Annotated in this window: 111 protein-coding genes and 3 pseudogenes (2 of these 114 only partly in view); 73 read left to right on the top strand and 41 right to left on the bottom strand. The window is 65.0% G+C overall.

The genetic code is table 11. The features are described from left to right. Positions 1–449: the 5' portion of an SDR family NAD(P)-dependent oxidoreductase gene (locus tag LRS08_RS06665; RefSeq protein WP_066580682.1), read on the bottom strand. The gene continues 331 nt to the left of window position 1, outside the view; only the first 449 of its 780 coding nucleotides appear in the window; it begins with the start codon at positions 447–449; its stop codon lies beyond the left edge, outside the window. Between the two features lie 185 nt (positions 450–634). On the opposite strand from LRS08_RS06665, the gene LRS08_RS06660 reads away from it, so the two are divergent. Beyond that, complete coding sequence (locus tag LRS08_RS06660; protein ID WP_260481475.1) at positions 635–1,567, top strand: nitronate monooxygenase family protein; 933 nt, start codon at positions 635–637, stop codon at positions 1,565–1,567. On the opposite strand, the gene LRS08_RS06655 is transcribed toward LRS08_RS06660, so the two are convergent. Next, positions 1,554–2,267: an enoyl-CoA hydratase/isomerase family protein gene (locus tag LRS08_RS06655; protein ID WP_257844411.1), complete on the bottom strand. Its 714-nt coding sequence runs from the start codon at positions 2,265–2,267 to the stop codon at positions 1,554–1,556. The genes LRS08_RS06660 and LRS08_RS06655 overlap by 14 nt on opposite strands. Before the next feature lie 148 nt (positions 2,268–2,415). Here LRS08_RS06655 and LRS08_RS06650 point away from each other — a divergent pair, with 148 nt between their 5' ends. Continuing rightward, a complete protein-coding gene (locus tag LRS08_RS06650) occupies positions 2,416–3,084 on the top strand; it encodes an SDR family NAD(P)-dependent oxidoreductase (RefSeq protein ID WP_257844412.1) in 669 nt (222 codons plus the stop codon). 10 nt (positions 3,085–3,094) lie between these two features. Continuing rightward, positions 3,095–3,739, top strand: coding sequence for a TetR/AcrR family transcriptional regulator (locus LRS08_RS06645; protein WP_260481474.1), 645 nt, complete (start codon positions 3,095–3,097; stop codon positions 3,737–3,739). Positions 3,740–3,769: 30 nt separating this feature from the next. Here LRS08_RS06645 and LRS08_RS06640 read toward each other — a convergent pair whose 3' ends face one another. The 5 genes from LRS08_RS06640 to LRS08_RS06620 all read right to left on the bottom strand — a co-directional run bounded on the left by LRS08_RS06640 (position 3,770) and on the right by LRS08_RS06620 (position 9,485). Beyond that, entirely contained in the window at positions 3,770–4,054 is a 285-nt protein-coding gene (locus LRS08_RS06640; protein WP_260481473.1) for a hypothetical protein, read from the bottom strand. 282 nt (positions 4,055–4,336) lie between these two features. Beyond that, positions 4,337–6,772 (bottom strand): TonB-dependent receptor, encoded by a 2,436-nt coding sequence (locus tag LRS08_RS06635; protein ID WP_257844414.1) that lies wholly within the window; start codon positions 6,770–6,772, stop codon positions 4,337–4,339. Positions 6,773–6,904: 132 nt separating this feature from the next. Beyond that, positions 6,905–7,759, bottom strand: coding sequence for a TauD/TfdA family dioxygenase (locus LRS08_RS06630; protein WP_260481472.1), 855 nt, complete (start codon positions 7,757–7,759; stop codon positions 6,905–6,907). After that, positions 7,756–8,751, bottom strand: a complete 996-nt coding sequence (locus tag LRS08_RS06625) for an NADPH:quinone oxidoreductase family protein (RefSeq protein WP_260481471.1) — start codon at positions 8,749–8,751, stop codon at positions 7,756–7,758. The genes LRS08_RS06630 and LRS08_RS06625 overlap by 4 nt, the downstream gene beginning before the upstream one ends. Continuing rightward, a complete protein-coding gene (locus LRS08_RS06620; protein ID WP_257844416.1) occupies positions 8,751–9,485 on the bottom strand; it encodes an SDR family NAD(P)-dependent oxidoreductase in 735 nt (244 codons plus the stop codon). Before LRS08_RS06620 ends, LRS08_RS06625 begins: the two co-directional genes overlap by 1 nt. A 132-nt stretch (positions 9,486–9,617) precedes the next feature. Here LRS08_RS06620 and LRS08_RS06615 point away from each other — a divergent pair, with 132 nt between their 5' ends. Continuing rightward, entirely contained in the window at positions 9,618–10,217 is a 600-nt protein-coding gene (locus LRS08_RS06615) for a TetR/AcrR family transcriptional regulator (RefSeq protein ID WP_257844417.1), read from the top strand. Here LRS08_RS06615 and LRS08_RS06610 read toward each other — a convergent pair. The 3 genes from LRS08_RS06610 to LRS08_RS06600 are packed head-to-tail and all read right to left on the bottom strand — an operon-like array spanning position 10,205 to position 14,567. After that, entirely contained in the window at positions 10,205–12,256 is a 2,052-nt protein-coding gene (locus tag LRS08_RS06610; protein WP_257844418.1) for a 3-hydroxyacyl-CoA dehydrogenase NAD-binding domain-containing protein, read from the bottom strand. The genes LRS08_RS06615 and LRS08_RS06610 overlap by 13 nt on opposite strands. A gap of 11 nt (positions 12,257–12,267) precedes the next feature. Continuing rightward, complete coding sequence (locus LRS08_RS06605) at positions 12,268–13,476, bottom strand: acyl-CoA dehydrogenase family protein (protein WP_257844419.1); 1,209 nt, start codon at positions 13,474–13,476, stop codon at positions 12,268–12,270. Continuing rightward, the gene (locus LRS08_RS06600) at positions 13,476–14,567 is read right to left on the bottom strand and encodes an acyl-CoA dehydrogenase family protein (RefSeq protein WP_257844420.1); all 1,092 of its coding nucleotides are present in this window, start codon (positions 14,565–14,567) and stop codon (positions 13,476–13,478) included. Before LRS08_RS06600 ends, LRS08_RS06605 begins: the two co-directional genes overlap by 1 nt. Positions 14,568–14,741: 174 nt before the next feature. Between LRS08_RS06600 and LRS08_RS06595 the strand changes: the two genes are divergently transcribed. Continuing rightward, positions 14,742–15,575, top strand: coding sequence for an SDR family oxidoreductase (locus LRS08_RS06595; protein ID WP_241232433.1), 834 nt, complete (start codon positions 14,742–14,744; stop codon positions 15,573–15,575). Between the two features lie 4 nt (positions 15,576–15,579). Here LRS08_RS06595 and LRS08_RS06590 read toward each other — a convergent pair whose 3' ends face one another. The 3 genes from LRS08_RS06590 to LRS08_RS06580 are packed head-to-tail and all read right to left on the bottom strand — an operon-like array spanning position 15,580 to position 19,050. Continuing rightward, positions 15,580–16,830: an MFS transporter gene (locus LRS08_RS06590; RefSeq protein ID WP_257844421.1), complete on the bottom strand. Its 1,251-nt coding sequence runs from the start codon at positions 16,828–16,830 to the stop codon at positions 15,580–15,582. Continuing rightward, entirely contained in the window at positions 16,808–18,163 is a 1,356-nt protein-coding gene (locus tag LRS08_RS06585) for an MFS transporter (RefSeq protein WP_260481470.1), read from the bottom strand. The genes LRS08_RS06590 and LRS08_RS06585 overlap by 23 nt, the downstream gene beginning before the upstream one ends. Then, a complete protein-coding gene (locus LRS08_RS06580; protein WP_260481658.1) occupies positions 18,160–19,050 on the bottom strand; it encodes an aldo/keto reductase in 891 nt (296 codons plus the stop codon). Before LRS08_RS06580 ends, LRS08_RS06585 begins: the two co-directional genes overlap by 4 nt. A 297-nt stretch (positions 19,051–19,347) precedes the next feature. Between LRS08_RS06580 and LRS08_RS06575 the strand changes: the two genes are divergently transcribed. From LRS08_RS06575 to LRS08_RS06550, 7 genes and pseudogenes are all read left to right on the top strand, one after another. Then, entirely contained in the window at positions 19,348–19,755 is a 408-nt protein-coding gene (locus LRS08_RS06575) for a Zn-ribbon domain-containing OB-fold protein (RefSeq protein WP_257844423.1), read from the top strand. Further along, a pseudogene (locus LRS08_RS20235) lies at positions 19,752–20,900 on the top strand (thiolase family protein); the annotation flags it as partial. The gene LRS08_RS06575 and the pseudogene LRS08_RS20235, both read left to right, overlap by 4 nt. Before the next feature lie 43 nt (positions 20,901–20,943). Continuing rightward, positions 20,944–21,816 (top strand): NAD(P)-dependent oxidoreductase, encoded by an 873-nt coding sequence (locus tag LRS08_RS06570; RefSeq protein WP_257844425.1) that lies wholly within the window; start codon positions 20,944–20,946, stop codon positions 21,814–21,816. Then, a complete protein-coding gene (locus LRS08_RS06565) occupies positions 21,803–22,213 on the top strand; it encodes a hypothetical protein (RefSeq protein ID WP_260481469.1) in 411 nt (136 codons plus the stop codon). The genes LRS08_RS06570 and LRS08_RS06565 overlap by 14 nt, the downstream gene beginning before the upstream one ends. Beyond that, positions 22,105–22,683 carry a cupin domain-containing protein gene (locus tag LRS08_RS06560; protein ID WP_260481468.1) on the top strand — a complete coding sequence of 193 codons (579 nt, stop codon included), beginning with the start codon at positions 22,105–22,107 and terminating at the stop codon, positions 22,681–22,683. Before LRS08_RS06565 ends, LRS08_RS06560 begins: the two co-directional genes overlap by 109 nt. 4 nt (positions 22,684–22,687) lie before the next feature. Then, positions 22,688–23,218, top strand: a complete 531-nt coding sequence (locus tag LRS08_RS06555; protein ID WP_075150287.1) for a carboxymuconolactone decarboxylase family protein — start codon at positions 22,688–22,690, stop codon at positions 23,216–23,218. Positions 23,219–23,272: 54 nt separating this feature from the next. Beyond that, positions 23,273–24,934: an MFS transporter gene (locus LRS08_RS06550; protein ID WP_257844427.1), complete on the top strand. Its 1,662-nt coding sequence runs from the start codon at positions 23,273–23,275 to the stop codon at positions 24,932–24,934. 6 nt (positions 24,935–24,940) lie between these two features. Here LRS08_RS06550 and LRS08_RS06545 read toward each other — a convergent pair whose 3' ends face one another. From LRS08_RS06545 to LRS08_RS06530, 4 genes are read right to left on the bottom strand one after another with little or no spacing between them, the layout of a single operon-like run. Next, the gene (locus LRS08_RS06545; RefSeq protein ID WP_257844428.1) at positions 24,941–25,732 is read right to left on the bottom strand and encodes an enoyl-CoA hydratase/isomerase family protein; all 792 of its coding nucleotides are present in this window, start codon (positions 25,730–25,732) and stop codon (positions 24,941–24,943) included. A 7-nt stretch (positions 25,733–25,739) separates the two neighbouring features. Further along, positions 25,740–26,546 (bottom strand): SDR family NAD(P)-dependent oxidoreductase, encoded by an 807-nt coding sequence (locus LRS08_RS06540; RefSeq protein WP_257844429.1) that lies wholly within the window; start codon positions 26,544–26,546, stop codon positions 25,740–25,742. A 2-nt stretch (positions 26,547–26,548) separates the two neighbouring features. Beyond that, positions 26,549–26,965 carry a nuclear transport factor 2 family protein gene (locus LRS08_RS06535; RefSeq protein WP_257844430.1) on the bottom strand — a complete coding sequence of 139 codons (417 nt, stop codon included), beginning with the start codon at positions 26,963–26,965 and terminating at the stop codon, positions 26,549–26,551. Next, entirely contained in the window at positions 26,962–27,753 is a 792-nt protein-coding gene (locus tag LRS08_RS06530) for an SDR family NAD(P)-dependent oxidoreductase (protein WP_257844431.1), read from the bottom strand. Before LRS08_RS06530 ends, LRS08_RS06535 begins: the two co-directional genes overlap by 4 nt. Before the next feature lie 153 nt (positions 27,754–27,906). Here LRS08_RS06530 and LRS08_RS06525 point away from each other — a divergent pair, with 153 nt between their 5' ends. From LRS08_RS06525 to LRS08_RS06515, 3 genes are read left to right on the top strand one after another with little or no spacing between them, the layout of a single operon-like run. Next, a complete protein-coding gene (locus LRS08_RS06525) occupies positions 27,907–28,971 on the top strand; it encodes a phosphotransferase family protein (protein WP_257844432.1) in 1,065 nt (354 codons plus the stop codon). Between the two features lie 24 nt (positions 28,972–28,995). Then, positions 28,996–30,375: an acyl-CoA dehydrogenase family protein gene (locus LRS08_RS06520; protein WP_257844433.1), complete on the top strand. Its 1,380-nt coding sequence runs from the start codon at positions 28,996–28,998 to the stop codon at positions 30,373–30,375. Next, on the top strand, positions 30,375–31,142 hold the full coding sequence (locus LRS08_RS06515; protein ID WP_257844434.1) for an SDR family oxidoreductase: 768 nt from the start codon (positions 30,375–30,377) through the stop codon (positions 31,140–31,142). Before LRS08_RS06520 ends, LRS08_RS06515 begins: the two co-directional genes overlap by 1 nt. Here LRS08_RS06515 and LRS08_RS06510 read toward each other — a convergent pair. Together LRS08_RS06510 and LRS08_RS06505 are read right to left on the bottom strand one after the other, a co-directional pair. Beyond that, the gene (locus LRS08_RS06510) at positions 31,139–31,909 is read right to left on the bottom strand and encodes an enoyl-CoA hydratase (protein WP_260481467.1); all 771 of its coding nucleotides are present in this window, start codon (positions 31,907–31,909) and stop codon (positions 31,139–31,141) included. The genes LRS08_RS06515 and LRS08_RS06510 overlap by 4 nt on opposite strands. After that, complete coding sequence (locus LRS08_RS06505) at positions 31,906–32,703, bottom strand: tyrosine-protein phosphatase (RefSeq protein ID WP_257844437.1); 798 nt, start codon at positions 32,701–32,703, stop codon at positions 31,906–31,908. Before LRS08_RS06505 ends, LRS08_RS06510 begins: the two co-directional genes overlap by 4 nt. A gap of 125 nt (positions 32,704–32,828) precedes the next feature. On the opposite strand from LRS08_RS06505, the gene LRS08_RS06500 reads away from it, so the two are divergent. After that, entirely contained in the window at positions 32,829–33,962 is a 1,134-nt protein-coding gene (locus LRS08_RS06500) for an epoxide hydrolase family protein (protein ID WP_257844438.1), read from the top strand. Then, a complete protein-coding gene (locus LRS08_RS06495) occupies positions 33,959–34,378 on the top strand; it encodes a PaaI family thioesterase (protein ID WP_066580735.1) in 420 nt (139 codons plus the stop codon). Before LRS08_RS06500 ends, LRS08_RS06495 begins: the two co-directional genes overlap by 4 nt. On the opposite strand, the gene LRS08_RS06490 is transcribed toward LRS08_RS06495, so the two are convergent. After that, positions 34,375–34,995, bottom strand: coding sequence for a cysteine hydrolase family protein (locus LRS08_RS06490; protein ID WP_257844439.1), 621 nt, complete (start codon positions 34,993–34,995; stop codon positions 34,375–34,377). The two genes, LRS08_RS06495 and LRS08_RS06490, sit on opposite strands and share 4 nt — an antisense overlap. 115 nt (positions 34,996–35,110) lie before the next feature. On the opposite strand from LRS08_RS06490, the gene LRS08_RS06485 reads away from it, so the two are divergent. Further along, positions 35,111–36,040, top strand: coding sequence for an alpha/beta fold hydrolase (locus LRS08_RS06485; protein ID WP_257844440.1), 930 nt, complete (start codon positions 35,111–35,113; stop codon positions 36,038–36,040). After that, positions 36,037–36,807 carry an SDR family NAD(P)-dependent oxidoreductase gene (locus LRS08_RS06480; RefSeq protein ID WP_257844441.1) on the top strand — a complete coding sequence of 257 codons (771 nt, stop codon included), beginning with the start codon at positions 36,037–36,039 and terminating at the stop codon, positions 36,805–36,807. Before LRS08_RS06485 ends, LRS08_RS06480 begins: the two co-directional genes overlap by 4 nt. Positions 36,808–36,986: 179 nt before the next feature. Here LRS08_RS06480 and LRS08_RS06475 read toward each other — a convergent pair whose 3' ends face one another. The 5 genes and pseudogenes from LRS08_RS06475 to LRS08_RS06455 all read right to left on the bottom strand — a co-directional run bounded on the left by LRS08_RS06475 (position 36,987) and on the right by LRS08_RS06455 (position 43,329). Continuing rightward, positions 36,987–38,993, bottom strand: a complete 2,007-nt coding sequence (locus LRS08_RS06475) for an FAD-dependent oxidoreductase (protein ID WP_066580741.1) — start codon at positions 38,991–38,993, stop codon at positions 36,987–36,989. Between the two features lie 16 nt (positions 38,994–39,009). After that, positions 39,010–39,819 (bottom strand): SDR family NAD(P)-dependent oxidoreductase, encoded by an 810-nt coding sequence (locus LRS08_RS06470; protein ID WP_075150279.1) that lies wholly within the window; start codon positions 39,817–39,819, stop codon positions 39,010–39,012. Positions 39,820–39,857: 38 nt separating this feature from the next. Next, complete coding sequence (locus LRS08_RS06465) at positions 39,858–41,018, bottom strand: acyl-CoA dehydrogenase family protein (protein ID WP_257844442.1); 1,161 nt, start codon at positions 41,016–41,018, stop codon at positions 39,858–39,860. After that, positions 41,018–43,143 (bottom strand): annotated as a pseudogene (locus LRS08_RS06460) (acetate--CoA ligase family protein). Before LRS08_RS06460 ends, LRS08_RS06465 begins: the two are co-directional and overlap by 1 nt. Positions 43,144–43,185: 42 nt before the next feature. Beyond that, on the bottom strand, positions 43,186–43,329 hold the full coding sequence (locus LRS08_RS06455; RefSeq protein ID WP_257844444.1) for a hypothetical protein: 144 nt from the start codon (positions 43,327–43,329) through the stop codon (positions 43,186–43,188). A gap of 9 nt (positions 43,330–43,338) precedes the next feature. Here LRS08_RS06455 and LRS08_RS06450 point away from each other — a divergent pair, with 9 nt between their 5' ends. The 12 genes from LRS08_RS06450 to LRS08_RS06395 are packed head-to-tail and all read left to right on the top strand — an operon-like array spanning position 43,339 to position 55,941. Next, positions 43,339–44,121, top strand: a complete 783-nt coding sequence (locus LRS08_RS06450; RefSeq protein WP_257844445.1) for an enoyl-CoA hydratase/isomerase family protein — start codon at positions 43,339–43,341, stop codon at positions 44,119–44,121. 3 nt (positions 44,122–44,124) lie between these two features. Next, on the top strand, positions 44,125–45,303 hold the full coding sequence (locus LRS08_RS06445) for an acyl-CoA dehydrogenase family protein (RefSeq protein ID WP_257844446.1): 1,179 nt from the start codon (positions 44,125–44,127) through the stop codon (positions 45,301–45,303). A gap of 10 nt (positions 45,304–45,313) precedes the next feature. Then, positions 45,314–46,432, top strand: coding sequence for an acyl-CoA dehydrogenase family protein (locus tag LRS08_RS06440; RefSeq protein ID WP_260481466.1), 1,119 nt, complete (start codon positions 45,314–45,316; stop codon positions 46,430–46,432). Next, positions 46,429–47,232: an enoyl-CoA hydratase/isomerase family protein gene (locus LRS08_RS06435; protein WP_075150274.1), complete on the top strand. Its 804-nt coding sequence runs from the start codon at positions 46,429–46,431 to the stop codon at positions 47,230–47,232. The genes LRS08_RS06440 and LRS08_RS06435 overlap by 4 nt, the downstream gene beginning before the upstream one ends. A gap of 2 nt (positions 47,233–47,234) precedes the next feature. Continuing rightward, positions 47,235–47,951: a hypothetical protein gene (locus LRS08_RS06430; protein WP_257844449.1), complete on the top strand. Its 717-nt coding sequence runs from the start codon at positions 47,235–47,237 to the stop codon at positions 47,949–47,951. Beyond that, positions 47,944–50,079, top strand: a complete 2,136-nt coding sequence (locus tag LRS08_RS06425) for a CoA transferase (RefSeq protein WP_260481465.1) — start codon at positions 47,944–47,946, stop codon at positions 50,077–50,079. The genes LRS08_RS06430 and LRS08_RS06425 overlap by 8 nt, the downstream gene beginning before the upstream one ends. Then, on the top strand, positions 50,076–50,933 hold the full coding sequence (locus LRS08_RS06420) for an alpha/beta fold hydrolase (RefSeq protein WP_257844451.1): 858 nt from the start codon (positions 50,076–50,078) through the stop codon (positions 50,931–50,933). The genes LRS08_RS06425 and LRS08_RS06420 overlap by 4 nt, the downstream gene beginning before the upstream one ends. Positions 50,934–50,953: 20 nt before the next feature. Further along, on the top strand, positions 50,954–53,110 hold the full coding sequence (locus tag LRS08_RS06415; protein ID WP_257844452.1) for an acetate--CoA ligase family protein: 2,157 nt from the start codon (positions 50,954–50,956) through the stop codon (positions 53,108–53,110). Continuing rightward, positions 53,110–53,472: a Zn-ribbon domain-containing OB-fold protein gene (locus tag LRS08_RS06410; protein WP_075150270.1), complete on the top strand. Its 363-nt coding sequence runs from the start codon at positions 53,110–53,112 to the stop codon at positions 53,470–53,472. The genes LRS08_RS06415 and LRS08_RS06410 overlap by 1 nt, the downstream gene beginning before the upstream one ends. Then, positions 53,469–54,620, top strand: coding sequence for a thiolase (locus LRS08_RS06405; protein ID WP_257844453.1), 1,152 nt, complete (start codon positions 53,469–53,471; stop codon positions 54,618–54,620). The genes LRS08_RS06410 and LRS08_RS06405 overlap by 4 nt, the downstream gene beginning before the upstream one ends. Continuing rightward, on the top strand, positions 54,620–55,459 hold the full coding sequence (locus tag LRS08_RS06400; RefSeq protein ID WP_075150268.1) for a MaoC/PaaZ C-terminal domain-containing protein: 840 nt from the start codon (positions 54,620–54,622) through the stop codon (positions 55,457–55,459). The genes LRS08_RS06405 and LRS08_RS06400 overlap by 1 nt, the downstream gene beginning before the upstream one ends. After that, positions 55,459–55,941, top strand: coding sequence for a nuclear transport factor 2 family protein (locus LRS08_RS06395; RefSeq protein ID WP_257844454.1), 483 nt, complete (start codon positions 55,459–55,461; stop codon positions 55,939–55,941). The genes LRS08_RS06400 and LRS08_RS06395 overlap by 1 nt, the downstream gene beginning before the upstream one ends. Here LRS08_RS06395 and LRS08_RS06390 read toward each other — a convergent pair. Together LRS08_RS06390 and LRS08_RS06385 are read right to left on the bottom strand one after the other, a co-directional pair. After that, the gene (locus LRS08_RS06390; RefSeq protein ID WP_260481464.1) at positions 55,934–56,419 is read right to left on the bottom strand and encodes a hypothetical protein; all 486 of its coding nucleotides are present in this window, start codon (positions 56,417–56,419) and stop codon (positions 55,934–55,936) included. The two genes, LRS08_RS06395 and LRS08_RS06390, sit on opposite strands and share 8 nt — an antisense overlap. Positions 56,420–56,436: 17 nt before the next feature. Further along, the gene (locus tag LRS08_RS06385) at positions 56,437–57,201 is read right to left on the bottom strand and encodes an SDR family NAD(P)-dependent oxidoreductase (protein ID WP_260481463.1); all 765 of its coding nucleotides are present in this window, start codon (positions 57,199–57,201) and stop codon (positions 56,437–56,439) included. Between the two features lie 93 nt (positions 57,202–57,294). Here LRS08_RS06385 and LRS08_RS06380 point away from each other — a divergent pair, with 93 nt between their 5' ends. Beyond that, a complete protein-coding gene (locus tag LRS08_RS06380) occupies positions 57,295–58,119 on the top strand; it encodes an SDR family oxidoreductase (protein WP_312026683.1) in 825 nt (274 codons plus the stop codon). A 21-nt stretch (positions 58,120–58,140) separates the two neighbouring features. Here the strand turns inward: LRS08_RS06380 and LRS08_RS06375 are convergent, their stop codons facing one another. Beyond that, complete coding sequence (locus LRS08_RS06375; protein WP_257844457.1) at positions 58,141–59,145, bottom strand: aromatic ring-hydroxylating dioxygenase subunit alpha; 1,005 nt, start codon at positions 59,143–59,145, stop codon at positions 58,141–58,143. Positions 59,146–59,170: 25 nt separating this feature from the next. Continuing rightward, positions 59,171–60,181, bottom strand: a complete 1,011-nt coding sequence (locus LRS08_RS06370; RefSeq protein WP_257844458.1) for an aromatic ring-hydroxylating oxygenase subunit alpha — start codon at positions 60,179–60,181, stop codon at positions 59,171–59,173. A gap of 83 nt (positions 60,182–60,264) precedes the next feature. Between LRS08_RS06370 and LRS08_RS06365 the strand changes: the two genes are divergently transcribed. Beyond that, on the top strand, positions 60,265–60,792 hold the full coding sequence (locus tag LRS08_RS06365) for a MarR family winged helix-turn-helix transcriptional regulator (RefSeq protein WP_257844459.1): 528 nt from the start codon (positions 60,265–60,267) through the stop codon (positions 60,790–60,792). Here the strand turns inward: LRS08_RS06365 and LRS08_RS06360 are convergent. Beyond that, on the bottom strand, positions 60,789–61,778 hold the full coding sequence (locus LRS08_RS06360) for an NADP-dependent oxidoreductase (RefSeq protein ID WP_257844460.1): 990 nt from the start codon (positions 61,776–61,778) through the stop codon (positions 60,789–60,791). The genes LRS08_RS06365 and LRS08_RS06360 overlap by 4 nt on opposite strands. A 173-nt stretch (positions 61,779–61,951) precedes the next feature. Here LRS08_RS06360 and LRS08_RS06355 point away from each other — a divergent pair, with 173 nt between their 5' ends. Further along, complete coding sequence (locus tag LRS08_RS06355; protein ID WP_260481462.1) at positions 61,952–63,112, top strand: thiolase family protein; 1,161 nt, start codon at positions 61,952–61,954, stop codon at positions 63,110–63,112. Here LRS08_RS06355 and LRS08_RS06350 read toward each other — a convergent pair whose 3' ends face one another. Then, positions 63,113–64,096: a class II aldolase/adducin family protein gene (locus LRS08_RS06350; RefSeq protein WP_260481461.1), complete on the bottom strand. Its 984-nt coding sequence runs from the start codon at positions 64,094–64,096 to the stop codon at positions 63,113–63,115. Between LRS08_RS06350 and LRS08_RS06345 the strand changes: the two genes are divergently transcribed. From LRS08_RS06345 to LRS08_RS06335, 3 genes are read left to right on the top strand one after another with little or no spacing between them, the layout of a single operon-like run. Continuing rightward, the gene (locus LRS08_RS06345; RefSeq protein ID WP_260481460.1) at positions 63,989–65,032 is read left to right on the top strand and encodes a glycerol dehydrogenase; all 1,044 of its coding nucleotides are present in this window, start codon (positions 63,989–63,991) and stop codon (positions 65,030–65,032) included. The two genes, LRS08_RS06350 and LRS08_RS06345, sit on opposite strands and share 108 nt — an antisense overlap. Continuing rightward, positions 65,029–66,102, top strand: a complete 1,074-nt coding sequence (locus tag LRS08_RS06340; protein ID WP_257844464.1) for an NADH:flavin oxidoreductase/NADH oxidase — start codon at positions 65,029–65,031, stop codon at positions 66,100–66,102. Before LRS08_RS06345 ends, LRS08_RS06340 begins: the two co-directional genes overlap by 4 nt. After that, positions 66,099–66,731, top strand: coding sequence for a nuclear transport factor 2 family protein (locus LRS08_RS06335; protein ID WP_066581605.1), 633 nt, complete (start codon positions 66,099–66,101; stop codon positions 66,729–66,731). Before LRS08_RS06340 ends, LRS08_RS06335 begins: the two co-directional genes overlap by 4 nt. Here the strand turns inward: LRS08_RS06335 and LRS08_RS06330 are convergent. Further along, positions 66,716–67,438 carry an SDR family NAD(P)-dependent oxidoreductase gene (locus tag LRS08_RS06330; RefSeq protein WP_257844466.1) on the bottom strand — a complete coding sequence of 241 codons (723 nt, stop codon included), beginning with the start codon at positions 67,436–67,438 and terminating at the stop codon, positions 66,716–66,718. The two genes, LRS08_RS06335 and LRS08_RS06330, sit on opposite strands and share 16 nt — an antisense overlap. Before the next feature lie 184 nt (positions 67,439–67,622). On the opposite strand from LRS08_RS06330, the gene LRS08_RS06325 reads away from it, so the two are divergent. Further along, positions 67,623–68,123, top strand: coding sequence for a 2,4'-dihydroxyacetophenone dioxygenase family protein (locus LRS08_RS06325; RefSeq protein WP_066581594.1), 501 nt, complete (start codon positions 67,623–67,625; stop codon positions 68,121–68,123). 12 nt (positions 68,124–68,135) lie between these two features. Further along, positions 68,136–69,197 carry a CaiB/BaiF CoA transferase family protein gene (locus LRS08_RS06320; protein WP_260481459.1) on the top strand — a complete coding sequence of 354 codons (1,062 nt, stop codon included), beginning with the start codon at positions 68,136–68,138 and terminating at the stop codon, positions 69,195–69,197. A 24-nt stretch (positions 69,198–69,221) separates the two neighbouring features. Here LRS08_RS06320 and LRS08_RS06315 read toward each other — a convergent pair whose 3' ends face one another. Together LRS08_RS06315 and LRS08_RS06310 are read right to left on the bottom strand one after the other, a co-directional pair. Further along, positions 69,222–70,151 (bottom strand): electron transfer flavoprotein subunit alpha/FixB family protein, encoded by a 930-nt coding sequence (locus LRS08_RS06315; RefSeq protein WP_257844468.1) that lies wholly within the window; start codon positions 70,149–70,151, stop codon positions 69,222–69,224. Then, positions 70,148–70,897: an electron transfer flavoprotein subunit beta/FixA family protein gene (locus LRS08_RS06310; protein ID WP_257844469.1), complete on the bottom strand. Its 750-nt coding sequence runs from the start codon at positions 70,895–70,897 to the stop codon at positions 70,148–70,150. Before LRS08_RS06310 ends, LRS08_RS06315 begins: the two co-directional genes overlap by 4 nt. A gap of 170 nt (positions 70,898–71,067) precedes the next feature. On the opposite strand from LRS08_RS06310, the gene LRS08_RS06305 reads away from it, so the two are divergent. From LRS08_RS06305 to rlxS, 12 genes are all read left to right on the top strand, one after another. Beyond that, positions 71,068–71,853, top strand: a complete 786-nt coding sequence (locus LRS08_RS06305) for an enoyl-CoA hydratase-related protein (RefSeq protein ID WP_257844470.1) — start codon at positions 71,068–71,070, stop codon at positions 71,851–71,853. A gap of 34 nt (positions 71,854–71,887) precedes the next feature. Further along, the gene (gene bktB / locus LRS08_RS06300) at positions 71,888–73,069 is read left to right on the top strand and encodes a beta-ketothiolase BktB (RefSeq protein ID WP_075150250.1); all 1,182 of its coding nucleotides are present in this window, start codon (positions 71,888–71,890) and stop codon (positions 73,067–73,069) included. Positions 73,070–73,492: 423 nt separating this feature from the next. Next, entirely contained in the window at positions 73,493–74,440 is a 948-nt protein-coding gene (locus LRS08_RS06295) for an ArdC family protein (RefSeq protein ID WP_257844471.1), read from the top strand. Then, positions 74,437–74,883, top strand: a complete 447-nt coding sequence (locus LRS08_RS06290) for a DUF2958 domain-containing protein (protein ID WP_257844472.1) — start codon at positions 74,437–74,439, stop codon at positions 74,881–74,883. Before LRS08_RS06295 ends, LRS08_RS06290 begins: the two co-directional genes overlap by 4 nt. A 74-nt stretch (positions 74,884–74,957) precedes the next feature. Next, the gene (locus tag LRS08_RS06285) at positions 74,958–76,703 is read left to right on the top strand and encodes a ParB/RepB/Spo0J family partition protein (RefSeq protein WP_257844473.1); all 1,746 of its coding nucleotides are present in this window, start codon (positions 74,958–74,960) and stop codon (positions 76,701–76,703) included. Positions 76,704–76,776: 73 nt separating this feature from the next. Further along, positions 76,777–76,899 carry a hypothetical protein gene (locus LRS08_RS06280; RefSeq protein ID WP_257787067.1) on the top strand — a complete coding sequence of 41 codons (123 nt, stop codon included), beginning with the start codon at positions 76,777–76,779 and terminating at the stop codon, positions 76,897–76,899. Positions 76,900–77,307: 408 nt separating this feature from the next. Next, the gene (locus LRS08_RS06275; RefSeq protein WP_066581897.1) at positions 77,308–77,628 is read left to right on the top strand and encodes a DUF736 domain-containing protein; all 321 of its coding nucleotides are present in this window, start codon (positions 77,308–77,310) and stop codon (positions 77,626–77,628) included. Between the two features lie 146 nt (positions 77,629–77,774). Then, the gene (locus LRS08_RS06270) at positions 77,775–78,002 is read left to right on the top strand and encodes a helix-turn-helix domain-containing protein (RefSeq protein ID WP_066581896.1); all 228 of its coding nucleotides are present in this window, start codon (positions 77,775–77,777) and stop codon (positions 78,000–78,002) included. Then, positions 77,995–78,492, top strand: coding sequence for a S26 family signal peptidase (locus tag LRS08_RS06265; RefSeq protein ID WP_257844474.1), 498 nt, complete (start codon positions 77,995–77,997; stop codon positions 78,490–78,492). Before LRS08_RS06270 ends, LRS08_RS06265 begins: the two co-directional genes overlap by 8 nt. Continuing rightward, entirely contained in the window at positions 78,480–79,079 is a 600-nt protein-coding gene (locus LRS08_RS06260) for a lytic transglycosylase domain-containing protein (protein WP_257844475.1), read from the top strand. Before LRS08_RS06265 ends, LRS08_RS06260 begins: the two co-directional genes overlap by 13 nt. Before the next feature lie 433 nt (positions 79,080–79,512). Next, entirely contained in the window at positions 79,513–79,872 is a 360-nt protein-coding gene (locus LRS08_RS06255; RefSeq protein ID WP_257844476.1) for a hypothetical protein, read from the top strand. Positions 79,873–80,181: 309 nt separating this feature from the next. Further along, the gene (rlxS, locus tag LRS08_RS06250) at positions 80,182–82,164 is read left to right on the top strand and encodes a relaxase/mobilization nuclease RlxS (RefSeq protein ID WP_257844477.1); all 1,983 of its coding nucleotides are present in this window, start codon (positions 80,182–80,184) and stop codon (positions 82,162–82,164) included. 188 nt (positions 82,165–82,352) lie between these two features. On the opposite strand, the gene LRS08_RS06245 is transcribed toward rlxS, so the two are convergent. After that, positions 82,353–83,057 carry an SDR family NAD(P)-dependent oxidoreductase gene (locus LRS08_RS06245; protein WP_260481458.1) on the bottom strand — a complete coding sequence of 235 codons (705 nt, stop codon included), beginning with the start codon at positions 83,055–83,057 and terminating at the stop codon, positions 82,353–82,355. 170 nt (positions 83,058–83,227) lie between these two features. Between LRS08_RS06245 and LRS08_RS06240 the strand changes: the two genes are divergently transcribed. Then, on the top strand, positions 83,228–84,715 hold the full coding sequence (locus LRS08_RS06240) for an aldehyde dehydrogenase family protein (RefSeq protein WP_257844479.1): 1,488 nt from the start codon (positions 83,228–83,230) through the stop codon (positions 84,713–84,715). A 7-nt stretch (positions 84,716–84,722) separates the two neighbouring features. Further along, a complete protein-coding gene (locus tag LRS08_RS06235) occupies positions 84,723–86,411 on the top strand; it encodes a GMC family oxidoreductase (protein ID WP_066581876.1) in 1,689 nt (562 codons plus the stop codon). On the opposite strand, the gene LRS08_RS06230 is transcribed toward LRS08_RS06235, so the two are convergent. Beyond that, positions 86,408–87,229, bottom strand: a complete 822-nt coding sequence (locus LRS08_RS06230) for an enoyl-CoA hydratase-related protein (RefSeq protein WP_066581870.1) — start codon at positions 87,227–87,229, stop codon at positions 86,408–86,410. The two genes, LRS08_RS06235 and LRS08_RS06230, sit on opposite strands and share 4 nt — an antisense overlap. A 371-nt stretch (positions 87,230–87,600) precedes the next feature. On the opposite strand from LRS08_RS06230, the gene LRS08_RS20040 reads away from it, so the two are divergent. From LRS08_RS20040 to LRS08_RS06195, 7 genes are read left to right on the top strand one after another with little or no spacing between them, the layout of a single operon-like run. Continuing rightward, complete coding sequence (locus LRS08_RS20040) at positions 87,601–87,747, top strand: hypothetical protein (protein WP_312026670.1); 147 nt, start codon at positions 87,601–87,603, stop codon at positions 87,745–87,747. Between the two features lie 14 nt (positions 87,748–87,761). After that, a complete protein-coding gene (locus LRS08_RS06220) occupies positions 87,762–88,559 on the top strand; it encodes a hypothetical protein (protein ID WP_260481457.1) in 798 nt (265 codons plus the stop codon). Between the two features lie 43 nt (positions 88,560–88,602). Next, positions 88,603–88,980, top strand: coding sequence for a cytochrome P450 (locus LRS08_RS06215; RefSeq protein ID WP_260481456.1), 378 nt, complete (start codon positions 88,603–88,605; stop codon positions 88,978–88,980). A gap of 33 nt (positions 88,981–89,013) precedes the next feature. After that, positions 89,014–89,823, top strand: a complete 810-nt coding sequence (locus LRS08_RS06210; protein ID WP_066581861.1) for an SDR family oxidoreductase — start codon at positions 89,014–89,016, stop codon at positions 89,821–89,823. 16 nt (positions 89,824–89,839) lie between these two features. After that, positions 89,840–90,613, top strand: coding sequence for an SDR family NAD(P)-dependent oxidoreductase (locus tag LRS08_RS06205; RefSeq protein WP_257844480.1), 774 nt, complete (start codon positions 89,840–89,842; stop codon positions 90,611–90,613). Positions 90,614–90,638: 25 nt separating this feature from the next. Then, on the top strand, positions 90,639–91,799 hold the full coding sequence (locus LRS08_RS06200; protein WP_075150236.1) for an acyl-CoA dehydrogenase family protein: 1,161 nt from the start codon (positions 90,639–90,641) through the stop codon (positions 91,797–91,799). A gap of 20 nt (positions 91,800–91,819) precedes the next feature. Continuing rightward, on the top strand, positions 91,820–92,626 hold the full coding sequence (locus LRS08_RS06195; protein WP_066581957.1) for a crotonase/enoyl-CoA hydratase family protein: 807 nt from the start codon (positions 91,820–91,822) through the stop codon (positions 92,624–92,626). Here LRS08_RS06195 and LRS08_RS06190 read toward each other — a convergent pair. Beyond that, positions 92,619–93,353, bottom strand: coding sequence for a FadR/GntR family transcriptional regulator (locus tag LRS08_RS06190; RefSeq protein WP_257844481.1), 735 nt, complete (start codon positions 93,351–93,353; stop codon positions 92,619–92,621). The genes LRS08_RS06195 and LRS08_RS06190 overlap by 8 nt on opposite strands. 253 nt (positions 93,354–93,606) lie before the next feature. Between LRS08_RS06190 and LRS08_RS06185 the strand changes: the two genes are divergently transcribed. The 13 genes and pseudogenes from LRS08_RS06185 (at position 93,607) to LRS08_RS06125 (ending at position 105,590) form a co-directional block, all read left to right on the top strand. After that, on the top strand, positions 93,607–95,622 hold the full coding sequence (locus LRS08_RS06185; protein WP_257844482.1) for a conjugal transfer protein TraG: 2,016 nt from the start codon (positions 93,607–93,609) through the stop codon (positions 95,620–95,622). Positions 95,623–95,625: 3 nt separating this feature from the next. Then, positions 95,626–96,030 (top strand): CopG family transcriptional regulator, encoded by a 405-nt coding sequence (locus LRS08_RS06180; protein ID WP_066581919.1) that lies wholly within the window; start codon positions 95,626–95,628, stop codon positions 96,028–96,030. Then, on the top strand, positions 96,027–97,016 hold the full coding sequence (trbB, locus tag LRS08_RS06175; RefSeq protein WP_066581922.1) for a P-type conjugative transfer ATPase TrbB: 990 nt from the start codon (positions 96,027–96,029) through the stop codon (positions 97,014–97,016). Before LRS08_RS06180 ends, trbB begins: the two co-directional genes overlap by 4 nt. 2 nt (positions 97,017–97,018) lie before the next feature. Continuing rightward, complete coding sequence (locus tag LRS08_RS06170) at positions 97,019–97,354, top strand: TrbC/VirB2 family protein (RefSeq protein ID WP_257844483.1); 336 nt, start codon at positions 97,019–97,021, stop codon at positions 97,352–97,354. Continuing rightward, on the top strand, positions 97,351–97,623 hold the full coding sequence (locus tag LRS08_RS06165; protein WP_257844484.1) for a VirB3 family type IV secretion system protein: 273 nt from the start codon (positions 97,351–97,353) through the stop codon (positions 97,621–97,623). Before LRS08_RS06170 ends, LRS08_RS06165 begins: the two co-directional genes overlap by 4 nt. Continuing rightward, the gene (gene trbE / locus LRS08_RS06160; RefSeq protein ID WP_260481455.1) at positions 97,617–100,076 is read left to right on the top strand and encodes a conjugal transfer protein TrbE; all 2,460 of its coding nucleotides are present in this window, start codon (positions 97,617–97,619) and stop codon (positions 100,074–100,076) included. Before LRS08_RS06165 ends, trbE begins: the two co-directional genes overlap by 7 nt. After that, positions 100,073–100,807: a P-type conjugative transfer protein TrbJ gene (gene trbJ, locus LRS08_RS06155; RefSeq protein WP_257844485.1), complete on the top strand. Its 735-nt coding sequence runs from the start codon at positions 100,073–100,075 to the stop codon at positions 100,805–100,807. The genes trbE and trbJ overlap by 4 nt, the downstream gene beginning before the upstream one ends. Before the next feature lie 122 nt (positions 100,808–100,929). Next, positions 100,930–102,221 (top strand): annotated as a pseudogene (trbL, locus tag LRS08_RS06150) (P-type conjugative transfer protein TrbL). Between the two features lie 3 nt (positions 102,222–102,224). Next, positions 102,225–103,061 (top strand): conjugal transfer protein TrbF, encoded by an 837-nt coding sequence (gene trbF, locus LRS08_RS06145; protein ID WP_257844486.1) that lies wholly within the window; start codon positions 102,225–102,227, stop codon positions 103,059–103,061. Next, positions 103,058–103,909 (top strand): P-type conjugative transfer protein TrbG, encoded by an 852-nt coding sequence (gene trbG, locus LRS08_RS06140; RefSeq protein WP_257844487.1) that lies wholly within the window; start codon positions 103,058–103,060, stop codon positions 103,907–103,909. The genes trbF and trbG overlap by 4 nt, the downstream gene beginning before the upstream one ends. Positions 103,910–103,938: 29 nt before the next feature. After that, positions 103,939–105,129 (top strand): TrbI/VirB10 family protein, encoded by a 1,191-nt coding sequence (locus tag LRS08_RS06135; RefSeq protein WP_257845481.1) that lies wholly within the window; start codon positions 103,939–103,941, stop codon positions 105,127–105,129. After that, entirely contained in the window at positions 105,130–105,357 is a 228-nt protein-coding gene (locus LRS08_RS06130; RefSeq protein ID WP_257844488.1) for a DUF2274 domain-containing protein, read from the top strand. Next, positions 105,354–105,590 (top strand): helix-turn-helix domain-containing protein, encoded by a 237-nt coding sequence (locus LRS08_RS06125; RefSeq protein ID WP_312026669.1) that lies wholly within the window; start codon positions 105,354–105,356, stop codon positions 105,588–105,590. Before LRS08_RS06130 ends, LRS08_RS06125 begins: the two co-directional genes overlap by 4 nt. Here the strand turns inward: LRS08_RS06125 and LRS08_RS06120 are convergent. From LRS08_RS06120 to LRS08_RS06105, 4 genes are all read right to left on the bottom strand, one after another. Then, on the bottom strand, positions 105,552–106,757 hold the full coding sequence (locus tag LRS08_RS06120) for a tyrosine-type recombinase/integrase (RefSeq protein ID WP_257844489.1): 1,206 nt from the start codon (positions 106,755–106,757) through the stop codon (positions 105,552–105,554). The genes LRS08_RS06125 and LRS08_RS06120 overlap by 39 nt on opposite strands. Before the next feature lie 220 nt (positions 106,758–106,977). After that, positions 106,978–108,576, bottom strand: coding sequence for a family 43 glycosylhydrolase (locus LRS08_RS06115; protein WP_257844490.1), 1,599 nt, complete (start codon positions 108,574–108,576; stop codon positions 106,978–106,980). A 17-nt stretch (positions 108,577–108,593) separates the two neighbouring features. Next, a complete protein-coding gene (locus tag LRS08_RS06110; protein WP_257844491.1) occupies positions 108,594–109,619 on the bottom strand; it encodes an alpha/beta hydrolase in 1,026 nt (341 codons plus the stop codon). A gap of 14 nt (positions 109,620–109,633) precedes the next feature. Beyond that, positions 109,634–111,028: the final stretch of a TonB-dependent receptor gene (locus LRS08_RS06105; protein ID WP_257844492.1), read on the bottom strand. Its footprint extends 1,425 nt past the window's final position; 1,395 of the gene's 2,820 nt are visible here — the last part of the coding sequence; its start codon lies off the right edge, out of view; the stop codon is at positions 109,634–109,636.

Here is a 111,028-nt window from a genome sequence, read left to right as displayed (position 1 = left end):
GTGCAAACGATCGCGCCGCGCTCCCCGTCCACCGGGTCGAGCGTCAGCATGCCCGCCGCCGAACGGGTGATGCAGCGAAATGTGCCCACCGTGTTGACCATCAAAACCCAGGCGAACTTGTCGCTGGGGAAATACTTGATCTCACCGGTCTTCTTGTCGACGCCGGCGGTCTTGATCGAGTTGCCCGTCCCGGCGCAATTGACCAGTACCCGCTCCTGGCCATTTGCCGAGCGGGCCTTCTCGAACGCCGCATCGACTGACTCGTCGGACAGCACATCGACCTTGCAGAAAATGCCGCCGATTTCGGCGGCGACCTTCTCGCCCAGTTCCTCATTGAGATCGAAGATGGCGACTTTCGCGCCTGTTTCGGCGATCGCCTTCGCGGTTGCGTGCCCCAGGCCGGAGGCGCCGCCGGTGACGATCGCGGAAATCGAGGAATCGAGTTTCATAAGCGTCTGCTCCAGGAAGCATTGTGAACGTATCGGCCCCTTCAGCCTGTCGGACATTGCGGTATGTCTCGCGCCGTCTCTGCGCAATGGAGCGGCAGCCAAGCGCATGGTTGTGATGCGTCGCGCCAAGGATACGAAACGGCGCCCGCATCCGATAAGCTCGCCCGGGGCAACAGGATATCAACATGGCCATCGCTGAACGGCTTCGGTGCAATCTTGAGCTACCCGTGATGGTGGCGCCGATGTTCCTCATCTCAAATCCGGCGCTGACGATTGCGGCATGCAAGGCAGGGATCATCGGAACCTTCCCGTCGCTGAACGCGCGCAGTGCGGCGGACTATGAGAGCTGGCTCGAGCAGATCGGCGCTGCGTTGGACGAGACTGATGCGGCCTATGGCGTGAACCTGATCGTCGGCAAGCAGAATGGACGGCTGGCTGAAGATCTGGCGATTACGGTGCGACGCCAGGTTCCGCTCGTGATCACCTCCTTCGGAGCGGATCACGATGTCGTTGCGGCGGTACATGACTATGGTGGCACCGTCTTTCACGACGTCGCCAGCGCGCGCCACGCCGAGATCGCAGCGCAGGCGGGGGTCGATGGCCTGATCGTGTTGACCACAGGTGCCGGCGGGCACACCGGCTGGCTCAACCCCTTTGCGGTGCTGAACGAGGTGCGCGCCGTATTCGACGGCACCATCCTGCTTGCCGGGGGCATGTCAACGGGGCGGGACGTAGCTGCAGCGCGGATGATGGGAGCGGATCTTGCCTATATGGGCACCCGCTTCATCGCGACGCGCGAGGCATCGGTACATCCCGACTATCACGCGATGCTCATCGCATCGCGCGCAAAGGATGTGCTGGCGACACGCGGGATCAGCGGGACGCCGGCGAATTTCCTGACCAGATCGCTCACCGCCAATGGGCTCGACCCGGCTTTGTTTCAGGCCGCGACCGGCCCGCTTCCCGTGCTTGACGAACGCGGACTCAGACCCTGGAAGGACATCTGGTCGGCGGGGCAGGGCGTCGGTGCGATCACGGACGTGCCGTCCGTCGCCGAACTGGTCGAGCGCTTGTCTGCCGACTATGCGGCCGCGATCGGGGCGGTTAGCCCGCCTTGAAGGCTGCGAGCGCGGCCTTCGCCTCATTGCTTCCAGACGTCGCGATTGCCAGTTCGCGCTCCACGTCCAGGCCTTCGGCAAGCGGCATCCCGCTCGCGCGTACCGCTTGACGTATCGCGGCTTCGGCCGAGGGACTGTTGCCTGCGCGTTGCAGTGCGAATTCGACTGCGGCCTCGACCACATTCTCGCTGATCCGATCGATCAGCCCCCAGGCCAGCGCGGTGACCGGGTCGATCGGGTCGCCGCTCAGCATCAGGTCGAGCGACCGCGTCTCGCCGATCAGGCGGGGCAAGATCTGCGTCGCCCCATAAGCGGGTATCAGGCCGAGTTTCACCTCGGGCAGGCCAAGCACGGCATTAGGGTCGGCGATCCGAAACTGCAGTCCCAATGCGATTTCCAGCCCGCCTCCCAGTGCGTAGCCGGAAAGCGCGGCGACCCCGATTTTCGGAAATGCCCGGAGCCGCTGGATCAACGCATGCATGTGACGGATGCGCAACTCGCCATCCGCGCCCTTCTCCTTGAGGTCGGAACCGACGCAAAAGGCGCGCGGCGAACCTGTGATCACCAAAGCGCGGCTGGCATCGCTCTCGATCGTGTCGAGATGGGTGTTGAGCTCAGCCAGCATTGCCGTGTCGATCGCGTTCAATCGCTCCGGGCGATTGAACATGAGCACCGCGACATCGCGGTCATCGGTCCGCATGATCCTCATCACGGGCCAGCTTCCTATCTCCGCAGTGCGCAGCGCAAGGTGCCGGGTAGAGCATCGCATATTCGATGCTTTCTGGTTGCGTTGGCGGCAGCGGGCGATCGGGTTAGATCGCGTAGAATCGAGTGTATGGAGGACAGCGATGGGACATGTGATCGTCACCGGGGGACTGGGCGGATTGGGGCGCGCGGTCGTGACGACCTTGAAGTCGCGGGGGCATCGCGTGGTTGCAGTCGATATCGCATCGGGCGAGAGTGACGCAGACCGCGTCATCGCGGGTGTTGATCTTGCCGATGAAACGGCGGTGGCGACAGCATTCTCCGAAGCAGCGGGTGCGTTGGGCGAGATCGACGCGTTGATCAATGTCGCCGGCGGTTTCACCTGGGAGCCGGTGGAAACCGGGTCGATCGCAAGCTGGGACGCCATGTATCGCATCAACCTGCGCACCGCAGCAATCAGCTCGCGGGCGGTGCTGCCTCACCTGAAATCGGGTGCGATCGTGAATGTCGGCGCGGCGGCATCCGCCGCGCCGGGCATGGGCATGGCGCCCTATGCGGCCTCGAAGGCAGGCGTCATGGCGCTGACCGAGAGCCTTGCCGAAGAGCTTCGGGGCAGGGGCATCCGCGTCAACGCAATTCTGCCGACCATCCTCGATACGCCGGCCAACCGCAAGGACATGCCCGACGCCGATCCGGCGGGTTGGGTGAGTCTCGAAAGCGCGGCGGCTGTGGTGGCGTTCCTGCTCTCGCAGGATGCCGCGGCGATCACCGGGACCGGTATCAAGCTTTCACTCGGTACAGCGGGCGCCTAGATTCCACATCATGACGCGTGCTGATGCTTCCTTTCGATCCTCGTCGCCGCACGCGTTGGGCCGCAAGGGGCGCGAGACGCGCCAACGCCTGGTCGACGCGGCCGCGCTGTTGCTCGCTTCGACCTCGCCGATGGACCTCACCGCGATGGCGATCGCCGCCGAGGCCGGAACCGCATCGGCAACATTCTACGTCTATTTTCGCGATGTGCAGGATATTCTCTATGCGCTCAGCGAGGCGGCGACCGAAGACATGCTGGCAGCATTTTCGAAGCTCGACATCTTCCACAGCAACGCGCGGGTTGCGGAAGACAGCGAGGCATTCCTGAAGATGCTTGCCGAGCAATGGGAGCGGCACAATGCGGTGCTTCACTATCGCATGATGGAAGCCGACCGGGGGGATCCGCGGTTCGCCAGATTGCGCGGCCGATGGGCGGAAGCGGTGCTCAACCGTTTTTGGGAGTTGTTGAAGCGGGCGCCGCATCTCGAACCGCCGCTGGATGAAACCGACGCCTATGCCGAGAGCATCGTGCTGTTCGCATCGATTGAGCGGCTGGCCGCTGCGGTGCACCGGGAACCCCGGCTGACCATATCGGCGCAGCGTATCCGCGCCGCACAGGCGCGCATTTTGACCCGCATGATTGCGCCGCAGGGCTAGGGAAGGGGCCGGCGCGCCGGCCCCTGCGCGTCAGAGACCGATCGCCTTGCGGGTCAGGGTGGTCTTGAGTCGCGCCCCGTCGGCCGACAGCGTCGAGATCGGCACGCGATACACCTTCATCTGCGCGGTGAAGGTAACGAAGCCGCCCGCATCATTCACTTCATAGACCTTGCCCAGCACGCGGCCGTCGGCGTCGATGATCGTCTGGTTCTTCTTTACGGCGATCGCCGCCGCGGGCGCGGCCTGCGCGGCCAATGCTTGCATCGGCGCGGCGAAGAGGAGTGCCGTGCACACGCACGTCAGATAGGGTTTCATAATTTGATCGGTCTCCAAGCCTGTCCGCGGACAGCACGAACAACTCGCACTTGCCGCGATGCAGCATGGCTTGCAATCGTATTCTTGATGGATTGTCAGAATTAACGAGCAGACTGTCCGTTCTTGCTCTGGGGAGGGTGTCGAGCGGGAAACGGGATCATCGCGACCGAACATGATCGCTCTTGTTCGCTATAGTGTCCGGCCTCGATCGTCATCGGCCCGCAAATGAAGACGGCGGACCGCAAGGCCCGCCGTCTCGTCATGACAACAGTCAGTCGAGTGTCAGAATTTCAGCTTGGCCTGAACACCATAGGTGCGCGGTTCGTTGTAGAACAGCGACGCATATCCAGCTGAAGTCGCGGTATTGGCACCACCGACCGCATAGACTTCGTTGAACAGGTTACGGGCAAAGACGCCCAGCGTCAGCGGGGTCCCGCCGACATCGGTCCAGTCCAGCCGCGCGCCAACCACCGCATAGGCGCCTTGGCTCAACTGCTTGTCGCTCTTGAACGGACTGAAATAGGTCCGGCTCGCCCGATAGACATCGGCGTTGAACGTCAGACCCCCGATATCCGGGCCGAGCGAGGTTTCGTAGCTGACATTGCCGCCCAGGGTGAGCGCGGGCGCATAGGGGAACGCCGTGTCCTCGGGCTTAGCCGGGAAGGCGTTTCGCGATGCAAGGACTGCCGGGGTTCCCGTATCCAGATATTTTGCATCATTGTAGCTGATAAAGCCGCCGAATGTGAGGCCGCGTGTCGGCGTGATCGTCGCGTCGATGTCGAAGCCCTGCACCCGCGCCTTGCCGGCATTGATGATGATCGTGCCCGCCGACGGGTCGTTATTGGGATTACCGTCGCCATCGAAATTGTTGTTGGTTCCGTTAACGCCGCGCTGCGACCCGTTATACGTGCCCCGGAAGACATCGATGTTGAACGTGCCGCGCACCCCGCCCGCAGACCAGCGTGCCTTCATGCCGATTTCGGCATCCACCACCGTTTCGGGTTCATAGGTCTGGAACGGGGTCAGGATCCCGCCAAGAACCGGCGTGTTGACGCCGCCCGCGCGATAGCCGCGGCGAACCGTGGCATAGAGGAAAATGCTCTCGGTCGCCTGATAGTTGACGCCGAAATTCCATGTCCAGGCGGCGGAATCCGCGACGGATTGCGTGCCCTTTATCGCCACCGGAGCGCCGTTCACCGTGAGCGTTCCGCCGTTCCGGCACTGATCGAGCGATGCGACCGGCGTGCCGGGAACATACGGATTGTTCGCGCTATAGCCAGTCGCGCACGAGGTGGTCTTGTCCCATGTGTGACGGACACCGGCATCGATCTTGAAGCCGCCGCCCAGGTTGAAACTGGCTTGTCCAAACAGCGCTTTGCTTTCTTGCGTACGATAGCTCAGCACAAGCGAAGCGGGCAGGCGGGGCGTGAAGGGAGCGACGATCAGACCGGTGCGGCCGCTGGGCTTCGATTTGAGATAGAATGCGCCGAAGATGGTATCGAGCCGGTCCTCGAGGAAGCTTCCCTGGACCTGGAATTCCTCGCTGAACTGGCTGAAATCCTGAAGATTCTCAGCCGTTGTCAGCCCCATCTCGGTGCCGTCGGTATCGGTCAGGCTGTAGTGATAGGCGGTTCTGTACCCTAGAATGTTCTTCAGCGTGATGTTGCCGAGATTGAGCGTGGTCGTGTTCGACAAGCCCTGGAGCTGAACATTCTGGAAGACGCGCGGAGCGGTGAAGTTCTTGCGGACCCCCGCGGCCTGTTGCCGCGCCAGCGCGAGATCGACATCGCAGGAGGCCGAGGTACCGCAATCGAAGAAGGTGTTGAAACCGGGAAAGCGCGGCGTGATCGTTCCGGGATACAGATGGGTCAGGACGGCAGCGTCGCCCTGCCGTTCCCAGCGGATATTGTCATAGACCGTGGTGTTCTGGAAATCGCCGAGATCGATCAGCAGCGACACGCGGAACGACGTGTCGTTGATGTCATTCAGATCCTGCCCGGTGACCTGGGATATCGTGTGCCCGTCGCGCTTGTTGCGCTGGCCGGCGACGCGGATCGCAACCTTGTCCTGGACGATCGGCACATTGAGCGCCCCTTCGACAACGATCGCGTTGTAATTGCCATAGCTGGCGGACAGGTAGCCGCCGAGTTCGTGCGACGGCGCCGTGGGATAGACCAGCACCGCGCCGGAGGTCGAGTTTCGGCCGAACAGGGTACCCTGCGGTCCCTTCAGAACCTGGACCGAGGAAAGATCGTAGGTCGGGATGACGCTGGCCACATAAGGAAGCGGCACATCGGCAAAATAGGTAAGAACGGGCTGCGCGGCATCGCCGATATTCGAGCGGCTCTGCGCACGGATCACGATCTGCGGGTTGGCGCTGCCGCCCGAGCGGCCATAGGTGAGGCCAGGCGTCGCCTGGGTCAGCTGGTCGATCGAGGTGATCGAACGCTCGGCCAGCATCGAGCTGTCGAATGCTGTGACGGCAACCGGGACGCGCGACAGAGCTTCCTCGCGGCGACGGGCCGTAACGACGATTTCCGCCGGTGCGCCGGCGTCGTCCTGTGCGGCCGGTGCGCCCGGGTCCGCAGCCGTTTGCCCGGCCGTTTGAGCCGGCGACGCCGCGCTGGCCACAGGCTCGTCCGCGGCGAAGGAAGGCGTGGAAATCAATGCGGCGATTGCACTTGCGGTCAGCAAGGCGCGCTTGGAAACAGGCTTCATATCCCCTCCCTCGGGTCCATCATGGCCGTATCTGGTCCGGCTCTTGAGTAACATACAGCATGTCGGTTCTTGGGCCATGCGGCGGATGGTTTCAGCACATTCCTGTTGATGAACCGTCAGAAATCGCTGTCGCTACTCGTCCGCCACGGTGGTTCGCCGCATGTCGCGACGGTAAAGATCGTCCCGAAACGGGGTGGCGCGGTGCATCGTGCAGCGATTGTCCCACATCACCAGGTCGCCGTCGCGCCAGACATGGCGATGGACGAACGGCGCACTGGTCGCATGCGCGGTAAGCGCGTCGAGCAGCGCGCGACTCTCACCTTCCGGCCAACTCACGATCCATTCGGCATGCGAAGCCAGATAGAGGACGTCGCGGCCCGAGGGATGACGCCGCACCAACGGATGCTCCGCACCCGGCAGGTTGCGTGCTTCTTCCTCGCTCAGGGCTGGAGCGCCTGCCAGGCGACGGGACCGGTCGAGTGAATGGTGGACGATGAGCGTTGCGATCCGGTCTCGGGTGGACTGGTCGAGGGCATCATAAGCCGCGCGCATATCCGCGAATTCGGTATCGCCGCCTTCGGGTGGAAGCGTACGCGCCGCCAGGAATGTGTAGCGTCCCGGCGGATTTCGGAACGAACTGTCGGTATGCCATAGCCGTGCGGGCTTCTGGAGCAGCCTGCGCCGGTCGTCCGCCGCCAGCCTCTGTCCCGTCTCGTCGACATTCGAGATGTCGCTGAGTTCGTCCCGTTTCAGGCGGCGTTCGGTATCCTTGCGATGAACCGTGATCGAACGCTGGAGCGGACCGAACAGTCCGCTGAACGCGATCTGCGCATCGTCATCCATCGCCTGCTGATCGCGAAAGACCAGCACGGCATGTTCGTCGATCGCCCGCTGCAGAACCGCAACCTGATCGCCGTGCAACGGTTGCGAAAGGTCGAGGTCCACCACCTCGCCGAAAAACTGGGGATGAAGCTGGCTGATTCTCATTTGGCACCTATTTCGATGACGATTTTTCCGGTTGCCGACCGTTCGGCCAGCGCCGCGAGCCCCTCCGCGGCGCGCTCGAGCGGCAGGCGGCGGGAAATATGCGGACGGATCGCTCCGGCAGCGTGCAGCGCGACAATTTCCGCCAGATATTCGTTCCGCCTGTCCGGGTTCCGGCGGGTGAAATCGCCGTAGAAGACCCCGACGAACGATGCGCCCTTGAGCAGCAGCAGATTGAGGGGAGGCGTGGGAATTCCCGCGGTGAAACCGACGATCAGGTGTCGTCCTTGCCACCCGATGCTTCGCACAGCGGCTTCGCTGAGCGGGCCGCCGACGGGATCCAGGATCACGTCGATCGGTCCCTCGGCTTTCAGAGCGTCCGTGAACGCGCGCTGGCTGTCGCGACCCGAAAGATCCGCCGGGTAGACAATCGTAGCATCCGCACCCTGATCGCGTGCGAGCGCCGCCTTTTCGGGCGAGGATGTAGCCGCGACGACGCGCGCGCCAAATGCCTTGCCAAGCTGGATCGCCGCGATGCCGACGCCGCCGGTCGCACCCAGTATGAGCAGCGTTTCTCCAGGACGAAGCGCTGCCCGGTCGCGCAGCGCATAATGGCTGGTCGCGAAGGTGACGATCAGGGCGGCGGCTTCATCGAACGGCATGCCGGCCGGGATTGCGATGCAATTCGCTTCGGGAACGATGAACTGGGTCGCAAGGCCGCCCCATGCTGCCGTGCCGATGACCCGATCGCCGACACCAAAGCGGGTAACGCCGCTGCCGACCGCCCGCACCACGCCTGCGACTTCCGACCCCGGTGCGAAGGGGCGTGGCGGGCGGATCTGGTAGAGGTCCTGGATGAGCAGGACGTCGGGATAGTTGAGCGCGGCGGCATGCACATCGATCAGCACTTCGCCAGGGCCGGGGGCGATGTCTGGCCGTTCCTCGATCAGGAGTGTTTCCGGTCCGCCGGGGCGGTGACTGAGCAGCGTCCGCATCAAATACCGCCGCCCACCGCGATATCGGCGCCGGTGGTGTAGGAAGCGGCGTCGGATGCCAGGTACAAGGCGACACCGACGATTTCGTCGGGCTGTCCGAACCGCTTCATCGGGATGCCTGCCTGCATCGCCGCGGTATTCACCCAGTGCCGCGAGATGTCGGTCGCGAACATACCCGGCGAGATCGTGTTGACGCGCACCATCGGGGCAAACTCGCGTGCGAGCCCCAGGGTCATCGCATTGAGCGCGGCCTTGGCGCCGGCATAGGGGATGATGCCGGGTTGCGGGTTCTTCGCGCCCAGCGACGAGACGTTGATGATCGAGCCGCCGCCGGCCTCGCGCATTCGCGTGCCGAGCAGCGCGGCGAGGCGGAACGGCCCCTTGAAGTTCACTGCGATGATCTTGTCGAACAGCGCTTCGCTGGTGGCCACGCTGCTGGGTTCGACCGGGGACATGCCCGCATTGTTGACGAGAATATCGACCCGTCCCCATTCGCTCCAGGCAGTGTCGGCGAGCGTCTCCATCTGCCCCCATTCACCGGCATGCACGGCGAGGGGGAGCGCGCGTCGGCCGAGCGCGCGGACCTCTGCCGCGACTGCCTGGCATGAGTCGAGCTTGCGGCTGGCGATGACGACGTCCGCCCCTTCGCGGGCGAAGGCGAGGACCATCTCGCGACCCATTCCGCGACTGCCGCCCGTGACAAGCGCAACCTTGCCTTCGAGATGGCCGGTCATGGTCTTGCGCCGCGGTTGCGAGGCATTGCGTGGTTCATCCAACTCTCCTTGGCTGGACAATCGTCCAGTCAACTGCCACCTGTCCATTGTCATGGACCAGCGATCACATATGCATTGGGCGAGGGGCCGCCTGTGAGCCTCGTGCGGCCCGTCACCCGGCAGGATCAGCGGCGCCTCACCCGTCGGCGCATCGCCGACGCTGCGCGCCAGTGTTTCTACGAGCATGGTGTCGCCGAGACCTCGATCGACCAGATTGCGCGGGCGGCGGGGGTCGGGCGGGCGACCCTCTACCTTCACTTCGCCAACAAGGACGCGATCCTGCGTGAGTTGCTCGCCGCCAATATGCGCGGCGTACGGCTGATCTTCCGCGAGCTGTGCGATGCACCGCTCGTCGACGTTGCCGCCGCCCGGCATTGGCTGAGCGAATATGTCGCTGCGCTCAAGCGGCATCGGGATGCGATGCCGCTGTTTCACCTCGGCCTGGCGAGCGATGCGGACGCGCGCGCCTTGTTGCGCGAGCACCGCGCCCTCCTGTCGACGGCGCTTGCCGAGCGGTTTCCGGCCCTGGCGAGGTTCGACGCGCGCGATCGCGCGCGGCTTGCTCTCACGCTCGCCCGGATCGACCAGTTCGCCAGCGCCGCGGCGGAAGACGAAGCCGCGATCGATGTGGAAGCCGGGCTGGATCTGGTTTCGGAGGAGCTTGCCGCGTTGCTGGACGATCAGCCCGCATAGGCGGCGAGCGAACCGCCTTCCGATGCGAGCTTGAGCAATAGCGCTGCCGGCTCAACCCCCATGCGGCGAAGCCCGTCCACCACCCGGGTCAGCCCGATCGCGTCGGCATGGAACATGGGTCCGCCTGTCTGCGCGGGCCAGCCATAGCCGGTGATCCAGACCAGGTCGATGTCGGACCCACGGAGCGCGATCCCTTCCTCCAGGATCTTTGCCCCCTCGTTGATCATCGGCAGCAACAGCCGGTCGAGGATTTCTCTGTCGGAAAGGGTGACTGATCCGGGAGCCACGCTTGCGAGACCGGCGATCATATCGAGTGTCGTCTGCGAAGGGCTGGGCGTCTTGTTCTCATAGTCATAATAGCCAGCGCCGCTCTTCTGTCCCTTGCGGCCAGCCGCGACGAGGCGGGATTTGACGCTGTCCGTGTCGCCCTCCCAGCCTATATCCAGTCCGGCAAGATCCAGCATCGCGAACGGCCCCATCGGAAAGCCGAACCCGGTCAGTACCCGGTCGATGTCCCAGGGCAGTACCCCCGCCAGCACCATCGCATCGGCATGGACCTGGCGCGCCGCCAGCATCCGGTTGCCGATAAATCCGAAACAGACGCCGGAGACGACCGCCGCCTTGCCCAGCTTCTTGGCCAGCGCCATCACGCTCGCGAGCACCGCTTCGCTGGTCTTTGCGGCTCGGACCACCTCGAGCAGCCGCATGACGTTGGCCGGCGAGAAGAAATGCATCCCGAGCACGCGCTCGGGTCCCACCGCACCGGCGGCGATGGCGTCGACATCGAGGAACGAGGTATTGGTTGCGAGGATCGTGTCGGGCCGAACGATGGCGGACAGCGTGCCGAACAAGGCCTGCTTCGCCGCCAGATTCTCGAAGATCGCCTCGATCACCAGATCGGCGTCCGCGAGCTCCGATAGATCGAGCGTCGGGGCCAGCGCCGCGATCTGTGCCTCCGCCTTGTCTGCCGCGAGCTTGCCGCGCTCGACCCGCGATTGCAGCGTCGCCGTGATATGCGCCACACCCCGGTCCAGTGCTGCCTGCTGCGTCTCCACGATCGTCACCGCGAATCCGGCGGCGAGGAACGCCATCGCGATGCCGCTCCCCATCGTACCGGCGCCGACGATGCCGACCTTGGTGACGGGGATCAGCGGCAGGTCGGCGCGCAATCCGGGTATCTTCTGCGCGGCCCGCTCGGCCATGAAGGCATGGCGGAGCGCGGCCGATTGCGGACCGGCCAGCAGTGTCTGGAATTCGGTACGCTCGATCGCGAGACCCTTTTCCCATGGACCCGCGACCGCCGCCTCGACACAGCGGACGATTGCCTGCGGGGCGTCGAGACCGTTCAGTTGCTTTGCGTGCGACGTGCGGAACCGGTCGAACAGGCCTGCATCCTTGCGATCTGCAGCCACCTTGGCTTCGCAATCCCGTATCCGCTTGGGCGGCTCGCCCGCATCGACCAATTCCTTCGCAAAGGCGATCGCATCCTCGCGCAACGCGCCTTCGGCCGCCAGCCGGTCGATCAGCCCGATGGTCAACGCTTCCTTCGCGCCGACCTGCCGTCCACTGATCAGCAGGTCCAGCGCGGCCTCCGCGCCGGTGATGCGCGGAAGGCGCTGTGTACCGCCGCCGCCGGGCAGCAGGCCCAGATTGACTTCAGGCAGACCCATCCGCGCCGATGGGACCGCGATGCGATAGTGAAAGGTCAGGGCAGTTTCCATGCCGCCGCCAAGCGCCGTGCCGTGCAGCGCCGCCACGGTCGGCTTGGGGCTGTTCTCGATACTGTCCTGCAGCGCAAAGAAATCGACCTTGGGCTGAACCTTGCCCAGTGATTTGAGGTCAGCGCCAGCAATGAAGGTACGGCCCGCGCAGATCAGCACGATCGCTTTCGCCGCATCGTCGCTCAGCGCGGCCATCAGCGCGTCGTATAGGCCGTCCATCAGGGCGGGAGACATTGCGTTGACGGGAGGAAAGTCCAGCGTGACGATGGCGACGCCATCCTCGATGGTGAGTGAGGTGCCCTCATTGATTGCAGTCATTGCATGCTCCGTCAGCGGCTGGGCTGGATCTGGTCGAACGGTACCGCCTTGTCGGGGCGATAATCCTGGGGAAGACCAAGCAGCCTTTCGGCGATGGTGTTGAGCAGCATTTCGTCCGCGCCGCCCGCGATGCGCAGCGTGGGAACGGTCAGCCAGCTATGCGCCCAGTCGTCCTTGGGAAAGGCATGCGGATCGAGTTCTGCGCCCGCCGCACCCTTCAGGTCCATCGCGGCTGCCGACAGCCGCTGCCGCAAGCGCATCGACACCAGCTTGTGGATCGATCCTTCGGCGCCCGGCTCGGCTCCTTCCTGCAGCGCCATGAACGTCTTGGTGCGGATCGCCACCAGTGCGCGTTGCTGGCGGAACGCGTTGGCGATCTCCCGGCGGGTGCGTCCGTCCTCGATCGCGGGCTTGCCGTCGATCGTCGTTACCTTGGCCAGCGAAACGAAGGAATCGAGCGCAGGGCCGAATCCGGCCTCGTCCGCGGCCGAATAGCGTTCGATCATCAGCGTATCGATCGCAACGCCGAAGCCGCCGCCGACCGGTCCGAGCCGCTGGCTGTCGGGAATGCGAACCTCGTCGAAGAACACCTCGTTCACATCCTCCTCGCCATTGGCGAGGCGAACGGGGCGAACGGTGATGCCCGGCGTCTTCATGTCGAGCCAGAAATAGGTCAGGCCCTTATGCTTCGCGACGGCCGGATCGGTTCGGGTGACGATCACGCCATAATCGGAATATTGCGCCCAGCTCGTCCACAATTTCTGTCCGTTGAGAACCCAGTCGTCGCCGTCGCGAACGGCGCGCAACCGGATGCCTGCAAGATCCGAACCCGCGGCGGGCTCGGAAAAGAGCTGGCACCAGATTTCCTCGCCCTTCAGCGCGGGATGCGCAAAACGCTGGCGCAGGTCTTCGGAGGCATATTTCAGCATCACCGGGATCGGCTGGCCGAGCGAGATGCCAAAATAGCTGGTGCCGAAATTGAACTTGGCCTCTTCCTCGGCGAAGATTGCCTGCTCAAGTTCGCTCAGGCCCGCGCCGCCATAGGTTTTCGGCCAGGAGATGCCGGCATAGCCCGCATCATATTTGGTGCGCTGCCAGCGACGGGCAAGGGCAAGGTCGTCGGCTTCGCTCAAGCCGCGGCGCGCTTCTACGCCGAACTCGGCGGCATGACCGGCAAGCCAGGTGCGGACCTGGCTGCGAAAGGCATTCAGATCGGACATTATGCGGCCTCCAGATAGCTGGCGATGCGGTCTTCCCAATAGGTCGCGCCGCCCGCCTCCAGCGCGAGGCTGCGTGCACGGCGATAGTGGAGGTGCGGCTCGGCCTCCCAGGTCACGCCGATCCCGCCATGGACCTGGGTGGACGCTGCGGCGGCATAGTCATAGCCATGGATCGCGTTCAGCCGCGCTGCCGCGACATAGGCTTCGGCATCGTCATCGGCATTCTCGAGCCGTACCGCCGCATCGAGCACCGACGCGCGCGCCAGTTCGTTCGCGACATAGATTTCCGAGATGGCGTGCTTCACCGCCTGGAACTTGCCGATCGCCTGGCCGAATGCCTGGCGCTGATTGGCATAGTCCGCCGCCAGTTTCAGGCAGGCTTCGATGCCGCCGACCGCCTCCGATGCCAGGTGCAGCGCGAACCGCGCGAGGCATTGCCGGGCGACCAGCGCTGCGTCGTTCAACCGCAGCACCGTTGCGGCCGCGCCGTCGAACGACAAGGTGGCGAGGCAGCGGCTGTTGTCGATGCTGGCGATGGGCGCGCGGGTCACGCCGGCGCTGTTGAGGTCGATCAGCGCAATCGCCGGGACGCCGCCCGCGTCGTGGCACAGGATCAATGCCACATCGGCGACGGCGCCGCCCAGAACCGCGGTCTTCTCCCCGGCAACGCGGCCGTCGGGCCCGATTGCCACAGCAGGGCCGAGGGGAAGCGGCTCGTTTCCTTCACTGAAGGCAAGGGCCACGATCTTCTGGCCGCTGGCAAGCGCGCCGAGCAATTCGGGCTGATCGCCGAGCTTGAGCGCGTGCGCCGCGGCGAAGCCGGTTGCCAGAAACGGCGCGCCTGCCAGTACCCGCCCGGTTTCTTCGGCCACGATCATGGTCTCGACCAGCGAGAGCCCCAAACCGCCATCGGCCTCGGCGACATTCATGGCGGTCCAGCCCATGTCGCGCGCCGTTCGCCAATAGCCTTCATCATATTGGCCGCTGGTCTCGAGCAACCCGCGTAGTGTCGCCGGATCGGCCGTGCCGGACAGCGTGCGGCGTACTTCTTCGCGGATCTGGTTCTGCTCGTCGGAATAGAGATAGGGCATGGTCGTTCATCCACTCCTTTGCATCTGTCCCTGATCCATTGGGGGGCGGCGCGTAAAGGGCTGGCGCGCCCTCGCGCCAAGTATCCGATATGTGCTGCGCAACGCGTTGACCTTTGGACGTCCGGCGCGCCAAGCCCGTGGGGAAGGAGAAGGGCGATGTTTGCAGAGGGGTTGTTGCGGAATTCCCGTATCCTCGTCACCGGCGGGGGCAGCGGCCTGGGCAAGGAGATCGCGCGGTCCTGCGTCGCGCTCGGCGCAACCGTCTATCTGTGCGGCCGCCGTTCCTCGGTGCTGGAGGAAGCCGCGGCGGAACTGGGGACGGGCGCGATCCCGATCGTGTGCGACATCAAGTCGTCCGAGGCGATCGAGGCGATGCTCGATACGATCTGGGCCAGCGGTCCGCTTACCGGACTCGTCAACAACGCCGCCGGAAATTTCCTTGCCCGGACGGAGGACCTGTCGATGCGCGGGTTCGATGCCATCGCCGACATCGTGTTCAAGGGCACGTTCCAGATGACGCAAGCGTGCGGCAAGCGATGGCTCGCCGGCGGAACCAAGGGGTCGGTCGTGTCGATCCTGGCGACCTGGGTGTGGAACGGATCGCCCTTCGCGGTGCCCTCGGCCATGTCGAAGGCCGGGGTTCATGTCATGACGCAAAGCCTGGCGGTGGAATGGGGCGGGCGCGGCATCCGGCTCAATGCGATTTGCCCCGGCCCGTTCGAGACCGAAGGGGCCAGCGCGCGCCTCAATCCCACAGGCGACAGCCGCTTCGGCTGGAACCCGATGGGGCGGCACGGCACGCCGCAGGAACTGGGCAATCTGGCCATATTCCTGCTCGCGCCGGGCGCCGAGTTCATCAACGGGCAGACCATCGCGATCGACGGGGCCGCCTGGCAAGGCACGGGACAGAATTTCTCGGCATTGACCGAGTGGAGCGACGCGCAATGGGCGGACGCCAAGGCTGCTGCCCGCGGGATCGATGCGCGCGACAAGGCCGCGCGCGGCTGATCACTCAGGCTGCCGGGCCATGGTCCGGATATCGGCCCAAGGTACCAAGCAGCACCGCGGAGAGACCGGCCAGCGGAATGACGATCCACAGGAACAAGTCATAGGCGCCGGTGGCGTCGCGAATCGTTCCCGCGATCCACGGTCCCAGCCCGACGCCTGCGAGCAGCGCGGACGTGATCCAGCCGAACAGGCTGCCGAAGCTGCGCATCCCGAAATAGCGCGTGGAGAGATAGATCACCGAATCATATTCGCCACCGATACACAGGCCGAGAAACGCGATGGCGACGATTGCCATCGGAACCGAGCCAGGAAAGGCGAGCAGCAGCGCTGCGGCGATGATCGGCAACGCAACGCTGATGGCGCCGACCGGCGGCCCGGGCAGCCGGTCCAGCATGAACCCCACCCCCAGCCGTCCGATGATCGAGAAGATGCCGGCGATCCCGGCGGCATAGGTCGCGTTCGCGCGGCTCAGCCCCATTTCCGACAGCAACGGCACGAGATGAAAGACAAAGCCGACGATCACGCCGGTGATGATGATCGCCGTAAGCAGGAGCTGCCAGAACTGCCGCGTGCGGACGCCTTCGCGCAGCGTGTACCCGGTGACGGCATCGGAAATCTTCTTGCCGCTGCCATCCCGTTCGAAGCGCGCGTCGTGGAAGAAGAACCAGAGCACGGGGACGACAACCAGGGCAAAACCGGTGCCTAGCGCAAGATATGCGCCTCGCCAGCCCAGGCCGTCGATCAGCAGCCGGGTGATCGTCGGCAGGCACGCCTGCGCAAGGCCAGTGCCCGACAGCATGACCGCCAGCGCCAGCCCGCGCCCGGCCGAGAAATGCGACGATACCGCGGTCGACCATATCGTCGGCTTCAGGAAGAGCGTGGCGACGCCGAACACGGCCCACAGCGCCCACCAGCTGTAGATCGAGGGACCCGCAAGCGACAGCGAGGCGGTGGTGGCACAGACCATGATCGTGCCGGGGATCGCCATCCGCCGTGCACCCCATCGGTCGATGAAGATCCCGAACAGGGGCGACAACAATACGCCAAGGAGCGCGGGCGCCATCAGCGCCGCCGATATGTCCGCGCGCGACCAGCCGAACTCCGCTTCGAGCGGGGCCACGAACACACCGGTCGCATAGATCTGAACACTGCCCAGCGCGACGCCGCAACAGGCTGCGACGACCAGCGCCCAGCCGGTTCGCCATTCAGCAAGCGTTTGACCGCGCGAGGGTTCAGGCGCTGAGGGGTGATGCATCGATACGCTCCAGTTCGAGCCGGATTTCGGCATGACGGGCCGCGGTGAGCGGATAACGGAAGGCGACCCATGCAGCCGCGAAGCACAAGAGGATCGGCAGGCCGATATAGAGGATCTGCAGGCCCGTCATTGCCGACGCGGCGTTGGCGGCGCCGGGCGCGGGGTCGAATGCGAACAGCGACAGCGCCCAGAACATCAGGCCGACGGACACGGCCTGGCCGATCTTCCAGACCCCGATCAGCAGCGCGTAGAGCAATCCGGTCCGTTCCTGCCGCGTACGAAGCCGCTCCTCGTCGCTGACATCGGCGATCATCGCGCGGGGCAGCAACGACGAGCCGCCATAGGCGATGCCGACGATGCCCTGGGCCAGCAGCAGCAGGACAAGCTGTCCGGCCGGTACCGCCCAGATCGCCGCCTGACCGGCCGCATAGACCAGCGCGGCGACGGCCAGCGCATTATGCTTGCCGATCGCAATGGCCATCCGCGACCAGAGCGGCGTCAAGGCCATGCCGGCGATGGCATGAACGATGAACAACAGACCCAGATCGGCCGCGTCCAGCCCCTTGGTCCGCGTGAAGTAGAACAGCGCCAGCGTCGATGTCGCGCCGCCGGTAATTCCGAGCAATGCCTCGCAGGCAAGCAGGCGCTGAACGGTGCGGTTGCGCATCATCTCGAAATAGTCGCGCAGTCCGCCGCCCTGGCGTTCGGCCACCACGGGACGTTCGCGGACCAGCGCCAGCGTGATGGTGACCATGACGGGCGCAAGAACGATCACCAGCCAGGCCATCGCCGCCATGCTTGCCGCCTGCCCGGTGATGCCGGCTATGCCGACAAGCTTGGGCATGAGCATCGCACCGATCATGCCGATCGAGAAGGCGATCTGCCACCAGCCATAGATGCGGGAGCGTTCATGATAGTCTGGCGAGACATTGGCGGCGAGGGCGAGCTGCGCCAGCGTCATGATCGACCACCCGGCATAGGCCATCAGCAACCAGCCGGTGAGGTAGAGCGGACCGACACCCGGTCGCGCCATGAACAACATGCCCATTGAGAGCATGATGATGGGCGCGGCGATGGCCAGCCACGGGCGATAGCGCCCGAACCGGGTCTTCACTCGGTCCATCACCCCGCCGATAAACGGATCGAACCCGATATCGAGCAGGCGGACGACCATGAACACCGTGCCGACCATCGCGAGGTCCAGCCCGAGCGTACCGGAATAATAAGCAGGGAGATAGACGACCAAAGGAAGACTGAGCGCTGCCAGCGGAATGCTGGGTCCGGCAAGCGCGAGCATCACATGGCGGGGCAAACGTTTGGGCGTTTCAGTCATAGGATCGCCTGCGCGCGCGCATCGGACTCGAACCGCGCGATGAAGTTTTGGGGATAGGGGATTGCCGGCGCCGATACCGTATCGAGCGCGGTGCGCTCGGCGGCGGTCAGCTCCAGATCGGTGGCGGCGAGGTTGGCGTCGAACTGTTCTTCAGAACTGAAACCGATGATGGCGGTTGCGACGGCGGGCCGCTCCAGCACCCAGGCAAGCGCGACCGCAGCAACCGGAACCCCACGCGCATCGGCGATCTGCTTCAGCGCATCGACGATGCGGTGACCCTGCTCCCGGTCGAAGGGCAGCAGGTCCATCGAAGCCAGCCGGCCATTCTGTCCCCCGGGATCATCGCGCGTGTATTTGCCGGAGAGGAACCCGCTCGATAGCGGACTCCACACCATCGTCCCGATCCCCGCGTCCAGCGCGAGCGGCACATATTCCTGCTCGATGTCGCGGGCGATGAGTGAATAATACATCTGCCCGGTCACGAACCGGGCCAGCCCGTTCGCCTGTTGCATCGCGATCGCCTTGGCGGCGAGCCAGGCCGGCCAGTTGGAAAAGCCGATATAGCGCGCCTTGCCCGCGCGAACCACGGCATCGAGCGCGGTGAGCGTCTCGTGCAGCGGGGTCAGCGGATCGGGGCGGTGGCAGATAAAGACGTCGACCCAGTCGGTCCCGATGCGCGACAGGCTGGCATCGATCGATCCATGGATATGCCGGGCGGAGAGACCGGCATTCTGCAGGCCCTGATCCATCCTCATGCCGACCTTGGTGGCGATCACCGCTTCGCCGCGCCGCTTGCCGAGCGCCCGTCCGAACAGCGTCTCTGACTCGCCCCGATGATAGACGTCGGCGGTGTCGAAGAAATTGAGTCCCGAGGTCGAGCGCGCGATTGACGAGCGTTGCGCACACGCGCTCGTCGATCGCGGCCAAAGGCCCCTTCCACGCGGCGCCGAGGGTCATCGTCCCGAAGGCGAGCTTTGAAACCAGCAGCCCGCTGTCGCCGAGCCTTGAATAACGCATCCGCTTCTCCCGATCGGGAGAGTGGGCGCGCATGCCGGCAAAGCCAAGCGGAGCCGCCATGCGAACAGATAGGCGATGAATCGCGGCCGCCGGTGGCGGGGAACCGCTTTTGGTCCTAGCTGCGGCCGAGGCGAGAAGTCCGAGAAGCGCGCGGGAGAGAGAAAGCGATGAACGGCCCTGTTCGGCCACTGCCCGCGGTCGATGGCGATAACCGGCCTTTCTGGACCGGCGGTCGCGATGGGCTGCTGATGATCGCGCGTTGCGCCGATTGCGGCTATCATGTGCATCCACCGACGCGCTTCTGCCCGGCTTGCGAAAGCCGCGCAGTCGCGCCGCAAGCCGTGTCGGGACGCGGGCGGGTCTATAGCTTCACCGTCAACTACAAGGCCTGGGTACCGGACTTGCCAGTGCCCTATGTGCTGGCGCTGGTCGAACTCGACGAGCAGGCGGGTCTGCGGTTGCCGGCGAATATCGTCGGCTGCGACCCGGACGATGTCGAGATCGGGATGGCGGTCTCGGTGCGGTTCGAGACGGTCGAAGATCTCCATGTGCCGCTGTTCGGGCCTGCGGCATGAGCGGTTACGGCGAAAAGGAATGCGCGATCACCGGAATCGGCATGTCCGAAGTATCGCGCGGCGCCAGCAAGACACCGCTGGGCCTGACGATCGACGCCTGCATGGAAGCGATCGAGGATGCGGGGCTGACGCGCGCCGACATCGATGGCGTGTCGAGCTATCCCGGTGGCGACAATAATGCTTCGGGCTTTTCGCCGGTCGGCGTGCCCGCATTGATGGATGCGCTTCGGATCGAACCCAATTGGTATTCGGGCGGCGGCGAAACGCCGGGACAGCTGGGCGCGGTATTCAACGCCATCGGCGCCATCGCGGCGGGGCTTTGCAACCATGTCCTCGTATTCCGCACCGTCTATGAAGCCTCGGCGCGCAAGGGCGGGACCTTTGCCAACGCCTTGTTCAAGGGGCGTGAGCGCGCCCATGGCCAGCTCGCCGAATGGGCGCCCTATTGGGCGCTCTCGGCGGCGGTACAGCAATCGCTCTATTTTCAGCGGTTCATCCACGATTATGGCGCGCGGCCCGACCAGGTCGGCTGGATCGCGGTCAACAACCGGCGCAACGCGGCGCGCAATCCCAAGGCGGTGTATCGCGACCCGATCACGATCGACGACTATCTGGCATCCCCGCTCATATGCACACCACTGCACCTCTATGATTGCGACGTGCCGTGCGATGGCGCGGTGGCGCTGATCGTATCGCGCCGCGAGATTGCGCGCGATCTGCGCAACCCGGTGCTGCGCATCGAGGCGGTCGGGTCGGCACTCCATCGCCGCTACAGCTGGTCGCAGATCGAGACGCCCGCGACGCAGGCGACGCGGTCGGTAGCGAAGATGATGTGGTCGCGCACCGATCTCACGCCTGCCGATCTGGACATGGCGCAGCTCTATGACGGCTTCACCTACCATACGCTGGCCTGGCTCGGGTCGATGGGGATTTGCGACCACGCCGACGCCGCCGCGTTCGTCGAAGGCGGCAAGCGGATCGCGATCGAGGGTGAGATGCCGATCAACACCGGGGGAGGTCAGCTCTCGGCCGGGCGCCTGCATGCTTATGGTCAGTTGCACGAGGCCTGTACCCAGTTGTGGGAGCGCGGCGGTGCGCGGCAAGTGCCCGGCGATGTCAGGGTGAGCGTGAACTGCACGGCGGGTGGCCCCCTGGCGGGCTGCATGCTGCTGGTGCGGGGAGTAGGCGATGCGGGTCGGATTCATCGGTCTGGGCGATCAGGGCGGCCCGATGGCGCGCATGATCGTGGATGCGGGCTTTCCGGTCACTCTTTGGGCACGGCGTGCGTCCGCGATCGAGCGGTTCGTGGCGCGCGGGGCAGGGGTTGCGGCAGATCCTGCGGCGCTGGCGTCAGCCTGCGAACTGGTCTGCCTGTGCGTGACCGGTGATGCCGATGTGCGTGAACTGCTGATCGATCGCGGCATGATCGCGGCTCTGCGCAAGCGAAGCCTGGTCGCGATCCATTCGACCATCAACCCGAAAACCTGCGTCGAGCTGGCGCGAATGGTTTCCGCCCGGGGCGCCACCTTGCTCGATATGCCGGTGTCGGGATCAGGGCATGCCGCGCTCGCGCGCAAATTGCTGGTGATGACGGGGGGCGATGCCGGCGCGATCGCGCGAACCATGCCGGTGCTCGAGAGCTACGCAGGAACGATCATCCGCATGGGGGATGTCGGCGCCGCGATGAATGCGAAGCTGGTCAACAACCTGATGGCCGTGGTCAATATCGGCCAGGCATTCCACGCGCTCGCGCTCGGCCGGAAGGTGGGAGTCGAGCCCGCGGCGCTGCGCCAGGCGCTGATGGTGGGAACCGGGCGCAGCTTTGCCATCGATCTGATCGCGCGGCTGCATGTGCCAAAGCGCGCGCATCATGTGCGAGGGGTATTGGTGAAGGATGTCGACCTGGCGATCGATGCGATGCCGGCGGACGAACGCGCCTATTGGCGGCCGCTGGCTCAGGCCGGGTTGGATGCACTCGAACAACTGATCTCCGGCGGGGTGACGCTGCTGCCGGCGAAGGAGGAGGAACATGGCGAATATATCGTCTATGGCACGGCCTGACAGGGCCGCTGCGCGCGCTGAATTCTATGCGCCCGAAATCGCCTTCGACCGCCCCGTGCCCAAGGTGCCGGCCGCGGCGTTCCGCGCGGAGCGCGATCGCGCGTTCGCGGCCGATGCGGCGACGGGTTCGATCCCTTGCGACCTGTCCGGGCAGCTGGGCAGCCCCTGGCCCGCGACCACGCCGACCATGCTCGCCCGTTATGTCGTGATCCGCGCGGGCGAGACGCTGCAGCACCAGCACTGCTCGACCGGCGAGGTCTTCTACGTCATGCGCGGCGCGGGAGAGCGGTGTGCCGGGCCGAACAATTTGCGTGGAAGCGCGGCGATGCATTCTGCCTGCCCGGCGGTGAGCCGGTCGAGCATCTGGCAGCGCAGGATGCGATCCTGCTGCAGGTGACCAACGAGCCCGAGCTCGCCTATCTGCGGGCCGCGCCGGGCGACGCCGCGATCGAGCCGACGCTGTTTCCCGGCGAGATCGCCGAACAGCATCTCCACAACGTCCATGGCCGCAACAGCGAACAGCGCGCGGCGGGCAAGTCCGTCGTGTTCCTCACCGCGATGATGGCGAGCCGCCGTGTCACGACGCCGACCCTGCTCTCGGCGCTCAACACGCTGGAGCCCGGCGGCGACCAGCGGCCGCATCGTCACAGCTCGGTTGCGCTGACGCTGAGCATCCAGGGCGAGGGCGTCTATTCGATGGTCGATGGCGAGCGCATCGACTGGGCGCCCGATACGCTGTTCGTCACCCCGCCCGGCGCGGTGCATTCGCACCATAACCGGGGAGACAAGATGATGCTGAGCTATGTCGTGCAGGATACCGGCCTTCACAGCCAGCTGCGTACCACCAACTTTGCATGGACGGAGTGACACGATGCCGGTGATCGCCCCGTTGCCGATGGAAGAGATCGATGCCGAGAGCCGCGCGCGGATCGCCGCCGGTCAGGCGACGGGCATGTACAGCCAGACGCTACCGCTTCAGGTCATGGCGCGTGCGCCCGCCGCGTTGCGCGCGATGGACGAGGGGTACAAGGCGATGTTCCGCCGGTCGCTGCTGGATGACCGGCTACGCGAGCTGCTTCGCATCCGCAGCGCCCAGCTCAACGGATGCGGACCCTGCTCGCAATCGCGCAAGGAGACGGACGTCGCCGAAAGCGACGTCGCGTGCCTGATCGATCCCGACGCCGGCAGCTATTCGCGACGTGAACGTCTCGCGCTCCAGTTCCTGGTGCGTCTGTGTACCGAACCCGATGCGATCACGCCGGCGACCTATGTCGAATTGGCCGAGGCGTTTTCGGTCGCGGAGATCGTCGAACTGGGCTGGACCTGCGCACAGACGATGGCGGGGCATCGATTCATGCACACACTGGATCTGCTGGGTGACGGCGAGGCCGTTCTTGGATGATGCGTCGTTGGGCGCAGCTTGCCGCGGATGCGGACGCAGCATGGCGGCGAAGCGGTGAACGAAGAAGCTGATGGCACCAGGAAGGACAGCGGCACCTTCCAGCCGCTCGTCCATCGCAATTTTCGCGAGATATGGCTCGCCAGCCTGATGTCGAACCTGGCGCTGCTGATCACCGGCGTCGGTGCAGCCTGGGCGATGACGCTGCTGACGGACAGCGCGCAGATGGTGGCGCTGGTCCAGTCCGCGCTGATGCTGCCCTTTCTGTTCCTGGCAATGCCGGCGGGCGCGATCGCCGACAGCTATGACCGGCGCAGGGTGGCCATCCTTGCGATGGGGGGCGCCGCCTTGTCCAACCTGCTGCTCCTTGGCGTGGCCCTATCGGGCCTGCTCACGCCCTGGCTGTTGCTGGCGCTGTGTTTTCTGGTCGGCATCTTCAACACCATTTTCACGCCCTCCTGGCAGTCGGCAGTCTCCGAACAGGTGCCGGCCGAGGATCTGCCGCGCGCGGTCGCCCTCAACGCGATCAGCTTCAACATCGCGCGCAGCTTCGGGCCGGCGCTGGGCGGCGCGATCGTCGCCGCCATCGGCGCGGCAGCGGCATTCGCGGCATCGGTGCTGCTCTATGTGCCGATGATCGCCGCCTTCTGGCGCTGGAAGCGCGTGCCGGACACGCCGCGCCTGCCGCCGGAGCGCGTGGGCGGAGCGATCGTCTCGGGGATCCAGTATATTGGACATTCAGGGGCGATGCGCGCGGTGATCGTGCGCAGTTTCCTCTATTGCGCAGGGGCGTCGTCGGTCGCGGGATTGCTGCCATTGATCTCGAAGCTCCATCTTCAGGGCGGCCCGCTCGTCTTTGGCCTGCTGCTTGCCTGCTATGGCGGCGGTGCGGTGATCGGTGGCGTGTTCCTGCAGCGGCTGCGCAGCATGCTGGGACACAGCCCGACCGAGAATGGCGTTGCCCTGACGGCGGCGGCGATCATTGCCCTGGCCTTTGCAGGGTCGCTTTGGGTAGCGGCGCCGATCCTGATCTTCCTGGGGGCGGTCTGGACGCAGGCGCTGACCACGCTGAATGTCGCGGTTCAGACGGGCGCGCCGCGCTGGGTCTCGGGACGGGCGCTCGCAGGCTTTCAGGCGACGGCGGCGGGAGGTTTTGCGCTCGGCAGCTGGGTGTGGGGCTATGTCGTGGAGGAATCGTCGCTGACGGCGGCGATGATCGCATCGGGTGTCGCGTTGATGGCCTTCTCGATTGCCGGGCGCTTGATGAAATCGCCTGAGGATATCCCTAACCCTGCCGCCGCACGATACGATCCGGCCGACCCCGAGATCGACCTCGCGCTAACCGGGCGTAGCGGCCCGATCGCCATCCAGGTCGTGCATATCGTGCCCGAAGAAGATGCGCGCGGCTTCTATGACATCATGCTGGAAATCCGTCGCATCCGTCGCCGCAACGGGGCCAGCGCCTGGTCGCTTGCGCGCGATATTGCTGACGCGCGCCGCTGGATCGAGCGATTCCACTGCCCGACCTGGCATGACTATCTTCGCCATCGCACCCGCCTGACCGCCGAGGAGCTCGGGCTACTGAGCGTTATCGCGGAACGCTATGGCGAGAATGGTCAGCTTCGCATGACCAGGCTCCTCGAGCGGCCGGTCGGGTCGGTGCGTTGGCAGGCCGACACGCCTGATCGGGGCGAGCTTCCCGCCGCGCTCGCCCCCTGAGGACGATCAGCTGCTCCGCGTGAAGTCCGGCGGCCGTTTCTCGAGAAAGGCGCTGATCGCCTCCCGAAAATCGCCCGAACCGCCGCACAGCAATTGGGTCCGCGCTTCCAGCGCAATAGCGGCCTGCATCGAAGCGGTCTCCAGGTTGCGGCGGACGACGTCCTTGGTCATCGCAACGCCAAAGGGCGCGTTCGCGGCGATCAGGCGGGCCGTTTCGAGCGCGGTATCGAGCAGCGCATCGTCCGCCACGGTCCGCAGGACATAGCCGATCCGCTCGGCCTCCTCGGCCTCGAATTTGCGGCCGGTCAGCATCAGCTCGAATGCGCGCGACAGGCCGATCAGGCGCGGCAACAGCCAGGAAATTCCGCACTCGCCAGCCGAGAGACCCAGCCGTGCGTTGGCGATGGAAAAATGGGCCGAGCGCCCGGCGATGCGAATATCGGCGGCAAGCGTGAAGGCGAAGCCGCCGCCCGCCGCCGCGCCGTTGACTGCGGCGATCACCGGCTGGCGCAGATTGGCGATGCGCTCCATCAGCCTGGCGAGGCGAAGCTGCGAAGCCAGCGACTCTTCGGGTCCTGCGCTTTCCACGAAATCGCTCTTGAGGTCAGCTCCGGCGCAAAAGGCGCGGCCGGCGCCGGTCAGGATCAGGACCCGGGCCTCGCGATCCGCGTCCAGCCGGTCGAACAGCGCCTCGAACGACGCGATCAGGTTGCGGTCGATCGCATTCATGCGCGCCGGGCGGTTGATCGTGGCGATGACGATGCCGCCGTCGTGCCTGTCGATCTGCAGTTCGTTCATCTGGCCCTCACTGGAAATGGGAGCCGCCATCGACATTGGTGTTGGCGCCGGTCATGAAGGTGGAGATACGCGAGGCGGCGAGCAGGATGGCGGGCGCGATCTCCTCGGGATGTGCCACGCGGCCGAGATCGGTGCTGCTGCCGAACCGCGACTTGAGCCATTGGCCCGATGCGGCGAGGTCGTCGGGATCGACACGACCCTCCGACCCCGAACTGACATAGGCACGCAGATTGGCCGACATGACCGGGCCGGGCGAGACGATGTTGACCAGGATCCCCTCGCCAGCCAGCTCGAGTGCCATGTTCTTGCTGATCGAAACCAGCGCGGCCTTGGCGGCGGTATAGTCCGCCAGCCCGCGCGAATGATGCTGGGTCGACATCGCGGACAGGTTGACCACCCGCGCCCAGGGCGCCGCGCGCAGCAAGGGCAGGGCGGCGCGAACGCACCGCATCGCGCCGAGCGCGCCGATGCTGAACGAGTCGATCCACCGGGCGTCATCGATTTCGTTCCATGGCTGGCCGCAGGTCTGCGGTCCGGCGGCGTTGACCAGCGCGTTGAGATGCGGCCAACGTGCCGCGATGGCCGCAAATGCGGCAGCGACCGATGCGGTGTCGCCGATATCGGCAACCGCGGTCAGCACGTCGGGACTGCCCAGCTTGCGCAGCGCGCTGGCGGTTTCGCCGAGGCGGCCGGCGTCGCGCCCGATCACGGCAATTTTCGCGCCCTCGCGCGCGAAGGCTTCCGCCGCCGCCCGGCCCATGCCTGCGCTGCCGCCGGAAACGCAGACACAGGCGTCACCCAAGCCGAGATCCATATTTAATCTCCCAGTGTCCAGAGCAGCTTGACGCGGCGATGCGCGATCTGCCAGCCGGTCGGCCCCCGGACAAAGCGATCGACATAGCTTCCTTCCTGGATCACCTGGCCGGCGCGCATCACGAAGAAATAGGTCCAGCCCTGTGCGTTGCCCGCGTCGGTGAACTCGATCCGGCTCGTCGTCAGATGATGGCGCGATCCGCGCAGATCGATCCCGTCCGATCCGGTCGCGGCGACGCCGGACAGGAATCGCGTGATCGCCTGTTGTCCGCGATGGATCGCATTGGGAATCTCCAACACTCCATCCTCGGCAAACACCGCCACCACCTCGTCGATTTTCCCGCGATCGCCAGCGCTGTTGTAAACGCTTTGAAGATGCCGGATCTCGGCGCGCGCCTGTGCCTGCTCGGACTCGGTCATGACGTAAGCTGCCAGTTGCCGGTCTCGGAGCGATGCCATCCGCCGGCCGCCGTGATGCCACCGTCCACCGGGATGGTGGCCCCGGTCACCCAGGACGCCGCCGGGGAAGCAAGGAAGGCGATGACCGATCCTGCTTCATGGATCGTCGCCATTCGACCCAGCGGCACATGACGGTCGCGCGCCGCGATCCTGGCTGGCTCGGTCGGCATGTGCGGGCGCAGGCCGGGCGTGTCGATCAGGTCCGGCGCGATGCAGTTCACCCGAATCGCCCGTGGGGCAAGCTCCAGCGCCATCGTCTTGGTGAACTCGACCATCGCCGCCTTGCAGGCAGCATAGACGCTGAACCCTGGCGCCGCCCGCAACGCTTCGGTGCTGGCGACATTCACGATCGCGCCCCCGTTCGCCATCACCCGCGCCGCTGACTGAGTCGCGGCCAGCATGGAGGTGAAGTTGAGATCGGTGACCCGCTGCCAATTGCCCTCATTCTGATCGAGAAAGGCGCGCGGGCGCACGCCGCCTGCGTTATTGACCAGAATGTCGATCCGCCCGAACTCGGCCGCTGCGAAATCCACCAGCGCGCGCGCCTGATCGGCCTGCATCATGTCGGCAGGCCGGAAGGCTGCGCGGCCGCCGATCGCTTCGACCGCTGCCGCGACGCGCGCGCCGTTATCGGCATCGATATCGCCGAGCACGATGTCGGCGCCCATGCCCGCCAAAGCGAGCGCTGCGCCCTCTCCGATTCCGTTCGCGCCTGCGGTCACGACCGCGACCTTCCCTTGGAGCTGCACTGTCCTCTCCTGTCGCTGCGATCTCGACCCAAGGCTTCGGAACCGTCCGGCGCAACCCGCAAGCACATCGCATCATGGATGCGATGGAACACAAGACTTGCTGGACACTTGTCTAGTCAGATGTCTAGCGAGGTGCGAACGGAGAGGAATCGGATGAGCGATCTATTCACGCCCGCGCAATTCGAAGCGCTCGACGCGTGGCTGACGGCCAATGTTCCCGCGCTGGGCGATGGCGTGCTGACAGCGAGTTTCGTGACCGGCGGCACCAGCAACATCGTTGTCCGGCTGAGCCGCGGCGATATCGCCGTCGTGCTGCGCAAAGCGCCCGAGCAGGCGCCCCCCGCCAGCGCGAAGGCGATCCAGCGCGAAGCGACCGTGCTGAAGGCGCTGGGCGGATCGCGGGTCCCGCACCCCCGCTTCCACGGCTATTGCGGGGACGCCTCGATCGCAGGCGGTCCATTCTACATCATGGATCTGGTTGATGGTTGGGCCGCCGATCTCAGCCCGGTCGATAACCAGATGCGTTTCAATGCCGCCTTTACCGGACCCGATCTGCATTATCTCGCGCATGCCATGATTGACGGCATCGTCGAGATGGCCAACCTCGACTATGTCGCGGCCGGACTGGAGGGCTATGGCAAACCCGACAAGTTCCTGGAACGCCAGGTGGAGCGGTGGCGCAGCCAGCTCGCGAGCTATCCCGACCGTTATCCGGGCTTCGAGAGCCGCCAGCTGCCGGGCCTCGACTATGTCGCCGACTGGCTGAGCGCGAATGTGCCGACGACCGGCCGGCCCGGACTGATGCATGGCGACTATGCGATGAACAATGTGCTGTTCGCCAATCGCCCGCCTGCGCGGCTCGCGGCGATCATCGACTGGGAAACCTCGACCATCGGCGATCCGATGATGGATCTTGCCGCTTATTGCGGACAATTGCGCCGTGGCAACGGACCGCAGCCGGCGAGTCCCTATCTCGATCCCGTCCGTTTCCCCTGGTTCGAGGATGCAGTCGATTATTTCGCGGAGCGCACCGGGCGCGACGTGTCCGCCATCGACTATTACCAGATCCTCGCCAAATACCGGATGGCCTGCATCATCGAATACAAAGTCGCCGAGGCAGCGATCGGCCTCGCGCCGCCCGAAAAGGGGCGGCGTTTCGACGGACTTGTCCGCGGCTTGTTGTCCGAAGCCGAAAGCATCGCCCGCGCCAGGGGCTGACACCTTATCTCCAGGAGACTAGCCATGGATTTCACCGTCGACGCCGAGTTTCAGAAGAAGCTCGACTGGATGAAGGACTTTGTCGAGAACAAGGTCCGGCCGCTCGAATTCATCTATGATTACGACAAGGATGCCGCCTACGACATCGAGAACAAGCCGCTTCGCAAGGTCATCAAGCGCCTCCAGCAGGAGGTGAAGGACAATGGCATGTGGGCTGCCCATCTGCCCGAACATCTGGGCGGAAGCGGCTGCGGCGCGGTCAAGCTCACCTATATGAACGAGATGTTCGGCACCTCCGCCTTCGGCCCGGTGGTGTTCGGGTGCCAGGGGCCGGACACCGGCAACAGCGAGATCCTCGCGATGTTCGGCACCGAGGAGCAGAAGGCGCAGTATCTGCAGCCGCTGCTCGACGGAGACATTTTTTCGACCTTTGCGATGACCGAGCCCCAGGGCGGGTCGGACCCGACCAATTTGCGCTGCGTCGCGGTCCGCGATGGCGACGACTGGGTGATCACCGGGGACAAATGGTTCGCATCCAATGCCAACCATGCCAGCTTCATGATCGTGATGGCCGCCACCGATCCGACGGCGCCGCCGCATAGCCGTGCGACGATGTTCATCGTACCCACCGATGCGCCGGGCTTCGAGATCGTCCGCAACATCGGCTTCTGGACGGACAGTCCCAATTCGGGCGGCCACCCCTGGATCCGCTTCAACGGGGTACGCGTGCCGGACAGCGCCCGGCTGGGACCGGTGGGCGAAGGGTTCAAGGTCGCGCAATCGCGGCTGGGCGGGGGACGCCTGCATCACGCCCAGCGCACGATCGGGCTGGTCAAGCATTTGATCGACATGATGGCCGAGCGCGCGGTCAGCCGCATGTCGGGCGGGGAACCGATCGGCAACAAGCAGGCCGTGCAGGCGATGATCGCCCAAAGCTATATCGAATATATGCAGTTCCGACTGCTTGTCCTCTACACCGCCTGGATGTTCGACCAGCAGCAGGAACATGGCCGCGAGGGCCGCAAGATGATCAGTGCGATCAAGGCCGCGATGGCGAAGATCGCCCAAGACGTGACGATCCGCGCGGTGCATCTGCATGGCTCGCACGGCCTGTCGAACATCATGCATTTCGGCGAGTATCTCGCGGTAGCGCTGCACGAGGGAGCGGCGGACGGTGTGACCGAACTCCATCTCGGCGCCGTCGCCAAGCAGGTGCTGCGCGACTACAAGCCGCGCGAAGGCAGCAACTTGCCGAGCGAGACGACGTTCCTCAAAAAGGCCTGGGCGGAAAAGCAGCTCAAGCCGATCCTCGATGAGCTTGGCCTGACCTTCGACGATGGCCGTGCGGACATCGAGAAGAACCTGCCGGTCGAGAAATATAACCTGAAGCCGGTATCGGCCTGATGGATCTCTCGATCGGGTCGCTGTTCACGGTCGCGGGCAAGACCGCGATCGTGACCGGCGGGTCGAGCGGGGTGGGACGGATGATCGCGTCCGCGCTCGCCGCCAATGGCGCGCGGACCTGTATCGTCGGCCGCAAGCGGGCCGCGCTCGAGGCGGTAGCGGGCGAGATCGGCTGCGATTTCATTGTCGCCGATCTGTCGTGCCCCGATGCGATCGCCCGGCTCGCAGGCGAGATCGCCGCGCGCGAGGCCGCCATCGACATCCTCGTCAACAATGCGGGCACGACCTGGGGTGCGCCCTTCCCGGCATTTCCGCTGGAGGGATTCGACAAGGTGTTTGCGCTCAACGTCCGCACGCCGTTCCTGCTGACACAGGCGCTGTTGCCGCTGCTCGAGGCTGGAGCGAGTACCAAGGACTTCTCGCGCGTCATCAATATCACCTCGGTGGGCGCGCGGATGATCGGCGAGGATGGCGGGTCGGTTGCCTACGGCCCGTCCAAGGCCGCGGTCGAACAGATGACACGCGTGATGGCACGTCAGCTCGGCAGGCAACGGATCACCGTCAACGCTATCGCGCCTGGCTGGTTTCCGTCCCGGATGAATGCGCCGCTCGGCGATCAGGCGGCGGAGGACTGGATTTCGCGGACACCTGCCGGACGCCTCGGCACCGCGCGGGATATGGCCGGGCTGGCGCTGTTCCTGTGTTCGCCGGCCGGGGCCTATGTGAGCGGGCAAGTCATCGATATCGATGGAGGCCGCTCGCTCTAGGCGTTGCGGGCCTTTGTGGCGATCGCCTCGCGGTCGAGCGATTCCTTGCGGAACGACTGGTTGGCATCGCGCGATCTGTGATGCTCATTGTCGATCGCGCCGGCATAGGTGAGACCGAAATTCTCGTCGATCAGCGCGTTGTAGCGGCGGATGACGGATGGGTCGTTCGCTGCGATATCGTCGGCCAGCTTGAGCGCGGCTTGCATCAATTCCGCCGGTTCGACGACGCGGTTGACCAGCCCCCAACGCTCCGCCGTTTCGGCATCGATGGCATTGCCGCCGAGCGACATTTCCTTGGCGCGCCCGATGCCCACAAGGCGGGAGAGCAATGCGCTCATTCTACCCCCCGGAATGACGCCCACGCGCGCATGGGTATCCGCGAATTTGGCGCCGCGCGCCGCGATGCGGATGTCGCAGCACATAGCGAGCTCAAGCCCGCCCGTAATCGCAAAGCCATTGATCGCGCCGATCACCGGGCCATGGAATGCCGCCATGCCGAAACGGCGATGGCCCGCACCCTGGTCCTCGTCCGGCGCTTGCAGCCCCGACTCGCCGCTCGACAATTCCTTGAGGTCCATTCCCGCGCAAAAGGCACGTCCCTTGCCGGTCAGGATCGCGACCCGTGTCGCGTCGGAAAGGCCGGCAAAGGCAGCTGCAAGCTGCGAGGACAGGGCGCGCGACATCGCGTTCAACGCGTCAGGCCGATTGAGCGTGACGATCGCGATCGGCCCGCGATGTTCGACGAGGACGACGGGTTCTTCCATCATTCAGGCTCCAGCAAATGGGTGCGGATCGCGTTGATTTCGGCATCGCCAAGACCAAGCCACCCGAAATAGCCGGCGATATTGCCATGGGCCTCGTCGATCGCGGCAAACATCGCGTCGAGATAGGCGGCATCGACGATCAGCATCGGCTCCCACACCGCAGGATCGACGTCGTGCCGCGCGATATGGTTGTGGAAGCGGCGGCGGGCCGCATCGAGATAGACATTGCTCAGCAGATAGTCCGCCATGATGTCCGGGCGGGCGACGCCCAGCAGATCCAGCATGAGCGCAGCCAGCGCGCCGGTGCGGTCCTTGCCTCCGGCACAGTTGAACAGCAGGGGAAGCTCACCTGCTGCCGCGGCCTGAAATATCGGCTTGAACGCATCGGCCTGATCGAAGGGGAGGGCGCGGTAAAGCGCCAGCATGCCATCGCGCATGTCTGCGGCGGTCGGGGTCGCGGCGGCTGCGAGGGCGGGAAGATCTGCGCCGCTGTGGCGATAATCGCGCGCGAGACGACGGATCTGCGATCCCCAGCTGCGTGCCGGACGGCGTTCGCGCTCGATGCTCGTTCGCAGATCATAGATCAGGCGAAGATCCAGCGCCTCCAGCGTGGCAATATCGGCATCGGTGATCTTCGCCAGTTCGCCCGCACGATAGAGCTGGCCCCACCGGACCGTGCGGCCGAAGCGTGTCGCATAGCCGCCCATGTCGCGCACATTACCGGCGCGCTCGAGGTGGACATGGCGATCGACGACCTCGCCTGTTCGCAGCCGGACCCTGTTCGTCTCGCATTCCATGCCCTCACCCTGACCGGCCGCGGCGGTTGCGGCCAGCGTTGAAGTGCAAAGCATCGCATAGGTGCTGGGTGCGGGATTGCCTCGTCCGGCCCGAGCGGTGATGGTCCGCGGCCAAGGAGGGACCGATGGTCAAGGCATTTGCAGTTGAGTGGAGCGAGCGCGAGGTCGAGGCGCTGAAGGCTCGGCTGGCGGCCTGTCCGCTCCCGCCGGCGCCGCAAGGTTCCGGCTGGGCGCTGGGTTGCGATCGGGATTTTCTGGAGCGGTTCCGCGACCGGTGGCTGAACGGCTATGACTGGCGTGCCGCGATGCGCGATCTCAACCGTTATCCGCAGTTCATCGCGGAGATCGACGGCCAGACGATCCATTTTGTCCATATCGAAAGCGCGGTCGCGGATGCGCGGCCCTTGTTGCTGACCCATGGCTGGCCCGGTTCGCATTACGAATTCTGGTCGGTGATCGAGCCATTGTCGGCGGCGGGGTTCGATCTCGTGATCCCAAGCCTTCCTGGCTATGCATTCAGCGGCAAACCCGATCAGCCGATCGGGCCGAAGCGAACGGCAGCGCTGTGGGACGGGTTGATGCGCGATGTTCTGGGCTATCCGCACTATCTTGCGCAGGGAGGCGATTGGGGGGCGACGGTGACGTCGCAGATTGGCCTCAACCATCCCGAAGGCGTGCGCGGCATCCATCTCAACATGCTGGGCCTGCGCAGCACCGAACCGCCGCAGAATGAGGCGGAGGCTGCCTGGATGGCGAAATCCGGCGGCGCGCAGCAGATGCTCGGCGGCTATTCGGCGTTGCAGATGGTGAAGCCCCTCTCGCTCGGCTGGCTCGGGGCAGGCAATCCGCTGGGGCAAGCAGCGTGGATACTCGAGCGGTTTCACGACTGGGCCGATCTGTCCCAGGGCGATCTCGAGACCCTATTCGGTCTCGACCATCTGATCACCAACGTCATGCTCTACATGATGACCGACAGTTTCGCCTCGTCGCTTTGGTTCTATCACGGACTGATCCGCGAGGGCGGGATCAACGTGGCTGCCGGGCAGCGTTGCGAAGTGCCGACGGGCTTTGCTGCCTTCCCCCGCGACGCGCTCATGCCGCCACCGCCCAGGAGCCGGGTCGAGCTGTGCTTCAATCTCGTCCACTGGACCGAACCGGACATGGGCGGGCATTTCGCCGCGATGGAGGCACCGCAGGCCTTCGCCGCCGATGTGATCAAATGGGCCGACAAGGTCTGGCTGACGGAGACTCACGCATGACCGACTTGATTCCCGACGGGTATAGCTATGCCGAGTCGCCAAGCGCATTCCCGAATCATGTCGGGCGCATCTTCCACAAGACCGTTGAAGTGCCCGGTGGCGAGCCGGAGAAGTGGGTCGCGCTCTATGTCGAGGACCATCATGTCAACAGCTGGGGCATGGCGCATGGCGGCCTGATCGCCTTCCTCGCGGAAGTCGGAACCGCCGGCGCTGCCTGGGATCCGGCTGGGCCGCCCGTGGTAACGATCTCCCTCACCATCCAATTCCTTCGCGCGCCCAAGCTTGGTCAGTTGCTGGAAGTGCGGGCAAAAGCTTCGCGCCGGACCCGGAGCCTGGTGTTCGTCGATGCGCAGGCCTTTGCCGGTGGCGAGCTTCAGTTCACGGTAACCGCGGTGAACAAGGTGATCGGCGGCTAGGAGGCTCGGTCGAGCGCCGCGATCACCTCTTCCGCCGTCGTGATGCGCGCGAGCATGCGCAACTGTTCGGTGACGATCACGCGATGCGTCTCGGGGTCGGCGCCTGCGGTGCAATCTTCCGGGATCACGACATAATAGCCCAGATCGACGGCGGTCATGGTGTTGCCGGGCATGGCGATATTGGTCGAGACGCCGGTCAGCACCACCGTCTGGATGTCCATGCGCCGCAGCGTCGCATCCAGATTGGTCCCGTTGAACGCGATCAGGCCGGCGGGCCGGTCAAGCACGAAGTCCTGGGGATGCGGTTTCAACTGCGGCACGAATTCCGCCTCGACGCTCCCTTTCTTCAGCTTGCCGCCCTTCAGCGTCAGCGCGTTGATCAGCGAATTGGGCTTGATGTCGGCGAGATCGTCGCGATGGACGACGGGGGCATGAAATACCGGCAGCGTCCTCGCGCGGAATGCATCGGCCAGCGTCGCGATACGATCGAGAATCCCGCGCTCGGCGACTTGGTGGGCCAGCCCCTTGAAGCCGGCATAGGCCGCATCGACGACACCAAGCTGGCATTCGTTGATGATCAGCGCGGCGCGACCCTCGATCTTCATTTCCTTCGCCATTGCATGCTCCTCTCTGGCGATCCGGGTTAGCGCAAACGAGCCGTCTATTCCCGCACATCCTTGATCAAATGCGCCGGACATTGCGGCGTTGCGCGCAGGCGGGAAGAGGTAGGGCATGGACCAGATGAAGCCAGCCGGAGTGCTTGCCCCCTATGCCGGTGCGCCGCCGCCTGCGCCTGCATGGTATCGATGGGCAATAGACCAGCTACCCGCGCGATCGATCTTCGAATGCGACGGCGTTCCCGTCGAGCTGTTGACATGGGGTGAGGTCGGCAAGCCCGGCCTGCTGTTCCTCCATGGCGATAGCGCCCATGCGGACTGGTGGTCCTATACCGCGCCCTTCTTTGCCGACGAATGGCGATGCGCGGCGATCTCCTGGAGCGGGATGGGCAGTTCGGGGCGCCGTCCTGACTACACATTCGACGCATGGGCCAGGGAGGCGATCGCTGCGATCGACGCCGCTGCGCTCGACAATGGCACCGGCACCATGGTCGTCGCGCATTCGCTGGGCGGGTACCCAGCGCTCATTGCCAGCGCGCGCGAGCCCCGCATCCGCGGCATTGTCTCGCTCGACAGCGCGATCATCCCTCAGGATCTGATGGCGGAGGTGCCGCGCCCGAAGCCCCGTCCGCACAAGGTCTATGCGAGCGAACAGGAGGCGCTTGGCCGATTCCGCTTCATGCCGCCAACCATCGGCGACCAGCATTATGCGGTGGATCACATCGCGCGGCGCGGCCTGCACGAAGCGGAGGGCGGCTGGACATGGCGCTTCGATCCCGAAATCTGGCGCGATCTTGAAAGCCGCAGCGGGGAGAATCTCGCCGACTTGCCGCGCAGGGCGAAATGTCCGCTGGCGCTGATCGTCGGCGAACGGTCCGAACTGATCCGCGACGAAATCGCCACCTATATGCGCGGCATCTACCCCGCAGGAACGCCCTTCATCGGCATCCCGGATGCAGGACATCATATCATGGCGGACCAACCGCTGGCGCTGATCGCCGCGCTGCGGAGTTGTTTCGCCTACTGGCCGGAGAGGACGCCATGAAGCTTGCAGGCAAACGGTTCATCGTCACCGGCGCGGCGACGGGCATGGGCGCGGCGAGCACCGCCGCGTTCGTTCGCGAAGGGGCGAAAGTCATCGGTTTCTATCGCAGCCGCGGTTATGAGGCATTGGCCGAGCGCCTCACCGGGGAGGCCGGATCGGTGCACTTCCTGAAGGTAGACGTCGCCGAGCAAGATCAGGTGTTGCCGGCATTTGCGCAGGCCGTGGACTGGCTTGGCGGGCTTGATGGCCTGATCCACGCGGCCGCGATCTGCCCGACCACGCCCGCGGAAGATATCCGCCACGAGCAGTTGATGGACGTGCTTCGCGTCAATGTCGGCGGGACAATGCTGACCAACCAGGCCGCGCTGCCCTATCTCAAGGCCAATGGCGGCGGACGGATTATCAACTTCGCGTCCTCTACCGGTGCGACAGGGTCGGCGATCAAGGCCGACTATGCCGCGTCGAAGGGGGCGGTGATGGCATGGAGCCGATCGATCGCCACCGCCTGGGCGAAGCATGACATCACGGTCAATATGATCTGCCCGGTGATCAGCACCGACATGTATCTGGCGACGCGCGCGGCGATGACCCCCGAGCAGCTTGCCGCGCATGACGCCTCGCTGGCGACGTCGATCCCGCTGGGCGGGAGGTTCGGCGATGCCGAACGCGATTTCGCGCCCGTGGCGGTATTCCTGGCCGGCGACGGCGCGGGGTTCATGACCGGACAGATGTTCTCGGTCGATGGTGGCGTATTGATGGTACGATAGTCATGAGCGTGGGGCGGGATCAGCCGCCTGGCCCGGCCGCGGCTTATAACGGCTTGCTGCCTCGGACTCGCTGACCATCCTCCTGCAAATCGCGGGCGCCGCATTCCGGGTATCCTCTGCGACATGAAGGCCGGCCCATGATCGCGGGTCCTTGTCGGCCGTTGCCCGCCATCCGCGGGTCAGCAGGCCAGTTTCGGCATTCTCGCATATTGCGCGCTCAGTGCCTGAACCGCGCGGTAGGACATGTGCACGGCATCACCGATGCGCCCGACCTGACGGCTGTCGCCGACCACGCTGACGGCGATCCCGGCATCGCCCAGCGCCGCGGCCAGTTCGTCGGCGGAGCGGCGCCCTTGGGCGAGCAACAGGCGATCCGCCTCGATCTCGCGTGCGACGCCGCCCGTTTCGATCGTCACCTTGCGATTCCCGACGCTGCGGACATGACTATTGTCGACAATCGTGATGAGCGGATTTTCGTGCAGGCGGCGCAGCAGGCCCATCCGATAGACCCACTCCGCCGAGCGGGCGAGCTTGTCGGCGGGGGAGCGACTGACCAACGTCACATGGACGCCGTGATGCGCGCAGAATTCCGCCGTCTCGCAGCCGGTCTCGCCGCCGCCATAGACGATCGCATGCTGTCCTTCGGTCAGCCCGAGGTCGCGCTCGCGCATCAACAGGTCATAGGCATCCATCACGATCGGATCGTCCAGGCCCTCGATGGGCAGGTCGATGCGGCGTGTGCCCGCAGCAAGGATCGCGACATCCGGGTTCAGCGCGAGGATATCCTCCAGTTCCGCACGCTTGCCGAAATGACGGATCACGGCGCTTTCGGCCAGTCGGTTGCCCAGATAATCCGAATACCAGAACAGCTTGTCCTTGCCCGGCGGGGTGGCTGACGCGATGATGCCGCCGCCGGTGAAGGCGCGGGTCTCGAAGATGTGTGTCTCGAACCCTGATTGCTGCAACAGCAATGCCGCCGACGCGCCGCCCGGACCTGCGCCGATCACGACAGCGCGCTTGCCCTTGCCCATATCGACCGGAATCGGCGGATCGAGTTCGGTGCCTGTGCGCGGATTTTCAGCGCAGCCGACCTGGACGCGCCCCGGATGCGGGCTGATGCACCAGTTGCAGGAGGTGCATGGACGGATCAGGTCGCGGCGGCCCGCCTTCGCCTTGTTCGCCCATTCGGGATCGGTCAGCATGGGCCTGCCCAGCGCGATCAGATCGGCATCGCCGCTCGCGACCGCCTGTTCTCCCGTCTCGGGCCAGCGGATCTGTCCGACGGCGATCACCGGGACGCCCGTCGCAGCCCGGATGCGCGCCGCATAGGGAATGCGCCAGCCCTCGGGCATCGACATCGGTTCTACCACTTTTTCGAAGGCTGGGCCGACACCCCAGCCCATCGAGACATGCAGCGCATCCGCACCCGCTTCGACCAGCCTCGGTGCGATTTCTTCCATGTCATCGATCGTCAGTCCGCCGGGCCGGAACTCATCGGCGGAGAGCCGATAGACCAACGGCAGCTCACCCAGTTTCTCACGCACCGAGCGGATCACTGCCAGCGGGAAGGCAAGGCGCCGTTCGGCATCGCCGCCCCACTCGTCGTCCCGTTTGTTGCCCAGCGGCGACATGAATTGCGTCAGCAGATAGCCGTGCGCGCCATGCAGCTCGACGCCGTCATAGCCGGCCTCGACGGCCAGCGCGGCGGTGTTGCCAAAGGATATGACGAGCTTTGCGATCTCTTCGGACGTCAGTCCGCGGCAGGTCATCTGTTCGGGATCGCGCTTCGAGAAGATGTCGCTTGGCCCCACCGGCATACCGCCGGGCAGCACCTTGCGATTGGCATATTGGCCGCAATGCTGGATTTGCATGAAGATCTTCGCACCCGCGTCATGGATGGTGCGGACCAGACGGCGATGGCCGTCGAGATTCTTCCGGTCGTCCAGCGTCAGCTGATATTCGTGCGCGCGGCCGGTATCGGGATCGACACAGGTATATTCGACGATGATCAGACCCATGCCGCCCAGTGCACGCTCGCGGTAGAAAGCGATCATCGCCGGCGTGACCTCGCCTTCCAGCCCGCCCAACTCGGTCGACATCGGCGCCATCACCAGCCGGTTCGGCAGTTCGACGCCGCGCAGACGCAGCGGCGTGAACAGATTGGGATAGGCGGTCGAACCGGTCATTGGGTGCGGGCCTCGTTCAGGACAGCGACGGGGAAAGACCCCCGTCGACATGGAAATTGATACCGTTGATGAAATCCGACCGCGGGCTTGCGAGCATGACGACGGCATAACCGATGTCGCGCACCTCGCCGATCCGATTGACCGTCTGCCCGCCGCCTTTGGCGATATAATCCTCTGCCTTGGCGAGGTCGTCGCCCCAGCCGCGCTTTTCCGCCATCTTTCTGAGGACCTTGATCAGGCCTTCGGTGCGGATCATGCCGGGGGAGACGCTGTTGACGGTGACACCGGTCTGTTTCAGCGCCTTGGACAGGCCGAGCGACATGTTGAGCATCGCCGCCTTGGCAGGACCATAATCGGCTTGCCCGGAAGTCGGCGTGATCGCGGCGGCGGTACTGATGTTGATGATCCGGCCCCAGCCGCGCTCCTTCATCTCGGGCGCGAAGGCGTGAATCAGCCGAACCGCTGCCAGCGTGTTGCGCTGATAGGTATCGACCCATTGATCCGTATCATAGGCGAACCAGTTGGGGCTGTCCGACACGGCGCTGCCACCGGCATTGTTGACGAGGATGTCGATGCCTCCGAACGCAGCGTTGGCGGCTTCAGCCACGGCGGCGCATCCCTCCGTGGTGGACAGATCGCCGCACGCGGTCGCCGCCCGATAGCCCTGATCGGCGAGACGCTTGGCGACCGCATCGACGCGCGCGGAATCGCGGCCGTTGACGACAACCGATACCCCTTCTGCCGCGAGCATTTCGGCGATGGCGACGCCGATTCCCGAGGAACTTCCGGTGACCAGCGCCCGCTTGCCTTCGAGATTCAGTTCCATGCCGCTCCTCATTCTCTCTGGGTGGCCGGGAAGAAGGGTCAGGCGCGCTGATTGAAGCGGCGGCCGACCAACGCCGATGCGATATTGGTTTTCTGGACGTCGGTTGTGCCGCCCGCGATGCCCCAGGCGTAGCTGTCGCGCACGCGCTGCTCCATGCGATACTCCTTGGAGTAGCCATAGCCGCCCATGATCTGCAGCCCCTTGGACGCGACCTCGACGACCATTTCGTTCGAGAAGCATTTGGCGAGCGAGCTGTCGAGGATCGAGGGCAGACCCTGGCTGGCGTTCACCGCGGCGCGATAGATCAGCAGGCGTGACGCTTCGACCTTCATCGCCATCTCGGCGAGCTTCAGCTGGATCGCCTGGAAATCGACGATCGGCTTGCCGAACTGATGGCGTTCCTGCGAATATTCGGTCGCCTCCTCCAGCGCAGCGGCGGCGATGCCGAGGCCCATGGTGGCGTTGCCGCAGCGTTCGAGGCTGAACGCGGTCATCAGCTTGCCGAAGCCGCCCTTGGGCACGATCAGATTGTCCTTCGACACGCGTACTTCGTCGAGATAGATGTCGGCCGAGGGGATGCCGCGAAAGCCCATCAGACTTTCCGGGCGTCCGAAGCTGATCCCTTCGCGCTCCTTCTCGACCAGCACCGCGCCGATGCCCTTGGCGCCCGGCTCATCATCGAAGCGGCAATAGACGATGTAATAGTCCGAATGGCCGCCGCCCGAGCACCAGCGCTTCTGGCCGGTGAGGACGATCTCGTCACCGTCATAGCGGGCAGCGGTCTTGAGATCGGTGAGCGCGGTGCCTGCTGCGGGTTCTGACATCGAGACCGCGACGATCTTCTCGCCCTTGATGACCTCGGGCAGGATACGCGCCTTGAGCTTGTCGCTCGCGAAATGCTCGACGGTGCGGACGGGACCCGTGGCGCTCTCGAAGATGGGCCATGCGACGGCCGGCGAAATCATTGCAAACTGTTCGAGCACCAGCAGTGCCTCGAGATGCCCGAGGCCCAGGCCGCCATATTGTTCGGGCAGGTTGATCCCCAGAAAGCCCATTTCGGCGTAGCGTTTGCGCATTGCGTCGGGGAGCGGCATCGCCTTCTCCTCCATGTCACGCGAAAGTTCCATCAGCTCGGATCGCGCAAATTTCCTTGCGGTTTCCTGTAGTTCTTTCTGGTCGTCGCTAAGCTGGAAATCCATCATTCTGCCTTTGTCTCGATGACCGCGTCGAGCGCGACGACCCCGCCTTGACCGGGCCGGGCCACAAGCGGGTTCACTTCGATCGTCGCAAGCGTGTCGCGATGCTGCACGGCGAGGATCGACAGGCCCGAAATGGCCTTTGCCAGTGCCTCGATGTCGTGGCGCGGTGATCCGCGCCATCCGGTCAGGAGCGGCGCGGTCTTCAGGCTCCCGATCATCTTCAGCGCCTGCGCCTCGCTGACCGGGGCGAGGGCGCAAACCGTGTCCTTGATCAGTTCGACCAGTGTCCCGCCAAGGCCGAAGGTCACGACCGGGCCGAACGCTTCATCCCGGTGGATGCCGACGATCGTCTCGACCCCGCCGCTCACCATTTCGGAGATCAGATAGCCGTCGATCCTTGCATCCGGCAGCTGCCGCGGGATGTTGTCCGCCATCCGCGTGACCGCATCATGGACCGCTTCTGCCGAAGAAAGGCCCAGCGCGACGCCCCCACTTCGGTCTTGTGCAGGATGTCGGCGGAAACCACCTTCACGACGACGGGGAAGCCGATGCTCGCGGCAAGCTGCATCGCCTCCTGCGCATCGCTCGCCAGCGCTTCCTTGGGCGACGGCACCCCGGCCCGTTCCAGCAGCGCCTTCGCCTGCGCCTCGTTCAGCTTGCCGTGAACGCCGAGCGGTGTCGCGGCGGGCAGCGCCAAGGGCTCGGGCGCAGGCTGCGCGAAGGTATCGCGGAACTTCGACAAGGCCGAGAGCGCAGCGATGGCGCGCGAGGGGTCCTCGAACGCGAGCAGTCCCTTCGCGTCATATTCGCGAACCATTTCAGCGTCTGTCGTGACCGAGACGAAGACGAGCTGATCGGGCGCGCGGGCATGGGCATTGGCAATCGCCTGTTGCAACGGACGAGCCATCGAAGGCGCGGCACCGGCAATGCCGAGAAAGATCAGCGTCGCGTCGAATGCCTTGGAAGCGAACACCGCATCCAGCGTCTTTTCCATGATGTCATGGTTGGTGGTGACCAGCCCGGTCATGTCGATCGGATTGGCAGGCGAGCAATGCGGCACCAGCGCTTTCAGCGCGGTCTGGGTTTCCGAAGGAACCGTGCCCATCTTCAGGTTCGCGTCGCTGACGAAATCGGCGATCTGCACCCCGACTCCGCCGGAGATGCTGATCACGCCGACGCGCGGCCCCTTGGGTAGCACCCCCTTGGACAGCGCATAGGCGATGTCGAGCAGTTCGTCGGTCGTGCGCGCGCGATGGACGCCATATTGGTCGAAGACCGCGTCATAGATGCTGTCCTCGCCGGTCAGCGATGCCGTGTGGCTTGCGGCCGCAGCGCTTCCCTCGGCCGTGCGGCCGACCTTCATCATCACGACCGGCTTGTTGGCGCGGCGCGCGCGGTCGAGCGCTGCGATCAGCTTGTCCGCGTCGCGCAGCCCTTCGATATAGGCCAGCAGCACGTCGCTTTCGTCCTGGCCCGCCATCCACCACAATGCATCGCCGATATCGACATCGGCTTCGTTGCCGGTCGTTACCCATTGGCTGATGCCGAGGCCGCGCCGGAACAGATGCTTCATCAGATAGCCGCCATAGCCGCCGCTCTGGCTGGCGACGGCGATCCGGCCGGGGGCGGGAACCCCCTCCTCCAGCGCCGAGGCGAAGGTGCCGTAAAAGCGGGCATGGGTGTTCATCAGGCCCATGCAGTTCGGGCCGAGCAGCCGCATGCCCGCCTCGCGCGCTGTCGCCACGATACGGTCCTGCCGCGCGCGACCCTCCTCGCCCGTTTCGGAGAAGCCGGCGCCATACAGCACGGCGCTCTTCACACCCCGTGCGATGCAATCCTCGATCGTCTGCTGGGTCGCGTCGGCGGAGATGGCGAGGATCGCGCAATCGACGGGTCCGGGCACATCCAGAATCGACGGATAAGCGGTCAGCCCCTGAATCTCCGGACGGCCCGGGTTGACCGGATAGACCGGCCCTTCGAAGCCCGCTTCGAGCAGATACTGAATCGGACGCCCGCCGAAGCGGCGCTGGTCGCTTGATGCGCCGATGACGGCGACGGAGCCGGGCGCAAACAGTGCGGTCAGGTTGTCGGCTGCCGGCGAAGAAGGTTTGAGTAAAGTGGCCATGATCGGGCTGCCTTTGACCTGAAGCTGCGGCGCTTCCAACCGTTACGCCGAAACCAACACATCCATGCTAACCCCTGCAATGAGGCCTGCACCGGTATACGCCCGCCGACCAACTGGATACATCAACAATGCCAATTCAGCGCCGGACAGCGGGATCATCGCGTCTGTCGAGCGGTATTTGATCACAGGGGCTTCATGTCGGAATTCATTCTGCAGCGCGAACAAGATGGCGTCGTCGTCTTGACGCTGAACGTGCCGCAATTGCGCAACGCGATCTCGCTCGAAATGCGCGAAGCGTTGCTTGGTCATCTGCGCGAAGCGGGCAACAATCCTGACATTCGGGCGGTGGTGCTGACGGGGGCCGGAGGCAATTTCTGTTCGGGCGGCCAGTTGCAGCCGACCAACGGCGCGGCCGCGCCGGATGCGCAGCGGACCAAGCGCAACATCGCAATCCTGCAGGACATTGTGCGGTTGCTGAGCGGCGGGCCCAAGCCGACGATCGCGGCGGTCGAGGGGTATGCCTATGGCGCGGGCATGTCGCTCGCCACGGCCTGCGACGTGCTGGTGGCGGGCGAAAGCGCACGTTTCTGTGCATCCTTTGGCAAGATCGGGTTGATGGCGGACGCAGGGATGCTCTGGTCGCTGCCGCAGCGCGTCGGGCCGGGGCGCGCGCGCGAGATGATGCTGACGGGGCGGGTCGTCGAAGCAGCTGAGGCTGGTGCCTTGGGTCTGGCGAACCGGGTGGTGTCTGCAGGAAGCGCACTGGATGCAGCCCTGGAAGTTGCTGCGGGCTTTGCCGGTGTCGCTCCGCTTGCGATTGCCGCGATGAAGCGGGTCATGGCGCGCGGACCGAATTCGCTGGAAGACGTGCTTCATGCCGAAAGCGACGCGCAGCCGGTCCTGGCGTTGAGCCAGGACTATGTCGAGGGCCGCACGGCGTTCAAGGAGAAGCGCGCGCCGATGTTCCGGGGAGCCTGAACGATGGATTTGACGATTCCGCCTGAAGCCGAGGCGCTGCGCCAGGCGATGCGGAGCTTCCTGCGCGACCAGCTGCCTCCCGAACTGGCGGAGGCGACGCTCTATGGCAGGAAGCTGACTAAAGACGATCATCAGCGCTGGCAGCGGATCCTGGAGAAACAGGGCTGGCTGGCGCCGAGCTGGCCCACGCAATGGGGCGGCACCGGCTGGGGGCCGCTTGAACGCTTCATCTGGGACGAGGAATCGGCGCTGGCGGGCGCGCCGCGCGCGAATATCCCCTCGCTCGACCTGCTGGGGCCGGTGATCGTCGAATTCGGCACCGAGGCGCAGAAGCGGGAATTGCTGCCCCGGATCCTGTCAGGCGAGGACTGGTGGTGTCAGGGCTTTTCGGAGCCGCAGGCCGGGTCGGATCTCGCTGCGCTTCAGATGCGAGCGGTGCGCGACGGCGACGACTATATCGTCAACGGTACCAAGCTGTGGACCAGCTGGGCGCACATGGCGAACAAGATCTTCTGCCTGGTCCGCACCTCCGCGGACGGACCCAAGCAGGCAGGGATCTCGTTCCTGCTGATCGACATGGAACAGCCGGGCGTGACGATCAGCCCGATCCTGACACTGGGTGGCATGCACGCGGTCAACGAGGTGCAGATCACCGATGTTCGCGTGCCGGTCGCCAATTTGCTGGGCCAGGAAGGCGATGCCTGGACCATCACCAAATTCCTGCTGGGGCACGAGCGGCTGGTCGGCGCCGGCATTGGCCCGAGCATGGCGTTGTCGCGGCAGTTGCGCGGCGCGCTTGGCCGTATCGGGCCGGGCGGAGCGCCGCTGGGCGATGATCCGGTTCTCGCCCAGCGCGTCGCGGAGGTCGAGACCGATCTGCTGGCGCTACGCTACACAGCGTATCGCGTGCTGGCCGATGAATTGTCGGGCAAGGCACCGGGGCCGGAAGTCTCGGTGCTCAAGATCCGCGGCGGCGAGGTCCAGCAGGCGCTGACCGAATTGCTGATGGAGGTCGGCGAGATCGTCAGCCTGACCCATCCCCTGACCGTGTCAGAGGGCGTGGTGCCGATCGAAAGCGCCTATATGGCGCAACAGCATTTCGACCGGCGCAAGCTCACCATCTACGGCGGCAGTTCCGAGATTCAGCGCAACATCATTGCGCGCCGGCTGCTGAACGTCTGAGGGCGGAACGATGGATTTTCATTACGGCGACAACCAGCAGATGCTGCATGACACGGTCGACCGGTTCCTGACCGACAAATACGACCTTGTTACGCGGCACAAGCTGCTCGGCGACCTCGAGGGACAGGCGCAGCTATGGCGCGAGATGGCCGAACTCGGCCTGATCGGCGCCGCATTCCCCGAAGGGCTCGGCGGCTATGGCGCATCGCCCGTCGATGCGTTGGTGGTGATGGAGCGTTTCGGGCGGCATCTGGTGACGCTGCCCTATCTGATGACCGCGATCGTGTGCGGCCGGCTGCTGATTGCGGGCGGGCGCACCGATATGATCGAACGGGTGATCGCGGGCGATGCGCGGTTGGCGCTGGCGGCGGGCTCGACGCACGTGCTGCGCAGCGCAGAGCATCACAGCTTTACCGCAGCTGCAGCGGGCGCCGGCTGGACGATCAGCGGGCGGATGCCAGTGGTGATCGGGGGGGACAGCGCGGACACGTTCATCGTGGCGGCGCGGACCTCGGGCGCATTGGGGGATCGCGACGGCATTACCTTGTTCCTCGTCGATGCAGACCAGGTTGCGCGCCGCAGCTTCCGCATGATCGACGCGCACGGCGCGGCGGAAGTCGTGATCGACGCACTGAGCGTCGGCGAGGATGCGGTGCTGGGCGAGATCGGCGGCGGCGTTGCGCTGGTCGAACTGGCGCTTGACCATGGTATCGCTGCAGCATGTGGCGAGGCGATCGGGTCGATGGGCCATCTCGTGCCCGCCACTGCCGAATATACCCGCACCCGCGAACAATATGGCGCGCCGCTCGCCAAGTTTCAGGTGCTGCAACACCGTATGGCGGACATGTATATCCAGACCGAAACGGCGCGTTCGATGGCCTATGTCGCGTCGATGTCGCTCGGCGACACTCCGGTGGAGCGGGCACGCATCGTCTCCGCCGCCAAGGTCCAGATCGGCAAGTCGGGCAAGTTCGTCGGCTATCAGGCAGTGCAGCTTCACGGTGGCATGGGCGTGTCCGAGGAGCTGGATATCGGCCATCACTATATCCGCCTCAACACGCTGAACCAGATGTTCGGCGATCCCGCTTTCCATCTGCGCCGCTTTGCAGCGGTAGGAGCACCGGCATGAAATTCGACTATTCCCGCTATGACAAGCTCAGCGTCCAGCTTGACGATGCTGTCCTGCGCTTGACGCTGAACCGGCCCGAAAAGCGCAACATCATCGACGATCCGGTGAACGAGCAGATCTCGGATGCCTTCCATGACGCGACGTTCGACGAGCGAGTGCGGTGCGTGGTGCTGTCCGGCGAGGGCAAGTCGTTCTGCGGGGGCGGCGATTTCGCCCAGATGAAGCGCAAGGTCGAGGATCCCGGACTGTTCTTCAAGGGCATCTGGAACTCGCGGCGGCTGGTCTATACCGTGCTGGATTGTCCCAAGCCGACCATCGCCCGGATCCACGGCCATGCGATGGGTCTGGGCGCGACGCTGCCGTTGCTCTGCGATTTCGTGGTGGCGACGGACGATACCAAGATTGCCGACCCGCATGTCAATATCGGGCTCGTCGCGGGCGATGGTGGGTCGCTGATCTGGCCGCAGATGATGGGCTATGCCAAGGCGCGCAAGTTCCTGATGCTGGGCGAACCGATTACGGGCAGGGAAGCTGCGGATCTTGGTCTGATCGCCGAATCCGTCCCGACGCTTGAGGAGGCAACCGCGCTCGCCGATCGCTGGGTCGACAAGCTGGCCAATGGTGCGAGCATGTCGATCTACGGCACGAAGATGACGATCAACCAGCCGCTGCGCCAGCTTGCACATGCTGCGATGGATACCGGCATGGCCTATGAAGGCCTGTCCAACATCAGCCGGGATCATGCCGAGGCGATCGAGGCCATCGGCGAAAAGCGCAAGCCGAACTTCAGCGGGGAGTGACGGTGGCCGACGCGTTCACCGGCTACCGGCGGCGTGTTCGCGTCGTGCCGGGAGACGGGCGCATCGACGTCGACATGGAGGATGACGCGCATTGCTTTGGCGTGTCGCTGATCCATGATGGCGCACGGATCGAAGCGGTGGAGACGCGGGCGCCGCGCTATCCCTGGTCGACCTGCCCCGCCGCCGGAGGCTTCCTTGCCCAACGGATGGCCGGGGTCGCGCTCGCCGATGCGGCCCTGGTTGAAAATCAGCGCGATCACTGCACGCATCTGTACGACCTGTTCGTTGTCGCCGCGCGACATGCGCTCGATCCTGCGCCGTTCACCTACGACATTCGCGTATCCGATCCGGTCGAGAGCGTGATCGTTGCCGAGATTGATCGCGATGGCGAGACGCTGTTGCACTGGCAGTTCGACGATGTTCGCGAAAACGCGGTCGGCGTACCGGCCGGCGACCGGCGGGCGTTCGATGCCTGGACCCGGGCGCAGCCGGAGAATCTCATCGAAGCCGGGCTGATGCTCCGCCGGGGGGTGATGGTGTCCGGCACCCGCTTTTTCGATTTTCCCGTCGGGGCAGCCGCAAGCGCGATGAGCCAGATGATCGGATCCTGCTTCACCTATGCGCCCGAGCGCGCCGGACAGGCGTTGCGCGCACCCGACACGATTCGCGATTTCTCGAATCATCCAGAAAAAATGCTGAGCGGAGAGCGGGATGACTGACGTGTTGCGCGGTTTCAAGGTGCTCGATCTTGGTGCCGGACAGGCGGTGTCTGCGGCAGGATTGCTATTGGCGCAGAGCGGCGCCACGGTGATCAAGCTCGACCGCGACGATACGCCTCTCAGTCCCGAGCAAGATGCGCTGTGGAACCGCTACAAACAGCGTGAGCCATTCAGCACAGCGCGGCTTGATGCGCTGCTCGGCGAAGTCGATGCAGTGATCCACGACGTGCTGCCCGCCGCTGCGGGCGCGCTCGGCCTTGATAACGCGACACTCTCCATGCGCCATCCGGCACTGATCCATGTCGCGGTCGGCGGCTGGCCTGCCGGCCATCCGAACGAGAACCGCCCGGTCAGCGACGCGCTTGTTTTGGCTGAAGCCGGCCTGCTGGACGAGCAGAAGGCCGTGGCACGCGATGGCCCGGTCTGGCTGCGCTTTCCGCTGGGCAGCGCGCATGCGGGCTATCTTGCGGCGATCGGCGTGCTGGCGCGGCTCTATGCGCGACGGCGCACGGGCAAAGGCGGATCGGTAGCGACCAGTCTGTTGCAGGGCGCGCTGATTCCGACCGCGCTGATCTGGCACCGCGCCGACAGGCCCTCGCCGGCGCTCAAATTCGGATTTCCGAAGGATGCGGGGGCGACACTGTTCGAATGTGGCGATGGTCTGTGGATGCATACCATGGGTCAGCCGATCAAGGCGCCGTCCGTCGCGCGCGCGCTGGCGGCAATGGACCCGGACAGGCGCGCTGCACACAACGCCAGATATGCGAACGCCGTGATCAAATATATCGAGGATCGCGGTGCGATCGAGGCGATCTTCAAGACGCGCCCGCGCAGCGAGTGGCTCGAGGAACTCTGGGCGTCCGATGTGCCGGCCCAACCGGTGCAGAACATGGGCGCACTCTATGAGGACGAGCAGGCGGCGGCGAATTCCTATGTCGTCGATGTCGAAGATACGCGGTTTGGCCGGACCCGCCAGCCCGGGCCGCCGATACAGGTCGCGAGCGGAACGCCGACAGGCGAACCCATGGTCGAAGCGTGCGCGATGGCATCACCGCTGCAGGGCCTGAAGATCGCCGATTTCGGCAACTTCCTGGCAGGGCCGCTGGCTCCGCAACTGCTCGCCGATATGGGCGCGGACGTCGTGAAGGTCGAATCGACGACGGGCGATCCGCTGCGCCATGCCGACTGGGCGTTCAATGGATGCCAGCGCAACAAGCGGGACATCGCAGTCGCGCTCAAGCATCCCGATGCGGGCAAGGTGCTCGAGAAGCTGATCGGATGGGCCGATGTGGTCCACCATAATCAGCGGATGCCTGCCGCGGAAAAGCTGGGCTTTGGATGGGATGCGGTTCGCGCCACCAACCCGCGTGCCGTCTATTGTCACGTCAATTCCTATGGACCGCAGGGGCCGCGCAAGGACTGGCCCGGCTACGACCAGTTGTTTCAGGCTGCCTCCGGATGGGAAGCGGCGAATGCGGGCGAGGGCAATCGTCCGACCTGGTGCCGTTTCGGGATGATGGATCACCTGTGCGCGCTCGCATCGGTCGTGGCGACATTGCTCGCATTGCTCAGGCGCGACGCGACGGGGGAGGGCGAGTTCGTCGCGGCGTCATTGCTCGGCGGCAGTCTCGCGACGATGGAGACCTTTGTCCTCCCCGACGGCACGCTCGCCCCCTTGACCCGACTTGATCGTGACCAGATCGGGATCGGGCCGGCGCAGCGGCTGTTCGAATGCGTGGATGGCTGGGTTGCCGTCGATGCTCCCGGCCGCGATGCCCTGCCCGGCGAGCTGAGCGAAACGGCAATTGCGGCGATGACCAAAGCAGCGGCGGTGTCGGCGCTGACCGCTCGGGGATATCCGGCTGCCGCCGTCGCGCTGGACAACGGCGCTGCCTTTCTCGCCGATCCTGACAATCGCGCAGCGCGTCTCGTCGCCTCGTTCGACCATCCAGCCTATGGCGGCTATGATCAGGTCGGCGTTGCGTGGAGTTTCGGCGATCTCGCGACGCCGCTTCGCCGGCCGCCGCCGTTGCTCGGCGAGCATAGCGCGCAGCTTCTGGAGGAGCTCGGCTTTGATGCCGATGCACGCGCCGCGCTGTTCGCCGCCGAAGCCGTGAAAGCCGCATGACCAGCTGGCTCAGGGGGCTGGGTGGCATAAGGCTGGCGGCGAGCATGTTCGGCCCGGTCGATGGGCCGCCTGTGCTGATGCTGGGCGGATTGGGCCAGACGCGCCATGGCTGGTCGCGCGCGGCGGAACGGCTGAGCGAGCGAGGCTGGCGCGCGATCACGCTCGACCTGCGCGGGCATGGCGAAAGCGATTGGTCACCCGATGGCCATTATGGCTATGCCCGCACGGTCGGCGACTTGCTGGCGGTGATCGACGGACTTGGCCGGCCATGTGTACTCGTCGGCGCCTCGCTCGGCGGCAAGATCTCGCTCGTGGCTGGAGCACAGGCCGGAGCGGAGAGGGTTCGCGCGCTGGTGATCGTCGATACCGTCCCGCGGACCAATCCGGCTGGAGTAGCAGAAGTTACGCAAGTGCTGCGTGCGCCGCCCGAAGGGTTCAGCTCGCCCGACGAAGCCGCGGCGGAACTGGCGCGCATCCGCGGGCAGGAGCCCAGGCCGGACGCGGGCGAACGCATGCAGAGAAACATGCGCATCGACGGGGCTGGGCGCTGGCACTGGCACTGGGATCCGGCCTGGATGGACCGCGAACAGGGAATCGGACTTGCCGCCGCGACCGGCTTTCTCGAAGAAATGTCCGCGCGGCTGACCATGCCGGTCCTGCTGACCCGTGGTGAGCGGAGCCAGGTCGTGAGCGACGAGGGGCTCGCCGCGTTCCGTGCGATCGTTCCCCAGCTTGAAGTCGAGTCGATCGCAGGCGCGGGGCACATGATCGTCGGTGATCGCAACGATGTCTTTGCCGATGCCGCGCTCGCTTTTCTGGACCGGATGTTCGGCCTTCACCCCGTATGTGATTGATTGCTCCGCGCACTTGCCTTGTGCCTCGCATCGACGAAGAGCGAACGGACAATCATAAAGGGCTTTCGATCGACGTGCTTTCGAGCTTCTTCACGCCCGCCAGCATCGCCGTGGTCGGTGCAGCCGACGATCCGTCCAAGCTTCGCGGCAAGCTGCTCAAGCTGGCAAAGGACAGCGCCTATCCGGGCGTGGTGCATGCGGTTCATCCCAGGGGCGGTACGATCCAGGGACAGGCTGCCTATACCAGCCTGAGCGAGATCCCCGGCGGCGCGGAACTGGTGCTGGTCGCGACTCCTGGCGCAACGGTGCCAGGCGTGGTGCGCGAGGCGGTGGCGGCAGGCGCGAAGGCCGCGGTGATTCTGTCCTCGGGCGTCGATATGGCGGATCTGACCGACGCGATCGGCGATAGCGGGCTGCGCTATATGGGACCAAATACCGAGGGGTATTTCGATCTTGCCGGCATTGCCTCCACCTTCGCCGCAGTGGTCGAGGAGGCGCTGTCGCAGAACAGGGCCGCCCCGCGCCCGGGGCGCAAGGTTTCAATCGTGTCGCAATCGGGTGGCCTGGGCTTTTGTCTGTTCGGCCGGGGGCTGTCGGAGAATCTCGACTTCCAGTCCGTCATCACGACGGGCAATGAAGGCGACCTCGAATCCCTCGATTTCGTCGATCACCTGCTCGACCAGGGCGAGAGCGGTGTCATCGTCATGTTCATCGAGGGGCTGAAAAACCCCGCGCGCTTCGCGTCGGTAGCCGCAAAGGCAGCCGACAAGGGCGTGCCCATCGTCGTCATGAAAGTCGGCCGCTCGGAAGCGGGGCAGCGCGCCGCTGTCAGCCACACCGCCCATCTGACCGGCGCGGACACCGCCTATGACGCGGTGTTCGACCGCTACGGCGTGATCCGGGTGTTCGATATGGAAGAGATGCTGGCGGCTGCAGCAGCGCTGGCACGATTCCCGCAGGGCCGTGTGGCCCGTGCGGCGGTGGTCTCGACTTCAGGCGGCGCAGGTGCCTGGGCGGCGGATCTGCTCGGCGCCGCGAGCATCGACGTCCCCGTTCTGTCCTCGCAGCTGCAGGCGAGCCTCCAGGAATTCATTCCCGAATTCGGGTCACCCGCCAATCCGGTCGACGTCACCGCGCAGGCCGTCGAGGCGGGCGGGCGGCCGCTGGTCAAGGTGCTCGAACGCCTGCAGCATAGCGATGAGATCGACGCGATCGTCGTCAATATGGGCCTGCACAAGCCAGGTCGGGTCAAGGCGCTCGCCGACCTGCTCGGGCCGCTCTATTCGGGCGCGACCAAGCCGATCCTGTTCCATTCGCATATTCTGCCGCACCCGGAGAATATGGCGGCACTGGCGGAACTGGGAGGTCAGGGCTTTGCAAGCTTCCGTGGTTGCGCATCCGCCCTTTCGGCGCTCAACAAACATGCGGCCTTTCTGGCTGACTGGAAGGCGCGCGCACCTGTTCTGGCGCCGGCTGCAGCAGCGGTCTGCAACGATATCGCGCCGGGCATATTGAACGAGCTGCAGACCCGCTCGCTGCTGTCGGCCTATAGCATCCCGGTGCCTGCCAACGCGCTGGTTTCCGATCGCGCGGCGGCGCTCGCACAGGCGCGCGCGATGGGCTTCCCGGTCGTGCTGAAAATCCAGTCGCCCGATATCGCCCATAAGACCGAGGCCGGAGGTGTCGCGCTCAACATCGGCGAAAGCGATGTCGAGGCGGCGTTCGACCGGATCATGGCATCGGCGATAGCCTATGCGCCCGATGCCCGAATCGAGGGGGTTCTGGTCCAGAAGATGATGCCCAAGGGGCATGAAATCGTGATCGGCATCACACGCGATCCCGATTTCGGACCGCTGGTGATGTTGGGATCCGGCGGCATCTATCTCGAGGTCCTGAAGGACGTGGTGTTCGCGCCGCCGCCCATTTCGACCGAGGCGGCAAAGACGCTGATCGGGCGTTTGAAGACCGCCCCGATCCTGGAAGGTGTTCGCGGGGAGGCGGCGGGAGATCTCGACGCCCTGGCGGCGCTCATCTCCCGCGTCGCCGACCTCGCGCGCGCCGAAGACAATATCGACCAGCTCGATCTCAATCCCGTATTTGTCTACCCGGCGGGTGAAGGCGTTGTCGCGGTCGACGCGCTCGCCGTCGCCGGCCAGCCCGTCGGCGGAGGCCATTGATGCAGCCCGAAGAACAATATCTCGCGTTTCTCGCCCAAGGGCGCTTCATGCTCCAGCGCGCGAAGGAGAGCGGGACCTATGTCTTCTTTCCGCGCGTCGCTGTGCCGGGAACGGGCGAGACAGACCTCGAATGGGTGGAAGCGTCGGGGGACGGAACCGTCTATTCGACCACGGTGGTTCGCAGCAAACCGCCTGCCGAAGACTATAATGTCGCGCTGATCGACCTGGCCGAGGGGGTACGGATGATGGGCCGCGTCGTCGATATCGACCCGGCAGCCGTGCAAATCGGGCTGAAGGTGAAGGCGAAGGTCGGTGAGATCGACGGCAAGCCCGCAATCCTGTTCACGGAGGCAGGCGCATGAGCTTTCCACGCGGCAGGACAGCGGTGGTGGGCAGCGCCACCTTCGGTATGGGATCGGCACCGGGCTATACGGCGGCCGAACTGCTGGCCAAGGCATCGCTCGGCGCCATCGCCGATGCGGGTCTGAAGCCTTCGGACATTGATGGCGTCTTTGCGATGCTGCCGCAGGACCCGTTCTGCGCGATGTCCGTTCCTGAATATCTGGGCATCCGGCCCAAAATAGTGGAATCGACGCGCACCGGCGGATCGGCGTTCCAGATCCATGCGATGTGGGCAGCGCTCGCGCTCGAGGCGGGCCTGTGCGACGCGGTCCTGATTGCCTATGGCAGCAACCAGCGGTCGGCATCGGGCGGCTTGGTGTCGAGTGGCGCGGCCCCCTTTCCCTACGAGCAGACCTACAAGCCGCGCAATCCGCCGAGCAGCTACGCGCTCGCCGCCGCGCGGCACATGCATGAATATGGCACGACGCGCGAGCATCTGGCCGAGGTTGCGGTAGCCGCACGCAAATGGGCGCAACTGAACCCGGATGCATTCGCGCGCGATTCGCTGACGATCGAAGACGTGCTGGCCGCGCGGATGGTATCCGATCCGCTGACGGTGCGCGATTGCTGCCTCGTTACCGACGGCGCCGCGGCGATCGTGATGACACGCGCCGACCGGGCAAGAGACTTGCCCCAGCCCCCCGTCTATCTGCTGGGCGCGGCGTCGGCGACCTGGTTCAAGAACATCTCCGAAGCAACCGACCTGACCGTGACTGCAGCATCGGAAGCCGGCGCGCGGGCCTATGAACAGGCCGGCGTGAAGCCTTCGGACATTGACATCGTCGAACTCTATGATGCCTTCACGATCAACACGATCCTGTTCCTCGAAGATCTGGGATTTTGTCCGAAGGGGGAGGGCGGACGGTTCGTCGCCGATGGCGGGATCGCGCCGGGAGGCCGGCTGCCGGTCAACACCAATGGCGGCGGCCTGAGCTGTGTCCATCCCGGCATGTACGGTCTGTTCACAATGGTCGAGGCGGTGACCCAATTGCGCGGTCAGGCGGGCACCCGGCAAGTGGCGGACGCGAAGCTCGCGCTGGCGCACGGCAATGGCGGCACGCTTTCCAGCCAGTCGGTCACGATCTTCGGCACAACGGAGACACTCTGATGCCGCTCAACGCCGACTATATCCTTTCGCGCGAATTCGCGCCGGTCGAATCGGTGGTCACCGACCGCGATGTCATGTTCTATGCGCTGTCGATCGGCCTCGGCCGCGATCCGATGGATCCATGGGACTTGCGCTATGTGTTCGAGAAGGACCTGAAGGTCTTTCCGACCATGCCCATCGTCATCGGCCACCCCGGCAACTGGATGACCGATCCCGAAACCGGGATTACCCGAACGATGGTCGTCCATGGCGCGCAGCGGCTGACGACGCTTCGCGACCTGCCGGTTGGCGCGACGGTGATCACCACCAACCGCGTGACCGGCATCTGGGACAAGGGTGACAAGGGCGCGGTCATGGATCTGGTGCGCGAGACCATCGACAAGGCGACCGGAGCGTTGATCGCGCGCAGCGAATCGAGCGTCTTCTGCCGCGCTGATGGCGGCTTTGGCGGACCTCAGGGCGAGTCGCATGTCTTTGAACCGGTGCCCGATCGCGCCGCCGACCGCTCGGTCGAGATGCCGACCGATCCGAACATGGCGTTGATCTATCGCCTCAACAACGATCGCAATCCCCTCCACGCCGAGCCGGCTTTCGCCGCCAAGGCGGGCTTCCCACGCCCGATCCTGCACGGGCTGGCCACCTATGGCGTCGCTGCGGTCGCGGTCGCGAAGACATTCCCCGAACGGGCGATCACCTCGTTCGAAGCGCGCTTCTCCAAGCCGGTGCTGCCGGGCGAGACGATCGCGGTCGATCTGTGGGATGAGGATGGCGCGGTCGCGTTTCGGGCGCGCGTCGGCGACAAGGTCGTGCTCGATCGGGGGCGGGCAATATTGTCGTGATGCTGCTTGAACGCCGGCTGATCGACGAGATCGAGATCCAGCGGCTGGCCGCGGCGTACAGTCATGCGGTGATGCGGCTCGACGGGGCCGCGGCGGCAGCAACCTATGCCGAAGACGGCGTTCTCACCGCCTTCTCCAAGCCCGGCATTGTCGGGCGCGCCGCGATCGCGGAGGCACTGATCCTGACGCTGGAGCCGCTCGCCTTTCTCAATCAGAATTGCGGCGCAGGAATCATCTCGGTCGACGGCGATAGCGCAACCGCAAGCTGGACCGTCACCGAGCTGCTTCAGCGCAAGGGTGAAGACCGTCTATCCTGCTGCTTCGGCAGCTATCAGGACCGGTTGGTGCGCACAGCCGATGGCTGGCGGTTCGCGCACCGGACCTTCGTGCCTTTCTTCCGGGGACGGATCGAGGCGGACGGTCGCTCCTACCCCAATCCGGCTTTCACCGGGCCGGCGGGGCCGCAGAGCGCGCTTAGCTGACCGGGCCAGGCAGCGGGTTTCCCTTCGCTTTCCACGGTTCGCGGTTCTTGAGCGCCGGCACGATGCCCTGCTTCGCGCCATTTTTCTCCAGCAGCGCCAGATAGTCGGCCATGTCCTGTTCCGACCAGAATGCCTCACCACTACCGGCGATCACACCGAGCAATTCGCAGCCGTCCGGCCCGGCGACCCAGGGGCCGAAACGGTCGCCATGCATCAGGAAGATGTGCGTGCCCTTGTGGCATCGCCGGTCGCCGACCGTCACTTCGCCCTCGAGCACGAACACGGTGTGATCGCCCTGGTGCCCATGGGTGAGCGAGATCATCCCCGGCTCCCATCGATTGTAGAATGCGAAGTAACGCGGCATCGATTCGAGGAAGCGTTCATAGATCGAAGCCGTTCGCCCGTCCGCAAACTCGATGCGAACCACCTCCTGCTCGTAAACCTCGTCGATATGTTTGATCCGCGGTGCGCCCAGCATCTTCGCTCTCCCGTCTGTTATCGCATCATCAAGGCCCCGCCATCGACGGGAATGATCTGTCCGGTCATGAAATGCGCGCCGTCTGAAGCCAGGAACGCGACCACCGGCACCAGGTCGCGCCCGATATCGCCGAGCTTGCCGCCGATCGGGATCGCGATCTTGAGGGCGGCATCATGGGCAGCAAGCTGGTCGGTGCTCATGCTGCTTCGGGTCTTGTCGTACATCGGTGTCCAGATGGTGGGCGCGATGGCGTTGACGCGGATATTGTAGCGGCCCCATTCGCTGGCGATTGAGCGCACCCAGGCGACGACGGCCCCCTTGGCGGCGGCATAGGCTGCCTTGCCCGGATAGCCCTTGATCCCAGCCGCCGATGCGAAGTTGATGATCGCGCCGCCCCGATCCTTGAGGTGCGGGAACACCGCCTGATTGATCAGGAAAGTGCCGGTCGCGTTGACGGCGATGGCTTCAAGCCATTGCGCCGGCGGGATCGATTCGGCAGGCGCGCCGGGCGCTATTCCCGCGGCATGGATCAGCACGTCCAGCCCATCCAGCGCAGCGACGGCTTGGTTCGTCGCAGCATCGACCGAGGCCTTGTCCGTCACGTCGACCGCAAGGAATCTCGCGCCCGCTTCTCCGGCGACCCGTGCCCCGGCATCGGCGTTGAGGTCGAGCGACACGACGCGCGCGCCCATCGCAGGCAGGGCGCGGACCAGCCCTTCGCCCATACCGCTCGCTCCGCCCGTCACGATGATCCGGCGGCCCTCCAACATCCTGTCTGCCATCGCGCTCTCCTTGGACCCTCGATAGCACCGACCAACTGTCCAGCGGATCGCGGCTGTGATCGTTAGCTTCAACGCGTTGCGAAATATCCGCGACTGGCGATCCTTTGGGCCACTGGTTCAAGGGAGAGAGGCGATGGATTTCGGTATCCGGGACAAGGTTGCGTTCGTGTCGGGGGGAGCAAGGGCATGGTGCGCGAGGCCGCGCTGATGCTGGCCGACGAAGGAGCGAAGGTGGCGATCGTCGCCCGCACGCAAGGGCCGATCGACGATACGGTCGCTCAGATCCGCAGCCGGGGCGGTACCGCGATGGGTTATTCCGCTGACCTGACGACACGCAGCGGCGTACGCGACGCCGTAGCTGCGGTGCGTGCGCAATTCGGCGATCCCGACATCGCGATCAGCTGCGTCATGGAGAATATCGCCGGCGACTTCGACGATGTGAAGGATGAGGATTTCGAACGCTTCTTCATCGTCTATGCAATGTCGGTGGTCTATCTGGCGCGCGAGGTCATTCCGGCGATGAAGACCAAGGGCTGGGGCCGGTTCGTCGCGGTCGGATCGGGTACCGCGAAGGAACCCGTCGGCAACATCCACCATATGCTCGCGAACACGACGCGGCCCGCTGCCGTCGGTTTCGTCAAGACGCTGTCGGACGAAGTGGCAAAGTACGGCATTACCTGCAACACTGTCGGGCCGGGCTGGATCGGCACCGCCAATATGTACGACTATCTCGAGAAGAAGATGGGCGTGACGCCCGACAAGGTCGGCGAATTCCTGCATGATCTGATTCCGGCGGGTCGTGTCGGCCGGCCGGAAGAGATCGCATCGACCATCGCCTATCTATGCTCCGACCTCGCCGGCTATATCAGCGGCAACTGGATCGGCGTGGACGGCGGCAAGCACAAGTCGCTGTTCTGACGAGGCGAGGCGGTGGCCGGGCTATAGCTCGACCACCGCGCGGGTCGGTGTCGTGCCCTCGGGCGCTTCATAGAATTGTTCGCCCCATTTGCGCAGCGCCATATAGCCGGCAATGTCCTGTTTCGCGAACACCGGGCGCTGAACGAAGACCTGATGCCGCCAGATGCGCGCATCCTCCTCGAACAACTCGATCGTATGGTGCGCGAAATCACGTTTCGCCTGGGGCATCACGTCGGGGGACGCAGGGTCGCGGGGCAGGAAATAGCTGACCCGAAGGTCCGACACGGCATCGTCTACCGGCGTCGCTGTCAGGATCAGGCGATAGGGATTGCGTCCATCGAATGCAGCGAAGGACAACCCCGGCCCCATGTTGAGCGTATGCAGTGTCATTGCCACCTGCTTGGTCTTTGCCGATTTGAATCCCATGCGCGAGCGCCACCGCGTGCCGGGCGTCTCGAACCACAGGAGCTCAGGGTCTTCCGGCGCGCCATGCGTGAAGCGGAAGTGCATCGAATCGGCCGCATTCTCCTGGATGAGTTGCGGGTGGATCGGTTCGGAAGGCTTGTCGACGATCGCTTGCGGATAGCAGGGATAGCAGTCTGCCTCGCTTCCGGGGAGATCGAAATCGGCGAACAGGTCGGGTAGCTCCCAGCCTTCGCGCGGTGGCCCGCCGGCTGGATCGTGCCACATGAAGATCAACCCGTGCCGCTCGATGATGTGGCGGGTGCGTAACCTCGCGCCGGTCGGCTTGTCCTGATAAGGGATCTGGGCGTTCCGGCCGTCTTTGTCCCACATCCAGCCATGATAGGGGCAGACGACGCAGCCATTTTTCACCTTGCCGCCATAGCCGAGATGCGCACCGAGATGCTTGCAGTGCGCATCCATCACAGCAAGGTCGCCAGCTTCGTCGCGAAACGCCACCATGTCCGCGCCGAAATAGCGCATCGGGACCACGCCGCCCGGAGCGATCTGCGCGCTCCAGCCGATCTGGAACCAGCCTGTCGGTTTCATGCTCAGTTTCAGCATCGATCGTCCTTCGGTGTAGCGATTGTCAAAGGGTCTCGACAAAGGGGGTCGGTGAAGTGCCAGACTCGCCTTCGTAGAAGCGTTCGCTCCAGCTGCGCAGCATCGTGTAGCCCCTGATATCCTGCTGGGCGTAGACGGGGCGCTGGACGAAGATCTGATGCCGCCAGATGCGGGCATCCTCTTCGAACAACTCCGCGGCATGAGCGGCGAAGTCGCGCAACCTGAGCGGCATCATATCGGGCGATGCCGGATCGCGGGGCAGGAAGTAGCTGACCCGGAAATGGGCCGTTTCGTCGTCGATCGGCGTCGCGGTGAGGATCAGGCGATAATGGACATTGTCGCCGTCGAAAAAGGTGAATGAGAGGCCGACATTCGGCTTGATGCCCCGGTTGAACAGGGCGAACTTTCCGGTCTTCGGCGACTTGAACGCCATGGTGCTGTGCAGACGATTGCCCTCGATCCGGCAGTCGGTAAGCTGCGGATATTCCGGCGCGCCATGGGTGAACACGAAGTGCACCGAGTCTGCCGTGTTCTCCATCATCAGTTGTGGATGGATATGCTCGCCCGGCCGGTCGACCACCGCTTGCGGATAGCAGGGATAATAGTCAGCCTCGTCCGCGAGGCTTTCCGGAAAATCGGCGAACAGGTCGGGCAACTCCCACCCGTCGCGCGGCCCCTCGCCGCTCGGATCGTGCCAAAGGAAAATCAGCCCATGGCGTTCGATCGTGGTCCATCTGCGCAGCTTCGCGCCCGTCGGCTTGTCCTGATGGGGGATGTCGGCATTGCTGCCGTCTTCGCGCCACGCCCAGCCATGATAGGGACATAGGATGCAATCCCCGCGAACCTTGCCGCCATGGCCGAGATGAGCGCCCAGATGCTTGCAATGCGCGTCCAGCACGCTCAGGCGGCCGGCACCGTTGCGAAAGGCGACGAGGTCTTGCGCGAAATAGCGCAGGGGCACGGCTTGACCTGGTGCGATTTCAGCCGACCATCCGATCTGAAACCAGCCGGTGGGCTTCATGTTGAGTTTGAGCATCGTCGTCTCGATTTAATTCGAAAATCGAAGTATCATGCGCGATGCGCGGTTTCATCTCTGCGTGCCGATCCACCACATATGCGATGGCGGCGGCCGGAGGGATCGGGCAGCGTGACCGGATGAGCGAGGACCTGCCCAAGACTGTCGCGCATTTGCAGGCCCGTCTTCCATCGGGTCCGATCGGGCGATTGCTGGCGTCGATCGGCAATCTGTCGACCTCGTTGGGCGCGATCCATGCCCGCTTCGCCCAGGACCATGGCCTCGGGCCTCGCGGGATCTGGATCATGAGCTGGATTTCGGAAGGTCAGGGCAATCCCGGCGCCATCGCCCGCGCGATGATCCTGCCGCCCAGCGTCATCTCGGGAGACCTCAACCGGCTGGTCGAGCAAGGACTGGTCGTCCGGCAACGGGGCGCAGCGGACGGCCGGCGGCTCGACTATAGCCTGACCGAAACGGGACAGGCATTGCTGGCGAAAGCGCATGCCCGCTATGTCGCGATCCTGCAGGGCAAGTTCGCCGAATATCCGCCCGACCAGATCGATGCGCTGCTGCGTATTCTCTTCGAGATCAGCGGTCATGTCCGGTCGCATCTCGACGCCGCGGACGATTAAAGGCGGATCAGCCGCTTACCGATCCCCGCACCCTGCAGCATGTTGAGATAGGCGGCGGGGGCCTGTTCCAGATGATCGATGATCGTTTCGCGATGCACGATCGTGCCGCTTGCAATGCCGTCCGCCAGTTCGGCGCGAGCAGGTTCGAACAGCTCTGGGTGCTCGGCGGTGATGAACCCGCGCAATGTGAGCGCGCGATAGAGCAATGTCTTGAAATGCCTGAGCGCCAATGGCGCCTCGTCATTATAGTGCGCCGCCAGTCCGCACAGCATGATCCGGCCGCCCTGCACCATGGCGGGCAAGGCCGCATCGAGACTGGGACCGCCGACATTTTCGAACAGGATATCGATGCCCTCAGGCGCCGCCGCGGCGATCCGGCCCGCCAGATCGGGATCGCGATGGTCGAGGCAGGCATCGAACCCCAGCGTTTCGACGACATAGGCGCATTTGTCGGCGCCCCCGGCGGTGCCGACGATGCGCAGTCCGCGCGCCTTTCCAAGCTGGCCGACCACGCTTCCCACCGGGCCGCTGGCGGCCGAGACGAGAAGGGTTTCGCCCGCTGCAGGCTGAGCGAGGTGAAGCCCGACCCATGCGGTCATGCCCGAGCGGCCCAGCACCCCCAGCGCCAGCCGGGGCGGGTGGATCGCCGCGGAAATTACTTCGGCACGAGCGGCGGCAAGGCTTTGCACCGCTTGCCAACGTCCGATGGCCAGCACGGTATCGCCCACGGCATAGCCCGGCGCTCGCGATGAAATGACTTCGCCTATGATCCGGCCATGGATGGTACCGTCCGCCCAATCCGGAACTTCGCCCGCCCAGCTGCGCATCGCCCGCGCGAGATAGGGGTCGAGGGCGATGTATCGCGTATGGATGGTAATCTCATTCTCGTCCGGCGCACGTGGCTCATCCGCGGCGAACACGAAATCGTCCAGCGCCAGCGTTTCGCAGCGCCGACGCATGCGCCAGAAGCCGTTACTGCCCTGCATCGCCACCTCCCGCCCGGGACTTAACGCATCGATGCCGCATCGCCAGCCGACATGGCATAGAGCGCACATACTTGCGCAATCGGCGCGCGACTTGAAACCTACACCTTGTCGGCTTTAGGGCTGTGAGCAACGTCGAGATACGCCCAGAGGAATTGGATTCCATGCCATCAGCCGTGATCGTTAGCGCAGCGCGCACCGCCGTCGCCACCGCCCGCAAGGGAACGCTCGCCAATACCAGTGCGGAGACATTGGCGCTGGCCGTGCTCAAGGAAGTCGTGGCGCGTTCGGGCGTCGCGCCGGACAGGGTAGACGATGTGATCCTTGCCGAATCGCTCTATGGCGGCGGCGCGGTCGCGCGGCATGCCGCTGTCGAGGCCGGTATGACAAAGGCCGGGGGGATGGCGCTCAACCGGCATTGCGCGGGGAGCCTGACTTCGGTCGGCCTTGCCGCAGCTCAGGTCATGTCGGGGATGGAAACATTCATCGTTGCGGGCGGGGTGATGTCGATCTCGACCGCGCCGAAGATGCAGCGCAGGGTGCCCGGTACGGAGGACGTCCAGGATTTCTGGATGCCGCCGACTCACCCGGACAGCCCGGAGGCACCCAATCTCGACATGTCGATCACGGTCGGCTGGAACACCGCCCGGGCGGCGGGGCTGACGCGCGAGGAACAGGATGCCTGGGCGGTCCGCTCGCACCAGCGTGCGATTGCCGCGATCGACGCGGGATATTTCAACCAGCAGATCGTACCCGTCCAGGCATTGATGCCGGATGGCTCGACCGTGGCGTTCAAGGTCGATGAGCATCCCCGCCGCGATTCGACCATCGAGAAACTCGCCACGCTGAAAGTGCTGCATCCCGAAATCGAGGGCTTCTCGATTACCGCAGGCAATTCGAGCGGCGTCAATGATGCGGCATCGGCGATGATGGTGACCACCGACGCGGTTGCCGCGGCCCAAGGTCTCGGGGTGATGGCAAAGATTCGTGCCTGGACCTCGGTCGGCGTCGATCCGGCGAAGACCGGACTTGGCGTTCTCGATGTCATCCCCAAGCTGCTGTCGCGAGCCGGGGTGGATCAGTCCGACGTGGCGTTGTGGGAGATCAACGAGGCGTTCGCCTCGGTCCCGCTGGCAGCGTCGCGGATGCTCGGCATCGATGACGAGACGATCAATATCTCGGGTAGCGGATGCTCCATCGGCCATCCGGTCGCGGCGTCGGGCGGGCGGATGCTGATCACGCTGATCCATGATCTCAAGCGTCGCGGCGGGGGGCTCGGTGTCGCGGCGATGTGTGCCGGCGGCGGTCAGGCGGGCGCCGTCCTCATCGAGGTCTGATCAGTCCCGGTAGCGTGGATCGGCCCGGTCGAGCTGCCGCAGCAGCGCGGGCCATTCGCGACCGCCATCGGTCGAGACCTCCGCACTCCCCGTTTTCGGGGCGAATAGCTGCGCGGTGCGCTGCTGGCTTTCCGCGCTCGGCATGACCGGGGCGCCGCCCGCCAGCGCTGCTACCTGGATCTGGCACGCCGTCTCCAGCCGCTGCATCAGCAGGAACGCTTCCGGGATCGATCGGCCGACGGTCAGCAGTCCGTGATTGCGCAGGATCAGCGCGTCGTTGGCGCCGAGCGCAGCGATCAAACGGACCCGCTCGCCCTCGTCGATCGCCGGCCCTTCGAAATCATGATAGCCGGTGCGGCCGAGAAAGCGCAGTGCGGTCTGGCTGATCGGCATCAGCCCCTGCGGCATGCACGAAACCGCGACGCCCGCACGGGTGTGCGTATGAATGACCGCCTGCACATCGGGCCGGGCCGAATGCACTGCGCTGTGGATGACATAACCCGCCCGGTTTATCCCATAGTCCGTATCGCCCGCGTCGAGGACATTGCCCTCGATGTCGATCCGCACCAGTGAACTGGCGGTAATCTCTTCATACAGCAGCCCGAACGGGTTGATCAGCAGATCCTCCGTATCCGGGATGCGCGCCGTGATGTGATTGAAGATCAGATCCGTCATCCCGTAGCGCGCGATCAGGCGATAGCAGGCGGCAAGGGCGATCCGGGTGTCGCGTTCGATCGGGTTCATGCCCGATGTTTTGCGCCGATCCGCCCGAACCAACAATCGCGGATGGGATGCTTTCGTTTGAACCTTTCGCACGGGCATGTGCTGGGGCAATTTCGGCGGATGATCAGGATCTTTGGCGGGCCGACCCGCTATGTGCAGGGCCCAGGCGCCATCGGCGAACTCGGCACGCTTACGGAACGGCTGACAAAGCGGCCTTTGCTGGTGGTCGATGCCGATGTGCTGCCCTTCGTCGAGGCGCAACTCTCGACCGCCTTTACCGGGCGTCCCAGCATCACGCTCGCCTTTCGCGGCGAGGTCACTCACGCCGCCATCGACCTGCTGGTCGAACAGGCCGGCGACGCGGATTGCGTGATCGGCATCGGCGGGGGCAAGGGACTTGATGCGGCCAAGGGGGTGGCATTCAAGCTGGGCCTCCCGTTCATTGCCGTGCCTTCGATCGCGTCCAACGACTCGCCCACGGGCCGCTCGATGGCGATCTATAATGACGAGCATGTGCTGGTCGCGATCGAGACGATCCCCGACAGTCCGTTGCTGGTCGTCACCGACACGCAATTGATCGCGAATGCGCCCGCACGCTTCCTGCGGACGGGCATGGGCGACGCGCTTGCCAAGAAGTTCGAGGCGGAGCGCGCGGTGGCCGATGGCGCGAGCAACTTCTTCGGAACACGCCAGTTGCGCACGGCATTGGCGATTGCCGATGCCTGTTATCAGACGCTGCGCGAACATGGCGTAGCGGCGATGGCGGCAGCCGAACGGCACGAGCCCGATGAGGCGTTCGAGGCGGTGGTCGAGGCGAATGTTCTGATGGCGGGGCTCGCCTGGGAGAGCGGCGGCCTGTCCTACGCCCATGCTGTCGTACGCGGGCTGGTCAAGGCGCGTGGCGCCGCCAGCGCACCGCATGGCGACCATGTCGGCTATGCGACGCTGGTTCAGCTTGCCATCGAGGGACGCGATGACGGGTTTATCCTCGACGTGATCGGCTTCAACCGAAGCGTCGGTCTGCCTGCCTCGTTGGCGGAGCTGGACATGGGATCACCGACGCCGGATGAAATCGCCGAAATCGCGCGGTTGACGACAATCGGGCCCAAGGGCGGCCGCATCATCGTGAATGCTGACCCCGGCCAGATCGCAGACGCCATCAAGCGGATCGAGCAACTGGCGACCCGGGAGTCGTGACGGCATCGCTCTTTACGCCGTTCACCCTTCGCGGCGTTTCGATGCGCAATCGCATTGGCGTGTCGCCCATGTGCCAATATTCCGCAACCGACGGGCTGGCGAACGCCTGGCACCTCACCCATCTGGCCAGCCGCGCGGTCGGTGGCGCAGGACTGGTGGTCACCGAAGCCGCCGCGGTGACCCCGGAAGGCCGGATCAGCCCGGCCGATCTTGGCCTATGGTCCGATCGGCACAGGGAGGCGTTGCGGCCCGTTGCCGCCGCGCTTGCAGCCGCCGGCGCAATCCCTGGAATCCAGCTCGCCCATTCAGGACGCAAGGGCAGCACTCAGGTGCCATGGCTTGGCCGCGAGGCGGTGCCGCTCGAAGCAGGGGGGTGGAGGGCCGGGAGTGCGACCGCGGCGCCGTTCTCGGCCAGGTCAGCGCCAACCTATGCGCTCGATACCCCGGCTATTGCGGCGATCGTCGATGGCTTTGGCGCAGCCGCGCGCCGGGCCGTTGCTGCAGGATTCCGCTGGGTCGAATGCCATTTTGCGCACGGCTACCTGGTCCATTCCTTCCTGTCCCCGCTCGTCAATGACCGCACCGACGACTATGGCGGCAGCTTCGAGGGACGGGCGCAGCTGGCATTGGAGATCGTCCGGGCCGTCCGCGCCGCGGTGCCGGAAGATGTCCCGGTCGCGGTGCGGCTGTCCTGCGTCGACTGGACTCCCGGCGGCTGGACACTCGACGAGTCGATTCGCCTTGGCCGGCTGCTCGGTGAAGCCGGAGCCGACCTGATCGATTGTTCGAGCGGGTCCGCGATACCCGGTGATGCCCCGCCGGACGGGCCGGCGGTCCAGCGGGATTTCGCGCGCGTCATTCGGGCCCGGACGGGGATGCCGACCGCAGCGGTGGGCGGAATTGTAACGGCTGAGGAAGCCGAGGCGCTCGTCGCGAATGGGGCCGCCGATATCGTCCTGCTCGCGCGCGCCATGCTTCGCGATCCCTATTGGGCGCTGCATGCGGCCCGAGCCTTGGGCGAAACGCCGTCATGGCCGCCACAATATGCGCGCGCGATGGGGACCGGATGACCGACGACATCACCGCAAGGCTCGGGCGGATCGAGGCGATCGAAGCGATTCGGCAACTGGCGTTCGGCTATGCACTGTGCGTCGATGCGCGCGATCTCGATGCGCTGGTCTCGCTCTATGTCGATGACGTTCGGGTGGGCGAGGGCAAGCAGGGACGACCGGCACTGCGCGAAACCTTCGACGCGGCATTGCGCCAGTTCACCACCAGCGCACACCATGTGACCAATCACCTGATCGAACTGCTCGGCCCCGACGACGCCATCGGGCTGGTGAGTTGCCGGATCGAGCATGAAGTCGGCCCCGATTGGGTGACGGCAAGCCTGCTCTATCATGACCGCTATGCGCGGCGGAACGGCATATGGTTGTTTCGCGGGCGGGTGCAGGCCCGGCTCTATGCGACGGCGCAGGACGATCCGCCGGTGGGGCCGGCCAAGATGCGTTGGCCGGGCGCGCCGGTTGCGGAAACCGGCTTCTACGACCCCTTGCCGTCCTGGGCCGAATATTGGGATGGCGGGACGCGAACGGCATGGAACGGAGAGGGCGCGGATCTGCTCGTTTCCCGCCTGCGGCGCGGCACCCGCCTGCCGCCGCCGCCGCGCTACATCTTCCGGGATCAGACGGAGGAATAGCCCCCATCCACCGGCAATACGACGCCGGTGATGAAGCTCGCTTTGTCCGAACAGAGGAATGCCACCGCATCGGCAATATGGCGTGGCTCGCCCCAGCGGCGCATCGGCGTGCGGCCGATGACGCGCTCGCGCAGCGCAGGGTCGATCTGACGGTCGGTCAGCGGCGTGACGATCCAGCCCGGTGCGACGGCGTTCACGCGAATGCGCTGTTCGGCCCAGGCGATCGCAAGGCTCTTGGTCAGCAATGCAACGCCGCCCTTGCTCGCCGCATAGCCTGGCGCAGTACCGCTGCCGAAGAGGCTCATCATCGATGCGATGTTGACGATCGCGCCGCCGCGTACGGCCAGGGCCGGGCGAAACGCGCGGCAGCAGCGCATCGTACCGGTGAGGTTGACGTCCAGCACATGCTGAAATGCCTCCTCCTCGAACGCCGCGTGGCCGCGTGCGGTCGTGCCCGCGCAATTGACGAGGAAGTCGATTCCACCGGTGTCTGCGGCAAAGGCGCGGACCGCGGCGTCATCGCTGACGTCCAGCGGCTTCATGGCGATTCCGGCAAAGCCCGCTTCGCCGGTCCGGGCATCGACCTCGGCCTGATCATATCCGGTGGCGACGACCTCCGCGCCCGCGGCGTGCAGCGCCTGCGAGATCGCACCCCCGATACCGCCGATACCGCCAGTCACCACCGCGCGTTTGCCCGTGAAGTCCATTTCGCCGTCTCCTTTCCTCTGGTGGATAGTCAGAGACGGGGTGCCATGACAGGGCAAGGCCAGCACATGGGTGATGACTGGCCGTCGGCCGTCCCAGCCATTGACCCTGCGCTACCCCAGGCCGATGAAAGCGTGGACAGGGGCCGCGCCCTCGCGTGTTCCAATTTTGAAGCGGAGCTGCACTATGGCGTCGATCGCCAAGGATTTCCGGCCGGAAGGAATGGCCGCCAATTTTCTGCCCAAAGACCTGGTGGTCAAGATTCCGGAGGATCTGAGCAAATGGGTCCGGCGTCCGGCCGGGCATTATTATTGCCCGATCATGTTCGACACCTCCGCCGGCATTACCGTCAACGTGCTTCACTATCCCAATCCCGGCGTGATCGGACGGCACGTACATGACGGTCCTGTCTTCTCCTACACGATGGAGGGAAGCTGGTATTATCCCGAGCACGACTGGGTCGCGGAGAAGGGATCGTTCGTCTGGGAACCGCCGGGCGAGCATCACACGCTGACCGTCAAGGAATCGATGACGGCGCTCTATGTCATGCATGGCGGCCTGACCTTGCTCGACGAGAATGAGAAGCCGATCGGCTTCGACAATTGCCTTACCCTGCTAGGCTTCTGTGCCGAATGGTATCGCGAGCAGGGTTATGACGACGACTATATCAAGCAATTCATTCGCTGAGCTGCGGCGCGAATGACCACTCGCCCGCTGGATGGCATCCGGGTCGTCGAATTCGAAGGTCTGGGACCCGGACCGACTTGCGGGATGATATTGGCCGATTTCGGGGCCGAGGTCGTTCGCATCTCACGGCCGGATTACGCGCAATGGGCTGACCCGGTCACCTCGCGCGGCAAGGGGCTGCTTGCCGTTGACCTCAAGGATCCCGCCGGGATGACGCAGGTTCGCGAGGCGATCGGGTTGGCCGACGTGCTGATCGATCCGTTCCGGCCGGGCGTCATGGAGCGGCTGGGTCTCGGCCCGGATGATCTGCTGCAAAGCCGTGCTCGCCTCATCTACGCGCGATTGACGGGCTGGGGGCAAACGGGGCCGCTTTCGCAGCGTGCCGGCCATGATATCAATTATCTGGCGCTGTCGGGCGCGTTGGACGGGATCGGCCGTCCGGGCGAAGTGCCGACACCGCCGCTCAACCTGATCGGCGATATGGGCGGCGGCGCGGCGCTGGCTGCCTTTGGTATCTGCGCCGCATTGTTCGAGCGAGAGCGCTCCGGGCTGGGGCAAGTGATCGACGCGGCGATCGTCGATGGCACGAGCATGCTGATGGCAATGTTCCACGGCATGCAAATCCCGCTGACGCGCCAGGACTCGCCGCTCGGCGGGACACAGCCTTGGTATGACTGCTATGCCTGTTCCGACGGGCGACACATCGCAATTGGCGCGCTGGAGCCGCAATTCTGGGACAATCTGGCCGAAGCGATCGAGCTGCCGCAGCAATTGCGCGATCGCCAGCGCGTTCCCGCAGACGTGATCCGGGGGGCACTGACGGCGATCTTTGCGACGCGAACGCGTGACGATTGGGACAATCGATTATCGCAGCTCGATGCGTGTGCGACGCCGGTCCTGTCTGTCGACGAAGCCATGGCGCATGCCCAGGCGCTGGATCGTAACCGGTATTGCGAACGCGGTGGGATTGCCCAGCCTTCGCCCGCGCCGCGTCTGTCGCGAACCCCGGCGGCGCCATCGGCCGAGCGGGACGGGTGGGCAACGGTTGAGCGCTGGCGTACGGCGGGGAGCTAGTCCCGCCGTACGCCGACGCGACGCTCAGAGCTTCTCGGTCAGTTCCGGAACGATCTTGAACAGATCGCCGACCAAACCGAGATCCGCGACCTGGAAGATCGGCGCATCCTCGTCCTTGTTGATGGCGATGATGGTCTTTGAATCCTTCATGCCGGCAAGGTGCTGGATAGCGCCCGAAATGCCGATCGCGACATAGACTTCGGGGGCTACGATCTTGCCCGTCTGTCCGACCTGATAGTCGTTGGGAGCATAGCCCGCATCGACCGCCGCACGGCTGGCGCCAACCGCCGCGCCGAGCTTGTCGGCGAGTGGGTCGATCAGGCCGTGGAACTGCTCCGACGAGCCCAATGCGCGGCCGCCGGAGACGATCACCTTGGCGCTGGTCAGCTCCGGACGCTCCGATTTGGCGATTTCCGCGCCGACGAAGCTGGAGAGACCCGAATCGCCCTTGCCCGAAACCGCCTCGACACTTGCCGAGCCGCCCTCGGCCGCAGCCTTTTCGAACGCAGTGCCGCGCACGGTGAGGACCTTCTTGCCGTCGGCCGACTTGACGGTGGCGATCGCATTGCCGGCATAGATCGGGCGGGTGAAGGTGTCGGCGCTTTCGACCGACAGCACTTCGCTGATCTGCATGACGTCGAGCAAAGCGGCGACGCGCGGCGCGATGTTCTTGCCGGTGGTGGTGGCGGGCGCGACGAAGGCGTCGTAGCCGGCCATCAGATCGGCGACGAGCGGCGCGACATTCTCGGCCAGCGCATGACCGTAAGCGGCGTCATCCGCCAGCAGCACTTTCGAGACGCCGGCGATCTTCGCCGCGGCATCGGCCGCACCCTGCGCGCCCTGTCCCGCAACCAGCGCGACGACATCGCCCAGCTTGGTGCCGGCGGTGACGGCGGCAAGCGTCGCGTCCTTGACGCTTTCATTGTCGTGTTCGACCCAGACCAGAACGCTCATTTCGCAACTCCCAGCGCCTTGAGCTTGCCGACAAGCTCATCCACATCCGCAACCTTGACGCCGGCCTGGCGCTTGGCCGGCTCGGTGACGCTGACGACGGTGAGGCGCGGGGCCACATCGACGCCATAGTCGGCGGGGGCCTTCTGATCGAGCGGCTTGCTCTTCGCCTTCATGATGTTGGGCAGCGAGGCGTAGCGCGGCTCGTTCAGGCGAAGGTCGGTGGTGACGATCGCGGGAAGCTTGAGCTTCACCGTCTCCAGCCCGCCATCGACTTCTCGGGTCACGTCGACCTGCTCGCCGGCGATCTCGACCTTCGACGCGAACGTCCCCTGGCCCCAGCCGAGCAGCGCGCCCAGCATCTGGCCGGTCTGGTTGTTGTCGTCGTCGATCGCCTGCTTGCCCAGGATGATCAGGCCCGGCGCTTCGGCCTCGGCGACCTTCGCCAGCAGCTTGGCGACGCCCAGCGGCTCGACCTTGTCTTCGGCGACAATCAGGATCGCGCGGTCGGCACCCATCGCCAGCGCGGTGCGCAGCGTTTCCTGCGCCTTCTGCTCGCCGATCGAGACCACGACGATCTCGGTCGCCGCACCCTTTTCCTTGAGGCGAATCGCCTCTTCGACGGCGATTTCGTCGAACGGGTTCATGCTCATCTTGACGTTGGCGAGGTCGACCCCCGTTCCATCCGCCTTCACCCGCGGCTTCACGTTATAGTCAAGCACACGCTTGACCGGCACCAATATCTTCATTCCGTTTCTCCGACCGCCTCGAGGCCTTGGATTGCATCGCGCGCCATGCGGAAATGGCGGCTCCCCCGTCAATGCGAACGCCGGTTTGATCAGGAGGGTGATGGCGAAGGGGCGAAGCTTGCCGCGGGCAGCCTGGGCCTTCTAGCAGCAGTCGCGCCAAAGGAGTTTCCATGACTGAATCGCCGTCCGTTATCTGGCAGATTGACGAAGGCGTGGCGATCGTGCGGCTGAACCGCCCCGAACGGCTCAATGCCCTGACGCTCGAGATGCTCGATCGCCTTCGCTACACGCTTGACGAAGTCGTGGCCGCGGGCGCGCGCGCGATCCTGGTGACCGGCGAGGGCCGTGCCTTCTGCTCGGGGGCCGATCTTGCTTCAAGCGAGGACGGGCTGACCGAGCGCGACTTGGGCGATGCGGTGCGGGCTCACTATAATCCGTTGACCCAGACCTTCGCCGCGCTGCAGGTGCCGGTCGTAACCGCGGTGAATGGCGCAGCGGCGGGGGCGGGCGTTTCGATCGCGCTTTCGGGCGACATCGTGGTCGCAGCGCGTTCTTCCTATCTGCTGCTCGCCTTCGCCAATATCGGACTGGTCCCCGATGCCGGCGCAACCTGGCTGATCGGCAAGTCGGCGGGACGGCTCAAGCTCCTCGAAATGGCATTGCTCGGCGAACGGTTGGGCGCCGATGCGGCGCTCGATGCCGGGTTGGTGACGCGGGTGGCAGACGACGATGCATTGCTGGAGACGGCGATGGCGCTCGCGCGCAAGCTCGCCGCGATGCCGACAGTCGCGCTGGGACTGATCCGCACACAGGCGGCGGTCGCGCTCAGCGGCACGCTCTCCGATCTGCTCGAGGTTGAAGCCGCCCATCAGGGACGCGCCGCCGACACGAGCGATTTCCGCGAAGGGGTCGCCGCTTTCCTCGACAAGCGCAAACCCAGTTTCACGGGGCAATGATCCCCCAATCCCCGGCTACTCAAGGAAATCCATCATGTCTGACGTTCTCATCCTCTCCGGCGTCCGTACCGCGATCGGCGACTTTGGCGGTGCCCTGAAGAACGTGCCCGCGGCGGATCTGGGCGCGCTGGTGATCGGCGAGGCGATTGCGCGTGCGGGTATCGCAGCCGATGCGGTCGGGCATGTGGTGATGGGCAATGTGATCCCTTCTACGCCCAGCGACGCCTATCTGGCGCGCGTCGCGGCGGTGCGCGCGGGCGTGCCGGTGGCGGTGCCCGCACTGACCGTGAACCGGCTGTGCGGATCGGGGCTACAGGCGATCATCTCCGCGGCACAGGGCATTGCGCTTGGTGAATGCGGCGTGGCGGTCGCGGGCGGCGCCGAGAATATGAGCCAGGCGCCGCATTATGTGGCCAGCGCGCGGTTCGGCCAGAAGATGGGCGACATCCAGATGCTCGACGCGCTTACCCGTACGCTGAGCGATCCGTTCGACCAGGTTCATATGGGGGTGACTGCGGAGAATGTCGCGGCGCAATGCGGCATCGATCGGGCGGCGCAGGACGAAGCCGCAGTCGAGAGCCATCGCCGCGGCGCGCGTGCGATCGCCGAGGGACGTTTCCGCGATCAGATCGTACCGGTCGAGATCAAGAGCCGCGGCGGCACCGTGATGTTCGATACCGACGAGCATGTCCGGGCCGAGGCGACGCTGGAGGATATGGCGAGGCTGCGCCCTGCCTTCCAGCGCGACGGAACGGTCACCGCGGGCAACGCTTCGGGAATCAACGATGGTGCTGCGGCGGTGGTGCTGGGCTCGCCCGAGGAAGCGCAGCGACTTGGGGCCAAGCCGCTCGCACGGATCCTGGGCTGGGGCCATGCCGGGGTGGAGCCCCGGGTGATGGGGCTTGGGCCGGTCGAGGCGGTGCCGATCGCACTGCGGCGCGCGGGCGTGACGCTCGACCGGATCGATGTGATCGAATCCAACGAAGCGTTCGCGGCGCAGGCATGCGCGGTATCGGCGCAGCTCGGGTTCGATCCCGAAAAGACGAACGTCAACGGATCCGGCATCTCGCTTGGCCACCCGGTCGGCGCAACCGGGGCGATCAATACCGTCAAGCTCCTCTATGAACTCCAGCGATCGGGCGGCCGCCTCGGCCTGGTTACGATGTGCATCGGCGGAGGGCAGGGCATCGCGCTGGTGATCGAGCGACTGGGCTGAATTTCAACCGGTCCAGTCCGCTCGCTTGCAGCTCCCCCAGACCGGCGCATCATCAGCGCCCCTGAAATGCCTTGCGCCCCGCCCGTGACCGGGCGGCCGCGTGCTATGGCTCGGCTGCGCCTTGCCACCGAGCCCCGGCGGGTCTCGGCCATGCGGTGACGCCCGCTGGCGCGAAGGCCCTGCGGGCCAGCGGTCGCCGCTTGCGCGGCGGCGTTGCGGGTGGCCCGCCGGCAGCGGGGATGGGCGACCGCTCGCAGCAAAGGCCGGTTCGGGCCGCCGGCAAGCCGGGCCCTGCCCGGCTGCTCCACTTCGTTCCGCCCCCTCGGGTGCCGGCGCCCCTTGGGGAACCGGCCTCCTTGCTCGCTCGCCGCCCACCCCCGCTGCCGGGGGCCATGCTGGTTTTGGGGCGGCGAGGAGGAGAAGATGCCCCGCCACCGCCCCGCAGGAGATGGGCCGCGCGCCAGCCTCTATGATGAGGTCACCCAGCGCATCGTCGCCGAACTCGAACAGGGCTGCGTTCCATGGGTTCAGCCATGGGACAGCGCCGCCGCCGGGCCTTCGCTGCCGCGCAATGCGCTGACCGCGCGCTGCTATTCGGGCGTCAATATCCTCATCCTCTGGGCGTCAGGCGTCGCGGGCGGTTTTTCCTCGCAAAGCTGGCTGACCTTCCGTCAGGCCCAACAGGCCGGAGGCTGTGTGCGCAAGGGCGAGCGCGGGACGGGCGTTGTCTTCGCCGACCGCTTCATTCCCCAAGCCGAGCTGGAACGCGCCACCCGCGACGGCGAGGCCGCCAAGGCCGTGCCGTTCCTCAAGCGCTTCACCGTCTTCAACGTCGCGCAATGCGACGGACTGCGCCCCGGTCTCGCCGACGATCCCGCGCCGCTGCCGCGCTGCGGGATCGCCCCGGTTGCAGAAGCCGTGATCGACGCGTCGCGCGCCGATTTCCGCGTCGGCGGCGCGCACGCCTTCTATGCGCCGGGCGAGGACTATGTGCAGGTGCCGCCGCACAGCGCCTTCGGCGATCCGATCAACTGGTATCGCACCGCGCTCCACGAACTCACCCACTGGACCGGGCACGGCTCACGCCTCGCGCGCGATCTTTCAGGGCCGTTCGCATCGGCGGCCTATGCGCGCGAGGAACTCGTCGCCGAAATGGGCGCGGCTTTTCTCTGCGCCCATCTCGGCATCCATCCGAGCGTGCGCCATGCCGACTATATCGCTGCGTGGCTCGCCGTGCTGCGCACCGACAATCGCGCCATCTTCCGCGCCGCCGCCGCAGCCTCGCGCGCCGCCGACTATCTGCTTGCACTGCTCGGCGAGGCCAAGGCGGCAGCGCTCGAAGTGGCGCAAGCGGACAGGATCGCGGCATGATCGCGCTCCCGCCCGACCTGCGCGCCGCGCTGCTGGCCAATGCCCGCGCCGCCGCCGCCAACCCCCATCTCGATCCAATGCCGCTGGTCAAGTTCTTCAATCCCATGGGCGCGGCGACATGGCTCGCAAGTGAACTCGATGCGGACGGCGACACGCTGTTCGGGTTGGTCGATCTCGGCTTTGGCTGCCCCGAACTCGGCAGCTTCAGTCTCGCCGAGATCGCCAGCGTGAAGCTCCCCTATGGCCTTACCATCGAGCGCGATCTCAGCTTTGCGACCCGGTTCAGCCTCTCGATCTGGGCCGACTGGTCGCGCCGCGCCGGATCGATCCTCTGGGCGGAGACCCTGCTCCGCCGTGTCGAGATGAGCGTGCCGCCCGGCACCGACCCGCTTCCGCCCCATGCCAACGATCCGGCTCCGCCGGACCGCCGCAAGGGCGGCTGACGCTGGCGGCCGTCCGCCGCCGAACATGAGCCGGTCCCCGGCAAGCCCGGGACCCGCACCCAAGGAGACGACCGATGAAACTCGACTTCATTGCGCTCGACAGGCTGGCAGTCAGCCCGCTCAACATGCGCCACGGCAAGAAACCGCCTGACATATCGGACATCCTCCCGACCGTGCTCAAGCGCGGCATCATCCAGCCGATGATCGTCCGCCCCGAGGGCGGGGAAGGCCGGTTCGGCGTCGTCGCCGGGGCGCGGCGGCTGCACGCCGCGCAACTTGCCGCGCAGCAGACCGGCCATACCGATCCGCTACCCTGCGCGATTCTTGAAGAAGGCGACGACGCCGACGCCATCGAGGCCTCGCTGATCGAGAATGTCGCACGCCGCGATCCCGACGAGGTCACCCAATGGGAAAGCTTCGTGAAGCTGGTCAAGCAAGGCCGCGATCCCGAAGCGATCGGCGTGACCTTCGGTATCCCCGAAGCGGGCGTGCGGCGCATCCTTGCCCTTGGCAATCTGCTCCCGCGCATCCGCAACCTCTACCGCGCCGAAGAGATCGACCGCGCCACGATCCGCCACCTGACCATGGCCTCCAAGAAGCAGCAAAGCGCATGGCTTGCGCTGCTCGATGATCCGCACGCCTATGCCCCGACCGGCCATCAGCTCAAGTCATGGCTGCTCGGCGGGCACTCGATCCGGACCAGCCATGCGCTGTTCGCGCTCGACGAGTATAAGGGACCGATCATCGCCGACCTGTTCGGCGAGGACAGCTATTTCGGGGATAGCGCCGCCTTCTGGACGCTCCAGAACGCGGCCATCGAACGGGTCCGGCAAAGCGCGCTCGATGATGGCTGGCACGAGGTGGTGGTGATGCCGCGCGACACCAGCTTTCATAGCTGGGAGCATGAGAAGACGCCCAAGGCCAAGGGCGGGCGCGTCTATGTCGAGGTGCGCGAGAGCGGCGAGGTCGCGATCCATATCGGTTACCTGACGCGCAAGGAAGCGCGCGCCCGCGAACGCGGCGAACCCGCTATGACCGCCGCCAAGCCCGCACGACCCGAGGTCACCAGCGCGCTCAACGACTATGTCGATCTCCATCGCCACGCCGCCGTGCGCGCCGCGCTGACCGCGCATCCCGGTGTCGCGCTGCGCCTGCTCGTGGCGCACGCCATTATCGGTTCGCCGCTTTGGCGCGTGCGGCCCGAACCGCAGGCCAGCGCGAACGAGGCGGTCTGTGCCAGCGTCGCCGCCGCGCGCGGCGAAGCCGTGTTCGGCGAGCGGCGCCGAGCGGTGCTGGCGCTGCTCGATCTCGATCCCGAGCGCTCGACCCTGACCGACGGCAATGGCGACGATGCCGCGCTCGCGGCGCTGTTCGCTCGCCTGCTCGACCTCCCCGACCCGGCGCTGCTCGATGTCGCAGCGGTGGTGATAGGCGAGAGCCTGCACGCCGGAAGCGCCGCCGTCGAGGCAGCGGGGGCAAGGATCGGTGTCACCATGGCCGACTGGTGGCAGGCCGACGACACGCTGTTCGAGCTGATCCGCGACAAGGAGGTCATGCACGGAATCGTCGGCGAGATTGCCGGACCCGCGACCGCGAGCGCCAATATGGACGAGAAGCTCAAGACCCTGAAGCGCATCGCTCGCGACCATCTCGACGGCACCGGCAGCCGCAAACGGCACGAGGGCTGGGTGCCGCGCTGGATGGCGTTCCCGCCCGCCACCTATACCGCGCGCGGCGGTGTCCGTGCGGTCACCGCCCATGCAACGCTCGCCGGCGCGTGCGCCCCCGAAGCCGGTCCGGCGCTCGCCATCGCTGCCTGACCGGCGCGGCGGCGCGGTCTCCCGCCGCGCCGCCGCACTTTCCTACATCGCCGCGATCTGCTCCAATCGGGCGGTGAAACGGCGTTCCGGCTCGCGGGCCTTCGCGCTCGCGCTCGAATATTGGCTGCTCGCCGCGCTGCTCGCAGGCGCGTTCCTGGCTGGTGTCTGGGGCGGCCTGCGCACGCTCATCGGCTGACCATCGCCCCTGAATCACCGCGCGCAGAAGGCACGAAAGGCTGCGCCGATGGGCGGCTATGAGCAAGCGGATCCGGGACCACAGGCCCGCGATTGCGCGCCGTTGCCGCGATAGCAGGGCGGGGGTGCGCGCCATGCGAGGGTTCGAACCGCGCGCCGCCCGCGGTCCAGTCCGGGCCTGACGTGCTTGGCTGGCAGCGCCGCGCCTGCCCGAAACCATCGCCCCGGCGCTTATTTCCCCGGCGGGCTGTGCCCGCCTCCTCGCGGCCGCTTCGCTGCAAATAAGCGCTGGGGCTCCGGTCCTCCGCTCGCGCTCCGGCCGTGCCGGTTCGGTCCGCCGCTCGATCCGCTGCCTTGTGCCGCACATCGCCCCGGATGGTCCGCGGGCGAGACGCAAGGAGTATGAACCATGCCTGCAATCGGACACGTCACCCGCACCAGCGACGGCTTCAAGGGCCAGCTCAAGACCATCTCGGTTCGCGCCGAGATCGAGATCGTCGCCAACCGCAGCCGCACCAGCGAGGCGCAGCCCGACTATCGCGTCTTCTGCGGCGGCACCGAGGTCGGCGGCGGCTGGGTCCGCACCGGCGAGCGCTCGGGCAAGGACTATGTCTCGCTCAGCCTCGCCGCGCCCGAGTTCGGGCCGCGCACCCTCTACGCCAATCTCGGCCGCGCCGCAGGGCAGGACGATCCCGATGCGTTCGCGATCATCTGGAACCCGGCCGACTGACCTCGCTCCCGCCCGCGCCGGCAAGCCCGGCGCGGGCGGGGCTCGATTTTGCGGGGGAGGGTTTTCGAGCCTCCCGCAGAGCCGCGCCGATCCGCATCCCTTGCCGCACCGCGCGGCGCCCCGCCGCGCCAGCCAGCGAGGCAAGGATGCAGGACGAGGATGCGAATGACCGGGCAGCGCGCGCGGCGCGCGGATCGCCCTTTCTCACGCCCCAGCAGGCCGCGCACTTCCTCGGCCTCTCGGTGCGTACGCTCCAGGAATATCGCTCGGCGGGCACCGGGCCGCGCTACCGGCGTCACTCGCGCCATATCCGCTACCATATCGACGACCTCGAGCATTGGTCGCGGCAGGTCGCGGAAGCCGGCGATGCGTAAGCGCAGCCTGCTCGCGCTTGGCGTACTGGTCGCGGGGCTGGGGGCGACGCTGGTCTTCGATCTGCCGCCCTTGCTGATATGGAATCCGAGCGCCAGCGCGCCGGTCGGGCTCTACGCCGTTCTACCCGGCGTGCACCTGAAGCGCGGCGACTTCGCGCTGGCATGGCCACCGCGCGCAGCGCGCGAACTCGCCGCACGTCGCCACTATTTGCCGCGCAACGTGCCGTTGGTGAAGCGCGTCGCCGCGCTCGATGGCGACCGTATCTGCGCCCGCGGCGTCCGGATCATGGTCGGTCAGCGCATCGTTGCGCGGCGGCACGCAGTCGACGCCCATGGCCGCCCGCTGCCCGCCTGGCAGGGCTGCCGCATGCTGACGGACGGCGAGGTCCTGTTGTTGATGCCGCACCCCGACTCGTTCGACGGACGCTATTTCGGGGCGACGCAGCGCGCGCAGGTGATCGGCAAGGCGGTGCCGCTATGGGTGCGCTAAGCCACGCGATGAGCGCGCTGGCGCTGCTCGGCGCACAGGCACCCGCCGAGGATCGCGTGACCCGCTGGGCACCGCTGATCGAAATGGCCGCACGGCGCTGCGTCGTGCCTGCGTCATGGATCGCGCAGGTGATGGGTGCCGAATCCGGTGGCCGGACGCAGCTGCGCGGGAGCCCGATCGTCTCACCCAAGGGGGCGATGGGTCTCATGCAGCTGATGCCCGGAACCTGGGCCGAGTTGCGCGCCGCCCATGGGCTCGGCAGCGATCCGCATGACCCCCATGACAATATCGTCGCCGGGGCCTGCTACCTTAAACGCATGCATGACCGGTTCGGCTATCCCGGCTTGTTCGCTGCCTATAATGCCGGGCCAGCGCGCTACGCCGCCTATCTCGCCGGACGCGCGCGACTGCCCCGCGAGACGCGCGACTATCTTGCGCGGGTGTCGGGAACGAGCACCGCGCCGCCGCCTGCGCGCCAGCCTTCCAGTGCGCTCTTCTTCACGCTGGGCCATGCCAATGACACCCCGATCTTCGTGCGTCGCAGGCCAGCGCAAGTGGCCCGTCGCGCGGATCAACCGGAACACTGAGACGATGCGGGGCAGTTCAAGCAACGATGGTGTTTCGGGTTTCGCGATGGTATTATTCGCTACCCCGGTCTGGTGACGCGGTAACGCCCACCCACCTCTGAGAACGCTCTTGGGATGGCCGGGGGACCATTCTTCGAACCTGACGATCATCAGCGCATGAGCTCATGTGTCATCTGGTGTGCCGCCGAGGCACGCGATGCCATCGGTCCGACCTTGCGGGCGGGTAGGAAGCTGTCTCGGCTCTTCCCATGATGACGGGCGCCGCGGCGGCTGTGCAAGGCCGGCGGCCCCTCCAATTTGCTTCGCAAATCGGTTCCTCCGCCGCCGCTCCGCGGCGCGCCGGCATGCGCCGGCGCGGCCCTGACAGCCGCCGCGCCGCCCGCCCGCAGGCGACCTGTCCTCGTGGTGAGGACGGGATCGCAAGGAGGTTGTCATGGGCATGTTCGAGCAGGTTTCAGTGGCATCGGATCGCGTGATCGAGGCACTGGTCGCAGGGCTCGAAATCGAGTTCGGACGCGGCGCAGGGGAGGCGCTGGCGCAGCGATTTCTGACGGCGGAGGAGGTGGATTTCTGTTGGGAATCCCGCCTCGCGGAACGCTGGCTCGGCTATTATGGACGCGGGGAAGACGAGCGGGATATCGAGCTCGATCGGGTACGGATCGTCGGATTTCTGGATGGCAAATGGTTCGTCGCGACGATGATCGTGGACGGCGATGGCATTGCGCACGGCATGACCGGGCGGCGCGAGTTCATGGCCGAAGGCGAGGCACTGGCTGCATATACGGATGCATGAAGCGGCCGGTTTTTCATGGGGATGGTGCCGGGGTGGGCGCCGTCCCTCTTTTTGCCCTTGGCTTGAGCTCGGGGCGTGGAGGGAGTGGGGAGGCGCGGAAGGCAAGATAGAGAAGCTACGGCACCGTTGGTTGCCGTAAGCTATTGTCTGCACATCCATATTTCAGGCGCAGAAACAGTGCTGCTCCGCCGAAGCCAGTGCCAGTGCGCCGGAAAGTGGCGGAATTCTGAGGTGTCTGGCGGCACCGATTTCCAACTGCAGGGCATGGACGCATGGTTGGGCTCCCGCTTCCCTTTCCTGGCTCCGCACATGCCCAGCGATGATGATTTCAAACCCGAACTTGGCCGCTTGCGGAGCAGGGGCGGGCAGCCGCGCGCGCGCAAGTTCCTCTCCCGTGTTCTTGCTGCTGCGAACCTCGCTCGCGGTGGAGGTGCCGCGCGTTCGCGCAGGACCGGTTTTACCGGCAGCCGGATCGGCCGCGGCGCCGGTGTCGGACGTGTCCTTTCCGCGCGTGATCGCTATGCGGCGTTTCGGCAGCGGCGGGTCATCGTCAAGGCGCGGCTCGTGTCGCTCAAGGGCAGGGGGTTCGATGGCGCCAAGGCACACCTCCGCTATGTCGAACGCGATGGTACGACGCGCGAGGGCGGGCGGGGTGAACTTTATGGCGCCGAAAGCGACAAGGTCGATCGTGGCGCCTGGCTCGAGCAGGGAAGGGATGACCGCCATCAGTTCCGCTTCATCGTCAGTCCCGAGGATGGCGCCGAATATGAAGACCTCAGGCCGCTGACGCGGCGGCTGATGGCGCGCATGGAGGAGGATCTCGGCACCCGGCTCGATTGGGTGGCGGTCGATCATTACAATACTGGCCGTCCCCACACCCACATCATCCTGCGCGGGAAGGACGAGCGCGGGCAGGATCTGATCATTGCGCGCGACTATATCAGCCATGGCCTGCGCGAGCGGGCGTGCGAGCTGGTCGACCTCGATCTTGGCCCGCGCAGCGACAACGCAATCGAACAGCGCCTCCGTGCCGAGATCGAGCAGCAACGGCTGACCAGCGTCGACCGCGCGCTGATCCGCGATGCCCAGGAGAATATCCTGGCCAGTGCGGAGGGGCGCGGTGCGTTCGATCAGACGATCCGCATGGGACGGCTGAAGACGCTCGAACGGCTTGGGCTCGCGAAACAGATTGGTTCGCATTGGCGTCTCGCGCCGGACCTTGCGGATACGCTGCGGCGCATGGGCGAGCGCGACGACATCATCCGCTCGATGCAGCGCGCCTATGCGGCGCGGGGCACTGCGCCAGCGCTTGCCGACCAGGTGATCTACGATCCGGCTGCGCCCGGCGCGCGTCCGCTGGTCGGTCGGATCGTCCATCGTGGGCTGTCCGACGAGATCGCCGATCGATATTACATCATCGTCGAGGCGACCGACGGGCGCTCGCACTATGTCGACATCGGTAAGGGCGAGAATGTCGAGAGCCATGCTCCTGGAGCGATCGTGCGCATATCGCCCGTCGAGGTTGGTATTCGCGCGTCCGATCAGACCGTGGCCGACGTCGCCGCGGCGAACGGCGGTCGCTATTCGATCGATGCGCATCTGCGCCACGATCCTGCGGCGACCGAGGCCTTTGCCGAAGCTCATGTCCGGCGGCTGGAGGCCATGCGTCGGCTGACCCGCAACATGGAACGCGATCCCGACGGAAGCTGGGTCATTGCGAGCGATCATCTCGACCGCGCCACCGCCTATGAAATCGCGCGTGCGAAAGATCAGCCCGTGACCGTCGAAACACTGTCGCCGCTGCCGCTCGAGAAACTGGTAGGCGCTGAGGCTGCGACGTGGCTCGATCGGGAACCCTTTGTGTCCTCTCCCGAGCCACTGCGTGACGCCGGGTTCGGGCATGATGCGCGCCAGGCCCAGATGCGGCGGCAGCAGTGGCTGGTGGCCGAAGGATTGGCGGAGGAGCGGGGAGGGCAATTTTCCTATTCGAGCGGGATGCTCGCGACGCTTCAGCGGCGCGAGCTGCTGCGTGTCGCGCAGGGCTTGTCGGAAGAGCTGGGATTGCCGTTCGCGGAGCCGAAGGTCGGCGAACGGATTGATGGGATCTATCGGCAATCGGTCGATGCTCTGAGCGGGCGCTACGCGTTGATCGAAAGGTCGCGCGATTTCACACTCGTGCCGTGGCGCCCGGTACTGGATCGCCATGCCGGTAAAGCCGTGTCGGGTATCATGCGCGATACCGGGGTCAGCTGGACACTGGGACGGCAGCGCAGCGGGCCGAGTATTTCTTAGTCTGGCCGCTAACGGCCAGTCTGCTTTCTGACGTTAAAACGAAGGATGGGACGTCGCCCGCTTGTCAGTTTGTGCATAATCCAAGGCCTCGTGCCTTGCATTCCATAAGTACCTTCTCGACGAGGAAGTCGATCAGACGGCAGCATTTGTTCGGCTTGACGCACATTATGGCGTGCCCTCCGCCTCGCTCATTTCCCTGGCTCTACATCTAAGCGACCAACCTGCTCGCGGCTTTTGAGATCGAGTACCGGGCCGGGGAAACACTCGGGGTCCGCGACGATCGCGCATACATGCCGGCCGACTTCGATGTCGGTCACCCAATCGGGCTGGGCGCGGTCGCGCTTGCTTTGGCCGTTGACCATTGAGACGATAATGAGTTCGCGGATCGCAACGCCTTCGCGCTGCTCGCGAGCAAGTCCGCGATACAGCATTCGCTGGGCTGCCTGCATTACCGAGAGCGGCGCCATCTTCGGAATGATGAAATCGGCGGTGCCACCACCGATACCGAGGAAAACCCCATCTGCCGGCAGTCGGGGAATGAAGATTTGGGCGGCAATGAAGTGGCTGACCACGTTGGAGGCGAACAGCGCAGACAGTTCGTTCGGCTGCCACGCGGTAAGCGGACGAATTTCGTTGGGGGCGTTCACAGCGATGATGGCGGCGTCGATCGTGCCGAACGATGACGTTGCGCCAGCCCAAATGGCTTCAGCGCCGGCCTCCGTAGAAATATCGCCGACGATGGCGGCGATACCGGGATCGTCGCCGAACCGGGTCAGCTTGTCCGCAGAGCGGCCCACCGCCACAACACGCCAGCCGCAAGTACGGGCAGCGGCTACGATGCCCTGTCCGACATCACCCGCGGCACCCACGACCAAAATTGTCTTTTCAGCCACCTGCCAGCTCCCATTCCAACCACTCCTGTCTATGCGGAGAGGCAACCGGCTTCGAGGCGCCGGGAGGTTTCAGCGCATATGTGCTGAGGCAGTGCGCCTCCTGTGAGTGAACGATGTGCCGATATAGGTAGATATTTGATCTACCAATACGAGAATTCGTCAGGAGAGATATGGCCAACCCCAGCGGGAATCAGCGTCGTTCCGAAGCGTCGCTCTATATCGATGGAGCATTCGTTGGCGGGCTGGGTGCACCGGTGGACGTCGAGAACCCATCTGACGGGACGATTTTCGCCACTGTACAGGGCGCCTCGGCCGCGCAGGTGGAATCGGCGATCCACGCTGCGTGGCAGGCTCGGCAGAGCGGACTCTGGAGCGGCAGACCAGCTGCGGATCGGGCGGCAGATTTATCCCGAATGATAGCGTGGTTCGCAGACAACAAGGATGTCATCGAAGATCTTCTGGTGGCTGAGGCGGGCGTAGTGCGGGCATCGCTGGTGCGTGCAGGACAGCTGGACGCCGCGATCCAGCATGCAACCGACCTCATCGAGCTGTTCCTGACGCTACCTGAGATCGAGGACAATCCGCTTCCGCTTCGCGATCGATTCAAGGAAGTGTCCGCCATACAAAGTCTTCGGCGTTACGAGTCCGTAGGGGTCGTCGCTGCGATTTCGGCCTATAATTTCCCGTTCGTCATCAGCATGTGGAAGACGATTTCAGCACTGATCGCCGGAAACTCTGTCGTGCTACGCCCAAGCCCGCTCGCCCCGCTTTCCAGCCTCGTGTTCGGAGAAGCCGCGCATACCGCGAACCTTCCGGCAGGCGTATTCAACGTGATCGTCGAATCCGGGGCGGAAGGCGCCGTCCTGCTAGGGACCGATCCCCGGGTCGACATGGTGAGCTTTACGGGCTCGACCAAGGTGGGCCAGCAGGTGATGGTGCAGGCCGCCGCGACAATGAAGCGCCTGCAGCTTGAGCTGGGTGGAAAGTCCGCGCAGATATTCCTGCCCGACGCTACCGCCTTGGCTTCCACGGCCGGCAATCGCGCTTGCGTACCCCACTCAGGCCAGGTCTGTGTCGCCGGTACGCGAATCTTCGTGCCGCAGGACGAGAAGGAAGCGATAATGGCCGCGATCGCACAATCGCTGGCCGGCGTCGTGATCGGGCCTGCCGACCACCCGGCCACTACCATGGGGCCGCTGATCAACGGAACTGCCGTCCGGCGATGCGAGGCTTTCGTTGCAGATGCGCTGGCCAGCGGTGCCCGGCTCATTTGCGGCGGCCGTCGCCCACCAAAACTTGATCACGGACATTATTTCGAGCCGACAATTCTGGATTTGCCGGATTGCGCCAATATAGCCGCTCGCGAAGAGATATTCGGGCCTATCGCCTGTGTCATCGGCTATCGCGACATCGACCACGCCATCGAGATGGCGAATGATACGCCCTACGGCCTGTCAGGCCATGTGTTCGGCAAGGATCTGAGCCGCGCGATCGAGGTCGCCTGCCGGCTGCGGACCGGATCGGTCAACGTGAACGGCAGCGCGCTGAGCGCCTTTGCCTCAGGCGGCGGGCAACGGTTGAGCGGCGTGGGCCGCGAGCGGGGGATTGAGGGTCTGCGCATCTATCAGGAGCTGAAATGCATCACCGTCGTGAGCTGACCGGCCGATGAGATACAGCCACATCATCATTGGCGGTGGATCCGCGGGATCGGTGCTTGCGAGTCGGCTCTCCGAGCGTGGCGCAAACCAGGTGCTGCTGATCGAGGCCGGCCCGGATACCCCACCTGGCGATGAACCGGCCGCGATTCTCGATAGCTATCCAGGTAGCGCCTACCTCGACGCGCGCTTCGTTTGGAGCAATCGGCGGGTGACGGTCGCTCCGACCGGAAACCTCCAGCCCGGGACCATGTTGCCGCCGCGCAAATATGAGCAGGCACGGGTGCTTGGCGGAGGCTCCGCCATCAACGGGCAGCTCGCCAACCGCGGGTTGCCTTGGGATTTTGAAGACTGGGTTGCTCGTGGTGCGATGGGGTGGGGATGGGACGATGTCCTGCCCTTCTTTCGCAAGCTTGAGAACGATCTGGATTTCGATGGTCCGCTCCACGGGAATACGGGGCCATTGCCCATCCGGCGGATTCCCGAGGCGTTCTGGCCCGGTCAGGCAAAGGCATTTTCTGCCGCGCTCACGGAAGCGGGATTGCCGTTCCTCGCCGATCAGAACGGTGAGTTCGGTGACGGGCACTATCCGTTGCCGATCTCAAATATCGACAACCACCGCGTGACCGCGGCGATGGCCTGGCTGACACTCCAAGTCCGCTCCCGCTCCAATCTTCAGATCAGGACCAACACCACCGTCGAGGCGCTGCTGTTCGATGGCTTGCGAGCCATCGGGGTTCGAGCGGGGGGAGAGGTACTGCTTGGCAAAACCATCATCCTTTCGGCCGGCGCGCTCATGACCCCGGAACTCCTGCTGCGCAGCGGGATCGGTCCTGCCGACGATCTCGCAAGAGTCGGAGTCGAGGTTCGCCTGAACGCGCCGGGTGTCGGGCGCGGTCTGACCGATCATCCATCGATTGCGATTGCAAGTTACCTTCCGAGCGCGGCCCGACTCCGCCGCCAGCGGCGGCACATTCTGCTCGGCGTTCGCTTTTCCACCGACACTAACCGCTTTCCGGCGGGCGATATGTCGGGGCTCATTTCAACAAAGGCTGCGTGGCATGCAGTTGGTGAGCGGCTCGGCACATTGGCTTTCTGGATCAACCGGCCGCTATCCGAAGACGGTCGTATTCACCTGACATCTGCTGATCCTCGCCAGGCCGCGCAAGTCGATTTCAACCTTCTTTCCGATTCGCGGGACGTCGAGCGGCTGATGCGCGGCTTCCGGCGGATGGCAGCGCTTCATTTGTCGCCGCTGCTTGGCAATGCAGCCCTGGACGCCTTCCCTGCCAGCTACAGCGAGAAGGTGCGTCAGATTGGCACCATCAATCTGAAGAACCGCATTCTGACTCGGCTCGCGGCCCTGTTTCTCGACGGTCCAGCTCCGATCCGGAGAGCATTCATCGAGAATCTGGTCATGGAGGGCGAGTCGATAGCCGACCTTCTATCCGACGACGCAAAGCTGGAGGTATTTGTACGCTCCGCCGTCGCCGGGGTATGGCATGCGAGTTGCTCGTGCCGCATGGGGGCCGCCGACGATCCAATGGCAGTCCTGACCCCCGATGGACGGGTCAAGGGCATCGAGGGCCTGCGCGTCTCGGACGCTTCCGCTTTTCCCGCGATCCCCAGCGCCAATACCAACCTAGCAGTCTTGATGCTGGCGGAGAAATTGGCCGAGCAAATGAAGGCTGAGAACTAGCGACCGGTGAATGCCGGGATACGACGCTCCATCACTGCGGCCACCGCCTCGTGCTGGTCGTCGGTCTGCTGCACGATCGCCTGCATCCCCGCGGCGATCTCGAGCGCGGTATGCAGGTCGAGTCTGGCGGAATCGCGCAGGAGCCGAGTGTTGAGCCGGATCGAGTGCATCGGATGTCGCGTAATCCGCGCCGCCAAGGTTCTCGCCTCGTCGAGCAGCGCATCATGTTGGACCACGCGAGACACGAGTCCGATCGCAAGCGCTTGTTCGGCATCGAGCGTGTCGCCGGTAAGCGCCATCTCTGCGGCTGCCGACTGGCCGATCGCGCGCGTCAGAAACCATGCGCCGCCCGCTGCCGAAGTCAGGCCGAGCTTGATGAAACTTTCCGCGAACTTCGCTCGATCCGACGCGATCCGCATCGTGCACATGGTAGCAAAGTCCATTCCGGCACCCATTGCGGCGCCGTTTACCGCAGCGATGGAAGGCACCTCCAGATCGTGGAGCGCGCGCGCGATCGTCTGCACGCCGGCCAGATAGGTCCGACGGATCTCGGCGGCGTTGCCGGCGAAGTGATTGGCGCGGGCGTACATGTCCTTGAGGTTGCCACCGGCACAGAAAACATCGCCTGCCGCCGTCAGGATTACGCATCCTACGCTCATATCGGCATTGATGGCATCGCATGCGGCGACCAGCTCGCGCGTGAGTAATGGACTAAGTGCGTTGCGGGTGCCGGGATCGTCGATGGTCAGAATGACGAGTGGCCCATCGCGCTCGACCCGAAGCACGGCGCGGCTGCTTTCGTTCACGTCAGCGCTCATGCGCCAATCTCCAGACCCTGCCGCTCGGCATGCATCAATCGCTCGTCAGTCATGATTCCTCCCGCAGGTGACCTGCCCATCACCAGTGTGCGGACTTCTAGCTGCATCTGGAGAACAGGCACGCTCTAAAATAGGTAGATATATAACCCGCATGGTTCTGATGCTTCGACTGGCACCGCACGAAAGAGAAATGAGATGCGCATCGTTTTCGGACTCCCTTCCCAGGAACAGATCTTTGCAACGGTTGCGGAAGGGGAAAGTCTCATGCGCGCCGCCGTCGAGCATGACGTGCCCGGGATCTATGGCGATTGCGGGGGCAGTGCGCGTGCGCGACCTGCCATGTCTATATCGACAGCGACTGGATCGAACGCGTGGGCACGGCCGAACCCGGCTCGACTGAAGAATCGATGCTCGAAGGCGCTCCGGCCGATGTCCAGCCTAACTCCCGGCTGGCGTGCCAAGTGATCCTCACGCCTGAACTCGACGGGCTGGTCGTGCTTGTGCCGGAAGGCCAATGAGAAAGGACGGGGCAATGAACACTCAGATTCGCGGTGCGATCGAGACGATCGATGTCAGCCGTCCGAGCATCTTCCGCGACGATTCCTGGCGACCGCTGTTCGCGAAGCTCAGGGCAGACGATCCGGTGCATTACTGCGCCGACAGCCGCAGCGGACCCTATTGGTCGATCACACGCTACGAAGACATCGTCCGGGTCGATACCGACCCAGACGGCTTCTCTTCCCATTATTCGCGCGGAGGTGTGACCCTGGATGATCGCAAGACGAGCCAGAGCTTCATGCAGATGGATCCGCCCGACCACACGCGTAAGCGCAAGAGCGTCACGGGCATCGTCGCCCCAAAGAGCCTGGGCCAGATGGAAATTCTTATCCGCGAGCGGGCTGGCCGTACGCTCGATGCGCTGCCCCGCAACGAGGAGTTCGACTGGGTCGAGAATGTATCCGTCGAGCTCACCTCGATGATGTTGGCCACGCTGTTCGGACATCCGGTGGAAGATCGCCGCCGGCTGGTGCGCTGGTCGGACATCATTACCGCTGATCTTGAGGATCCGGAGAGTCCCATCAGCACGGAGGAAGAAAGGCAGGAGGTTCTCAAGGAGTTCTACATGTCGATGGTGGAGGTCTGGCAGCGACGCCAGAGCGAGCCGCCGGGCTTCGACATCATTTCGATCCTCGCGCACGACCCGGAGATGCGCAACGCGTCGCTTCAGGAAATCACCAGCGTCTTCGGTCTCTTCCTCGTCGGCGGAAACGACACCACCCGCAACTCTATGTCGGGCGGGGTATGGGGATTCTGCGCAGAACCCCGATGAGTGGACGAAGCTCAAGGCAAATCAGAAACTGCTCGGCAACGCCGTGTCCGAGATCATCCGTTTTCAGACACCGGTCATCTATGAGCGCCGAACCGCGACGCGCGACATCGAGCTTGGCGGTAAAATCATCAAGGAAGGCGACCGGGTCGCCATGTGGTATATTTCGGGCAATCGCGACGAGAGCGTGTTCGATGAGCCCGATCGTCTCCGGATCGAACGACCGAACGCACGCCAGCATCTATCATTTGGCATGGGGCCGCATCGCTGCATCGGCTCGCGCCTGGCGGAAATGCAGTTGCGCGTATTGTGGGAGGAAGTGCTGGCCCGCGGACTCGAGATCGAGGTGCTTACACCGCCCACTTACGCTTTCTCGAATCTCGTGCGCAGCCCGACCCGGCTGCCGGTCCGTATCAAGGGCTGAAAGCAGATCAGCTCATAATTTACTGGACAGTTCATGACCCGATCAGTCTTTCGTCCTGACCTCTTGCGAGGCAAGTCGGTCTTCATCGCCGGCGGCACCAGCGGCATCAATCTTGGTATCGCAGAGGCATATGCGGATGCGGGCGCAAGCGTAGCCATAGCCGGCCGCGACGCCGAAAAGGCCGAGAACGCCGCGAACCATCTGCGCGGGAGAGGTGGCGAGGCCATCGGTGTCAGCCTCGATGTGCGGGACTATGCCTCGGTGGAGGCGGGGCTTGAACTCGCGCGGAACAGGTTCGGCGAATTCGACATCGTCATATCAGGTGCTGCCGGAAACTTTCTCGCGCCCGCGCTCGGCATGTCGGCGAACGGATTTCGCACCGTCATCGACATTGATCTCAATGGTACCTTCAACATATTCCGCGCCGCCTATGCGCTGCTTCGCAAACCCGGTGCATCGCTGATCGCGATCAGCGCGGGTCAGGCGACGAACCCGATGATGTTCCAGGCACATGTTTGCGCAGCGAAGGCTGGCATCAACATGCTTGTGAAGGTCCTGGCGATGGAATGGGGCCCGGCGGGGGTGCGCGTGAATGTGATTTCACCAGGCCCGATCGGCGGTACCGAGGGCATGGCGCGTCTCACTCCCACAGCAGAGGAAGAAGCGTCCTGGAAGGCCCGCATAGCGCTGCGTGATTTCGGACAGAAAAGCGATGTCTCCGAGATGGCGATGTTCCTCGCAAGCGACGCATCGGCCTATGTCACTGGCTCGATCTTCCAATGCGACGGTGGCTGGACGCTGGGTAATTCCTCGGGCGAGACCCTCGGCGGCGAGGCGCGATAGCAGAATGGAGACGAACATGATCAACCCGATGTCACTCGATGGCCGCAGCGTGATCATTACGGGCGCCGCGCAGGGAATAGGACTGGCGACCGCTCATCTGTTGTACGAACTCGGCGCGCATGTAACGCTGCTCGATCGCAATGAGGAAAGGCTTAGCGAAGCCGCCTCGGCATTCGATGTACAGCGCATTCTCGTGCAATGCGGCAGCATTACCGACCGGTCGTTCGTGGGCCGCGCCATGGCCGCACATATCGCCCGGTTCGGTGCGGTCGATGGTCTGGTCAACAACGCAGGGATCACCCGTACGGCGATGATCGAGAAGATGACTCTCGAGGATTGGCAGGCCGTGATCGATGTCAATCTCACCGGCGTCTTCAACATGCTGCAGGCAGTCGGCACAACGATGATCGCCAGAGCCAAAGAGGGCGAGGCCAATCCGGGCGCTATCGTCAACATATCCTCCGATGCCGGTCGCAAGGGAACGATCGGCCAGATCAATTATGGTGCCGCGAAATCCGGAGTGCTCGGGATCACGATGAGCGCAGCCCGTGAATGGGGCCGTCACGGCATCCGCGTGAACAGCGTCGCCTACGGGGTCGTCGAAACTGAGATGACCGAGATCGCACGCAGCGAGAAGTTCCGGGACCGATATCTTTCGAACATCCCGCTCGGCCGCTTCCTCAGTCCAGACGAAGCCGCCTACTCGATCGCCTTTCTGCTCTCGCCTGCCTCGGCCTTCATTACGGGTCAGCATCTCAGCGTGAACGGCGGCGGCCACATCACCGCCTGATCCTACTCGTGACGGGAAGATAGACATGGAATTTCGGCTCACGGACACCCAGCGCGAACTGCAGGAAGCCGCGCGCAAGTTCGCCCGCGCGGAACTCTCGGACCTGGCGCGGGAGCTTGAGGAGAAAGCGAGTCCGGTCCCGGACGCGATGCGCAAACGCTACGCCGAAATGGGCTTTCTCGGCGTTAACCTGCCCGAACAATATGGCGGCCTGGGCCTCGGGCATCTCGAGGCACTGCTGGTGCTCGAACAATTCGCAATGATCTCGGTGGCGGTGGCATTTCCGGTGTTCGAGAGCGCCACGGGTCCCGTCCGCACCGTCGAGCATTTCGCGAGCGACAAGCTCAAGGCGCGTATCCTGCCCGAGGTCATCAAGGGCGAGAAGATCGTCGCGGTCTCGATGTCCGAACCTGCAGCAGGCACCGCGCTCACCGATCTCAAGACCGCTGCCCGCTATGACGGTGACGAGATCGTCCTCACCGGCCAGAAGCGCTGGTGCTCGGGCGGCGGCCATTCGGACTATTACATCGTCTATTGCCGCTTCGATGATGAGCCGGGCGCCAAGGGCATCGGCGCGGTGCTGGTCGAGAAGGAGCGCGAAGGGATCAGCTTCGGACGCCCGGAAAGTCTGATGGGCTTTCGCGGCATCCCCTCGGCCGACATCTATCTCGACGAAGTACGCGTGTCGAAGGACAATCTGATCGTGCCCAAGGGCGGCTTCGGCAAGCTGATGACCGCGTTCAGCCTCGAACGCTGCGGCAACGCCACCATGGGCCTGGGCATCGCCGCCGCTGCGCTGGAGGAGGCGACCGAATATTCCCAGGAACGCCATCAGTTCGGCAAGCCGATCGTCGATTTCCAGGCGATCCAGCTGAAGCTCGCCGAAATGGCGATGAAGGTCGAAGCGTCACGCCTGCTGATCTATCGCGCCGCGGTGAACGCCAGCCAGGGTCTGCCCTCGATCCTCGACAGCTCGCTCGCCAAATGCTTTTCGAACGAAATGGTGGTCGAGGTCGCGTCCAAGGGGCTGCAGATCATGGGCGGCTATGGCTACTCCAAGGAGTATCGCATGGAGCAGCGCGTGCGCGACAGCTACGCCTGGGGCATCGCGGGCGGCACAACCGACGTCCAGAAAACCAATATCGCATCGGCGTTGGTCGGCCGCCGCTTCAATCAGCGCGCCTGATGCGCCAACTTCAGGAGCGCATGATCGGCGATCGCGTCTCGATCGGGAGAGCGGGCGCCGTCGCGGATATTCGATTGCGCCGCCCGTTCAAGATGAATGCTCTGGATGGGCCGATGTTTGATGCTCTCATCGCGGCCGCGGAGTCGGTCGCAGTCGATCCGACGATCCGGGCAGTAGTTCTCTCTGGAGAAGGCAAGGCGTTCTGCGCAGGAATAGACTTGGAAAGCCTCCAGGCTTTGATGAGCGACGAGGGCAAACAGGCGATGCAGTCGCGCAGCCACGGACTCGCTAATCGCTACCAGCAAGCTGCCTTGGCATGGCGCGAAGTTCCGGTCCCGGTAATTGCCGCGCTGCATGGCGTCGCCTTTGGCGGCGGATTGCAGATCCCGCTCGGCGCCGACATTCGCATTAGCGCGCCGGACACTAAATTCTCGCTGATGGAGGTTCGCTGGGGAATCGTTCCCGACATGGCGGGCACCGTCCTGCTGCGTTCGATCGTTCGGGAGGATGTGCTGCGCGAGCTGATCTATACCGCGCGCGTGTTCACGGGGATCGAGGCGGCGTCGATGGGCATCGTTACCCAGCTGGCGGCGAATCCTCACGTCGCGGCACTCGAACTGGCGAGTTCCATCGCGGAGCAGGGACCCCGCGCCGTTCGGGCGGCAAAGCAACTCCTGAACGAGACTCAATCGGTGTCGCCGCAGGTCGCCCTATTGTCTGAATCCGAAGCCCAAGTCGGTCTTCTGGCTGGCCCCGATCAAATTGAAGCGCTAAACGCGCATGCCGAACAGCGAAAGCCTTACTACACCGATCCTGAGGTCAGCTAGCCGTTCCCGGCGTTATCATTCGCTGATCGAGCAGCGAAGGATCGATGCGTGACCGCGAGAAATGCGCATTCTGGCGGCTCGCACGTTGCGCTTGCTCGACATCCCCAGCAACGATCGCCGAGAGCAGCCGCACTCTGGCTGTCCGACGAAATTGCATCAAATCTTCGCGCCCCTCGAAAATGGAGGGAAAGGCGGAAACGCCCAGCGAATACATCATTCGCAGCAACAGCTCGACAGCAGGGTTGCTCCCCATCTCACAAAGTAAGGTGATCAGCGTAATTTCGTCGTGCTGAAATCTTGCGAGGTCCTGCGGTGTATTCTCGGCCGCAGCCAACGTTTTCAGAAGCTCCCCAGCCCTCGCTCTGAGCGCTTCATCTTGGAATCCAGCCGCCAGCGCAGCGGCGTCACGTAACAGCGACGTAGTTGTCAGAAGCAGATCCCCCAAAGTCGTCCCGCGCGAGATCAGGAAAGTCGATGCCGAGGAAATCACTCCGCCAATGTCTGGCCGACGACTGAAGATGCCGCCCTTGACGCCGCGAACCACCGAAAGCAGCTGCTCGTGCTCGATCAAGTTGACCGCTTGCCGAAAAGTCGGGCGGCTAACACCAAGCGCGCCCATCAGATCCTTTTCTGACCCCAGGAATACACCCGGCGCTTCCGAAAGCGAGATACGGCGCAGTTCTTGGGCGACGCTTTGCGTAAGCGGTCGGTGCTTGGGTCGGGGCATATCCCTCTTTGGCGGTATGGCTGCCGCCACTGCAAGTCGCATCAGCGTGACCTGCGATATCGGCGCTCGAAGTGTCACGCCCGAAATCCGCAGCTATACGCTCGAGCACACGCTCTGAACGACCGCTCTCATCGGCGATGGCGCGTAGAGACGCCTAGTGGCGCGCCAAGGGCGTAATTTTCTCGAATCGCCAAGTCCTCAATTCTTCGAGGCCTGAACCGGGGCGGACTGTCGCCTGCGGGCGGAGCGCCTCATGACCCCCACCAAATTGCTGATCGGCCAGATCCTCGTCGTGTTCGCGATCGTCGTGGCGGGCGTCTGGGCCGCGACACAATGGTGCGCGGCCATGCTCGGCTACCAAGCGGAGCTCGGTACGGCTTGGTTCCAGATCGGCAACCTCCCGATCTATCGCCCCTGGGCGATTTTCTGGTGGTGGTATTCGTACGACGCCTATGCGCCGCATGTCTTCGACAAGGCTGGTACGCTTGCCGGGGCCAGCGGTTTCCTCGGCTGCGCCGCGGCGATCGCCGGATCGCTCTGGCGTGCGCGGCAATCGCGGCATGTAACGACCTATGGTTCGGCGCGCTGGGCGACGTCCGGCGAGCTTGTCCGGGCAGGCCTTCACAATGACGCGGGCGTCTTTCTGGGGCGGTTTCGCGGGCGCTATTTGCGTCACGACGGACCAGAGCATGTCATGGCGTTCGCGCCGACACGTTCGGGCAAAGGCGTCGGGCTCGTTGTCCCCACGCTCCTGAGCTGGACCGGCAGCACGGTCGTCCACGACATCAAGGGCGAGAACTGGCAGCTCACCGCCGGCTGGCGCTCGCGCTTCTCCCACGCGCTGTTGTTCAACCCGACCGATCCGGCATCGGCCAAGTATAATCCGCTACTGGAAGTCCGCAGGGGAACCGACGAAGTCCGCGACGTTCAGAACATCGCAGATATTTTGGTCGATCCCGAAGGGGCGCTCGAGCGGCGCAACCACTGGGAAAAAACCTCCCACTCGCTGCTGGTCGGCGCGATTCTACACATTCTTTATGCCGAGGAAGAGAAGACGCTCGCCCGCGTCGCGACCTTCCTCTCCGACCCGCAGCGCCCGTTCGTTGCCACGCTCAAGCGGATGATGGAGACCAACCATGTCGGTAGCACCGATGCGCCGAAGGTTCATCCCGTCGTGGCTTCCGCCGCGCGAGAAGTTCTGAACAAGAGCGAGAACGAGCGCAGCGGCGTGCTGTCGACCGCGATGTCGTTTCTCGGTCTCTATCGCGATCCGACCGTGGCGGCGGTGACCTCGCGATGCGACTGGCGCATTGCCGACCTGGTCGAGGCCGAACATCCGGTCTCGCTCTATCTCGTCATTCCGCCTTCGGACATCTCGCGGACCAAGCCGCTCGTTCGCCTCGTGCTCAACCAGATTGGCCGCCGCCTGACCGAGAAGCTCGATGCCGATCGGGCAGAGGGCCGCAAGCACAAGCTCCTGATGATGCTGGACGAGTTCCCGGCGCTCGGGCGGCTCGATTTCTTCGAGACCAGCCTGGCCTTCATGGCGGGCTATGGCGTGCGCGCATTCCTCATCGCCCAGTCATTGAATCAGATCGAAAAGGCATACGGCGAGCACAACTCCATCCTCGACAACTGCCATGTGCGCGTCGCCTTTGCCACGAATGACGAGCGCACGGCGCGTCGGATCTCCGATGCACTCGGCGTCGCCACCGAGCAGCGCGCGATGCGCAACTATGCCGGACACCGGCTCGCGCCCTGGCTCGCGCACGTCATGGTCAGCCGGCAGGAGACCGCACGCCCGCTGCTAACGCAGGGCGAGGTGATGCAGCTGCCGCCCGCCGACGAGCTGGTGCTGATCTCCGGCATGGCGCCGATCCGCGCCAGGAAGCTTCGCTACTATGAGGATCGCAACTTCCGAACCCGGCTCGCGACCCCGCCAGCGCTGGAGGCGGAAGGCTATAGCGACCGGCCGCGTCCGCGCACTGACGATTGGAGCGATTGCGTCAGCGCGGTCGATACGCGCCTCAATGTGGAACAGGTCGATGCCGTCGAGAGCGAAGGCGGCCTCGAACAGCAACGGCATCCCGGGATCGAGGTGAAGCCCGCCAAGGCCGAACCCGCAAAGCAGCTCGAGCTCCTCGATGCTGATCGCGACGACCCCGATGCCGCCGCCGACAAGCGGGTGATGGATCGCGTGCGTGCCTCGCTCGTGCGCGGCCACGCGATGAACCAGTCCCAGACTCCAGATCTGATGCCGGGGATCTGAGCGATGAAAGTCCGCCAAAATCTCTACATCGATCTTGACCTCAGCAATGCGCTCGACGCGCTGGTGATCCGGCGCGGCGGCAACAAGTCGCGCATCGTCAACGAGGCTCTCAAGACCTGGCTGGCGCGGGGCGCGAGCAAGGAGGTCGATGATCTCCTGAAGGTCCGGCTCGATCGCATCTCGCGTGAGGTCGGTGCAAGCCGACGCGACATCGAGGTGGTGCTGGAAGCGCTGGCCCTTTTCGTTCGCTACCAGCTGACCGTCACGGCGCCGTTGCCCGAGGCCGATGCTGCTGCGCTGGCGGTCGGTAATCAGCGTTTCGAGCGCTTCATTGCCCAGCTTGGTCGCCAGATCGCCGGTGGCAAGCGCACACTCGATACCAGCGACATGGCGGAGGCGCGGTCATGAGCGAACTGCTCTCGGCCGAGCGCCGCCGTGCCATGCTCCGCACCGCGATGGGACCGGCGATCACCGGCGCGCTCGCGGATCCCGCGGTCATCGAGATCATGGTCAATCCCGACGGGCTGCTCCGGCTCGACCGGCTCGGCGAGGGCCGCGTCGATACCGGTATCCGCTATGACCCCGCCCAGATCGAACGGATCATCCGGTTGGTCGCGAGCCATGCCCGCACCGAGGCTAATGCGGTATCGCCGATCATATCGGCCGAATTGCCGCCGCATGGCGACGGAGCAGGAGAGCGGTTCGAGGGGGTGTTGCCCCCCGTCAGTCTCGCGCCCTGTTTCTCGATCCGGAAGCCCGCGGCACGCATCTACACGCTGCTCGACTATGTGACTGACGGCATCATGCCCGCTGAAACCGCGCGGTTGCTGTCGCTGGCCGTGGTCGAACGCCGGAACATCCTGGTCGCCGGCGGCACAAGCTCGGGCAAGACGACGCTCGCCAATGCCTTGCTTGCCGAGATGGCGCATCTCGATGAGCGCGTGCTGATCATTGAAGACACGCGCGAGCTGCAATGCGCCGCGCCCGATGTCGTTGCGCTGAGGACCCGATCCGGCAGCGTCAGCATGGCCGATCTCGTGCGCTCGACGCTGCGCCTCCGCCCCGATCGCATCGTCGTCGGCGAAGTCCGGGGCAGGGAAGCCCTCGACATGCTCAAGGCCTGGAACACCGGCCACCCCGGCGGCATCGCCACGGTTCACGCGAACAGCGCCGTCTCCGCGCTCTATCGGCTCGAGCAGCTGGTGCAGGAAAGCGTGATCACTGTGCCGCGTCGGCTGATCGCCGAAGCGATCGACATGGTCGTGTTCATCTCAGGGCGAGGGCTCGCCCGCCGCGTCGACACCGTCGCGCGCGTCGCGGGCCTCGACCCGGACGGAAACTACGCGGTCCTCGACCTCACCCCCGATCCCACCAGTCATTGCGAAGGAGAATAGCCATGCGTCTGTCCCGCATCTCTCAAACCAGCAACATCGTCACCGTCGCGGCCGTCGCCGCGCTCGGTCTCGCTATCGCAACAACCGCGCAGGCGGCGGGCTCGGGTATGCCCTGGGAAGAACCGCTCCAGCAGGTGCTGGAGTCGGTGCAGGGACCGGTCGCCAAGATCGTCGCGGTGATCATCATCATCGTAACCGGTCTGACCCTGGCGTTCGGCGAGACCGCGGGCGGGTTCCGCCGGTTGATCCAGATCGTCTTCGGTCTCTCGATCGCCTTTGCCGCGTCGAGCTTCTTCCTGAGCTTCTTCAGCTTCGGTGGCGGGGCGCTGATCTCGTGATCGGCACCGGGCAGCATATCGACGGCTTCGAGGCGCCGATGCACCGGGCGCTGGCCCAGCCGATCCTGCTTGGCGGAGCGCCGCGCGCGATCGCGATCGTCAATGGTACGCTCGCGGCGGCGCTCGGGCTCGGCCTCCAGCAATGGATCGCGGGCCTCATCATCTGGGCGTTCGGGCACACGCTCGCTGTGTTCGCGGCGAAGCGCGATCCCGATTTCGCGCCGGTACTCGCCCGCCACCTTCGTCAGAAGGGGCGGTTGTCATGCTGAACCTTCGCGAATATCGCAGCCGCGCCGACCGGCTTGCCGATCATCTACCCTGGGCAGCGCTGGTGGCGCGCGGCGTCGTCCTCAACAAGGACGGCAGCTTCATGCGCGTGCTCGCTTTCCGCGGGCCAGACCTCGAATCCGCGACCGAGGCCGAACTGGTCGGGGCGTGCGCGCGCGCGAACAATGCCCTCAAGCGCTTCGGCTCGGGCTGGGTGCTGCATTTCGAAGCCGAGCGACGCGAAGCGCTGGGTTATCCGGCCAGTCATTTCCCCGAAGCGGCTTCCTGGCTTGTCGAGGAAGAACGCCGCGCCGCGTTCGAGAGTGCGGGAGCGCATTTCGAGAGCTGCTATCATCTGACACTGAGTTTCCTGCCTTCGCCCGATCAAGCGGACATGGCGGGCCGCGCGCTGGTCGAGCGCAGCGACGAGGTGAAAGGGCGCGACTGGCGCCAGGCCTTGGCGGCCTTCATCGCGGAAACCGATCGCGCTCTTGATCTGTTCAGCGGCTTCATGCCCGAGGTCCGCGCGCTCGACGATGCCGAGACGCTGACCTTCCTGCACGGCACGATCTCGACGCGGCGCCATCCGGTCACCGTCCCCGAAACCCCGATGTATCTGGATGGCGTGCTCACGGACACGCCGCTGACCGGCGGTCTCGAGCCCATGCTTGGCGCCGAGCATCTGCGCACCCTCACCATCCTGGGTTTCCCGAACCTCAGCCGTCCCGGTATTCTCGACGCGCTCAACCATGAGGGCTTCAGCTATCGCTGGGTCACCCGCTTCATCGCGCTCGACAAGACCGACGCGATCCGGACGCTGACGAAGCTGCGTCGGCAATGGTTCAACAAGCGCAAGTCGATCACGGCGCTCCTGCGCGAGGTCATCTACAACCAGCCCGTCCAGCTCCTCGACAGTGATGCCGACAACAAGGTGGTCGACGCCGACCTCGCCCTGCAGGCACTCGGCGCCGACCATGTCGCGTTTGGATATCTGACAACGACGATCACCGTCGCCGACGACGATCGTGCTCGCGTCGAGGAGAAGGTTCGTGCGGTCGAGCGGATCGTCAATGGGCTCGGCTTCGCCTGCATCCGTGAGAGCATCAATGCGGTCGAAGCCTGGCTGTCGAGCCTGCCGGGCCATGCCTATGCCAATGTCCGCCAGCCGCTCGTCCATACGCTGAACCTTGCCCATCTCATGCCGCTGTCGTCGGTCTGGGCCGGGCCGGCGCGAAACACGCATTTGGGCGGTCCGCCGCTGCTCTATGCCGAGACCAGTGGTTCGACACCGTTCCGGCTTTCGACCCATGTCGGCGACGTCGGCCATATGCTGATCGTTGGCCCGACAGGGGCGGGGAAGTCGGTGCTACTCGCACTGCTTGCGCTCCAGTTCCGGCGCTATCCCGACAGTCAGGTCTATATCTTCGACAAGGGATTCTCGGCGCGTGCCGCCGTTCTCGCGATGGGCGGCGCACACCATGCGCTCGGCCTTGGCAGCGAGGATGGCGAAGGGGGCAGGGCCATCGCCTTTCAGCCCTTGCGGCATATCGACACGGCCGACGAGCGTGCCTGGGCGGCGGAATGGATCGGCGCGTTGCTCGCCCACGAAAAAGTGCTCGTCACGCCCGAGATCAAGGAAACAATCTGGTCGGCCCTGACGAACCTCGCGACCGCGCCGGTCGAGGAACGCACACTCACCGGCCTGTCGCTGCTGCTCCAGTCGGCACCACTACGCTCCGCGCTGGCGCCCTATACCTTGGAAGGGCCGTTCGGCCGCCTGCTCGACGCGGCGGAAGACGACCTAGCCATCGCCGATGTCCAGTGTTTCGAGACCGAAGCGCTGATGGGGCAGGCGGGCGTGGTCGCGCCGGTCCTGACCTATCTGTTCCATCGGCTCGAGGCGCGCTTCACGGGGCGGCCGACGCTGCTCATCCTCGATGAAGCCTGGGTGTTTCTTGATCACCCGTTGTTCGCGGCACGCATCCGCGAATGGCTGAAGGTGCTGCGCAAACGCAACGTCGCCGTGGTGTTCGCCACCCAGTCGCTCGCCGATATTGCCGACAGCACAATTGCGCCCGCGATCATTGAGAGCTGCCCGCAGCGGATATTGCTCCCGAACGACCGTGCGATCGAGCCGCAGAGCCAGGCCGCCTATGTCCGGTTCGGACTGAACGCGCGGCAGATCGAACTGGTCAGCCGGGCGACGCCCAAGCGGCATTATTATCTCCAGTCGACCCGCGGCAATCGCCTGTTCGAGCTGGGCCTCGGCCCGATCGCCCTGGCGCTGTGCGGCGCGTCCGATCCTGAAACCCAGAAAACCATCGATGCGCTGCTTGCCGAGCATGGCGCCGCGAATTTCGCCGCGCGCTTCCTCACGAATGCCGGCCACGCTTGGGCCGCATCGCTGCTCGCCGATTTTCCCGATCCCTCAGTCCCCGAAGGAGAAGCCCAATGAAGAAATATGTGATCGCCGCCCTGCTTGGAACGGGAGCAGTCGGTTCGCTGACCGCAGGTGTCATGACGAGTATGCCGGCGTCCGCGCAGCTCAGTGTCTTCGACCCGTCGAACTACTCGCAGAACCTGCTCACCGCCGCGCGAACGCTCCAGCAGATCAATAACCAGATCCAAAGCCTCCAGAACGAAGCGCGGATGCTCATCAACCAGGGCAAGAACCTGACCCGCATCGACTTCCCGCAGCTCGACCAGCTCCGCCAGAAGCTCGCCGAGATCGATCGGCTGATGGGGCAGGCGCAGGGGATCGACTTCCGCGTCGACCAGCTCGACGAGCGGTTCCGCCAACTCTTTCCCGACAGTTTCGATCAGGTCTTGGGCCGCGACCAGCGCGTCGCCTCCGCCAAGGAGCGACTCGACACTGAAATGGCCGCGTTCCGGCAGACGATGACCGTTCAGAGCGGCATCGTCGAAAATGTTCGCGATGATGCCCAGACCCTGAAGGCGATCGTCGACAGGAGCCAGGGCGCCGAGGGATCCTTGCAGGTCAGCCAGGCGACCAACCAGCTTCTCGCGCTGACCGCCAAGCAGCAGTTCCAGATCCAGACGCTGATGGCCGCGCAGTTCCGCAGCGAGTCGCTCGAGGCCGCGAAACGTGGTCAGGCCGAGCGCGAGGCGCGGGAGCGGACCAACCGCTTCCTTGGCGACGGCAAGGCTTACACGCCGCGGCAATGAGCTGGGCGGCGCTGGTCTTCGCCCCCAGCCAGCGCCGTTCCGTCGCGGGGGCCAGGTGGCTCGCCCCCTCGGTCTCCGGTCCCCGCGACACCTTTCGAGGCTTCACGCAGGAATCCACGCATATGGACGACCTCAACGTCATCGATCAGTTCATGGATGCGTTCGTTCGCTACATCGACAGCGGCTTCGGGCTGCTGGGTGGCGATGTCGGCTTCCTGACCACGATCCTGATCGGCATCGACATCACGCTTGCCGGCCTGTTCTGGGCGCTGGGCGGCGAGGATGACGTGCTCGCCAAGTTCCTCAAGAAGATCCTCTATGTCGGGGTCTTCGCGCTCATCCTGAACAGCTTCTCGACGCTGTCCGACATCGTCTTTCGCAGCTTCGCCGGCCTTGGCCTGACCGCAGGGGAGGTGCGATCACCGCCGAGGACCTGTTGATGCCGGGGCGGCTCGCGGGAACCGGGTTCGAAGCGGCCTGGCCGTTGCTCGAACAGGCCAAGGAACTGGTCGGACCGGTCGGCTTCTTCGAGAATTTCATCGAGATCGCGGTACTGGTGATCGCTTGGATTGTCGTCATCGCGGCCTTCTTCATCCTCGCGATCCAGCTCTTCATCACGATCCTCGAGTTCAAGCTGACGAGCCTTGCCGGCTTCGTGCTGGTCCCGTTCGCGCTGTGGAACCATACCGCGTTCCTTGCCGAGCGCGTGCTCGGCAATGTCGTGAGCTCCGGCATCAAGGTTATGGTGCTCGCTGTCATCGTCGGCATCGGCTCGAACTATTTCGCTGACTTCACCAACGCGATCACGGGTGACACGGTGTCGATCGAGCAGGCGGTCTCGCTGATGCTTGCGAGCCTCGCGATCTTCGGGCTTGCGATCTTCGGCCCCAGCATTGCCTCCGGCTTGGTGGCGGGCGCGCCGCAACTGGGCGCCGGATCGGCGATCGCCACGACCGCGCTGGCCGCCGGCGGTATCGCGATGGGCGGCGCTGGCGCCATCGGCGCGGCGCGGGGCATCGCTGGTGCCGGGCTTGGCGCGATCCGTGCCGGCACGACGATGGGGAGCGCCGCATCGACCGCCTACAAGCTTGGGCAGGAAACTTCCGGCCAGTCCAGCGTCGGCGCGGGCCTTGGCGGCATGGCAAGCGCTGCCAAGGGGGCGGCCGGCGACAGGGTTCGCAACGCTTTTGGCCTTCGTGCTGCAGCCGAACGCGGCCGACAGGCTGTCTGGGCCGCCGGAAGCGGTGGGGCCTCCGGCAGCGCCCCAGAACCCGCCGGGTCCATGCCGGCCTGGGCGCAGAAGCTCCAGTCCACGCAAGCCTCCCGCCACCGCCGTCAGATGGCGGTCCACACCATTCAGGGCGGAGATCGCGGCGGCGCGGGCATTACTCCAGACATCCGGGAAAGGGATTAGATCATGCGATTCAAGCGTGCCGTCGAGCGATATGGGCGAACGCCCGAGCCGGAAACGCCGTATCAGCGTGCCGGGCAGCTTTGGGACGAGCGGATCGGTTCCGCCCGCGTGCAGGCCAGGAACTGGCGCCTGATGGCGTTCGGTGGGCTGTTCCTGACCACAGGCCTGTCGGCCGCGCTGGTCTGGCAGTCGATGCAGAGCCGGGTTGTGCCCTATGTGATTGAGGTCGATCGCCTGGGTGAGGCGCGCAGTGTCGCGCCCGCCGCGGTCGACTATCGGCCGACAGATCCCCAGATCGCCTGGCACCTTGGGCGGTTCGTCACCAATCTGCGGTCCCGCTCGCTCGATCCGGTGCTGATGCGCGAGAACTGGCTGTCGGCCTACGATTTCGCGACCGAGCGCGGGGCGCTTTTCCTTGGCGAATATGCCCGCACCTCCAATCCGTTCGCCGAGGTTGGCCGCAAGACCGTGTCGGTACAGGTCACGAGCGTGGTGCGCGCGTCGGACACCAGCTTTCAGGTTAAATGGACCGAGAGCGCTTATGAGCGTGGCAGCCTCGCCGGTACGTCACGCTGGACCGCGATGCTAACCGTAAAGGTACAGTCCCCGCGCTCTGCCGATGTCCTGCGCAAGAATCCGCTTGGGCTCTATGTCGATGCGATCGACTGGAGCCGCGAGTTGGAAGCGCCTGCTGAACGTGCGCCTTCCTCACAGCCAATCCCATCTCCGGCGGAAACCCCAGCTACAGCACCGCCCGCCGGCCTCCCTCTCGGCTCGCCTCTCGATCCGAACCTCTCGCAGCCAGCCGCCGCGCCGTCCCCTGAAAGGAACGCCCGATGATCCGTGCCATCCTCCTGTCGGCGAACATGATCGTGCTCGCCACGCCCGCCGCCGTGCACGCGCGTGAGACCGTATCGTCGGTCGATCGTGTGACAGCTGCGAACCGGGCTGCGTTGCGTGAGCCTTCGCGCGACGGCTACATCAATGCCGTTCAGATCTATCCCTATTCGGAAGGAGCGCTCTACCGGCTCTATGCCGCGCCTGAGCGCGTGACCGACATCATGTTGCAGGTCGGCGAGGCGATCGTCTCGGTGGCGGCCGGCGATACGGTACGCTGGACAGTCGGCGACACCACCAGTGGAAGCGGCGAGGGCAAGCGCGTCCATATCCTGGTGAAGCCATTCGCGGCCGGATTGAGCACGAATCTGGTCATTACCACCGACAGGCGAGCCTATCACCTTCATCTTCAGAGCACCGCCGCAAGCGCAATGGCGGCATTGTCCTGGAGCTATCCGCAAGATGAGCTCGTCGCGATCCGCCGGCGCGAGGCTGAGGCTAGGGCGGCGGCGCCCATTGCGTCGGGGGTGACGGTTGAAAGCCTCAACTTTGACTATGCGATCGGTGGCGACAAACCCGCCTGGCGACCGATCCGCGCGTTCGATGATGGGCGGCAGACCTATATCGAATTCAGTCCGAACATCGCGGTTGGCGAGGCGCCGCCGCTGTTCGTCATCGGCGACGATGGCGAAGCCCAGCTCGTCAACTACCGCGTCGCCGGACGCTATTATGTCGTCGATCGCCTGTTCGGTGCGGCCGAGCTGCGCCTTGGCGGCAAGAAGCAGAAAGTCGTTCGGATCGAGCGCACGTCTGAGCGGCGGGCGCGTCGTGAGGCGGGGAGGGTGTCGTGACCGACGCGCCCGCTCCACCGGATACCACGATGCCAAAGGCCGATCCTGAAGCGCTGGTCCTGCGGGCATCGCCTGGACGGGTGACCCGCTTCCGGCGTGGCGCGATCATTGCCATCGCAGCGGCGGGTTCGACCGCTATTGCCGGCGCCGCCTGGCTTGCTTTGAAACCGGCGACACTCAGCCTGATCGCACCGGGCGAGGACAAGCAGATCGGCACGAAAGCGCCACCTGACGCGCTCGCGGGCGCGCCGGCGGGGTATGGTGACGTACCGAAGCTTGGGCCGCCGCTTCCCGGTGATCTCGGGCGGCCGATTCTCGAGCGCCAGCGGCAGCTCGGTGGACCGCTTTCGGCCGATCCGAATGCGGACGTGGCGTCCAAGGTGGCGCAGGACGCTGAGGCCGAGCGTCAGCGAGCGGCTGCCGAGCGCCGCACGGCGCGTGAGTCCGGCGTCATGCTGCAGCTCGCAGGCGGGCGCGCCACGGCGGCACCCGCAACCGCCGTTGCCGCCGATACACCCTCTGCGCCCGAAGGAGCCAAACCCTTCCTCGATCCCGATCTCGACCCCAATGCTCAGGCACGCAAGAATGAGCTGGTCGGGCGCGCGAACCGCGACGAGGACACCAATCCGCATGCGCTGACCGCAGCGCCTTCGCCCTACACGCTCAGTGCCGGAAGCCTGATCGCGGCAAGCCTCATCACTGGGCTCAACTCCGACTTACCGGGGCTGGTGGCAGCGCAGGTGACCGAGAACGCCTATGACAGCGTGACCGGCAGGATCCTACTGATCCCGCAGGGCTCGCGTTTGATCGGCAGCTATGACAGCGTCGTCGCATTCGGGCAGAGCCGCGCCTTGCTCGTCTGGCAGCGGATCATCCTGCCGGACGGCTCCTCGATCCGCATCGACAATGTGCCCGCGACCGATACCCAGGGCTATGCGGGGCTATCAGACCGGATCGACCGTCACACCTGGCAGCTCTTGAAAGGCGTCGTGCTGTCGACGCTGCTCGGTGTTGGCACCGAACTCAGCTTTGGCAGCGGCGAAAGCGATCTGGTCCGCGCCATCCGCGAATCCGCGCAGCAGAGCGGCGCAAGGGCAGGAGATCAGCTCGTCACGCGCAATCTCAACATCCAGCCGACCCTGAGGGTGCGGCCAGGCTGGCCGCTTCGGGTGGTCCTCCACAAGGACATTGTGCTGCGACCTTGGCGGGGAGGGAAATAGATGCCTGAGATCAAGCTTGCCAGGCTGCCCGATCGCACGCCGGTGAAGATCTCGGTAAGCCTTCCACCGACCCTGATGACGGCACTGAGCGATTATGCGGCCTTCTATGCGGATACCTATGGGGTGGCGGAGCCCGTCGCCGAGTTGGTCCCGGCAATGCTCCAGGCCTTCCTTGAGGGCGACAGGGCGTTCATGCGCGGTCAGGCCGCCAGGGAGCGGGGCAGGTGAGGAAGCTCCAGCGCAAACCCTCGGTGACTCTGGAACCTGTAGCTGGCGCCTTGCGGCCGCTTTGCGTGACCATCGAAGAGGCGGCGGGCCTACTTTCGATCGGACGGACTCGAGTCTATCAGCTGATTGCATCCGGTGAGATCGAGATGATCAAGATTGGCAAGAGCAGCCGTGTGACCACAGAGAGCCTAAGCTCATTTCTTGCGCGCGCGGCTGTTCGAAGCGGGAACTGAAGCTTTGGCCGAGCTCTGGCCGTGGAGATAGTTCGCCCACGCGGTCATCAGCTTCCCGCGCTTCTCGAAGAAGTCAGTACGCCGATAGGCGGCCTCGACCTGGTCAGGAATCCGGTGCGCGAGTGCTTTGTCGGCCACTTCTTTGGGAAAGCGTGTCCGCTCCGCCGCCCAGTCGGTGAAGCTGCTTCGGAAGCCATGCACAGTGTAACTGCCGACGTTCAGCGCCTTGAGAAGCTTGGACAGCGTCATGTCGGAAAGAGGCTTCTTACCGCCGATCGAGAACACCAGCGCGTCATCGCCTCGCCGCGCGCGCCAGTATGTCTTGAGGAGGGCGACCGCGGGCGCGGACAATGGAACAGTATGTGCCACTCGGGCCTTCATGCGCTCCGCTGGTATCGACCACACGCCCGCATCGAGATCGAACTCCGGCCATGTCGCGTTACGGATCTCGTTCGAACGGGCAGCCGTATAGATCAGGAGACGCAGCGCATCGCGGCTGACCGTGGGCTCGCTGACCAAGCGATCGATCAGGCTGGGCGCCTCCGCATATGGCATCGCTTCGAAATGTTTGCCGCGATCCGTCTGTCTGGGGAGACCCTTGATCACTGTCCGAAGTGAGGTTTCCTCGCGGCGCCACCCTTCGATATGGGCGAAATCAAGGACGGCGGAGATACGCTGAAGAATTCGGCGCGCCGTCTCCGGAATCTTCAGCCATATCGGTTCCAGCGCTCCGCGGACCATCGCGCTGTCCACCGTGTCGATCGGCTTCTTCCCGATAAGCGGAAAAATGTGGTTCTCAAGGCTGGAAAGCCAGTTTTTCTTTCGTCGATCGTCCCATCCTTCGGACAGAGTCTCGTAACACTTCCTTGCGGCCTCATCGAATGTTGGAATGGGCTGTGCTTTTGCAGTTATATTGCGCTTGGACTCGCGGCCGATCGACTCAACACCTTTCTTGATATCGGCGCGAAGAGCAGCAGCAGCGGCTCGCGCTTCGGCGAGCGTAACCCAGTCCGTGGACCCAAGTCCGAAGTCGCGTCGGCGCCCTTGGTGCTGGATACGGAGCATCCAGCTTTTCGCCCCAGTCGGCGTGACGCGAAGCAGCAAGCCTTTGCCGTCGCAGTAAGTTCCTGGCTTCGCCTTGGCGATGCGGAGTGCAGTCAGTGCCATTGTCAGCTCGTGAGCTGGTCAAATCCACTCCCGATCCCGCCCAATATACGACCCCACGAAATGAGGCGAATTTGCACGTTCGGTAGCGAACGCAGGCAATCACGGACGATACGTAACGTCAAGAACAAATTAGATAATTGGACAATGATGAACAGTAATGAACAAGTATTATGTAGTCCTCAGCTCCACCAGCCGCTCCGCATCCTGACGCGCCATCGTCTTATCCCAGTGCCTCGAACCGGAAATCGCTGAACTTCGCCGTGCCTGCACCCGCCGAATAGAGGCCGGGGCGGAGCATCAGGAAGCCGCCGCGGACATTGTGGTGGTATCCCGAAACCTCCATGCCGCGATCGAACCGGTGCCAGGTCTTTCCGCCATCGCCGCTGGTGTCGTAGGTGACAATGTGACGGTCGTTGGTGACGCGCAGCCGCATCTTGCGGCCATGCGGGTTGGCGGGGCGGCCGCGTTCGATGCCGTATTGGTGGGTCACGAAGCGCTTCTCGTCGAAGCCGAGGCCGCAATAGAGTTTGTCGTCGTAGAACAGGATGAGGCCGGCGGTCCCGCCCGGTGCAATCTCGATATCGCATTCGAAGCGATAGGCGGGGTCGCCCGCGATCAGCAGCAGCGGCGACGAGCTGGACGGCGCGGTGCCGCGCGCGTCGAGGTGCAGGACGTTCTTCGCAACGCGAACGCGCGTGCGTTCATCAGGGGCGGGGCGGAAGAAATTCCATTTGGTGCCGAGCGCGAGCGTGGCGAAATCGTCCGACAGCTTCATGCCGTGCGGGCCGCTCTTCGTCCCGCCCCTGGGCTTGGCGATCGGCTGCGACAGGTCGCCGCCTTTCATGCGGAACCAGCCGTCATCGGTCCATTCTACGGGATCGAGCAGCGCCTGTCGCCCCAGCGTCCAATAGCCATTTTCATAGCCGTGATAGACGCTCCACCAGTCACCCCCCGGCCCCTCGACCAAGGTTGCATGGCCGCGCGACCACCATTTTTCCTGCAGTGAGGTGGTGCGGACCAGCGGGTTGTGCGGGCAATTCTCCCACGGCCCGTGGATCGAGCGTGAGCGCGCGGCGATCACCATATGCCCGGTCGGCGGCCCCGCCGTCCCGCCGACGGCGGTGATCATGTAGAACCAGCCCTTGTGGCGCGTGATCTTCGGCCCCTCCGGCGCAAAGCCCTCGACGATCCAGTCCTTGGGATAGCGCCACGGGTCATAGACATGCTCGGGCTCGCCGATCCGTGACAGGCCGTCGTCGGACAGCCGCACGCGGTCGCCACCCGACAGGAACAGCCAGCGCGAGCCATCCTCGCCCACCGCATGGCCGGGGTCGATATGGTTGGGCAGCTTCAAGTCGATCGGATCGCTCCACGGCCCCTCGATCCTGTCGGCCCAGATCACCCAGCTGGTGTTCGGCCCCTTGGTCGGAATGTAGAGGAAGTAGCGGCCATTGTGTTTGCACAGTTCGGGGGCCCAGACCGATCCGATATTCTTTGTGAGCGCTGCGCCGACCGGCTGCCAGTTGATCAGGTCGCGCGAATGCCAGATGACCAGGCCGGGGTAGGAGTCGAAGGTCGAGAAGGTCATGTAATAGTCCTTCCCGTCCTTGAGGATCGTCGGATCGGGATGGTCACCCGCCATGAGCGGGTTGAGGAAACGCCCATCGCCAAGGTCGGGAATCCGCTGATTGTCGAAGCCGCGCTTCCAGTCCGGGGCGGTCGGTGCAGCCTTGGTCTCGGTCGCCAGCGCCGCGGGAAAGGTCGAGAGCGCGCCTCCGATCGAGGCGGCGCCGATCAGGTCGCGACGGTTGATACGCATGGCTACTTCCCTTGGGTTCAGACGAGGATGCCGGTTGCCCAGGCGAGGAACAGGTCGGGCCAGATCGCGACGGGCTTGCCCAATGTCCGGCGCAGGCCGAATCCATGGCCGCCATGGGCGAAGAGATGCGTTTCGACGGGGATGTTCTTCGCCCGCAATGCCGCGCGCAGCAGCAGGGCGTTTTCGACCGGAACGACCGCGTCATCCTCGGCATGGACGATGAAGGTCGGCGGGGCATTGGCGGGGACGTTGCGGTGCGGCGAATGCGCCGCCTCGCGCGCGGCATCCGCGGTGTCGCCGACGAGCAAGGTGCGCGAGCCGGGGTGGGCGTGCGGCGCGCTCATGCTGATCACGGGGTAGATTGGCGCGGCGGCGTCGGGGCGCGCGCTGAACCGGTCGGCGGCGTCGACGGGGTCATAGACGCGTGCGTCGAAGCGGGTGAGCAGATCGGCGCAGAGATGCCCGCCGGCGGAAAAGCCCATCGCCGCGACGCGTTGCGGGTCGATGCCGTAATCGCGCGCGCGGTGGCGGATCAGGCGCATCGCGCGCTGCGCATCGGCGAGCGCGACATTGGGGCCAGCAGCCCAGCCATCACCCGGCAGGCGGTAGAACAGGACGAAGACGGTGAAGCCGCGCGCCGCCAGCCAGCGGCCGAGCTCATAGCCCTCCTTGTCGATGACGATGTGGCGATAGCCGCCGCCGGGGGTGATCATCACCGCCGCGCCATTGGGGCGGTGCGGGCGGAAGACGACGAGGCGCGGGCGCGTGATGCCCAGCACGGCGCGGTCGGTCAGGTCGCGGTCGGTGCTGCGTTCGGTGACGGTTTCGACCGGCGGGGTCGCGGGCATCCCCGGCGCGCCTCTGGGCCACAGGTCGATGGTTTCGGTCGGGTCGGGAAGCCCCGCCGGCCCCGGCTTTCCGGTGGCCGGCGGTGCGGTCTGGCCGCGGGCGGCGGCGGACGCGATCAGCGCCGCAGTCACCCCGGCGGTGGCGAGAAATTCACGGCGGCCGGGCCGAAGGGGAGCCTCACTCCCGGCCGCCATGTCCCCTCTCTCGGTCACATCTTGATCCGCGCGCCCACCAGGATCGTGCGGCCGAAATGATTGCTTTCGTAATTGCGACGCGCACCGATATCGACCCAGCGACCGCGATAGGCGTCGGTGAGGTTGGTGCCCTCGACCGAGACTTCGAGATAGTCGGTCAGCTTGTAGCGGACCGAGGCGTCGACATTGGTGATCGCGTCATAGCCTTCGAAGATGTTGCCCGTCGCGGATCCGGCATCGGTGAAGCCGTCACGATAGCTGACCGAAGCGCGCGCGCTGAACTTGCTGTCTTCGTAGTAGAGGGTCGCATTAAACTGCTTCTTCGACAGGCCGAAGAGCGTGTTTTCGAGCGACACCGACGGGAGCGCCCCGCCCGGTGTCGTCGCCGGTCCCTGCTGGGTGTAGGTTGCAGAGCTGTCGACGAAGGTCGCGTTCACGATGCCGCCGAAGTTCGACAGGAAGCCGGGCAGGAACTTGAACGGTGCCTGGAGCGCGACTTCGACGCCCTCCAGCGATGCGCCGGTACCATTGCCGGGAGTCGAGATCGTCCAGATCGGCTGCGACTGCTGCGCCGGATTGAGTGCGGCGGGCGAGGACGGGACCAGCACCGAGGGAGAAAGGCCGGTTTCGGTGAAGGTGCCGGTGCGGGTGAGCGCGACCGGGAAGCTCGCGACATCCTTCTTGAACAGCGCGACCGAGAAGATCGACTGCGGCGCGAAATACCATTCGACCGCGAAGTCGAAATTGGTCGCGCGGAACGGCAGCAGGAACGGATTGCCGCTGGTCACGCGATAGTTGAAGCCGTCGGCCGAGCCGCCCGGAGTCAGATTGCCGAGCGAGGGACGGGTCATCACCTTGGCGATCGCGCCGCGGATGATCAGATCCTGCGACGGATAGAGCGCGAGATTGAACGATGGCAGCCAGTCCTCGTAATCGCGCTCCACCGTGACCACGACACCGCTGTTGATGCCGTAGGATGACTGGTCGGTGCGGACATAGCGGATGCCTGCGTTGAGGGCATAGTCGAGCCCAAGCAGATTGCCCTTCGCATCGAACTGGAGGTAGCCGCCGGTGGTTTCCTCGACTACGCCGCGATTGTTGCCGACGTCGAGCGCGGCGGTGCGCCCATAAAGGTTGGTATAGGCGGTCGCCGCGTCGAGGTTCGGAATCAGCCACTGGGTCGTCGTGCCCGTCGGGGCATTCGAACCGGTGAGCGTGAACAGTTCCGACAGGGCAGACGTCACCGGGAAGCCGTAGATCGCGGTCGGGCCGAACAGGCTGGTCGGTGAGCAGGTGAGCGTGCCGAGGACGCGATCGACGCCGCCATTGCCGCACACCGCCGTGTCGCGGGTGAAGGCGACGATGTCGTAATTATAGCGCCGCCACACCGCGCCCGCCTTGACCGTGAA

It is taken from the genome of Sphingomonas sp. J315, assembly GCF_024666595.1.
Lineage (GTDB): Bacteria > Pseudomonadota > Alphaproteobacteria > Sphingomonadales > Sphingomonadaceae > Sphingomonas.
The sequence above is the reverse complement of the archived record's forward strand: the minus strand, read 5'-3'. Positions and strand labels throughout refer to the sequence as shown.

Excerpts from the sequence above, each read along its gene's own strand:
- LRS08_RS06275 (WP_066581897.1), top strand. The coding sequence starts at position 77,308 with ATGCCTGCAATCGGACACGTCACCCGCACCAGCGACGGCTTCAAGGGC.
- LRS08_RS06260 (WP_257844475.1), top strand. The coding sequence starts at position 78,480 with ATGGGTGCGCTAAGCCACGCGATGAGCGCGCTGGCGCTGCTCGGCGCA.
- trbB (WP_066581922.1), top strand. The coding sequence starts at position 96,027 with ATGAGCGAACTGCTCTCGGCCGAGCGCCGCCGTGCCATGCTCCGCACC.
- LRS08_RS06210 (WP_066581861.1), top strand. The coding sequence starts at position 89,014 with ATGACCCGATCAGTCTTTCGTCCTGACCTCTTGCGAGGCAAGTCGGTC.
- trbJ (WP_257844485.1), top strand. The coding sequence starts at position 100,073 with ATGAAGAAATATGTGATCGCCGCCCTGCTTGGAACGGGAGCAGTCGGT.
- LRS08_RS06480 (WP_257844441.1), top strand. The coding sequence starts at position 36,037 with ATGAAGCTTGCAGGCAAACGGTTCATCGTCACCGGCGCGGCGACGGGC.
- LRS08_RS06555 (WP_075150287.1), top strand. The coding sequence starts at position 22,688 with ATGCCGGTGATCGCCCCGTTGCCGATGGAAGAGATCGATGCCGAGAGC.
- LRS08_RS06180 (WP_066581919.1), top strand. The coding sequence starts at position 95,626 with ATGAAAGTCCGCCAAAATCTCTACATCGATCTTGACCTCAGCAATGCG.
- LRS08_RS06575 (WP_257844423.1), top strand. The coding sequence starts at position 19,348 with ATGAACGGCCCTGTTCGGCCACTGCCCGCGGTCGATGGCGATAACCGG.
- LRS08_RS06660 (WP_260481475.1), top strand. The coding sequence starts at position 635 with ATGGCCATCGCTGAACGGCTTCGGTGCAATCTTGAGCTACCCGTGATG.
- LRS08_RS06185 (WP_257844482.1), top strand. The coding sequence starts at position 93,607 with ATGACCCCCACCAAATTGCTGATCGGCCAGATCCTCGTCGTGTTCGCG.
- LRS08_RS06525 (WP_257844432.1), top strand. The coding sequence starts at position 27,907 with ATGAGCGATCTATTCACGCCCGCGCAATTCGAAGCGCTCGACGCGTGG.
- LRS08_RS06115 (WP_257844490.1), bottom strand. The coding sequence starts at position 108,576 with ATGCGTATCAACCGTCGCGACCTGATCGGCGCCGCCTCGATCGGAGGC.
- LRS08_RS06655 (WP_257844411.1), bottom strand. The coding sequence starts at position 2,267 with ATGCGGACCGATGACCGCGATGTCGCGGTGCTCATGTTCAATCGCCCG.
- LRS08_RS06315 (WP_257844468.1), bottom strand. The coding sequence starts at position 70,151 with ATGAGCGTTCTGGTCTGGGTCGAACACGACAATGAAAGCGTCAAGGAC.
- LRS08_RS06410 (WP_075150270.1), top strand. The coding sequence starts at position 53,110 with ATGCAGCCCGAAGAACAATATCTCGCGTTTCTCGCCCAAGGGCGCTTC.
- LRS08_RS06385 (WP_260481463.1), bottom strand. The coding sequence starts at position 57,201 with ATGGCAGACAGGATGTTGGAGGGCCGCCGGATCATCGTGACGGGCGGA.
- LRS08_RS06540 (WP_257844429.1), bottom strand. The coding sequence starts at position 26,546 with ATGGATCTCGGCTTGGGTGACGCCTGTGTCTGCGTTTCCGGCGGCAGC.
- trbG (WP_257844487.1), top strand. The coding sequence starts at position 103,058 with ATGATCCGTGCCATCCTCCTGTCGGCGAACATGATCGTGCTCGCCACG.
- LRS08_RS06590 (WP_257844421.1), bottom strand. The coding sequence starts at position 16,830 with ATGCATCACCCCTCAGCGCCTGAACCCTCGCGCGGTCAAACGCTTGCT.
- LRS08_RS06255 (WP_257844476.1), top strand. The coding sequence starts at position 79,513 with ATGGGCATGTTCGAGCAGGTTTCAGTGGCATCGGATCGCGTGATCGAG.
- LRS08_RS06200 (WP_075150236.1), top strand. The coding sequence starts at position 90,639 with ATGGAATTTCGGCTCACGGACACCCAGCGCGAACTGCAGGAAGCCGCG.
- trbE (WP_260481455.1), top strand. The coding sequence starts at position 97,617 with ATGCTGAACCTTCGCGAATATCGCAGCCGCGCCGACCGGCTTGCCGAT.
- LRS08_RS06585 (WP_260481470.1), bottom strand. The coding sequence starts at position 18,163 with ATGACTGAAACGCCCAAACGTTTGCCCCGCCATGTGATGCTCGCGCTT.
- LRS08_RS06515 (WP_257844434.1), top strand. The coding sequence starts at position 30,375 with ATGGATCTCTCGATCGGGTCGCTGTTCACGGTCGCGGGCAAGACCGCG.
- LRS08_RS06450 (WP_257844445.1), top strand. The coding sequence starts at position 43,339 with ATGTCGGAATTCATTCTGCAGCGCGAACAAGATGGCGTCGTCGTCTTG.
- LRS08_RS06290 (WP_257844472.1), top strand. The coding sequence starts at position 74,437 with ATGATCGCGCTCCCGCCCGACCTGCGCGCCGCGCTGCTGGCCAATGCC.
- LRS08_RS06390 (WP_260481464.1), bottom strand. The coding sequence starts at position 56,419 with ATGCTGGGCGCACCGCGGATCAAACATATCGACGAGGTTTACGAGCAG.
- LRS08_RS06195 (WP_066581957.1), top strand. The coding sequence starts at position 91,820 with ATGATCGGCGATCGCGTCTCGATCGGGAGAGCGGGCGCCGTCGCGGAT.
- LRS08_RS06110 (WP_257844491.1), bottom strand. The coding sequence starts at position 109,619 with ATGGCGGCCGGGAGTGAGGCTCCCCTTCGGCCCGGCCGCCGTGAATTT.
- LRS08_RS06505 (WP_257844437.1), bottom strand. The coding sequence starts at position 32,703 with ATGGAATGCGAGACGAACAGGGTCCGGCTGCGAACAGGCGAGGTCGTC.
- LRS08_RS06330 (WP_257844466.1), bottom strand. The coding sequence starts at position 67,438 with ATGGACTTCACGGGCAAACGCGCGGTGGTGACTGGCGGTATCGGCGGT.
- LRS08_RS06635 (WP_257844414.1), bottom strand. The coding sequence starts at position 6,772 with ATGAAGCCTGTTTCCAAGCGCGCCTTGCTGACCGCAAGTGCAATCGCC.
- LRS08_RS06325 (WP_066581594.1), top strand. The coding sequence starts at position 67,623 with ATGGCGTCGATCGCCAAGGATTTCCGGCCGGAAGGAATGGCCGCCAAT.
- LRS08_RS06395 (WP_257844454.1), top strand. The coding sequence starts at position 55,459 with ATGCTGCTTGAACGCCGGCTGATCGACGAGATCGAGATCCAGCGGCTG.
- LRS08_RS06640 (WP_260481473.1), bottom strand. The coding sequence starts at position 4,054 with ATGAAACCCTATCTGACGTGCGTGTGCACGGCACTCCTCTTCGCCGCG.
- LRS08_RS06370 (WP_257844458.1), bottom strand. The coding sequence starts at position 60,181 with ATGCTCAAACTCAACATGAAGCCCACCGGCTGGTTTCAGATCGGATGG.
- LRS08_RS06170 (WP_257844483.1), top strand. The coding sequence starts at position 97,019 with ATGCGTCTGTCCCGCATCTCTCAAACCAGCAACATCGTCACCGTCGCG.
- LRS08_RS06360 (WP_257844460.1), bottom strand. The coding sequence starts at position 61,778 with ATGCAGGGCAGTAACGGCTTCTGGCGCATGCGTCGGCGCTGCGAAACG.
- LRS08_RS06205 (WP_257844480.1), top strand. The coding sequence starts at position 89,840 with ATGATCAACCCGATGTCACTCGATGGCCGCAGCGTGATCATTACGGGC.
- LRS08_RS06240 (WP_257844479.1), top strand. The coding sequence starts at position 83,228 with ATGGCCAACCCCAGCGGGAATCAGCGTCGTTCCGAAGCGTCGCTCTAT.
- LRS08_RS06545 (WP_257844428.1), bottom strand. The coding sequence starts at position 25,732 with ATGAACGAACTGCAGATCGACAGGCACGACGGCGGCATCGTCATCGCC.
- LRS08_RS06445 (WP_257844446.1), top strand. The coding sequence starts at position 44,125 with ATGGATTTGACGATTCCGCCTGAAGCCGAGGCGCTGCGCCAGGCGATG.
- LRS08_RS06495 (WP_066580735.1), top strand. The coding sequence starts at position 33,959 with ATGACCGACTTGATTCCCGACGGGTATAGCTATGCCGAGTCGCCAAGC.
- LRS08_RS06365 (WP_257844459.1), top strand. The coding sequence starts at position 60,265 with ATGGCGGCGGCCGGAGGGATCGGGCAGCGTGACCGGATGAGCGAGGAC.
- LRS08_RS06120 (WP_257844489.1), bottom strand. The coding sequence starts at position 106,757 with ATGGCACTGACTGCACTCCGCATCGCCAAGGCGAAGCCAGGAACTTAC.
- LRS08_RS06190 (WP_257844481.1), bottom strand. The coding sequence starts at position 93,353 with ATGCCCCGACCCAAGCACCGACCGCTTACGCAAAGCGTCGCCCAAGAA.
- trbF (WP_257844486.1), top strand. The coding sequence starts at position 102,225 with ATGCGATTCAAGCGTGCCGTCGAGCGATATGGGCGAACGCCCGAGCCG.
- LRS08_RS06465 (WP_257844442.1), bottom strand. The coding sequence starts at position 41,018 with ATGGATTTCCAGCTTAGCGACGACCAGAAAGAACTACAGGAAACCGCA.
- LRS08_RS06490 (WP_257844439.1), bottom strand. The coding sequence starts at position 34,995 with ATGGCGAAGGAAATGAAGATCGAGGGTCGCGCCGCGCTGATCATCAAC.
- bktB (WP_075150250.1), top strand. The coding sequence starts at position 71,888 with ATGTCTGACGTTCTCATCCTCTCCGGCGTCCGTACCGCGATCGGCGAC.
- LRS08_RS06440 (WP_260481466.1), top strand. The coding sequence starts at position 45,314 with ATGGATTTTCATTACGGCGACAACCAGCAGATGCTGCATGACACGGTC.
- LRS08_RS06320 (WP_260481459.1), top strand. The coding sequence starts at position 68,136 with ATGACCACTCGCCCGCTGGATGGCATCCGGGTCGTCGAATTCGAAGGT.
- LRS08_RS06270 (WP_066581896.1), top strand. The coding sequence starts at position 77,775 with ATGCAGGACGAGGATGCGAATGACCGGGCAGCGCGCGCGGCGCGCGGA.
- LRS08_RS06235 (WP_066581876.1), top strand. The coding sequence starts at position 84,723 with ATGAGATACAGCCACATCATCATTGGCGGTGGATCCGCGGGATCGGTG.
- LRS08_RS06375 (WP_257844457.1), bottom strand. The coding sequence starts at position 59,145 with ATGCTGAAACTGAGCATGAAACCGACAGGCTGGTTCCAGATCGGCTGG.
- LRS08_RS06220 (WP_260481457.1), top strand. The coding sequence starts at position 87,762 with ATGAACACTCAGATTCGCGGTGCGATCGAGACGATCGATGTCAGCCGT.
- LRS08_RS06420 (WP_257844451.1), top strand. The coding sequence starts at position 50,076 with ATGACCAGCTGGCTCAGGGGGCTGGGTGGCATAAGGCTGGCGGCGAGC.
- LRS08_RS06130 (WP_257844488.1), top strand. The coding sequence starts at position 105,130 with ATGCCTGAGATCAAGCTTGCCAGGCTGCCCGATCGCACGCCGGTGAAG.
- rlxS (WP_257844477.1), top strand. The coding sequence starts at position 80,182 with ATGCCCAGCGATGATGATTTCAAACCCGAACTTGGCCGCTTGCGGAGC.
- LRS08_RS06285 (WP_257844473.1), top strand. The coding sequence starts at position 74,958 with ATGAAACTCGACTTCATTGCGCTCGACAGGCTGGCAGTCAGCCCGCTC.
- LRS08_RS06230 (WP_066581870.1), bottom strand. The coding sequence starts at position 87,229 with ATGAGCGCTGACGTGAACGAAAGCAGCCGCGCCGTGCTTCGGGTCGAG.
- LRS08_RS06400 (WP_075150268.1), top strand. The coding sequence starts at position 54,620 with ATGCCGCTCAACGCCGACTATATCCTTTCGCGCGAATTCGCGCCGGTC.
- LRS08_RS06425 (WP_260481465.1), top strand. The coding sequence starts at position 47,944 with ATGACTGACGTGTTGCGCGGTTTCAAGGTGCTCGATCTTGGTGCCGGA.
- LRS08_RS06650 (WP_257844412.1), top strand. The coding sequence starts at position 2,416 with ATGGGACATGTGATCGTCACCGGGGGACTGGGCGGATTGGGGCGCGCG.
- LRS08_RS06295 (WP_257844471.1), top strand. The coding sequence starts at position 73,493 with ATGCCCCGCCACCGCCCCGCAGGAGATGGGCCGCGCGCCAGCCTCTAT.
- LRS08_RS06335 (WP_066581605.1), top strand. The coding sequence starts at position 66,099 with ATGACCGACGACATCACCGCAAGGCTCGGGCGGATCGAGGCGATCGAA.
- LRS08_RS06565 (WP_260481469.1), top strand. The coding sequence starts at position 21,803 with ATGGCACGGCCTGACAGGGCCGCTGCGCGCGCTGAATTCTATGCGCCC.
- LRS08_RS06570 (WP_257844425.1), top strand. The coding sequence starts at position 20,944 with ATGCGGGTCGGATTCATCGGTCTGGGCGATCAGGGCGGCCCGATGGCG.
- LRS08_RS06600 (WP_257844420.1), bottom strand. The coding sequence starts at position 14,567 with ATGCCCTATCTCTATTCCGACGAGCAGAACCAGATCCGCGAAGAAGTA.
- LRS08_RS06605 (WP_257844419.1), bottom strand. The coding sequence starts at position 13,476 with ATGTCCGATCTGAATGCCTTTCGCAGCCAGGTCCGCACCTGGCTTGCC.
- LRS08_RS06535 (WP_257844430.1), bottom strand. The coding sequence starts at position 26,965 with ATGACCGAGTCCGAGCAGGCACAGGCGCGCGCCGAGATCCGGCATCTT.
- LRS08_RS06405 (WP_257844453.1), top strand. The coding sequence starts at position 53,469 with ATGAGCTTTCCACGCGGCAGGACAGCGGTGGTGGGCAGCGCCACCTTC.
- LRS08_RS06470 (WP_075150279.1), bottom strand. The coding sequence starts at position 39,819 with ATGGAACTGAATCTCGAAGGCAAGCGGGCGCTGGTCACCGGAAGTTCC.
- LRS08_RS06435 (WP_075150274.1), top strand. The coding sequence starts at position 46,429 with ATGAAATTCGACTATTCCCGCTATGACAAGCTCAGCGTCCAGCTTGAC.
- LRS08_RS06520 (WP_257844433.1), top strand. The coding sequence starts at position 28,996 with ATGGATTTCACCGTCGACGCCGAGTTTCAGAAGAAGCTCGACTGGATG.
- LRS08_RS06310 (WP_257844469.1), bottom strand. The coding sequence starts at position 70,897 with ATGAAGATATTGGTGCCGGTCAAGCGTGTGCTTGACTATAACGTGAAG.
- LRS08_RS06265 (WP_257844474.1), top strand. The coding sequence starts at position 77,995 with ATGCGTAAGCGCAGCCTGCTCGCGCTTGGCGTACTGGTCGCGGGGCTG.
- LRS08_RS06645 (WP_260481474.1), top strand. The coding sequence starts at position 3,095 with ATGACGCGTGCTGATGCTTCCTTTCGATCCTCGTCGCCGCACGCGTTG.
- LRS08_RS06305 (WP_257844470.1), top strand. The coding sequence starts at position 71,068 with ATGACTGAATCGCCGTCCGTTATCTGGCAGATTGACGAAGGCGTGGCG.
- LRS08_RS06135 (WP_257845481.1), top strand. The coding sequence starts at position 103,939 with ATGCCAAAGGCCGATCCTGAAGCGCTGGTCCTGCGGGCATCGCCTGGA.
- LRS08_RS06510 (WP_260481467.1), bottom strand. The coding sequence starts at position 31,909 with ATGATGGAAGAACCCGTCGTCCTCGTCGAACATCGCGGGCCGATCGCG.
- LRS08_RS06610 (WP_257844418.1), bottom strand. The coding sequence starts at position 12,256 with ATGACTGCAATCAATGAGGGCACCTCACTCACCATCGAGGATGGCGTC.
- LRS08_RS06630 (WP_260481472.1), bottom strand. The coding sequence starts at position 7,759 with ATGAGAATCAGCCAGCTTCATCCCCAGTTTTTCGGCGAGGTGGTGGAC.
- LRS08_RS06625 (WP_260481471.1), bottom strand. The coding sequence starts at position 8,751 with ATGCGGACGCTGCTCAGTCACCGCCCCGGCGGACCGGAAACACTCCTG.
- LRS08_RS06620 (WP_257844416.1), bottom strand. The coding sequence starts at position 9,485 with ATGACCGGCCATCTCGAAGGCAAGGTTGCGCTTGTCACGGGCGGCAGT.
- LRS08_RS06485 (WP_257844440.1), top strand. The coding sequence starts at position 35,111 with ATGGACCAGATGAAGCCAGCCGGAGTGCTTGCCCCCTATGCCGGTGCG.
- LRS08_RS06475 (WP_066580741.1), bottom strand. The coding sequence starts at position 38,993 with ATGACCGGTTCGACCGCCTATCCCAATCTGTTCACGCCGCTGCGTCTG.
- LRS08_RS06500 (WP_257844438.1), top strand. The coding sequence starts at position 32,829 with ATGGTCAAGGCATTTGCAGTTGAGTGGAGCGAGCGCGAGGTCGAGGCG.